At 50.0% G+C, this 81,202-nt stretch carries 64 protein-coding genes; 36 read left to right on the forward strand and 28 right to left on the reverse strand.

Annotation, left to right across the window (positions count from 1 at the left end):
• Positions 1–363: 363 nt before the first annotated feature.
• The 5 genes from AADEFJLK_RS20180 to AADEFJLK_RS20200 all read left to right on the forward strand — a co-directional run bounded on the left by AADEFJLK_RS20180 (position 364) and on the right by AADEFJLK_RS20200 (position 6,074).
• Positions 364–756 carry a hypothetical protein gene (locus tag AADEFJLK_RS20180; protein WP_103975574.1) on the forward strand — a complete coding sequence of 131 codons (393 nt, stop codon included), beginning with the start codon at positions 364–366 and terminating at the stop codon, positions 754–756.
• Between the two features lie 221 nt (positions 757–977).
• Positions 978–1,466 (forward strand): ATP-binding protein, encoded by a 489-nt coding sequence (locus AADEFJLK_RS20185; protein ID WP_103975541.1) that lies wholly within the window; start codon positions 978–980, stop codon positions 1,464–1,466.
• Positions 1,467–1,583: 117 nt separating this feature from the next.
• Positions 1,584–2,333 carry an ABC transporter ATP-binding protein gene (locus AADEFJLK_RS20190; RefSeq protein WP_103975542.1) on the forward strand — a complete coding sequence of 250 codons (750 nt, stop codon included), beginning with the start codon at positions 1,584–1,586 and terminating at the stop codon, positions 2,331–2,333.
• Positions 2,334–2,391: 58 nt separating this feature from the next.
• A complete protein-coding gene (locus AADEFJLK_RS20195; protein ID WP_146054682.1) occupies positions 2,392–4,197 on the forward strand; it encodes a hypothetical protein in 1,806 nt (601 codons plus the stop codon).
• Positions 4,194–6,074, forward strand: coding sequence for a hypothetical protein (locus AADEFJLK_RS20200; RefSeq protein WP_103975544.1), 1,881 nt, complete (start codon positions 4,194–4,196; stop codon positions 6,072–6,074). The genes AADEFJLK_RS20195 and AADEFJLK_RS20200 overlap by 4 nt, the downstream gene beginning before the upstream one ends.
• A gap of 52 nt (positions 6,075–6,126) precedes the next feature.
• On the opposite strand, the gene AADEFJLK_RS20205 is transcribed toward AADEFJLK_RS20200, so the two are convergent.
• From AADEFJLK_RS20205 to modA, 8 genes are all read right to left on the reverse strand, one after another.
• Complete coding sequence (locus tag AADEFJLK_RS20205; RefSeq protein WP_103975545.1) at positions 6,127–7,275, reverse strand: VWA domain-containing protein; 1,149 nt, start codon at positions 7,273–7,275, stop codon at positions 6,127–6,129.
• Positions 7,268–9,544, reverse strand: a complete 2,277-nt coding sequence (locus AADEFJLK_RS20210; protein ID WP_103975546.1) for a DUF5682 family protein — start codon at positions 9,542–9,544, stop codon at positions 7,268–7,270. The genes AADEFJLK_RS20205 and AADEFJLK_RS20210 overlap by 8 nt, the downstream gene beginning before the upstream one ends.
• A gap of 3 nt (positions 9,545–9,547) precedes the next feature.
• Entirely contained in the window at positions 9,548–10,627 is a 1,080-nt protein-coding gene (locus AADEFJLK_RS20215) for an ATP-binding protein (protein WP_103975547.1), read from the reverse strand.
• Complete coding sequence (locus tag AADEFJLK_RS20220) at positions 10,620–12,152, reverse strand: DUF5691 domain-containing protein (protein WP_103975548.1); 1,533 nt, start codon at positions 12,150–12,152, stop codon at positions 10,620–10,622. Before AADEFJLK_RS20220 ends, AADEFJLK_RS20215 begins: the two co-directional genes overlap by 8 nt.
• A complete protein-coding gene (locus AADEFJLK_RS20225; RefSeq protein WP_103975549.1) occupies positions 12,149–13,474 on the reverse strand; it encodes an SWIM zinc finger family protein in 1,326 nt (441 codons plus the stop codon). The genes AADEFJLK_RS20220 and AADEFJLK_RS20225 overlap by 4 nt, the downstream gene beginning before the upstream one ends.
• Before the next feature lie 180 nt (positions 13,475–13,654).
• Positions 13,655–14,299, reverse strand: a complete 645-nt coding sequence (modC, locus tag AADEFJLK_RS20230) for a molybdenum ABC transporter ATP-binding protein (protein WP_103975550.1) — start codon at positions 14,297–14,299, stop codon at positions 13,655–13,657.
• Positions 14,300–14,301: 2 nt separating this feature from the next.
• Positions 14,302–14,994 (reverse strand): molybdate ABC transporter permease subunit, encoded by a 693-nt coding sequence (modB, locus tag AADEFJLK_RS20235; protein ID WP_103975551.1) that lies wholly within the window; start codon positions 14,992–14,994, stop codon positions 14,302–14,304.
• A 12-nt stretch (positions 14,995–15,006) separates the two neighbouring features.
• Complete coding sequence (gene modA, locus AADEFJLK_RS20240) at positions 15,007–15,765, reverse strand: molybdate ABC transporter substrate-binding protein (protein ID WP_103975552.1); 759 nt, start codon at positions 15,763–15,765, stop codon at positions 15,007–15,009.
• Positions 15,766–15,917: 152 nt separating this feature from the next.
• Between modA and AADEFJLK_RS20245 the strand changes: the two genes are divergently transcribed.
• Positions 15,918–17,447 (forward strand): porin, encoded by a 1,530-nt coding sequence (locus AADEFJLK_RS20245; protein WP_103975553.1) that lies wholly within the window; start codon positions 15,918–15,920, stop codon positions 17,445–17,447.
• An 84-nt stretch (positions 17,448–17,531) separates the two neighbouring features.
• On the forward strand, positions 17,532–18,383 hold the full coding sequence (locus AADEFJLK_RS20250; protein ID WP_232463783.1) for a TOBE domain-containing protein: 852 nt from the start codon (positions 17,532–17,534) through the stop codon (positions 18,381–18,383).
• Positions 18,384–18,500: 117 nt separating this feature from the next.
• On the opposite strand, the gene AADEFJLK_RS20255 is transcribed toward AADEFJLK_RS20250, so the two are convergent.
• The 9 genes from AADEFJLK_RS20255 to AADEFJLK_RS20295 form a co-directional block, all read right to left on the reverse strand.
• The gene (locus AADEFJLK_RS20255) at positions 18,501–21,113 is read right to left on the reverse strand and encodes a glycoside hydrolase family 15 protein (RefSeq protein ID WP_211299284.1); all 2,613 of its coding nucleotides are present in this window, start codon (positions 21,111–21,113) and stop codon (positions 18,501–18,503) included.
• Positions 21,114–21,162: 49 nt separating this feature from the next.
• Entirely contained in the window at positions 21,163–23,031 is a 1,869-nt protein-coding gene (locus AADEFJLK_RS20260) for a galactose oxidase early set domain-containing protein (protein ID WP_249028099.1), read from the reverse strand.
• Positions 23,032–23,124: 93 nt separating this feature from the next.
• Entirely contained in the window at positions 23,125–24,537 is a 1,413-nt protein-coding gene (locus AADEFJLK_RS20265; RefSeq protein ID WP_198328500.1) for a Dyp-type peroxidase, read from the reverse strand.
• A 200-nt stretch (positions 24,538–24,737) separates the two neighbouring features.
• Positions 24,738–25,133, reverse strand: coding sequence for a YybH family protein (locus tag AADEFJLK_RS20270; protein WP_088618904.1), 396 nt, complete (start codon positions 25,131–25,133; stop codon positions 24,738–24,740).
• 9 nt (positions 25,134–25,142) lie between these two features.
• Complete coding sequence (locus AADEFJLK_RS20275) at positions 25,143–26,183, reverse strand: sugar phosphate isomerase/epimerase family protein (protein ID WP_170065193.1); 1,041 nt, start codon at positions 26,181–26,183, stop codon at positions 25,143–25,145.
• A gap of 93 nt (positions 26,184–26,276) precedes the next feature.
• A complete protein-coding gene (iolE, locus tag AADEFJLK_RS20280) occupies positions 26,277–27,338 on the reverse strand; it encodes a myo-inosose-2 dehydratase (protein WP_211299287.1) in 1,062 nt (353 codons plus the stop codon).
• A 113-nt stretch (positions 27,339–27,451) separates the two neighbouring features.
• Positions 27,452–27,907, reverse strand: a complete 456-nt coding sequence (locus tag AADEFJLK_RS20285; protein ID WP_088618905.1) for a hypothetical protein — start codon at positions 27,905–27,907, stop codon at positions 27,452–27,454.
• A 27-nt stretch (positions 27,908–27,934) separates the two neighbouring features.
• Entirely contained in the window at positions 27,935–29,038 is a 1,104-nt protein-coding gene (locus AADEFJLK_RS20290) for a ferritin-like domain-containing protein (protein ID WP_103975555.1), read from the reverse strand.
• Positions 29,039–29,093: 55 nt separating this feature from the next.
• On the reverse strand, positions 29,094–30,956 hold the full coding sequence (locus AADEFJLK_RS20295) for a GMC family oxidoreductase (RefSeq protein WP_103975556.1): 1,863 nt from the start codon (positions 30,954–30,956) through the stop codon (positions 29,094–29,096).
• A 950-nt stretch (positions 30,957–31,906) separates the two neighbouring features.
• On the opposite strand from AADEFJLK_RS20295, the gene AADEFJLK_RS20300 reads away from it, so the two are divergent.
• Both AADEFJLK_RS20300 and AADEFJLK_RS20305 read left to right on the forward strand, forming a co-directional pair.
• The gene (locus tag AADEFJLK_RS20300) at positions 31,907–32,626 is read left to right on the forward strand and encodes a DUF3142 domain-containing protein (protein ID WP_170065194.1); all 720 of its coding nucleotides are present in this window, start codon (positions 31,907–31,909) and stop codon (positions 32,624–32,626) included.
• 34 nt (positions 32,627–32,660) lie between these two features.
• On the forward strand, positions 32,661–34,877 hold the full coding sequence (locus AADEFJLK_RS20305) for a hypothetical protein (protein ID WP_146054683.1): 2,217 nt from the start codon (positions 32,661–32,663) through the stop codon (positions 34,875–34,877).
• A gap of 53 nt (positions 34,878–34,930) precedes the next feature.
• Here the strand turns inward: AADEFJLK_RS20305 and nifA are convergent, their stop codons facing one another.
• Both nifA and nifL read right to left on the reverse strand, forming a co-directional pair.
• On the reverse strand, positions 34,931–36,475 hold the full coding sequence (gene nifA, locus AADEFJLK_RS20310; protein WP_088618910.1) for a nif-specific transcriptional activator NifA: 1,545 nt from the start codon (positions 36,473–36,475) through the stop codon (positions 34,931–34,933).
• Positions 36,475–38,094: a nitrogen fixation negative regulator NifL gene (gene nifL / locus AADEFJLK_RS20315; protein WP_088618911.1), complete on the reverse strand. Its 1,620-nt coding sequence runs from the start codon at positions 38,092–38,094 to the stop codon at positions 36,475–36,477. Before nifL ends, nifA begins: the two co-directional genes overlap by 1 nt.
• A gap of 368 nt (positions 38,095–38,462) precedes the next feature.
• Here nifL and rsxA point away from each other — a divergent pair, with 368 nt between their 5' ends.
• The 8 genes from rsxA (at position 38,463) to AADEFJLK_RS20355 (ending at position 45,952) form a co-directional block, all read left to right on the forward strand.
• Complete coding sequence (rsxA, locus tag AADEFJLK_RS20320) at positions 38,463–39,044, forward strand: electron transport complex subunit RsxA (RefSeq protein WP_088618912.1); 582 nt, start codon at positions 38,463–38,465, stop codon at positions 39,042–39,044.
• Between the two features lie 34 nt (positions 39,045–39,078).
• On the forward strand, positions 39,079–39,633 hold the full coding sequence (locus AADEFJLK_RS20325; RefSeq protein ID WP_103975558.1) for an RnfABCDGE type electron transport complex subunit B: 555 nt from the start codon (positions 39,079–39,081) through the stop codon (positions 39,631–39,633).
• Positions 39,627–41,114 carry an electron transport complex subunit RsxC gene (gene rsxC, locus AADEFJLK_RS20330; RefSeq protein ID WP_103975559.1) on the forward strand — a complete coding sequence of 496 codons (1,488 nt, stop codon included), beginning with the start codon at positions 39,627–39,629 and terminating at the stop codon, positions 41,112–41,114. The genes AADEFJLK_RS20325 and rsxC overlap by 7 nt, the downstream gene beginning before the upstream one ends.
• A complete protein-coding gene (locus AADEFJLK_RS20335; protein ID WP_408630488.1) occupies positions 41,114–42,184 on the forward strand; it encodes an RnfABCDGE type electron transport complex subunit D in 1,071 nt (356 codons plus the stop codon). Before rsxC ends, AADEFJLK_RS20335 begins: the two co-directional genes overlap by 1 nt.
• A gap of 28 nt (positions 42,185–42,212) precedes the next feature.
• A complete protein-coding gene (rsxG, locus tag AADEFJLK_RS20340) occupies positions 42,213–42,923 on the forward strand; it encodes an electron transport complex subunit RsxG (RefSeq protein WP_088618916.1) in 711 nt (236 codons plus the stop codon).
• Between the two features lie 15 nt (positions 42,924–42,938).
• Positions 42,939–43,628, forward strand: coding sequence for an electron transport complex subunit E (locus tag AADEFJLK_RS20345; RefSeq protein WP_088618917.1), 690 nt, complete (start codon positions 42,939–42,941; stop codon positions 43,626–43,628).
• 11 nt (positions 43,629–43,639) lie between these two features.
• Entirely contained in the window at positions 43,640–43,900 is a 261-nt protein-coding gene (locus AADEFJLK_RS20350) for an RnfH family protein (protein ID WP_088618918.1), read from the forward strand.
• A 276-nt stretch (positions 43,901–44,176) separates the two neighbouring features.
• Entirely contained in the window at positions 44,177–45,952 is a 1,776-nt protein-coding gene (locus AADEFJLK_RS20355; RefSeq protein ID WP_211299288.1) for a di-heme-cytochrome C peroxidase, read from the forward strand.
• Between the two features lie 266 nt (positions 45,953–46,218).
• Here AADEFJLK_RS20355 and AADEFJLK_RS20360 read toward each other — a convergent pair whose 3' ends face one another.
• Both AADEFJLK_RS20360 and AADEFJLK_RS20365 read right to left on the reverse strand, forming a co-directional pair.
• Entirely contained in the window at positions 46,219–48,228 is a 2,010-nt protein-coding gene (locus AADEFJLK_RS20360) for a multicopper oxidase family protein (protein WP_103975560.1), read from the reverse strand.
• Between the two features lie 76 nt (positions 48,229–48,304).
• Positions 48,305–49,444, reverse strand: coding sequence for a phosphatidylserine decarboxylase (locus tag AADEFJLK_RS20365; RefSeq protein WP_103975561.1), 1,140 nt, complete (start codon positions 49,442–49,444; stop codon positions 48,305–48,307).
• 494 nt (positions 49,445–49,938) lie between these two features.
• Between AADEFJLK_RS20365 and AADEFJLK_RS20370 the strand changes: the two genes are divergently transcribed.
• Positions 49,939–50,313 carry a cupredoxin domain-containing protein gene (locus AADEFJLK_RS20370; RefSeq protein WP_249028100.1) on the forward strand — a complete coding sequence of 125 codons (375 nt, stop codon included), beginning with the start codon at positions 49,939–49,941 and terminating at the stop codon, positions 50,311–50,313.
• 8 nt (positions 50,314–50,321) lie between these two features.
• On the opposite strand, the gene metE is transcribed toward AADEFJLK_RS20370, so the two are convergent.
• Entirely contained in the window at positions 50,322–52,592 is a 2,271-nt protein-coding gene (metE, locus tag AADEFJLK_RS20375) for a 5-methyltetrahydropteroyltriglutamate--homocysteine S-methyltransferase (protein ID WP_103975562.1), read from the reverse strand.
• 105 nt (positions 52,593–52,697) lie between these two features.
• On the opposite strand from metE, the gene AADEFJLK_RS20380 reads away from it, so the two are divergent.
• The 5 genes from AADEFJLK_RS20380 to AADEFJLK_RS20400 all read left to right on the forward strand — a co-directional run bounded on the left by AADEFJLK_RS20380 (position 52,698) and on the right by AADEFJLK_RS20400 (position 57,886).
• Positions 52,698–53,600, forward strand: a complete 903-nt coding sequence (locus AADEFJLK_RS20380) for a LysR family transcriptional regulator (RefSeq protein ID WP_103975563.1) — start codon at positions 52,698–52,700, stop codon at positions 53,598–53,600.
• A 379-nt stretch (positions 53,601–53,979) separates the two neighbouring features.
• Positions 53,980–54,615 carry a Uma2 family endonuclease gene (locus AADEFJLK_RS20385; RefSeq protein WP_170065195.1) on the forward strand — a complete coding sequence of 212 codons (636 nt, stop codon included), beginning with the start codon at positions 53,980–53,982 and terminating at the stop codon, positions 54,613–54,615.
• Between the two features lie 327 nt (positions 54,616–54,942).
• Positions 54,943–55,710: a hypothetical protein gene (locus AADEFJLK_RS20390; RefSeq protein WP_103975564.1), complete on the forward strand. Its 768-nt coding sequence runs from the start codon at positions 54,943–54,945 to the stop codon at positions 55,708–55,710.
• A gap of 5 nt (positions 55,711–55,715) precedes the next feature.
• Entirely contained in the window at positions 55,716–56,360 is a 645-nt protein-coding gene (locus AADEFJLK_RS20395) for a DUF2621 family protein (protein WP_088618924.1), read from the forward strand.
• The gene (locus AADEFJLK_RS20400) at positions 56,357–57,886 is read left to right on the forward strand and encodes an AarF/UbiB family protein (RefSeq protein WP_103975565.1); all 1,530 of its coding nucleotides are present in this window, start codon (positions 56,357–56,359) and stop codon (positions 57,884–57,886) included. The genes AADEFJLK_RS20395 and AADEFJLK_RS20400 overlap by 4 nt, the downstream gene beginning before the upstream one ends.
• Positions 57,887–57,947: 61 nt before the next feature.
• Here the strand turns inward: AADEFJLK_RS20400 and AADEFJLK_RS20405 are convergent, their stop codons facing one another.
• Both AADEFJLK_RS20405 and AADEFJLK_RS20410 read right to left on the reverse strand, forming a co-directional pair.
• Positions 57,948–59,018, reverse strand: a complete 1,071-nt coding sequence (locus tag AADEFJLK_RS20405) for an alkene reductase (protein WP_103975566.1) — start codon at positions 59,016–59,018, stop codon at positions 57,948–57,950.
• 69 nt (positions 59,019–59,087) lie between these two features.
• Positions 59,088–60,020 (reverse strand): hypothetical protein, encoded by a 933-nt coding sequence (locus AADEFJLK_RS20410; protein ID WP_103975567.1) that lies wholly within the window; start codon positions 60,018–60,020, stop codon positions 59,088–59,090.
• A gap of 582 nt (positions 60,021–60,602) precedes the next feature.
• On the opposite strand from AADEFJLK_RS20410, the gene AADEFJLK_RS20415 reads away from it, so the two are divergent.
• On the forward strand, positions 60,603–61,922 hold the full coding sequence (locus AADEFJLK_RS20415) for a calcium-binding protein (protein WP_103975568.1): 1,320 nt from the start codon (positions 60,603–60,605) through the stop codon (positions 61,920–61,922).
• 190 nt (positions 61,923–62,112) lie between these two features.
• On the opposite strand, the gene nifS is transcribed toward AADEFJLK_RS20415, so the two are convergent.
• The 3 genes from nifS to AADEFJLK_RS20430 form a co-directional block, all read right to left on the reverse strand.
• Positions 62,113–63,321, reverse strand: coding sequence for a cysteine desulfurase NifS (nifS, locus tag AADEFJLK_RS20420; RefSeq protein WP_088618929.1), 1,209 nt, complete (start codon positions 63,319–63,321; stop codon positions 62,113–62,115).
• Between the two features lie 10 nt (positions 63,322–63,331).
• The gene (gene nifU / locus AADEFJLK_RS20425; RefSeq protein WP_103975569.1) at positions 63,332–64,234 is read right to left on the reverse strand and encodes a Fe-S cluster assembly protein NifU; all 903 of its coding nucleotides are present in this window, start codon (positions 64,232–64,234) and stop codon (positions 63,332–63,334) included.
• Positions 64,235–64,334: 100 nt separating this feature from the next.
• Entirely contained in the window at positions 64,335–64,691 is a 357-nt protein-coding gene (locus AADEFJLK_RS20430; protein WP_088618931.1) for a HesB/IscA family protein, read from the reverse strand.
• A gap of 202 nt (positions 64,692–64,893) precedes the next feature.
• Here AADEFJLK_RS20430 and AADEFJLK_RS20435 point away from each other — a divergent pair, with 202 nt between their 5' ends.
• Positions 64,894–65,157, forward strand: coding sequence for a nitrogen fixation protein NifZ (locus AADEFJLK_RS20435; RefSeq protein WP_088618932.1), 264 nt, complete (start codon positions 64,894–64,896; stop codon positions 65,155–65,157).
• 124 nt (positions 65,158–65,281) lie between these two features.
• On the opposite strand, the gene AADEFJLK_RS20440 is transcribed toward AADEFJLK_RS20435, so the two are convergent.
• Positions 65,282–66,172, reverse strand: coding sequence for a LysR family transcriptional regulator (locus AADEFJLK_RS20440; RefSeq protein ID WP_088618933.1), 891 nt, complete (start codon positions 66,170–66,172; stop codon positions 65,282–65,284).
• Between the two features lie 420 nt (positions 66,173–66,592).
• Here AADEFJLK_RS20440 and AADEFJLK_RS20445 point away from each other — a divergent pair, with 420 nt between their 5' ends.
• The 11 genes from AADEFJLK_RS20445 (at position 66,593) to AADEFJLK_RS20495 (ending at position 80,720) form a co-directional block, all read left to right on the forward strand.
• Positions 66,593–68,176, forward strand: a complete 1,584-nt coding sequence (locus AADEFJLK_RS20445; RefSeq protein ID WP_088618934.1) for a SagB/ThcOx family dehydrogenase — start codon at positions 66,593–66,595, stop codon at positions 68,174–68,176.
• Between the two features lie 474 nt (positions 68,177–68,650).
• Positions 68,651–69,349 (forward strand): carbonic anhydrase, encoded by a 699-nt coding sequence (locus AADEFJLK_RS20450; protein ID WP_088618935.1) that lies wholly within the window; start codon positions 68,651–68,653, stop codon positions 69,347–69,349.
• Between the two features lie 25 nt (positions 69,350–69,374).
• The gene (locus tag AADEFJLK_RS20455; RefSeq protein ID WP_088618936.1) at positions 69,375–71,096 is read left to right on the forward strand and encodes a uracil-xanthine permease family protein; all 1,722 of its coding nucleotides are present in this window, start codon (positions 69,375–69,377) and stop codon (positions 71,094–71,096) included.
• A 30-nt stretch (positions 71,097–71,126) separates the two neighbouring features.
• Positions 71,127–71,453, forward strand: coding sequence for an STAS domain-containing protein (locus tag AADEFJLK_RS20460; protein WP_088618937.1), 327 nt, complete (start codon positions 71,127–71,129; stop codon positions 71,451–71,453).
• Between the two features lie 4 nt (positions 71,454–71,457).
• Positions 71,458–72,255, forward strand: a complete 798-nt coding sequence (locus tag AADEFJLK_RS20465; protein ID WP_088618938.1) for a tRNA-dependent cyclodipeptide synthase — start codon at positions 71,458–71,460, stop codon at positions 72,253–72,255.
• Positions 72,233–74,287, forward strand: coding sequence for a TonB-dependent receptor plug domain-containing protein (locus AADEFJLK_RS20470; protein WP_249028101.1), 2,055 nt, complete (start codon positions 72,233–72,235; stop codon positions 74,285–74,287). The genes AADEFJLK_RS20465 and AADEFJLK_RS20470 overlap by 23 nt, the downstream gene beginning before the upstream one ends.
• 12 nt (positions 74,288–74,299) lie before the next feature.
• Positions 74,300–75,142, forward strand: coding sequence for a PhnD/SsuA/transferrin family substrate-binding protein (locus AADEFJLK_RS20475; RefSeq protein WP_103975570.1), 843 nt, complete (start codon positions 74,300–74,302; stop codon positions 75,140–75,142).
• A 5-nt stretch (positions 75,143–75,147) separates the two neighbouring features.
• The gene (locus AADEFJLK_RS20480) at positions 75,148–76,119 is read left to right on the forward strand and encodes an ABC transporter substrate-binding protein (protein WP_088621548.1); all 972 of its coding nucleotides are present in this window, start codon (positions 75,148–75,150) and stop codon (positions 76,117–76,119) included.
• Positions 76,120–78,627: an ATP-binding protein gene (locus AADEFJLK_RS20485; protein ID WP_103975571.1), complete on the forward strand. Its 2,508-nt coding sequence runs from the start codon at positions 76,120–76,122 to the stop codon at positions 78,625–78,627. It begins immediately after the preceding gene.
• A complete protein-coding gene (locus AADEFJLK_RS20490; RefSeq protein WP_103975572.1) occupies positions 78,617–80,158 on the forward strand; it encodes a PP2C family protein-serine/threonine phosphatase in 1,542 nt (513 codons plus the stop codon). The genes AADEFJLK_RS20485 and AADEFJLK_RS20490 overlap by 11 nt, the downstream gene beginning before the upstream one ends.
• An 88-nt stretch (positions 80,159–80,246) precedes the next feature.
• Entirely contained in the window at positions 80,247–80,720 is a 474-nt protein-coding gene (locus AADEFJLK_RS20495) for an ATP-binding protein (RefSeq protein ID WP_103975573.1), read from the forward strand.
• Positions 80,721–81,202: the final 482 nt, after the last annotated feature.

Raw genomic sequence — 81,202 nt, forward strand, 5'->3', positions numbered from 1 at the left:
AGGGCATTGGAACACCCCGACCCCGCCGGGATGCTCAACAGTTTGACCCAAATGATAGGGGACGTGTTTAAACTGATGCCTTCCGAAAAGCACCTTTCCGGCAGGGATTTGGGGCGGATGGAAACAACCCCTTCACTAAAGTATAGGGCTGCCGGATGACCGCTTGAAAGCGGTCTGGGCGAATGTTAAAAACTTGATGATCGAGTGACAGTATCCGATCTATACGGTTGGAAGCTTAGCCTTTACCGATGCCCTAAAGCGGTACATCCCTTAAAGACTTATGTTTGTCCTGTAAGCCAAACATAACAACACCTACAAATGGTGTTCTTATCTATTTTCAACCACTATAAAAATGAGCGAACCGTGAGCTACAAAACCCGTTTAATAAAAATGGCCATAAAATGGACACCCACAAAATTGATTTTATGGGTCGCCAATATCAACCTCAAAGGCATTGCAGAGTTGACCGATTTTAGTGTCGACCTAGATGCGCAAACAGCCTTCGTTCAACTAAAATTGGCGGGTGAAGACGAAGCGATTGAAATCTGTTTGGAAGGTTTTGGTGTCGTAAGTGATGGGCAATCTTGCCAAGTTACCCTCCGGTACGCCCAAGCTAATCGGCTCTGGCTGGATAATATACTTGCGCGTATCGTCGGTAAAACGTGGACAATTCCTGTGCCGTCCCAACTTGCCCCCCATATAGGTTTAGTCACTGACTTATTTAAGGTTGAGGAACCCAAGCCCGAACAAGATTAATTGGCGTAGGGCAAGGGACTGGGCGTTTTGCTTAAGCCATTTGCAGGTGCTTTGCCCTACAAAAGCATAAAAAGCCGCTGTTATGCTTAAGTAGTTTAAGCCGTTCCCATAATCCGTTACAATCATCATAAAAAATGCACATGCTCGCTGTGCCTTCTGTCATGCAGGCGTTTTTCTATGCCGCGCCCACGGTTTCTTTGGTAACTTAAGGACTTTTTTCCATGTTGGCAACATTCAAACCCGGCAATGGCATAACCTTGACTATTAGCAGTAATGCCGAGAAAATCTCTTTGGTTTGCGAAGCCTTGCACGCGCTATGCCTGTATGCCAGCGGTAGCCCGGCTTGTGCGCTTGAAGTCCAACATGCCGCCGTTGAAGCTTTAAACAACGTTATCATCCATGCCTACCACAACCAGCCAAATCATGAAATTATCGTGCGCTGGAGTCAGGAGGAACGGCTATTGCGCATTGAAATTATCGACACTGGTACCTCCATGACGTTTTTGCCCGAACCGCTATTGCCCGACTTTGCCAAGGAAGGCAGTCGGGGCTGGTGGATTATCAATGCCTGTGTCGATGATTATTACTACCAAACCATCGGGCAAAGCGAACAAGCCCCGCTTTTACGTCCGGGTGAAAAATACCCCGCTATTGCCGCACTGACGGCCCAACCGCATCAAAATATTTTGACTTTTATGAAGCGTTTTTAAGCGTTAAAAAAAATGGCAGTTTACCCTTAGCCAGCTATGTCGTAAATAATTAAAAAATTGGCGATTGGTTTTTTGCGGTCACTCGCCCCCTCCCTAATTTATATAGCACAGGTTTTCATGGAAGCGATTGAATATGTGATGAAATTGGAATCGGTCTCTTTGTTATATGAAAAAAATATTGGTATAAAAAACCTGACTATCAAGCTTCCTAGGGGTTGTGTGTATGGCTTTCTTGGACGCAATGGTGCGGGCAAATCGACCACTTTACAAATCCTCAGCGGGGTTATACGGCCGCATAAAGGCCAAATTTCCTTTCACAATGAGCAATCACCTTTCGTTAAAACGTCTTGGAAAAAACGCATTGGTTATGTAGCTCAAGACCCGGTTTTTCCGCACAACGTTAATGGTGTGCAAACGGCATGGTTTTTGTCCCAACTATACCCTAAATGGAGTAATAGCCGATTTATTGAAATGGTCTCAGCCTTTCAACTGCCGCTGACGCGAAAAACAGAAACTTATTCGTTTGGTATGAGAACTATGTTATCAATGGCTTTGGCTTATGCTTGCGACCCCGAAGTCTATATTTTGGACGAACCGACTGCTGGTCTTGACCCTGTTTCACGAAGGATTGTGCTGGATCTGCTTAAACAAGAAACGGCATTGGGCAAATCGGTTATTTTTTCGACACATATCGTTGATGACTTGTTCGATAATTGCCATTATCTAGGCATTATTGATTACGGGCAGATGCTTGATGAGGGGGCTATAGTGAAATTTGGCGAGAGTAAAAATAGCCTGGAGGAGGCGTATTTTCAATTGATTAAACACAATAAACCATCAGGACATGTTGCTATTAACAGTCGTTAAGTATCTATGGACCAGCAACCGTTCTTCTATAATCGGGTATTGCCTGGTATCAATTGCCTTGACGGCAATTATTTTTTACCGTGAAAATGAGAGCTCGGAAGATTTCAATGCACTTGCGCTGGTTAGTTTTTTAAACATTACTTTTTTCATTTGCGGTACTTTCCTGTGCCGACAAGTTATCTACAAAAATTTCCAAAATGGCGGGCGGTACTTTTTTGCGCCGTTACCTATCGCGCCTTTGAGGATGCGCCTTTACGAACAGGCTTCCTTTTTTCTTATCGCCTTACTGCCCTATATTTTGGTGTTGCCGACGCTCTTATTTGCCGTCTATTACGCCGGACTCTGGAGTTCTGCCCAAACCGTAAATTTCTTGGGGTTTCAGGTATTTTTCTGGATCGTGTTTGCTAATTTCGCGCTTTGCTTGGCGATGACAGGCCGCCTTTGCTGGTATCTGTATTCGGGTGCCATTATTGGCTGTAATCTTTACACGCATTACAACGGGAACCACGCTTTACTGTTTTTAAATTTCTTTGATGTTGACAAAATACTCTACAAATCCGAAGCCATAAATAGCGGGCTGATAGTCAATTATGGGGGGCTTTGCGTAATCTTGTATGCAATCGCTCTTGCATTGAGTTATTCGGCCAATAAAAACGGCTTTGCATGGCTCCATGCTAAAGAAACAAGCCTATCCGGCGGGCTTTTTGGGCTATTTTTGGTGTTTGCGCTTATCGGCAATTTTTATTTTACTAATAAGCTAGATGCATCTGAGGCTGAATTCAACGGGCTGCATTTAAGCAAGCTTGGCGGTGCGGACAAGGCAAAAGGTTCTGCCAACAGCCGTCAACAGCCCGATTCATTTTGGAGTTCATCAATCCCTTTAAAAGATGCCGAAATAGCGTTTTACCAGCAGGCAATCAGCCAACTTCATGGCGATGTCTTGATGTTTGCCGACACCTATCAATTGCGCCTGCCAGCCATCCATTACCAAAACAAACCGGGGCAATATTCTGTAAAGCCCCTAAAAATTCATGCCGATGGGGATAATGCGCTTGAAATCGAATTTGATTTTAAGCAATTACAGGCGCATTTTGCCGATACTGAACGTGACATTCTTGTTGAAAACTTGATTAATCTCTCGCGGGGTTGGCTTCTGAAAGAAAACCAATTCATTTTTTTGCGCGGCTTAGCCGCACATTGGAGTCAACGGCATTTAGACAAAGCTTTGAGCCACAAAAGGCTGGTGGCATTAACCAAAAGCCCGGCATTCAATAAACACTATGCCGCTCGGGCATGGCTTAGCCTTTATCAAGATAGTGGGTCTTGCTTGTTTGATACACTGGCGGCAAACACGGTTGACGGTATCAGCGCAACGCTCCCAAAAGACGAGTGGATAACTCATATCCAGACCGGACTTAATCTGGATAATTCTTGGGTGCCGTTCCATCTGTTCCGTTCGCTGTTCAAATGGTCTGCCAATGTTGAGAATAGAGCCTCAGCGTTGGTTTTGCCTGAGCTTGCCAACAGACCCTACCAGGCTACAGGGACTGCAAGCCAGTCAGAACCAGTGAGTTATGAATTAGCCTCAACAGAAATTTTTCCTAAAGTCTTCCAACCGACTTATAGCATCCATTACCCAGGCTCTGGGTATAGTGACGTACAAGTCCATATTTATGAACATCAAACCCCCGGACGTTTAGTTGATCTTTTGACGATGGAGTCGGAGATTCTTGCCCCCAATAAGACGGCGTATACCGCACAGTCACTTATGCTTGAGAAAGACAGATTTTCGACCACGTTATCTTGGTATGACAAAGACTTAGATTGTCGGGTCAATTTGCCTTGGCGCTATGTCGAATTATGAAAGCCATTATTCAGTCGCTGCTATTAGAAACTAAAATAGGCTTAATACGGAATCTGCTGTTTGTCGTCATTAGTGCCTTATTGGTTTTTTTTGAGGCATTTACGGATTTCCCATTTAGCCCTCATGCCCAAGCCCAAGAGTATACTTCCAAGGATGAGCAATTACTGGATATTTTGATTTACTGGATTCTTTTTCTCGCTATTTTTCGGCAATGCGTACTGAGGGATCTGGATAGCCGCATCTATTTCGCCCAACATCCCCTGAATTATAAAAGCCATTTTATTGGCAAATGTATTTTTCTTTGCTTGATATTCGTCCTGGTTGATCTGCTTGTTTTTGCGGTGCGCGGGTTTTGCGGGTTTTACTATAGTTATTCGCTAGGAGCGTTTACGTTAAATACTTATACAGATAGATTAGTGGCCGATATAGCCGGCAGCTTGTTTTCTGGCGGATTTATTTTGTTAATAAGCTTGTTTAGGCCTCTACATTTTGCACTGCTGATTGTCATTGTGATAGGCGCTTTTGTTCTGGTTGATGCCCAGCCCAATTCAGCAAGTTATGTCCCTTTGTTTGCAGAAAGTTTCCGGCCCAGTTTATTTTGGGCACCCGTGCCTTGGTTGTTGGGTATGTACCTTTACGAATGGAAAATGACCCGAACGCCTGTTGCAATAGTAGGGTTTGTTCTGCAACGTTATCCTCGGTTACAGAAACTACATCTCACTAAAATTGTGCCCGTGTTGATTACGTCAGGGTGTTTAGGGTTTGCCATCTACTTAAATTGGCCGGAGCAGAAATTGTCACCCATCCAGAAAGTCAGGCAGGAATTGCTCGGTGCTATACGCCAACTCAGGCATCAAGACAGTACCGAAACTAACTATTTTTCTTTCAAGTTTCAACAAGAGCATCAATGGATAGCAGACGAATTGACCCCATTTGCAGACCAGGAATGGCAGCATCTGCATAAGGAATTTGGTATTCCTTTCAAGGAAAAGCCACGCGTAGAAGTGTTCATAAAACCCTCTGACGAACATACTCTGGGCTCAACACGGGGAACTTTCATTATCATTAATTCGGCAACTACCCATTCTGCTGATGACCAAGGAGAAAACCTAAAAAAGACGTTTCGGCACGAACTGACACATGTCATAATTAATCGCTTATCTGATTTTCAATTTATAGAAAATGCCGATATTCTTGGCGGCTTTTTCCATGAAGGTTTGGCCGAGTTAGCCGAACACAACTGGAATACCGACGACCCCGTCTTGTTAGGCGAAGCTGCCCTACACTATAAAGCCTATGATGAAGGCTTAATGAGCCTCTTACCGAAACTGAGCCAGTTCAGCGACTATGATTATGATGTCAATTACGGTTTGGGTTATGTTTTTTGGGGCGAGTTCGTCAAAATATATGGCCGTGGCAAAGTCAAAGATTTTCTTTATGCAGTGGGAGATATAGATGCGCAAGATGGCGAATATAAAGGCATCCAATTTTTGTTTCATCAGGCCAATTTGGCTAAAATCGACTTGTACAAAGTTTTTCAAGCCAGCGAGCTGACAATGGCAAACGTTTTGAAAGGCTTAGATCCTCAGCTTTTAGCCCAAGTACAGGCGCTAAAACATTTTAAGGCCACCCGATTTGAAACCGATAAGATATTGATCCCTTATCTGTTTGAATCCCCTGCCCACGCGCTATGCAAATTTAGGCAAAATGATTCCCTACATACGCAAACCGAACGCATTGTAAAATGGAGTTACCAGGGAAATACCGGGGGCTTATGCAATCTACCCAAACATAACGGGGATGAGCTACAACTGCTCATTTATTTTGATAGTGGCATCGTTTTCCGTTCACGATGGATAAAAATGCCAAAAATATAGTGTGGGGCTAAAGCCGATGGCCATAAAGCGGGGTTTAAGGTGAACCTAAACATCAGCCCTGCCGCTGCATCACCACCTCTTCCTTAGCCGCCCACAGTCCTATGTCGCCGCCATTTAACGCTGTCGCCATCAGGTCAGGGAATTTGTCCGGCGTACAGGCAAAAGTGGGTACACCTAAGTTGGCGAAGGCTTGTGCCAGATGTGGGTCGTAACTGGGCGCACCGTCGTCATTGAGGGCTAACAGGGTAATGACTTGGACACCGCTGTTTTTCAGCTCGGCGATACGGGCGACTAAGGCTTTGGCATCGCCGCCTTCGTATAAGTCGGTGATGAGGATAAGCGAAGTGGCGCGGGGATTGCCGATGCGTTGCTGGCAGTAACTGACGGCGCGGTTAATGTCGGTGCCGCCGCCGAGCTGGACACCGAACAGCACTTCTACTGGGTCGGCAAGTTGTTCGGTCAAATCGACAACGGCGGTGTCGAAGACCACTAATTGGGTTTTTAAGGCTGGAATGGAGGCCATGACAGCGGCGAAGATGCTGGCGTAAATGACGCTGGTCGCCATAGAGCCGGATTGGTCTACGCACAACAGCACTTCTTTCAGATTTTGGGGCTTTTTGCGCCCGTAACCTATCAGCCGTTCGGGGATGATGCTTTTATAGTCGGGCTGGTAATGTTTCAGGTTGGCGCGTATCGTCCGCCCCCAATCAATATCGCCGGGTAAGGGGCGGTTACGCCGCGCCGCCCGGTTAAGGCTACCGCGCAAAGCCTGTTCGGTTTTACTGCGCAAGCGTTGCAACAGTTCGTCCACCAATTTTTGGACCAATTGCCGGGCGGTGTCTCTGGATTGTGCCGGCACTAAATGCTTGAGGCTGATAAGGGTGGCGACTAAGTGGATATCCGCTTCGACCCCCGCCAACATTTCCGGTTGCAGCAACATGGCCCGCATATTCAGACGCTCAAACGCATCCTTTTGTAAGACCCGCACGACATTGGCGGGGAAACGCTCGCGGATGTCGCCCAACCAACGCGACACTTTTGGGGCGGAAGCGCCCAAGCCTGCCGAACGCGGTTCGGAGCTGTCCTGGTATAGTGCGTTCAGCAAGTTATCTAGCTGAATGTCATCCTTTCCTAAGCCGGTTTGGTTATCACCGCCCAGCAATAACCGCCAGCGTTTTTGTCTTTCGTCCAGTTCAGCCATGATTGTGCGTAACTCCCAAAATGCAGTCCAGCAACGGCAACACTAAAGCCGCCTGGGTGTGGTCAAAATCCGGCTCAGCAAGGCTTAGGCCAGTGGCAGGCGCGTCATACAACACCTTATCCAACAAAGATCGCCGTTCACCGAAAGCAAACGTAGCAAACGTGCGGCGTAATAATGGGGTAATGGCTTCAAAACGCTCCCGCGTCAAACCGCAAATATAAGTGTCCAATACTTGCCGCAAGCTGTCATCATGCAACAAGGCCAAACCGGTTCCGTTCAATAAGCCTTCCAGCCAACCAGCGGCTTGCGCCGGTTCTTCCGCACGGGATAACGCTAAGGACAGAGCCTCGGCGACCGCCTCAGCATTAATGACGTGGGCATTTTCCAGCAAACGGTAGCATTTGCCGCACAACACCCCTTGGATGCCGTCCGTCGCCGCCAAGCGCACTAGCACTTGCTGCCAAGCCGTGTTCAGTTCCGCCTCGTCCAACAGTTGCAGGGCACTATTGACGGTCGCCAAAGCGTCGGCCATAGTCCGCGCGGTGTCTTCGTCGAGTTGGCGGCATTGGTTGATCAGGCCGATATTGATGCGCACCGTCAGGCTGGCCACCAATTGTTTGAGGGCGGCGGTATCGGTGGCTCTGACATCACCATAACGGACAATCCGCACCAAGCCCGGCAGGGCTAACATCAGTTCGTCAATTTGGTTGGTTGTGGCGGCACGGGCTTGTAACACACCCATTGCCGAACTGACGGCGGCGGGCAAATCGGCTAGCAACAGTTGCTGCAAACCTTCCAATAACAACGCCAAGGAACCGGCTTGACTTAGCTCGGCAAGCGCGAAGGCGGCGGCGGCACTGGCGATAGCCGTACCCCAGAGATTACGCTCAATCAGCGATAATTCAAATTCAGGCCGCCATTGGAGCTGCCACGTTTCTTTAAATGTCCCTTTGCTGCGGCTGTCTTTACTGACGCTTCCCCAAGTGATGCCCAGCAATTGCAAGCGGTACAGCAGTACCGAGCGGTTACGCCCGCTATCGGTACGCAAATCCAATTCCAAAAGCTTTTCTACCGCTTCTTTCTGTAAGCGCAAGCTTTTCAATTGGTGTTGGAAGTCCTGTTGCAGAGGGGTTTGCGGCATATCATCCGGCACTTGCCCTAAGCGTTCGCTGACCCATAAGCGTTCATCCAAGAGCCTTAAGGCGGTCGGGTCACCTAAGCCGAACAGGGTTTGCATGGCTTCCGTCATGTCGCTAGGATTGGGCGGGTGGCGGTCGCGTAACGTCGCCAAGGCTTCCGCCAAGCGCACGGCATCAATGACACTGGCGGGTGAAATGTCCAAGCCTTGTGTCCGCAGCAGGCGGGCGGCGCGGGTAATCCAGCCGCTACTGACCGCATAATGGCTAGAGTCGGTTTGGTTACGCTCCCAAAGATAATCATACCAACCGGGTGAAGCCACACCCGCCCCATAGCCGCTGCACCTGCTGATGCGGCTATATGTCCACGGTATCCAAGTGGCGTTGATTTTAGTTTTGGGAAGGCCTTTTAATAAAGCGGTATCCTGCTTGGCGGTTATCGGTTGCACTAAGGCGGGTACATGCCAAGCCCCGCACACCACCGCGATCTTTTGGTAGCCGTCTTTACGCGCTTGGCGTATGCAGCGCCGCATCCAAGCTTCGCGGTATTGTTCGCGCAGACTTAAGGGGCGTTCGGCTTCAATGGCGGTACGCACGACGCTCATGGCTTCGGCAATGGCGGTAAAAATCTCCCCTTCCTGCGGGTTTTGTTCGACCATTTGTTCCCACCATTGCTCGCCGTCTTCAAATCCGGCAGCGTGGGCAAGCAAATCCAAAGGGTCAAAATCCAGCGTTAAGCTATCTATAGCCTCAAGGGGTGAGTTCCCTTCTTCCGCTTCCGTTTCTTGGACGGATCCGTTACGCTTTAAAGCGAGGGCGTGGGTTTGCGGTAAGTCGAAAAATTCCAGCGGCGTTTGCGACTGCTGTGCATAACACAGCGTCTGCCATTCCGGTGAAAAGCGCGTATAAGGGTAAAACACCGCCTCAGCGGGTTGGTCGGTAGCGTAGAACAGTTGCGCGACGGGCGGCTGTAATTGCGGATGGTTAATTTGCGCCAGCAAGGGGGCGGCTTCTGCCGGGCCTTCCAGCAAAATTTTATCCGCCGCAAAGCTGGCTAACGCCCGCAAGACACTGTCCGCCGAGCCGGGGCCGTGGTGGCGTATGCCCAGGTAAAAGACGTTGTCGACTAACATCGCTCAACTGAGTTCGCGGCAAGCACGGTAAAGGTCTTGCCATCCGGCACGCTCTTTAACGACGGTTTCCAAGTATTCGCGCCAAACGATAGGGTCTTGCACGGGATCTTTGATGACCGCCCCGATCAGGCTGGAGGCCAAGTCGGCGACATTCAACTCGCCGTCACCAAAATGCACCGATAGGCTAATGCCGCTGTTCATAACGGAAATGGCTTCGGCAGTGCTTAAGGTGCCTGACGGTATTTTCAATTTTTCTTTATTGTCTAAGGTCACGCCCATGCGTAATTCGCGGAAAATGGTCACGACCCGTTGGATTTCCCGCACCGCACTTTTTTCCAATGGCAGTTCCAAAGCACGCCCCAATTCGCGTACCCGCTGTTCGACAATTTCCACTTCTTTGGCCAAGCTGGCGGGGGTCGGCAAGATTACCGTGTTAAAACGCCGTTGCAAGGCGCTGGACAGTTCGTTAACGCCTTTATCGCGGTTATTGGCGGTGGCGATGATGTTAAAGCCTTTCCGCGCCGAGACTTCGGTATTGAGTTCGGGGATAGGCAAGTGCTTTTCCGACAGCACCGTGATTAACGTGTCTTGGACATCGGAGGGGATGCGGGTCAGTTCCTCAATGCGGGCGATTTTGCCGACTTGCATGGCGTGCATCATCGGACTGACCACCAGCGCTTCCATGCTCGGCCCTTTCGCCAGCAATTGTGCGTAATTCCAACCATAACGGATTGCCTCTTCGCTAATCCCCGCTGTGCCTTGGATGACTAAGGTGGAGTCGCCGCAAATTGCCGCCGCCAAATGTTCGGATACCCACGATTTTGCCGTGCCCGGTACGCCGTAGAGTAATAAGGCGCGGTCAGTGGTTAATGTGGCGACGGCGATCTCCATCAGGCGTTGGTCGCCGATGTATTTTGCCGATACTTCATAACCGTTACTTAAGGTGCCGCCCATCAGGTACTGCACCACGGCCCACGGCGATAACGCCCAATTGGTAGGCTTTTGGCGGGTATCGACGGCTTGCAGGGCCGCCAATTCTTCGGCATATTGCTGTTCGGCGTGCCGTCTTAACACCTCATTCATGAGCAAACTCCTGATGTAGCGCCTGGCGCTGGGAAAAATGGGTTAATAAGTCAAAAAACTGCGGGTTGTCATCTTGTTGTAAGCGTCGGCTCAAATGGTCATAATTCGCCAGCGGCAATTTAAAGGCCAATTGCGCTAAGCTTTTACGTTCGTAACCGTAAAAGACGGGCGGGGTAGCCTTGGCGGCTGCCAGCAAAACGTCGATGACGGCTTCTGCGAAAGGTTCGGATAAAGTGTCTTGCTGGGCGGTAAAATTGTAGATAAACCCCAGTGCTTGGCCGGCATCCAGTTGCTGGAAATAGGCAATGGCTACGGGTTCGATGCACGCGGGCGGATATGATGGGGCAAAGTGCTGTAGCCAAAAACCTTGCTCCCTCGTATTCAGTAAAGGCATACGCAGTGGCACAAATTCCGCGCAGCTATGCAGGGCCGCGCCAAAATCAAAACCTGATAATAAGGCCGCCGAAAAATCCGAGCGCAGGGCAGCATCAACTAGCGTTGCCAAGCTTAAACCAAGTTGTTCGGCGAGTGTAAGGGGATTGCTTAAGCTTAGCCATTGATAAAGCCAGCCTGCCTTATTGCCGATTTTAGCAGAGCCAGTCAGGACAGGCAGGTATTCCAGTTTTTCTTGCAAACCGCGTTTTTTCCAAATTTCGGCGAGCGCATCGGGCAAATTGACCCGCAGTTGCTCGTGACCTAATAAAGGCTTATGTATTTCCAGCACGGCTAAAAGATTGTCCTGCACTAAACGGGTCAGCTCAGGGTCTTGCAATTGTGCGAGCAGGCGGGTGGTTCTCTCGCGCACCCCTTGGCTACGGTCTTCGGTGATAGTTTGCAAAAAGGGCAACATATCCGCCGTGGGTTGCCCGGCTAACACATCTAAAAAGGCTTGCCGGTCTTTAGCGTTGTTTACAGGCCATTGAGCGGCCAATTGGCTTAAGGCTTGGTGGCGGTCTGCTGTTAAGGCTTCGGCAAAGAGGGCGAACCGCGCCGATCCGATGGCCTCCAGCCAAGTATCGGTGGTTTCCACTGTGGTGGCTAAATTGCCCGGCAATTTCTGCCAAGCGGGATTGAGTCCGCATAACCATAAGCCACGGTTACCGATCACGGCCCTTAGCTGGGCGGCGTTAGGACGTTGGCTTTCACTCCATGTTAAAAACGCCGCTAACAATTCAGGGGGTAACAGTTGTTGCCGCTGACTGAGTAGGCCGAGGGCTTCTTTCACCAAAGCATGGTTTTCTTCGTGCAAGTAACGGTGCAGGCATTGGCTGATATGGGCGCTGCAATAGGCCGCTGTTTCAGGGACGGCGGCGGATAAGGGTGCAGGGCTAGCCACCGCCCAAATTTTACCCACCGCTTTATAAGATTCGACCAAGGCCAGCGCGTTAAGCAATTGCTGTTCGGTGCTTAAATCTTGCCAATGGTGCTGGCGGCTTTGTAAGTCCGGTGGTGCTAACACGGGCAGTTGGCTGTGGCGCTGAGTGCCGACAATGGCGTGTTTGACTAAGTCTTGCCAGATCTTCATGTTACTGCCCTAGCCGTTAAATTGGCGTAAGTCTGTCCGTACCAAACCCCTAAGGCCTGGAGGCGTTCACCATCCCATTCGCCAAAGACACTGACGGTTTGCCCGCCGCTCATTGCCAATAACGGCCACGGCGCAGTGCCACGCGTATCGACTGGAATGGCGGTGCCGTCAGGCAGTTGCAAGTATAAAAAAGGTTCTTGGTATATCGGTATAGCGGGCGGTGCCAGCACCGGATAAGCGCCTAGCCACGGGTTGCGGATTTTTAATTGGCTGTAATCCTGCCAAAAAGCGCTATGTTGCGGGGCAGGGCCGATGCCCGCTTGTTGTGGGCTGTTTTGATAGTCGCCTAATACGGCGCGTAATGGAGTCGCTGACGGGTAGAAATGCGCATTGCCCAGCAAACGGTTGCCAGTCAGCCATAGTGTTTGTAAGGTTTGCCGCTGGCTGGCATGGGCGAAATGCAGTAATTTGGCGAACTGCCCGCTAGTGGTGCCTAATAACCACACTTCGCGGGTCACTAAGGCGTTTTCTTCGCTAAAACGGGTTGCTAACACCAGCCATTCGTCATTGACCGCCGGGGCTTGTAATACCTCGTCTTCACGCATTGCCAAGCCCAGCACTTGGTTAATGTCGGCACACAGTCCGGCGGGTAGCTGGTGGCGTTGCGGATACGCCTTGACCAACAAATGCAGGCGGGCGATTTCTTGCGCGAACAGATGCAGATTATCGCTTTTTTGCAGCAACACCGCGCTTAACTTTCTGATCCGCCCCGCGAGGCCGGGCATTTTGGCATCGACCATCCGCGCCGCCCATTCATCCCAATAGCGCAAGGGTTTGGCGGGCAATTCTGCGAAGCCGATACGGACAATATCCTCCAGCCATAGCCCCAATTCCGCCAGCCCTTGCGCCATTTCCCCATCCCGCTGTTGTTGGCGTTTGGCTTGGGCTTTGGGGTCTACAGGCTTGGCGGCGGCGGGTGCTTTTTTGGCTTCTGCCCGTTGCCCGCGACTTGCCAACCATTCCGCCACCCAAGGCGGTTCCGCATCGGTCTGGGTAAAATGCTGCGGCTCTTCGGCATATAATAGGAACAACGCCAAGCCATGTTTACAAGGAAACTTGCGGCTGGGGCAGGAACATTTAAAAGCATTGCCGCTTAAATCAATCCGCGCTTGGTACGGGTTTGCGCCACTGCCTTTACACTCGCCCCACACCGCCCGGCCACTATAGCCCAACACACCCCAAACTTTAGGGTTACCCAAGCTTTTGGCGGCACTGATGGATGCGGTATCTGGAGCTAACGCGAGGATTTGTTCCCTGTTCATACAGGTATGGCCTGTTATTGTTGTTGTATGGACGTACCTTAATTATATATCACAATTAATTTCTGTTAAGTAGGCGAATAAGAAATAATTTTAACCTCGGAGTATTCAATAAGCAGATAGGCAATTAAATGTTGGGAAATATGGTTTTTTTGGCTATAGAGAAACCACAGATCCCTACCCTTATTGCGCCGAAACAATCTGCCCTTTATCAAGAAAGGCCACGCTATCGGTCAAGTAATGGATTTCCGCTAAAGCGTGGCTGACGTAAAGCATGGGCAGGCGCAATTCGTCACGGGTTTTCAGCAAAAACGGCAGGATCTGTTGTTTGAGGCGCTCATCAAGGGCGGCCAGTGGCTCATCAAGCAGCAGCAGGCGGGGACTGGTAAGCAAGGCGCGGCCTAGGCCGACGCGTTGTTTTTCGCCGCCGGAGAGTTTTTGCACGGACTGCCCTAACAAATGGCCGATTTCCAACAGTTCCACTACCGTATCGAGGTGAATTTGCCGTTGGTCGGGTTTGAGCAAATGGTAGCCGTACAATAAGTTATGGCGTACCGACAAATGTGGGAACAACCGCGCATCTTGAAACACCAGGCCGATCCGGCGCCGATGTGCGGGTAAGTTAATATCTTGGCGGGAGTCGAACAAGGGTGTGCCATCGACGATGATATGCCCTTGTTGGGGGGTGAGCAGTCCGGCTATCAAATTCAAGACGCTAGATTTACCCGCACCTGAAGGGCCAAATAAGCCGGTGACCAAGTGGCTGCTTTGAAACTGGGCGTGCAATTGAAAGCTGCCGTGGTTCAGTTTTACATCAATATCTAACATAATTAACGCCCCGCATTACGGTATAGCTTACGGTTGAGCAGGTCGCTGATGATTAAGGCGAGCAAGGCCAACAGTACCGACAAAATCACCAACCGCGCCGCCGGGCCGTCGCCGCCCGGCACTTGGGTGGCGGTGTAAATGGCTAAAGGCAAGGTGCGGGTTTCGCCTTCGATATTGCCGACAAAGGTGATGGTTGCGCCAAATTCACCCAGGCTGCGGCTAAAGCCCAATACCGCCCCGACCAGAATGCCGGGGGCCGCCAACGGCAGGGTGATGGTAAAAAACACCCGCACTGGGGATGCCCCCAAGGTGCGGGCGGCATTTTCCAGCCCCCGGTCTATCGCGGTGATTGACAAACGCACCGAGCGGACAATTAACGGCAAGGCCATGACCATTGAGGCCAATACCGCGCCTTTCCAATTAAAGGCCAAACTGACGCCAAAGCTTTGGTACAGCCATTTGCCGATAAAGCCATTATGCCCGAAACACAGCAACAATAAATAGCCGGGAACAATCGGCGGTAATACTAAAGGCAGATGCACCAAGCCATCCACCAAGGCTTTGCCGAAAAATTCGTAACGGGCCAACCACCAACCGATGATAATCGCCAAGGGGCAGCTTAACAAGGTGCTCCACCCGGCGATTTTTAACGATAACAACAAAGCCGCTATTTCTTGTTCACTCAGTTCCAGCATACGTTACCAGGGTTAGGGTTGCAGACGGGTAAAGCCATAATGGGCAAACACCTTGCCCGCTTCGGCTTGGCTTAAATAATCGAGAAAAGCCCGGGCTTCTTGGGATTGGCTAATCAAGGCCATTGGGTAAGCTATCGGCGCGTGGCTGCTCTCAGGAAAAGTGCCGACCACTTCGACCTTAGTGCTGATCAGGGCATCGGTGGCATAGACAATGCCAGCGGCACATTCGCCACGCTCGACAAACGCCAACGCGGCCCGGACATCTTCGGTACCGACGATACGGGTTTTAATGGTGTCCCACATCGCCAAATTTTGCAAGGCTTCTTTCGCATATTTGCCGGCGGGTACGGTGCTGGTTTCGCCAGTGCATAACTTGCCGTCAAACGCGTTAGCTAAGGCTTCGCCTTTCGCCAACTTAACAGCAAAGCCTTGGCCTTTTGGTGCGATCAGCACCAAGCTATTGCCCAAAACCTCCTTACGCGAGGTCGCGTCGATTTTACCTTGCTCATACAAGGTATCCATCCATTGCTTATCGGCGGAAATGAAAATGTCCGCCGGTAAGCCGTTTTCGATTTGTTTGGCCAGTACCGACGATGAGGCAAACGAGGTTTTTATCGTTACGCCCTGTTGTTTTTGGTAGTGTTTGATAATGTCGGTGAGCGCGTTGGTCAGGCTGGCGGCGGCCAGCACGGTTATTTCCGCTTGCGCGGCGGGCATAAAAACGCTGCAAATTAAAAAAATCAATAATAAACGTAAGGGTTTAAAAGTCATTGGCGGCTCCTTGGAAGCGAAGAAAATAGATGTATTGGCAAAACGCTATTACGGTTGCTATACTGCGCTTGCGGTGTTTTCTTGTCAAGCAGTGGTCATTAGCGAATTAATGATGATAGAATTTAGTTTTTATCATTTTTGGAGATATTCAAATGCTTAACAAATCGGCATTATGGTTGGCAATGACGGCCATCGGTTTTGCTAATACCAGCCAAGCCATGAGTGTGGAACAACGGATGGCGGCGATGGAAAAGAAAATGGCGCAGATGGAGAACCAATTAAAACACGCCGCAGCCGAAAACCAACAACTGAAAAGCTATCTGGCCGGACGAGCCCAACCTGTCCAAGCCGCCCCTGTCAAACAGTTGGAAGACAAGCTGTCCGTCATTAGCCAACGTCTTGAAACCGACAAAAAAGCCGCCGACGAACAAGCCAAAAAAGCCCCTAAAATTGACGTGTCCAATAAAGGCGTGGTCTTGAAGTCCGCCGATGACAATTACAAGCTGAACATTCGTGGTTATGCACAAGCAGACAGCAATTTTTATGCCGATGATGCGCCGTTGTCTTCGGGCGAGTTTGATAAGTTTTTGATCCGTAGGGCGCGATTAACGTTTGACGGCACGTTGTTTAAAAATGTCGATTTTCGCATCGCGCCTGATTTTGGCGGCGGGCAAGTACGCCTGTTTGATGCCTTTGTCGATTTGCACTATTTTACTGCCGCCAGCTTGATGGCGGGAAAATTCCGCCAACCCGTCAGCTTGGAACGGATGCAAACGGCGACTAATCTGACCTTTATTGAACGCGCCTACCCTGCCCAGTTAGCACCTAACCGTGATATAGGTTTTATGCTGCACGGTGCAATTGCTTATCCTGGCTATAAAGCGCAATATACACCGCAGCCAGTTTTTAAGGAGTTTATCGGTTACGAGGTCGGGGTATTTAACGGTGTCCGCGATAACCAAGCGGTACAAAATGCGGATAGGGACACCGATAACAATAAAGAAGTCGCCGCGCGGTTGTTCTCGCACCCTTTTATGCACAGCGGTACCGCTTTGGCAGGTTTAGGTTTGGGCGTGGCGGGTACTTGGGGGCAACCACAACAAAATGCCTTAGTCTCCTTGGTCAGTGCCGGGCAGCAAGCCATCGTGACCTATAATGGCGCCGCCACTTCATCCGGCGAACAGTATCGGATTTACCCGCAAATGTATTGGTATTGGAAAACCGTTGGCATAATGGGGGAATATTTAGTATCATCACAAAACCTATATAATGCAGGGTTGAATAAACATGCCCTACAAAACAACGAGGCTTGGCATTTCAATGTGTCTTATATGCTGACCGGTGAAAATAATAGCTTTTTTGCCATTAAACCTAACAAACGCTTTGATCCGGCAGCGGGTTCTTGGGGGGCATGGCAACTTGCCGCACGGTGGTCTGAGCTGAATATCGACAAGTCGACGTTCCAAAACATCGGCTCGGTGGCAAACCCTTATTCTTTCGCCAGCTTAAGCAATTCCATCAGAAACGCCCAATCGTGGGCATTAGGGGTCAACTGGTACTTAAACGACAACCTGAAGCTGATGACCGATTACGAAGAGACGCTGTTTGTCGGTGGTGCTGCCGGCAATACTGACCGGACGACCGAGCAGGCGGTATTCTCGCGGGTTCAGGTGGCATTTTAAAGCGGCGCTTAGCAAGGTTAGCGTCTGGGCCACTTATTTTGTCAGGCGCTAATCCGGCTTGGCTTATTATTAAGGAGACTTATTTTGTCTAATCTGCCTATTAAGGCCGAGCTTTGCGAAACGGCAGACAGCGCGGCAACACCCGCTGAGCCTGTCGCTTTGGTCAGCGGCCAAATCCATTTGTTAAGTAGCCTAGGAGAGCGGCTATTCGGCCTACTTTCTGCCATCGGGCAAACGGGTTCCATTAATCAAGCCGCGCGGGCTGTGGGCTTAACCTATAAAGGTGCGTGGGAAATGATAGAACGCGCCAATAACCTGTCGCCCAATATTTTGGTGACAACGGCTATCGGCGGCAAACAGGGCGGCGGAACCCAACTGACGCTGGCGGGTAAAGCGTTCTTGGCGGTCTTTCAGCAACTGCAAAGCGAACATGCTATTTTTTTGCAACAACTCAACCAGCGTTTAAACACCCATCAAGATATTGTTTTCTTACTCAAGAGGTTAATTATGAAAGCCAGTGCGCGTAACCAATTTTTTGGCAAAGTGACCGATGTTGCCGTCGGTGCCGTCAATGCCACCGTTACTCTCGATCTGAAAGGCGGCGACGTGATTGTCGCTTCTGTGACGAAAGAATCTGTGGAAAGCTTAGGCATTAAAAGCGGCCTTGATGCCATTGCCCTGATTAAAGTCTCGCAAGTTACGCTCGTGACCGATTTCGGTGGTTATCGCCTGTCGGCGCGTAACCAACTGAAAGGTACAGTGACCCGTATCCAAAAAGGCTCGGTCAATACTGAAGTCGTGATTGCCTTGCAAGGCGGCAATGCCATCGCTGCGACCATTACCAACGAAAGCGTCGATACCTTAGGCCTGACCGAAGGCAGCGAAGCGACTGCGGTCTTTAAGGCAGGTGCGGTATTGTTAGGGGTGGCTTCTTAATTTGCCGATAAGGCACAAAGGAAGTGGAGGACACGGTTGCGTGTCCTCCGTGGTGAAGTGCTGTTTAGATAAGCTTTACGGTGCAGGCTGGTGGCTAATTAGCCTTGGTTTGTCGTCCTAAGGTTGCCAGCCCTGTACACTATCTGTCCGCACGATAGGCGTATTATTCGCCGCCGTTGTAAATGTATGGTCGGCACTTTGCTCCCATAGCGTATTGCCTTTGCTGTCACGTTTGACATATTTATACTTAAACGCGGTATTCGTCGGTAAGGAAATGCGCGTACTCCAAACTGGATAGCCTTTTGCCGATAGTTTGATGCCCGAAGCGGGTATCCAGTTGCTCAGTAAAGGGCTGTCGCCTACCAGATAAATATTTTCTCCCCACTGGGTTTGCGCAGTGGCATTAAAACTGACGGTCACTTGCGGTTTATCGCAGGCATAACGGTCACACACCACTTTAGGGGCATCGCCTTTCCCAGACTTAATCGCAGCGGTCAGGTTGATATACTCGCCCATCGCCCAACTTAAAGGCTGCATGGAACGGGTCGCCGTGCCGGGGACATAAGGGGCTGGCGTGATGGTTTCCCAGCCCGTAATGGTTGCGGTCTGATTCCAGATTTGTTCGGGGATAAAGCCCGCAGGTGATGAGAAGGCTTTCAGGGCACTCAGATACGCCGTGCCTTTACTGCCGTCGCCGCTTTTGGCGATTTCGTAAATACCCCGTTCCGCCGTAAAAATAGGCCATAAACGTCCGCGCCCCGTGCCATTGTAACTGCCGCCTTGGTTATTTTCGCCATAGCCGTCATTGTTATAACGGAAAAAAGCATCACCTTTGCCAGGGAACGTTTGCTTCAGAAGTTCATCATATTCGGGCAGGGTGTCCAAAATCGTCCAATCGTTCGGACTCATCGCCCCCATACGCACCAATTCTAAGAAGCCGCCGTCAATAATCGACTTTTCTTTATGGTTGCCGCCACCGTTACCGAAAGTCAGGCTATCTTCGTCGTCAGGGTTTTGGTTGCTGTCGATACGGACATAATATTGTTTATTGCCATAATAGCCTGTGGTGGTAAATGTCCAATTGGCGATATTGTTGCGCCATTCGTCAGCTTTTTGCAGATAATACGCCGCCGCACCCGGATCGCCCGCCGCCGTCGCCAAATCGGCGGCACAGACTAGCCCGGCAATTTCGGCGGCAATGGTCGAAGGTGAGTACCCGCCCATTTCTTCCCAGCGCTCTTGCCCAGTATGCGGGCCGGTTTTGGCGACAAATTCCGCCGCCAATTTTATTTTCGGCCAAAGATCGGTGCGGTTAAGTTTCCACGCCAAAATGATCGGCATCGCCGCTTCGTCCATTTGGGTGCCGTTCCAATAAGGTTTGCCGTCGACAAAACTGTTTTGCGGAAAACGGCCAGCTGTAGCCCCTGTGGTTTCCATTTGTACATTGAACAAAAATTCGACCGATTTATTGGCGGTGTCTTTATCGCCCGCTGTGATTAAGGCGCTGGCAAATTTGAACAAATCTCGCGCCCAGACTAAATGGTAGCCGCCTTGGTTGCTGTCGTTGCTGGTATCGCCCCACGGCGTACCGGGACCTGCCACCATTGCGCCGCTACTTTTGTCTTGGATGCTTTTTAAGGTCATTGCCGCCAAATAATACTGGTTATCCGCCGTACCGCCTTGGTTGTCAAGGCCTTGGGTATAGGTTTTCCATTGGTCAGCATAGGTTTTTTCGACCGCCGCCAGATCATTTTTCAGGGCGGCGTTGGCTGTGTTCATCGCTTCATTTTCGCTGCTGCCAAAACCCAACACCACATCAAAACTGACTGAACTGCCGGTTGCGGCGGAAAAATCCAGCCAGCCCATTTGCGCGACGTTACCGCCTAAGGCATTGGCATAATGCCAATCCATGGTTCTGTCATGAACGCCTGCGAACAAATCGGTATAACCGTCGTTAGTGCCGACAAAGCCGTTAGATACCATTGGGTCGCTGCCCGTTACCCGCCAAGGTAAGGAGACAGCTAAGGCGGATACTGCCGAATTGGCTTTGCTTTCCGAAGCGACCAAGAAAGTGCGCCCCGACGTGCTTAAGGCTTTCGAGTTATCGGCGCCATCAGTGGTGCTTTGTTTGCCGCTACATTGTGCCTTGCCCGCCCCGGAATTGTTAATGGCGGGGTTGTTCAGCAAATAGACGTTATAATCTTTCACACTTTTGCCCGCTTCCAAGGTTTGGAAAGTCACGCGCTGAATGACCACATTACTGTTCGGGTCGGTAAATATTTTTTTGCTGATTTTCCATTTGCCGTTATCGGCGGTAGTCGCCGCATTCCAAATCATAGCACGCGGATCGGTTTGGCTGATTTCATGCTTGGCTTGTTTGCGCTCTTCATCACCCCAGGTTTTGGCGGCATCGGTGACCAAAAACTGCATATCGACATTTTGCACGGTGTCGATGGTCGGATAGAACACTTCGGTTAGGATACCTTCCGCCCCCGTAAAATAAACCCGTGATGTAGCACCTAATGATGTGCCGAGAAAGTCTTTAGCGGCAGGGCCCCACGTTGAGGGATAGCCGGGCGGGCAAGGGGCATCTTCGGCATGAAGCGGCGCAGACAGCGGCAACAACAGTAATAGTGGCCAGCTTTTTTTAATGTGGCGAAAAGGTTGCGGTAATGCCATGCCCGTTAATTGGGCAATGGCGGCGGCTAGGGTACGGTTTTTTTGTGGCATGGTATATTCCTCAGAAACTGAACAGTGGTGGTTTGGGGATAACATCACATCAGGATTCCAACCTGACCATTTTGGCGTGTGAAGGCTTACCTGCGGCATTCAAATAAAACATCATGTAGTAACCGGGCGGATACAGATTGGCGTTGCTGGGGGCATTGAATTTAATAAGGGCGCTACCTGCCTTATGCTCTTTAATCGCTATAGGCAAATCCACCAGACGTTGGCCGTAATCGAAAGAATGCGTGACTGAACCGAGTTTGACCAGCACCAGATCGCCTGCCGCCTCCGCTGCGCTAACGGTGACTAGGCCGGTTTGGCCATATTTGATAGACTCTGGCGCTTGGATGATTTCGGGGCGCACACCCGGCTTAAACAAATAAGGTGGGCTGAAAATTTCCGCTTGCCAAATCTCTGCCGGCACGAAAGGCTGGGTATCGCCCTCGGCATAATAGCTTTGCGGATGCTGGTAAAACTCTTCTAAAGTAAAGGCTTTGGGCTGTCCCGCTTGGTCGGTCAGTTTGGCGAAGACGTTAAATTCCTTCGCATCGCGGATAGTGTCCACGCGGACGTTGCCGACACTGTCACGGGCCGCCCTGTTGGCGTTGCCGCCGATAATTAACACCCGTGCGTCGGGCAATAGCAACGCGCCGTTATGGTATAGCCTAGGCAAGTGGGCGGCTTTCATGCGCTTTATGTCATAGCCGCCGTTAGCTTGCGGGTTCGGCGACAGTAATAAGGGTTCATAGACAGGGCGGTATTCGGGATAAACGCCGCCATTAACGACCAAAACTTCTTTATCCGGCAAAATGACCGCTTGCAGATTGGCTCTAGGCTCCGCAAGAAACGCGGGGGTTTGCGACCATTGGCCTAATTTTGTTCCGGTTTTGCCGGGCGCTTGCCAACGTTGCAGACTGGAGGCGACGCTAGCGCCCGGAATATCCGGCTTATTAGGCAGGCCAAAGCCAATATCATTAGTCCCCGTCAAACCGCCCAGCAACACCACGTCTTCGGAATTGGGCACTTGAAACGCAGTACCGTAAGCTTTTGAGGTTTCGGCTTTATCCGCACCGACCTCAAAACTGACCGACAGCTTACCGCCCGTGTCTTTCGCCACCGCCATCAGATACGATTTTTTGCTGCTATGCGGCGTCAAGACATTGGCGATGCCCGCCTCGTCGCCAGTAATCAGCAATTTGCCTGTGGCAGTAGGGAAAACGCGTGGATACAAGTCGATGCTGTCATAAACCGAACTGCCTTCCAGTTTGGTGTTAAACGGGCTATCGGCAATTTGTGCCAAGTCAAAATAATCTAACTTGTTCAGTAAGGGGTCGTAAATTTCTAAGCCCTGATTGATTTGATTGGGTTCATTTAATTTCAGGCCAGAAAAAATGGCGATTTTGCCGTCGGCCAGCGGCACTAAGCTCGGATACCAACGTCCTTCTTTAAGCTGCCCTTTATCCGACCAAGTATTGTCACGCCAATTATATAGGTTGAGCTGCCTGGAACCGGTAAAGCGTCCACCCGGATAATAGCGGCCAGTACCGCCGACAAACAGGACATTGCCGTCAGCTTGCTGTAAATGGCCCGCGCAAAACAAGTCATTGTTCTCTTGGTGCTGTATCGCCGGTGGCGATGGAATTTTGGCAAATTCGGCAGTTTGGGGATCAAATAGGACGGTATTGTTAACGGAATCATAGTCGCCTGAATCCACGCCTTCTTGGATTTTCTGAGTGTCGCCTTCGGTGACAATGGTATTACGGAAGCTGCTGCCGTTCGCTATCAGTACCTTACCGTTAGGTAACAACACCGAATGTACAGCTTGGGCTAGGGTTTGCTGGCTGGGCATAGGAACACTCTCCCATGCTCCTGCCGTTTGCGGATCTTCTTCAGCCGTGGCGGCATTAACGTTCGCGCTCATAATGACAGCGCTTAGCATTAATGATAAGGCCGTTTGATATATAGGTTGTTGGGTCAGTATGGGCATTAGATCAACCTCTTAAAAATGAGTGGCTTAGCTTAACAGGCTAGTCAGGTTGGCTAAGAAACTGATGCTGGGGGCAAAAAAGTATTCGCCGCCTTGCAGAGTGATACACAGCGGCATCGACACCGCTTCCCTAGTGGGTGCGCCCCATTGGCTAGGCCATTGTTGGGTGCCTTGGGGTTGCCCGATCACAGGGTCGGGGCCGACAGCGACTTTGACAAAATTTGCCGAATTAGACCAACTGGCTTGGATAAAATTGAATTGGTTTTCGATGTTCGCCTGAAAGCATAAGAACAGCAAACCGGAACCGGTTTCGGGGGCGGCAGTCAGATCGGCATTACCGTAACTGACGGCCCGCCGGGCGATACGGTGCTTTTTTTCCATCGCCAACGCTTGCGCGACATCATCCGATGACACAACCCTGCCGGTATCGCCACGCGGGTTGGTTTTACGCAAATGGGAATGGAACGGGCATTTGTTCGCTGCCGTATCGGCATCGTAATTAAAATTATTGGTGGTCGGGTTATCGGGTATCGGTGTGTCCGATAAAACCACAGGACTGCCGTCTTGGAAGCGGCCCATCATCATCGCCCCCGCCAAACCGTTATCCACACCCAAGGTTTGCGCTAAGGCTTGTTGCGAGGTATGGAACTTTTTGACATTTTGTTCCAGTTTTCGGTATACCAGATAACTGCCAAAACTGTCTTCGGTTAGGCCATTAGGGTCTTTGGTGACGATAATATCTAACGAAGCCCTAGGATCCCATTGATCGAATCCACCATCTTTTTCTTTAGCGGCATCAATATCGCTTTTCATGAACAGGGGTTGGCTGATGCCATCGACAAAGCCAAAATGCTCTATCACTTGGCCAGCGGCGTTTCTTAAGATGAAGCCGTCATCCCGCTGGACAATATCGGCTATTTGCTCTAAGGTGTCGGCAATACCGCTTACCACATTCTGTAAGTGTTGGCTATCATCATCTGCCAACAGTAACAACGCGTGGATGTCGCCTTGAAAACCGTTTTCCCATTGGGAAGCGGACGGATCGCCTAACGTTTGGGCGATATCCGGATTTTTTATCCCTAGACGGAACGGTTTGTCGGTAGGGATTTTAAACGGCGGGATACCCAGATATTCATAACCTTGGCAGGACAGCAAGCAGTTTGCCCACACCCCGCCAGATAGCCGTTCGGCTTTATAACGCGCAGTCTCCTGCCATTGTTGGGCGGCGGATTTGACATATTGTTTGGTAAAGCCCTCCAGCCATGCCGCCACTTCAGCGGGTGTGGCCTTAAAGCGCAGTAACAGGTGGACGCTATAATCGCGGCCATGGCCTTTGAGGATATTGCCTTGCAGATCGTCAAGAAAAATCTTGAAAATATCAGGATTACCCGGGTCAATCCCCGTCTCTAACGTAGTTGATAAAATGTCGTCTGTTAACATCACGTCTCCGGCAAATGCCATTACACTGTTTGAAAAATCCGCTACAAAAACATAGCTAGCCAAATTGATGGTTTTGCTTTATTACATATAAAGGGTGCGAAGCGTTTGCTGGTACGCGTCTTCGTACCCTTCGCGGCTAACCGCTTTCATAATAGCGGGCCACTTGGGGCCGTGGCTTTATCCCAGCGGCAAGTCTTTTCCTAAGGCTTGTTATTCCATAATTGTCTGGAAATGAGCCATTCGCCGTTGTCAGGGCTGCATTCGACAATCCACAAGGCCGTATATTTGGCGACCCGTATCGCTCTTGTGCTGTGGTCAGTGATTTGGGCAACCGAGTTGCCTAAAACATAAGCCGTAGCGCCAAATAATCGGATTTCCTCGGCAGTAAATACGGGATCGATATCGGCATTGGCGATTTGTCTGGCAAAACCTTCGGCTATTTCGGCTTGGCCACGGCAATCTGCCGCATTGGGCGGAGACCAAAAGGCATCGGCGGTGTACATAGCGATATAAGCCTCAATATCCCTACCCCTAACCCTATCGGCATACGTTTGCTCAAACAGGGTCTGTATCGCTTCATAATCTGACATGCTCATAAGTAAACCCTATTGGTTGGCGGCGGGAGGCTGATGCCCTCTTAATACAGATGCGGGCACATTAGCGTGGATGGCCGCCAGCACCTCGGCGGCAATAGTGTAAGCACTGGGATAAGGTGGTTTAGCGGGATCTTCTCCAGGTATCCAAAACTTCCGTCTGGATAAGCGTAGCGAATCTAAAAACGCCGGAATGGCATTAAAAATCTCCACCGCAATAGGGCCTTGATGGGCGTTTAACAGTGGTTCGACCAAGGTTTGCCAAGGTATCCAACTGTCTTGGACATTACCCCGATCCGGTGGGGAAATCTGCGCATAATGCAGACGGCCTTCCTGTACCAGCCAGTCGAGCTGTTCTTTAAACAGTAAGGGGCCGGCACCGTCGAGGGTTTCGTGGGCCGTGTCGAGGCATACCCCGACCTGCTGACAAGGTACGCCTTCTAAAAAGCCGATCAGTTGCGCCAAAGTGTTAGGGCCTGGCGTTTCCCAATGCGTGATCGGTTCTATCGCCAATTTGACGGCTTTGCCTTGTGCATACAGGCCTAATTCGTTCAGTACGGGCTGGGCGTTCAGATAACGTTGGGCCATATAATCTTGCAGCGCGTCGCTCCAGATGCCTTGATTGTCGGCGGTTACCGGAAAGTGCCCATAAGGGTAGACAATCGGCCCCATCATAATAGTGCCCCGTAACGCGGCGGTGATGTCCACCCGCGACTTTAAATACACCAAAGCGGCGTCGCGTTGCGCCTGATCTTCGGAACTGGGGTCAAACGTGGGCGTAGCCCCGACATTGGTAGCGACTTTCATATCCTCCAAGCCGCTGGCATCCATCGCTTGCCGCAATTGTGCATAGTCGGCAATTTGCTGGGCATAATCGGTGTCTTCAGTAACGGCCAGCGGGAATTCGAAACCCGAATAGCCCAGCTCTTTTAAAGCCTGCATGTGGGTGATGATGACGTTTCTATAGGCTTCGTCGCTGGGCTTCATATCTGTGGTAAACATGAAAAAGCTGATGTAAATGTCTCTGGCAGTCTTATCAGTGTGGTGATTCATTAGCTATCCTTTGTGTCCGATAGGGTTAAAAATACGGGTAACCATAAGGGTTATGGTTACCCCTACATGAACCTCAGTTATCTGAGGTTGGCTTTAAAACCCTATGGTTTCACGAAGATATTGGCGGGCCATTTGGGCATAGACTAAAGGATTGGCTTTTTTGGGGTCTTGCTCGGCTTCGACGACCAGCCAGCCTTGATAATTGGCGGCCGCTAAGGTTTCTAAGATCGGTTTAAAATTAATCGCCCCCGCACTGTCACCGGGTACGGTAAACACCCCGGCACGGATGGAGTCTAAGAAACTGCTGTTACTGGCAACCGAACTGTCCAACACGGATTTGCGGATGTTTTTCAGATGGACATGCTTAATCCGGCTAGCATATTTTGTCGCAATCGCTAAAGGGTCAACGCCGGCATAAAACAAATGCCCGGTATCTAACAATAAATGGACATATTTAGGGTCAGTACCCGCCATCAGACGGTCAATATCCGGCGCTTTTTCCACACCCGTGCCGACATGGGGGTGATAGCACAAACGCATCCCTTCTTTTTCCGCCAAGGCACCCAACATATTCAAGCCGTCCAGCAACGCTTTCCATTGTGCGTCGGTAAATTCCGGCTTATTTGGCAATACCGCCACCGGTTGCTGATGTACGGCATTGCCTAATTCCGCGACCACGATATCGGTACCACCCATGGTTTTGATAAAGGCCATTTGCTTTTTGAAGGTTTCTAGGGTCTGCTCATCCATGGCCTTAATGGTGTAATAAGTACCTACCCAAGGCTCGGAAATTTTCAAGCCGCGTAAGTTCAGCTCGTCAGTCAGCACTTTGGTGTCGGTCGGATATTTATGGCCGACACTGGAGCCTTGAAAGCCCGCCAAAGCCATTTCGCTGACGATTTGCTTAAAGCCAATATCATCATCAATGGTCGGATCGTCATCATTAACCCAACCCGTTGGGGTAATGCCCAAAAAAACTTTGCTGGGGTCAAACAGGGTTTTGGTGGTGGGGGCGGTTATTTTGGCTTTAGCATAAGCGCTTTCGGCGACCGCAGCAGGACTCGCCAATACCATGCCTCCGACCATAGCGGCCAGCAAACAATGGGCAATGGCACGGCGAAGCGTAATGTTTGTAAAATAGTTACTATTGTTCATATCAATACCTTTTACTGAGATAAAATCATGTGATGTATCGTTAGGAAAACGGCGCAGCTTTGGGTGTTGCTGACATGAAATCCAGCAAGGCCTCCAACCGTCGCTAGATTTGCTTAGGAAAATACCGGGGCGTTAACCCAACTGTCATATCCGGGGGCTTTGGCACCGGCGGGGGTTACCCCGACAGTAGGCCATAGCAAACCTTCAGTATAGGCGGCTGGACTGACGACAAAGCTGTCGCCCTGTTCTCCGGTTCCGTAAGCGCCCCACCAGTCTTTTGGTAATTGATACCAAGTGCCGACAAACCAGAGCTTAATGATATTGCGGGTGACCGGGCCGAATTTCGGATCGTTGAAAATGGTATTGCGCAACAGGTTATCCAACGTTGCGGCATCACCGTTTGCGGTGGCAACAATGGCTTGATATTGCAACAGCAGCTCATCTAAAGTGGCCGGGCCGATAATCTTTTGCACGGTCTCAAAATAAGGTGCCGCCATGCCAGTACCCTGTAGCCTAAAGGTACTGAAACCTGTCAGTGTCACGGAAAAATCGATAAATAAATCAAACATGTAGGTAGCTCCCGTTAATTCTTTAGGTTATGCCGCTCTCGAACCAAAGGTAGGGCCGGCATTAGTGCTCTCACCTTGGATAGGATTAGGGTTTCTGACTAATTGGCTGGCCAGTTCTTTTAAGCGGAACATACCGCCCACCGCCGGGATCAGGTATTCTGGTTTACCGTTATAAGCGTCAGTGATGTGGCGTAAAAAGTCATAATAAGCCGCTTCAAAGTCGCTGGCCGCCTGATAGACTTCAGTGCCTTGCGGATAATCCGTCAAATGCGCATTGCTTTTCAGGTCATAGACGGCATCCCAATCGACCGTGAAAAAGTCGCCGCTCGGTTGGTTAACTGGGTCGCCGTGGACGTAATAGCGCCCTTTTTGGATTTGTTGGAAACGGTAATAGTGGCCAATTTCACCGCTGCTGCTATAAACAGAGTCTGCGTAACCCTCGCCCTGTTCGATAATCAAGTTAAGGGCCGCTTTGGCTGTTTCTAAGTTGTTGACGACGATGATGTCGCCGCCCCCCGAATAATAATATTTGGGGCCGATTTGTAAGGCTTCATCGCCAGAAAACAACGCCTCGCCGAGTTGCGCATAAACGGTATCCAAACCGTCAATAATGGCTTCATAAAACTCGCCGATACTGTAAAAGTGCATATCCGCAGATTTGCCGCAAGCGATCAGAGCCTTATCAAGGATGCAATGGCAATGCCGGTCTTTATGTTTATGGACTATATGGCCGCGTAAGCCGTGCGGGAGATGCACAGGCCTTAAGGCTGGGCGCTCGATATTCAAAAAAGTTTCGATAGCTTGTAGGGAAAACTTTTCCGTGCTGACCTGAAAATCCGTTTCCCCACTAGGTAAATAAGTCGGGTAGAGGGGGACAAAATCGGCTGCGGCCAAATCCGGCTTGCCGCCAATCGCATTTAAAACATTGGCAGCCAAGGTCAGATGCAACATCTCTTCAACCAGAGCGGCGCGGAGAATCAATGTGGCATCCAGGTTAGTACCCGGATGGATGGAATAAAGCGCGGTCAGGTATACGGGTATAGTGGAGTGTTCAAGCTGTAATGCCGTTTGCAGATAATGCTGCAACTCTTCTTTGCTGTTAATTTTGGCGCAGGCTGTGGTATGGTTCATGTATGTCCTCTTCAAATAAAAGTAGGGTTATCAATAGCGCGTGGATATATCCGGCCTAAGCCGTTTGTAAATCCCGCAAAATTTGCTCGATGCTCATATAGCACATAGCGGCTAAGGTGAGGGTGGTATTTGAGGTTGCGATGCTTGGCAAACTGCCGCTGCCTACCAGATAAAGGTTGTCGTGGTCCCAAGAACGTTGGTTGCGGTCTACCACAGAATCGGCGGAACTGCTGCCCATGATATGGGTGCCTGAAAAATGGTTACCGCCCCGTGCGATCATCTCTTGGCCGTTATAGATCAAGTAGCCGAAAGAACTGGGGTCGTAATAGGTGTGATCTTCAACGCCGATCTGCGCGAAAATTTCCTTGGACAATTTACGCCCATACGCCATCCCCGCTAAGCTATAATCGGACAGGCTATAAGTGATGACCGGACGGTAATTGCCGATTTGGTCGGTGTAGCTTGGATCAATAGTGATGCGGTTATTGGGATCAGGCAATTGCTCGACCATGAACGCCAGCAACAATTGGCGCGAGACGTTATTAACCAGTCCGTTGCGTAGGTCAGTCCCATATTGCTGCTGATTATCGACCAGATCCAGCAAGTCCGTTGTCGGTGAGCCGGTTGCCCAGCCCCAGCCTTCGTTATGGATGTCGATACGGAAGCCTGCATGTTGGCTGCGGAACTGCCCGCTACGGATCTCTTCGATACCCGATGTGCCTTGCGGGCCGCGCATTGTGCCGGAAATTTCCGGCATCAGGCCCCAGGCATGGATATACGGATGATCCATTAGATTTCTGCCAACCATATCGCTGCTGCTGTTTAAGCCGGAAGCCAGCATCAGCTTGGCGTTTTCTATAGGGTTGGCGGCCAAGACAAATACCCGCCCTTGTACCGTGCCTTCGGTATATTCGGGTAAAGCGGGGTCTTGGTAGGATTTATAATGGATACGCGTGACCCGTTGGCTATCAGGATCTATGTCTATTTTGTGGGCGACCGCTTGGGAAATGATCTCGGTATTGCCGGTTTGTAAGGCTTTATACAGGGTTTTTCTGGCATCATATTTGGCTTGTACCGGACAAATGGGCACACAGTTGCCGTTACCTTGGCAACGCTCGCCCATTTCTTCTTGGTTAGTGCCTAGTGCGCCAACGGGTACATAGCCCTTGCCGCCATCATAGTTTGGGTTGGGGACACCGTTACGCGCTTGGGGGATACTGCGCACCAACAAACTCCGCGCTTCGCCGCTTTCGAGTGTGATGGTCATGCCATCGACATGTTTAGCGACCATCTTGTCCAGATAGGAAACCGGAATCCTTTCCATAGGAAACACATAATTGGGGTCAAAGGTAATATCAAAATAGCGTTGGTCGTCAACATCGGCAGCTACGCCCAATTCCCGTTCCGCTATATTGTAATAAGGGTTAAGGGTTTCATAATCGTAAGGCCAGTCGCGGCCTTGTCCGAATAAGGTTTGCATTTTAAAGTCTTCCGGCAACATACGCAGGCAAGTGGCTTGCCAATGCAAGGTCGTACCGCCCAAGACGCGGGTATAAGTGCTTTCTAAAGGCAAGGTGCCCAATTGCACAAAATAGCCTTTGGTGTCAGGTACGCCGGGAGTGAGCTTGTCGACATCCAGGCTACTGGGGCTTTGCGCGTTGGCGTTAAAGGGGTAAGGGGCGTTGTTGTCTTTGTTGATATTGCCATAAAAGGTTTCGATATACTTGTTGTAACCGTTCATGGTGTAAATGTTTTCCGGACCGGCTTCCAAGATCAGCACCGACTTGCCTTGGCTGCTGAGTTCTTTGGCAATAATTGCGCCGCTAACTCCCGACCCTACGATAACGACATCATAGATTTTTTCCGCAAAGCGGGCATGATCGCTTTGGCAGCGGCATACATGTGAATACTTCGGCATTGCATGACTCCTTAAGGTTTATTAATGGACATCTAAAAGAAAAGGGTGGTACTCATGTTAGGCTGCCAAAACAGCTGGCCACCCTAAAAAAACAACAACGGATACTAACTTTTATGTTGAGTTGACCCGTCAAGCTGAAAGCCCTTAAACTAAGAGCTTTGCCCGAAAAATTAATCTGTTCAACAGAAAATAAATTGGGGTATAAGCACTTTTTTCTGTATAAAAGCCAAGCGCCTATTACCCATGATAAAGTTATTAACGTTTAAGCATCACAAATAGATAAAAATTAACGCATAAAATAATAAGACACTAATAGTTAGTTGCCTCGATTTTTTAAATCCTGAGAATTTATAACAAAATAAAAAAATAAATGAAATTAATTATTACCTATAAAAAAGTGAATATTCCACAAAAATTGTTTAACAACAAAAAAGTGCTTGATTTGAAAAAGAAAAACATTTGTGTACTGAAATAAATTTTTGCCTGTTTTTATTATGTGGCGCCAATATTAGCTTATCTGCTTGGCAAGCAGTACCCCGTTGGGGCTACCCATTAAGTACCTCCTCATCGTGATAGCAGACAACGCTTTTATGGTTGCTTGGCGGTAACTAACTGAACAAAGCCCACCGGTATGGATACTATTTGTCGGCAAACTATTTTGCCTATACTAAAGGGTGCTATGATTTTTATAGATGCGGCGCATCGGTGTAAGTAGTGGTTCATAAGTCTTTTAACATTTTTATCTCCGACTTGCTCCTAAGCGAAGCCCCGTTCCCTGAGCGAAGCAGAAGGGAGCGGGGTAAAATTCACAAATGTTAAAAAATATATGAACACCTACTTATTGATTAACATGAAACCCGTACTATCCAGAGGTATCCCATTTGCGCCATACTACTATGCTAAACCCTTACACCTCTTTGATAATTTTGGCTTCATTGGCCTGTTTGCTAATGCCAAAACCTGTTTGGGCGGCGCGGATGGACGGTTTTCCCGCTATTATCTTATGGGCATGGGAGCGGGCAGAAGATTTGCGTTTTTTGCCTAGCGAACGTTTTGGGGTGGCTTTTTTGGCGCAAACCCTGCGCTTACAAGAAGACACACTGCTGGTGAACCCCCGCCGCCAAGCTTTGAAAGTGTCGCCCACCACCCGTTTGATAGCGGTAACACGCATCGAAACCCATAAAAAAAGCCACCAGCGGGCGGCTTTGTCAGCGGCACAACGTGAAGCGATCATCCAAAGGGTGTTGCAGACCGCCGCCCTTAAAAATATTTCGGCAGTACAAATAGATTTTGATGCCAAAGTCTCGGAACGGGAATTTTACCGCCAATTTCTCATTACCCTGCGTAGCCGCTTAGCGGCGGATATTGCCTTATCCATAACGGCGTTGGCTTCTTTCTGTCTCGGTGATGGTTGGATTAATGGCTTGCCCGTAGATGAAGCGGTGCCGATGATTTTCCGTATGGGAATTGACGCGAAGAAAGTGCGGCACTTTTTGGCTGAAGGCAACGATTTTTCTGTGCCGTTATGTCAACAAAGTTACGGCATCGCTACCGACGAAGCCGAACCGCCACAGCATTTCGTTAAGCTTCGGCAACGCCGTTTGTATGTATTTAAGGGACGGCATGATGGCTGGAAACTCTCTGACCTAGATTTTTTAACACACCGCTAACCCTTCATGCCCCCCCGATCACCAAGAATCCGCCATGCACATCTTATCAAGACCCACTGTTAAACTAGCCTGGGGCATCGTCCTGCTCATGTCGGTTAGCTTACCGATACGAGCTGGCTCGTCATTGCCGCTGCCCATTTTTACTATAGCGGAACGCCCCGAAAATTTTGAGGAATTCAGCCAAGGTAAGCTGGGCATTATCCATGGCCAGTTATACCGTCCGGCGTTATTCGCGGCTTATCGGTCGTTAAGCAGTCAGCCCTTTTCGGCCACCGAACAACAAGCGTTGCTCCGCAGTTGGCAAAATATTTATGAGAGGACAGACGTAAAGCAAGACCAAAACACCACCGCGCTCAACAATTGGTTGGCGGCGCGGCAAGCCGTGTCAGCCGACGCGCCCAAGCCGGATATTAATGCGTTCAGACAAGGCAAAGACTATGCGTCTTATGCCAATTGCACCCCCGGCGCATTCGATAACGCCCGCAAAATATTAGCGGCTAGAATAAGCCGCTACACTGCCGCCAACGCCTTTGTTAAAGAGTGGCTGCAAGGCCAAGACCAAGTGTTTGCCAATTGCGCAAAAAACCAAGCCCTGCCCAACCCCGCACCCGCCGACGCACCTGCTTGGCTAAAGCAGGATCGGGCTTACCAAATAGCTGCCGCGCATTTTTACGCCGAGGATTATACCGCCGCCCAAGCAGACTTTAGCCACATCGCCCAAGACCCCCATTCCGAATGGCAACCGTTAGCGGCGTATCTATTGGCCAGGGTCGCGGTGCGCAAAGCCGCTGACCAAGCCGCCATCGATCAGATTAATGCCGTCTTGGCCAATAGCCAATTGGCGGCTTACCACAACGCCGCCAAGCAATTGGCAAACTACGTCAATTTCCGCTTGCAGCCCCGGCAACGGCACGCCGAACTGGCGAAACTACTGGTGCAGGCCAAAGACAACCCCCAGTTTTACCAAGACCTGACCGACTATCGGCGCTTACTGGACAAAGCTGAGCTACACGATGATGAAGACAATACTGAAGCGTTAAAACGCCAGAACGAATTTCGCCAAGACAGTGACTTAAGCGACTGGATTTTTACCGTACAGGCTAAAGATGACGACAAAACCGCCTTCAGCCATGCCTTAGTGCGTTGGCAAAGCGGCCGCACTCTGCCTTGGTTAGTGGCCAGCTTGCTCAAAGCCCCCGCTAAGGCCGCCGCTGCCGCCGCCCTGATCGCCGCCAGCGCCAGCGTCGGCCGCGAATCGCCCGCCTATCTGACCGTCAATTACCACGCCGTCCGCCTGCTGATGGCGCAAGGTAAAAATGCACAGGCACGGGCAAAACTCGATGCCTTACTCGCCAAGCCGTTGCCGGGTCACGCCAAACTAGCAGCCAACCAATTTTATGGCCAACGCTTGCTATTGGCGCAAACCCCCGACGAATTTGTCAAATACGCCCAACGGCAAACGCCGTTTTTGGCGTTAGAAGACAGTTATGAACTGGTTGACCCTAAAACTGACGGTGGCGCGATGTTCGATGCCGATGCCACCAGTATTTTCAATGTGCTAATGCCGCTATCGGTATTAAAAACCTTCGCCTTACACCCTGCCCTGCCCAAAGACCTGAAAAGCCGTCTGCTGATTTCGGTATGGACCCGCGCCGTGTTACTGGGTGATGATGCCAGCGCCGTAGCATTTGCCCCGCACCTAGGCAAATATCTGCCGACACTAAAACCGTTTCTCAAGCAATACCAACAGGCCAACACCCCGGAGCAACGCCATACCAGTGCGCTGTGGTTAATACTCAACAACCCTGCCATGCGCCCGCTGGTGAACAAAGCTGAGGGCCGTTGGGTGGAGATTAACGAAATTGACGATTTTCGTGATAACTGGTGGTGCGACAACCAGGCCGACCAATACCCTTCAGGTAGCGCCGATAACCTGCCTGTCGGGCCGCCCCCGGCTTTTCTGACCGCCGCCGAGCTTAAGCAAGCCGCCAAAGAAAACGCCCAAATCACCGCCTTGACCGGAGCAGCCAATTATTTGACCGCCCAGACCCTACAATGGGCCAAAGCCTCCGCTACCGACCCGCGTATACCCGAAGCCCTGTATCTGGCAGTACGGACAACCCGCTACGGCTGCACAGACTGCGCCACCAAAAACTATTCCAAAGCCGCATTTGAGCTACTGGCGCACCATTATCGGGGTTCGGTATGGCAACGCAAAACTCCTTACTGGTTTGGCCGATGCGATCAATAAACGGATGCTAACCCTAAAATTTAGAATGTGGCATCCAAAGAGGAACCGCTTTTTTAAATCTGCTTCATCGTAATATCCAAAGTGGAAATCCGGTAGGCGATTTGGCGGGGGGTCATGTTCAGCAAACGGGCGGCTTTGGCTTGTACCCAACCGCTTTGCTCCAACGCGGCGATGACCCGTTCGCGGTCATCAAGGTTTTCATCATTAAAATCAACGGATGGCAGTTTTTGCGGCTTGGCGTTCAGTCCGGCTTGTGCGACTACATTTTCCAAGCCGGTATTGACCATCACATCACGGTCGATGCTACCGTTAGGGCTCATAATCGCCGCCCGCTCCAAGCAGTTGGCCAGTTCCCTGACGTTACCAGGCCAATCATGCTTCATCAGAATACGGATGGCGCTTTCTTTGATCTCCAAAGGCCGCCCGCCCTGTTGCTCGGAAATGCGGCGCAGCAAAAACTCCGACAGTTCGGGGATATCTTCGCTACGGTCACGCAAAGCCGGCATGTGAATAGGCATGACGTTAAGACGGTAATATAAATCCTCACGGAATTTGCCTTGGGTTACCTCTTCTTCAAGATTACGGTTGGTCGCGGCAATAATGCGCACATTGACCTTAATGGTTTGCGACCCGCCGACCCGCTCAAACTCGCCTTCCTGCAGGACCCGCAGTAACTTGGCTTGGAAAGAAGCCGATATTTCGCCAATTTCATCCAAGAATAAAGTGCCGTTATTGGCCAGTTCAAAGCGGCCTTTGCGTTGGCTGATCGCCCCGCTGAACGCACCTTTCTCATGACCGAACAGTTCCGATTCCAACAAGGTGTCCGGCAAGGCGGCACAATTGAGTTTGAGGAATGGCCCGCTGGCGCAACCGGAATTGAAATGGATGGCGTTGGCGACCACTTCCTTACCCGTGCCGGATTCGCCGCGCACTAAGACAGTGGTATTCCATTTGGCGACTTGCCGGATCAGGTCGAACACTTTCAGCATCGGTGGCGAATGGCCGATAATATTCTCAAAGCGGTAGTTTTTTATCAGTGCCTGTTTAAGCTGGTCGCGCTCGCTTTGCAGATGCAGTTGCTTGCGTTCGATAACCCGCAAGACTTTGACGCTTTGCGCAATCAGGTTAGCGATCATCTCCAAAAAGCGGGCGCGTTCGCCTAAAAACAAACTGTTATCGGGCTGGGCCGCCAACACGCCAATCGTGTCGCCTTGTTCGATGTAAATAGGCGAGCCGATAAACGGCAGTTCCGGGTCATATAAGCCTAAACGGCCTAAGAAACGCGGCTCGTCTGCGACTTTCTCTACCACCAGGGTACTGCCAGCATCCAGTATTGCCCCCATTAGGCCTTCACCAGACTGATAACGGATAGGCTGCTTAAGCGGGCTGCTCGCATCGGTGTGTACCACACTGACAATCAGGCTGTTACTTTCTATTTCCTTAAGGGTGATCATGCCAGAACGCATCCCCGAGCGTTTATGCAACAATTCCAGCACGGCTTGTAATTTGGCGTGCAGATCATGGGTGCTATTGAGGATTTGGCTGATCAGATACAAGGTATCCAGCTCCGCTTCAATCAGTTGGGTGCGATCAAGCATCAGATTAGTCCTCCAAGCTCCTGTCTATGTAAAGGGAAGCTGATTTTGAAGCGGCAGCCTTGCTCATAATTAGGGTCTATATCAATAAACCCCTGATGTTGGCTGACAATTTCCTTCGCTATCACCAAGCCCATGCCCGCTTTTTGTCCGCCCATTGCCCGGGTCGTGTAAAAAGGCTCAAAGACTTTACTGCGTTTTTCTACAGGAATGCCCGGCCCTGTATCCTCAATATGTACATAGATCAGATCGGCATCGGCATAGGTGCTGATTTTTATACGTTGTTCGGTGGAGTTTCCAAAACCGACCGCCTCAATGGCGTTATCTAATAATTGGTTGAATAATACCCGCAAACGGCTTTCAGAACCTAAAATATTCGGCAGTTCCGCCAGCGGTTGCCAATGCACGTCAATGCCGTTACTCCAGATACGTTGGTCGCTGAGCAATAATACTTCATGAAGAATCTGGTTAAGGTTGACCGGAATGATAGCGGTTTGGAGGATTTCAGGGATACAGTTTTGCATGGTCGCAATCGCTTCTTCACCCGATTGCTGGATTTGTTGCAAAATTTGCAGCAGTCCAGGATTTTGCCCATCACCTTTGTGCCGTAAAATTTGCTCAGCGGCTTTGATTTGATTCATCGGCATGTGGATTTGATGGATAGCCCCCAATAACGTTTCACGGATGCTGCGTACCCGTTCATCTTCGGACATTAAGGTTTTTAAGGTTTGGATATTCAATTCCTCCATTTGTCGCCGTTGCCGGGTAATGTCGGTAATAGTCAGGATAAGATATTGCTTAGAAGCGTTTTCAAAAAAACTGTCGGCATGGACTTCGTTTTCCTTAAACCAATTGCCCGCGCAGGAAAACCAGCGCGACCTACGCCCAGCTTTGCCTTCCACCCTGAATTCACGGTTATTAAAACCTTTCTCGTTCGCTTGCAGGTCTGTCCATAAGCCGCCCATTTCCTCACGCAATAACTGTAAAAAATAGGCGGCAGGCTCACCTTTGTCCAGGTCGCTGACTAGTATTTTATAATTGTGATTGTCCAGTATCACCTTGTCTTGATCATCAATGACCACCATGGCAATCGGAGAAGAATTAATCACCGATTCTATCAGTAATTTTTGGTTAATGACTTTTTTATCCGCTTCATGAGCCTGGGTAATATCATGGTGCATCCCGATATAATGGCTGACCGCACCTTGGGCATTGAGCATAGGCGCGATGGTCAGGTTGGCTATATAGCGATGCCCTGACTTATGGCGGTTACATAAAGTGCCACGCCAGACTTTTTTGCTGCGGATGGTATGCCATAAGTCGTAGTACACCGTTCTGGGTGTGCGTTTGTCGGAGAGTATGGATTCGTTTTTGCCGAGAATATCTTCTGGCTGGTAGCCTGTGACTCTGGAAAACTCTTCATTGACGTAAAGGATTTTGGCTTTTTTGTCGGTGATGGAAATGGCGATGGGCACTTGCTCCACCGTCTCGACAAACAAGCTGTAAGGCATGGTGCCACCATTAAGGCCATCCGCATCGGTAAACAAATCAGGGATCAGTTCGCCAATGACGTTTGCCATATTGGTATGCGCCTGTAAAAACAGTAAAGAGGATTTTTTCATATGACGGCCTAGTCTGAAGAAGCTATAGATAATTATTAAGCAATTTTAACGCCAGTAACGGCATGGTGATGGCCATAGCGTAAGCTAGATGGATGACTTTTGGGTGTTTGTCAAGCAGATAAGCTTGCCAGTCTTGCCCCCTATTACTCTGCCCTTACTTGCACAATTATTCAAGCACTACTTATAGTTTGTCGGGTTTGCGACAAAAACTTTCTTTCCGTCTTGTCCGGTGTCCTACTTAGAACAGCTGAACCCTGCCCATTATCAGGCTTATGTAGCTGTTTAGCGGAGCAAATGGAGTTTTAACCCTATTGGCATGGTTACTGCTTTTAATTAAGCAAAGCCCTATCAATCGTCTGGACACTACAGTGAGTGAATATCTGCTTCTTCTATTAGGCACAGCATTGGTGAACAACGTCGTGCTGGTCAAATTTCTAGGTTTATGCCCGTTTATGGGGGTGTCGAAAAAACTCGATTCCGCTTTAAGCATGGGGTTGGCGACGACTTTTGTGCTGACCTTGGCGGCCATGACCAGTTGGTTATTGGAACATTTTATCTTAGCGCCGCTGCATATTGAATTTTTGCGCATCTTAGCCTTTATTTTGGTGATCGCCGCCGTCGTACAGTTTACCGAAATGGTTGTGCATAAGACTTCACCCGTACTCTATCAGATTTTAGGCATTTTTTTGCCGCTGATCACCACTAATTGTGCGGTATTGGGCGTGGCGTTACTGAATGTGCAAGAGCAATACGGTTTTATGCAAAGCCTGATTTTCGGTTTCGGCTCCGCCCTAGGCTTTACCTTGGTGATGGTGTTGTTTGCAGGCTTACGCGAGCGTCTTGCTGTGATGGCCGTTCCGGTATTGTTTGCCGGCACCCCTATCGCCTTTATCACCGCCGGGATATTATCTTTGGCTTTTATGGGCTTTGCAGGGCTTTATACTAAATGAGTACACCGTCAACAAAAAGCGACAGGAAAACAGCATGTATGTGTTATACGCCATTGTCAGTTTGACTTTATTGGGGCTGGTGTTAGGCCTTGCGTTGGGGATTGCCGGCAAATATTTAAAAGTTGAGAGCAGTCCGCTGGTGGATGAGCTGGAAGCCATGTTGCCCGGTTCGCAATGCGGGCAATGCGGCTTCCTTGGTTGCCGTCCCGCTGCCGAAGCCTTGGCGGAAGGTAATGCGCCGGCGACCATTTGCCCGCCCGGCGGCAGTACCTTAGCCGAACAGATTGCGGCACTTTTGGGCTTGGATCTGGATTTAAGCGCGGTCAAAGAACCGGAATTGCTGGTCGCTAGAGTCAGTGAAGCCACCTGCACGGGCTGTACCCGTTGCTTTAAGGTTTGCCCCACCGATGCCATTGTCGGTGCCCCGAAACAAATCCATGCCGTGGTTGCCGATGCCTGCATAGGCTGTAAAAAATGTGTTGAGGTCTGTCCAACCGAATGCCTGCAAATGCACCCGATCGAAATCACGTTGCGTAATTGGCGCTGGGCTAAGCCCACCATCAACCCTGCGGGTAACGCCTTATGTTAAGCTTCTTTACCAAAGCGCGTATCCGTGGTGGTGTCCATGCCGAAGAACACAAAGCCATTACGGCGACCCAAGCTATCGTCACTGGTTTCCCGTTGCCGAAAACACTGTATATTCCCCTCCAGCAACACGTCGGCAAACCTGCCGAACCGCTGATTAGGGTAGGCGAACAGGTTTTGAAAGGGCAATTGCTTGCCTACAGCCAAGGCTTGATCTCTGCCCCTGTCCACGCGCCCAGTTCCGGGGTGATTCTGGATGTCAATGACTACCCTGCCCCGCACCCGTCCGCTCTGCCTATCCGCATGATTGTACTGGAAACCGATGGCAAGGATCAATGGCTGGAGCTACCTGCCGTGGCTGACCCGTTCCAGTTAGCCCCCGAAGACATCAGCTTGCGGGTGGGGGCGGCCGGCATTGTCGGCTTGGGCGGGGCAACGTTCCCGACTGCCGTCAAGCTGAATATGGGGCGGGAAAACCATATCGACACATTGATTATCAACGGTGCGGAATGCGAACCCTATTTAAGCTGTGATGACCGTTTGATGCAGGAGCGTAGTGACCAGATCATTGACGGGGTGCGGCTGATGCTGCACGGCATGGAAACCGGGCAGGCGATAGTGGCGATTGAAGATAATAAACCGCAAGCTTTTAATGCTATGCTGGCATCGGCGCAGGCTTATCCTAAAATTACCGTGATACAAATCCCTACCCGTTATCCTATGGGCTGGGATAGGCAACTAATCGGTTATGTGACAGGCCGCGAAGTGCCGGTAGGTTCACGTTCTTCAGAAGTCGGCGTAACCATCCATAATGTCGGCACCGCTTATGCTACGCATAAAGCGATACGCTATGGCCAGCCTTTGGTTAGCCGGGTACTGACCGTCTCCGGCGGCGCGGTGGGGCGGCCTATGAATGTGGAAGTGCCTTTGGGGACATTAATCTCCGAAGTGTTTGACTTTTGCGGTGTCGATGCCCGGCAGACCGCCCGTATCATTATGGGTGGCCCCATGATGGGCGACGCCTTGCCGCATACTGGCTTGCCGACCGTCAAAGCCACCAGCGGCCTGTTGGCCCTAACTGCTAGCGAGCTTAAAGATACCGATGAACAACCGTGTATCCGTTGCGCCAGTTGCGTCAGCGTCTGTCCTGCTGGATTGCGGCCTTTAGATATGGCGAATAATATCCGCGTCAACCAACTGGATGCCGCTGTTGATATAGGCCTGAAAGACTGTATCAGTTGCGGTTGCTGCTCCTATATTTGCCCGTCCAATATCCCTTTGGTGCAGTATTTTAAATATGCGTCCGGCGAAGTCGCCGCCCGGCAACAAGCCCAACACAAGTCTGAACAAACTAAACGCCTGATGGAAGCGCGTAACACCCGTCTGGAGCGTATCGCCGAGAAACAGCGCGAAGAAGAACAGGCGCGTATCGCCGCCAAATTGGAACGGGAACGCCTGAAAGCCGAGCAGGAGGCCAGCGTATGATGATACTCAGCAAACCTAACAGCGGTGCCCACATTGGCGCTAACAGAAGTGTCCGCCAGATTATGTGGCAAGTCATCTTGGCCTTATCGCCCGCCACCGTCTTTGGGCTGTGGTGTTTTGGCTGGCCTGCCCTCAACCTGTTTATCATTACCGTCACCTCAGCACTATTTTTTGAAGCGTTCTGTATCCGCTTGCAAGGCCGGGCGGCTAAGCCCGTGCTGATGGACGGCTCGGCATTACTGACCGGATGGCTGTTGGCGATGACCTTGCCGCCGTGGGCGCCGTGGTGGATAGGTGTGGTCGGTTCCGGGCTCGCCATCATTTTAGGCAAGCAAGTCTATGGCGGCTTGGGGCAGAATTTGTTTAATCCGGCGATGTTGGCGCGGGTGGCCCTGTTAATTTCCTTCCCTATTGAAATGACCACTTGGGCGAACGTTTCGCCGCTGTTCTTTAGTCATTCGCCGGGGCTGGCCGAGAGCTGGCATATCACTTTTTCAGGGTTGGATAATCTGGACGCTTACACCGGGGCGACCACCCTAGGCTATATTAAAACGGAATTTTCGCAAAACCGCGTTTTAGCGGACATTATGCAAGATTATTCGCCGATTCTGAGCTTTATTGGCTGGAGCCGTGGCAGCTTGGGCGAAGCCTCAACGCTATTGCTGGCTTTAGGCGGTATCTGGTTGATCCGCGCCAAAATCATCACTTGGCATATTCCGGTGGCCTTACTGGCGACTGTCACCGTCTTGGCCAGTATTTTCCATTTGGCCGATAGCCAACATTATATCAGCCCCTTTGTGCATCTGAATTCGGGGGCAATGATGTGTGTGGCTTTTTTCATCGCCACCGATTATGTCACCTCTCCTAACACCGCTACCGGGCAATTGGTGTTTGGCGCGGGTTGCGGCTTATTGATTTTCGTTATCCGCACTTGGGGCGCGTATCCCGAAGGCGCCGGGTTTGCGGTGTTGCTGATGAATTCGGCGACCCCGCTGATCGACCACTATATCCGCCCGCGCATTTACGGACGTGACCGCAAAGGCAAGCCGCTGGAAATCCCCAAACCGTAACGTCCCCCTTGCTGACAGAGCGCACACCATGAAACCAGAACCCTCCCTGACCGAACGCCTCACCGTGCAAGCCGCTTACTATTGGGAGTGGCTAAAGCGTTGGCTGGAACCTGCGCACTTGGCACAGTTACGGCCTTTGCTGACTTTTCAAACCGGCATCTTGGCAGGTTTTGCATTGCTTGCCAGTGTGTTGTTGGGTTTGACCAATTGCAGCACCCAAGACTTGATCCAACAGCGCTTGGACGATGATTTAAAAGCCTCGTTGGCCGAAGTGCTGCCTGCCGACATGTACGATAATAACCTGCTGCAAGACACCAAGACCATCCCGTCCGACACCTACAATATCGCCGCGAATGAGACTTTGGTGTATCTGGCGAAAAAATCCGGCAAAGTCACCGCCGTTTGTTTCAAGCTGACCGCCCCCGACGGTTATTCAGGGGCAATCAACATGATTATGGGCATAGACCGCGACGGCGCTGTCTTAGGTGTGCGTGTCTTAAGCCATAAAGAAACGCCGGGCTTAGGCGATAAAATAGAAGTCGGCAAATCCAATTGGATACTCGACTTTGTCGGGCGTTCTTTAGAAAACCTGAACGCCGCACAATGGGCTGTAAAAAAAGATGGTGGCGTGTTCGATCAATTTGCCGGTGCCACCATCACCCCGCGCAAATCCGTCCAAGCTATTTATCGTGGCCTGCAATTGTTTAAAGCCCACCAAGCAGAACTTATTAACCCTTAAGTCGAGGACTAGGCCATGTTTCTATCAGAAAACTACCGAAAAATCGCCAGCGACGGTATATGGAACAATAATATCGTCTTCGGGCAAAACTTGGCCTTATGTCCGCTGTTGGCGGTCACAGGAACGGCGACGAATGGCTTAGGCATGGGGTTGGCGACCCTGGTGGTCATTACCGCCTCGAACGGGCTGATTTCCCTGACCCGCCATTTAATTCCCAGCGAAATCCGCATCCCGATTTTTGTCTTGCTGATTGCCGCCTTAGTGACGCTGGTGGATATTTTAATGAACGCCTGGGCGCATGAGTTGTATAAGGTGCTAGGCTTATTTATTGCCTTGATCGTTACCAACTGCGCCCTATTAGGCCGTGCCGAGGCCTTTGCTTCCAAACAACCTGTCAAAGAGTCCTTATGGGATGGCCTAATGATGGGCTTAGGTTTCACGCTGGTGTTGGTCGCCTTAGGGGCGGTGCGGGAAATCAGTTCGGCAGGTACTTTATTCGCCCATGCCTCGGTTTTGCTGGGCGAATCGTTCCGGTTTTTGGAAGTGACGGTCATCTCCGACTATAAAGGTTTTTTACTGATGGCCTTACCGCCCGGCGGCTTTATTATGCTGGCGTTTTTAATTGTCGGCAAACGCCTGATTGACCAAAAGCTTGCGCAAAGAAAAGTGCCTGCCGAGGTGTTAACCCCAGCGATTATTGATTAAGAGGTGCCATTATGAATGTCGGAGTCTGTTACGCCGAAGTGGATAGGCAATTATGGATGCGTTTGGAAGTACCCGAACACAGTACCGTTGAAGAAGCCATTAACTTGTCGGGCGTATTAAAACTTTATCCAGAAATAAACTTAGCCACCCAAAAAGTCGGCATCTTCGGCAAAATCGCCACCCTGAGTACGCCTGTACAAGATGGTGACCGTGTAGAAATCTATCGGCCTATCACCGCCGACCCGCAACAAGTGCAGCGGCGGCGACGTTAGTTTTTGCTTACTTTAAGCGAAAAATATGATAACTAGCCCGCAAAAGTAAAAAAAATTATCTTAAACCGCTAATAAAAAGATACAATCCTCTTTAGCGACTCAAAATAAACCGTAAGTTGTTAATTATTAACATGAAAAATGGTATTAATCCACAAGATGCCAAACTTGTTTTTTAGCGTCTGCCCGGAATTAGTTGAGTCTGCTTAAGCGCATATCCAGGATAAGGCCCTGCCGCTTTGTCCTAGAGTGCCCATAATAATTAGAGGAGTATAAGCGATGAAAGATAAGCGATTTGATTTTAAGGCCTTATCCAAGGCGACAGCTGTGGCCGCACTCATGGCCGCACCATGGTCTGCCGACGCAACCGTCACCACCTTCCCGCAAGGTTGGTCGGCCAGCGACAAAACCCAGTTTTATAGCCTAGACCAAGGTTCCGAACTGATGCCGTTAAACTGGATGGTCGCGTTAAAGCAAGCCGATGGCCGCCCATTTATGGCGGACAGCCTTAGCCGTTACGGGTATTTGCCTAATGAAGCCAGCGTCCAACATTTACCAATAGGCTTTACCGTAGCCCACGCGGGTGACCAAGGCCAAATGTTGGGCATGACCTGCGCCGCTTGCCATACCCGGCAGATAGAGGTTAAAGACAGTACCTACCGTATTGACGGTGGTCCGGCTATTGTTGACTTCCAAAGCTTCGCCGCCGATTTGGACACTGCGGTCGGCGTGGTGGTCAATGATGACAAGGCCTTTGCCGAATTTTCTCTGACGGTGTTAGGCCCTGATGCCGACCAGGTTGAACAGCTACAGCTAAAAGCCGATGTCGCGGCGTGGTATCAGCGTTATCATACCTTAATGGATAGGGCTTTGCCTAAAGACAAGCCTTGGGGGCCATCGCGTTTAGATGCCGTGTCCATGATTTTTAACCGCCTGACCGGTTTGGATATCGGCACATCCGCCAATCATATTATCCCCGAAAACATTTATCGTGCCGATGCCCCGGTACGCTACCCTTTCTTATGGAACGCCCCTATCCAAGACATGACCCAATGGCCGGGCTTTGCTGATAACGGCAATAATATTCTAGGCCTAGCGCGTAATTTGGGCGAAGTGTATGGCGTGTTTGGCAGCTTTTATCCGAAAAAATCCAGTTGGCGCTTATTAGGTGTGGATTATCTGCACAAAAACTCTGCCGACTTTAACGGCTTGGATAATGCCGAAAGCTTGATCCGCAAATTGCAGCCGCCTAAATGGCCGTGGGCAGTCGATAAAGACTTGGCAGCGGCGGGTAAAAAAGTATTTGATCTGCCTAACGATCAAGGCGGCTGCGTCGGGTGCCACGGCATTACCAAAGGTAAGACCCGCTTTTTGTTACAACAAACGTGGGCGACACCTATCTTAGATGTAGGCACCGATACCAGAGAATATGCTGTCCTTGCGCGTACAGTTAACACAGGCGTGTTGGTCGGTGCGAAAATCCCCGCCCTGACCCCACCGCTCCAGCAAACCGATACGGCCTTTAATGTCCTCGGCCTGTCGGTGATAGGGGCTATTTTGCAACATTATGAATCAGTGGCGGTCACCCCGGCGGTACAAGCGCACCTGACAAAGGATGTGACAAAAGTGGAAGGGCTACTTAACCATATAGAGGCCGACATTTCACCGTTCACGCCGATGACTGCTGATCTTAAAGGCGCGTTCCATCAGTCCGCACCGCAAGCCACCGCCGCCGCTGCGCCTTCTTATGCGTATGAATCACGCGTCTTGCAAGGGATTTGGGCGACCGCGCCGTATCTGCATAACGGTTCGGTACAAAGCTTGGCCGATTTGCTAAAACCTGCTACCGACCGTACGGCGGCATTTGCCATAGGGCCTGAGTATGATCCGGTCAATGTCGGTTTGGCCAGCAAACAAACCAAGTTCGGCTATACCTTGCAAACTACCGATTGCAGCCACCGCGATTCCGGCGACAGCCGTTGCGGACATGAGTTCGGCATCCAACTGTCAGACAGTGATAAAAAAGCCTTATTGGAATATTTGAAAACGCTGTAGGTTTTATCGTCCCAGACTGGCGGATGTCATCTGCCAGTCTGGTTTAAGGTGTTGTTACAAAAATGAGAAATTACGCAGTGAGATAGGCTGAAATTTTGGCTTGAGATGTGTGCGATGGCTGGTATCTATCACTGAAGTTAAGCTTGAGCGGTAAATTAATTCGTAATCTGCATAATTAATGCTTTAAACTCATATGGTTTTGTCTGGCTAAAATAGCTAACAGCCGGATGGAGCTAGAAATTCCGGCTGTTATTTTCAACCCCTAATTAATGATGACTGGTGGCCGTACCGCCTTTGCCATCAGGAATACCGATACTGACGTTTTGCATCATGCCTTGGTCTTCGTGGTCAAGAATATGGCAATGCAGGACGAATTCGCCGATATAACGCTGATAACGGGTACGCACAACAATCGTGTATAGGCCGTTTTGTGCGGTATCAGGCGGAATCAGGCTCTTTATCCACAGCGTATCTTTCCATACACCTTTCAGGCCGGGATATTGTGGGTCTACCGTACCGCCCCCATTATCGACCGACCCCAAAGCGCTGACATCTTTACCGCTAGGATCAAGGATTTTAACGATTTGGAATGGATTGACATGGATATGGAACGGATGGCTGACAAAATTGGACTGCAATGTCCATTCATCAACACCGCCCAATATCAGGTTACGGTCAATCCGGGCCGGATCATAAGGTTTAGGATCAAATTGCGCACCAATGCCATTGCTAACCTCAAATTTAGTCGGGGTAGCGGATGTGTCGATGAAAAATGACAAATCTTGTTTGCCGGTCACTTCGCTATCTTTAATGTCAGGATGAGGGATGAAGCTAGTCAGTTGCAGATTGTTTTTAAGATCGGCGATGATTTTAGGTTTAACGGATGCGGGCATGGTGTATTCGGCGGCGGCCACTAAGGCTGTCGTCAGGTAGTCATGGATGTTAGTAACTGGAATGCCAGAACCTGCCAACACGATACCCAACAATTGTCGGCTTTCGGCGGTTTGGCCGGGGCTGCTGCTTGCCGGTGCCGAAGCATCGACCACGCAATAAGAACCGGCTTCTGGGAATACGACCAGCGCATCGTTACGGTAACCGGGCTGTAAAGTGGACAGGGTCGTTTGTTGGGCGCCAGCCATAGTCAGGCCATCAGCGGCGATGACGTGATAAGGGACGGGATCGCCTACGCAATAATCACTGATATAGCGGTCAGCATCGGCAGCTTTTAGGCGATTGGCAGAAGGTGCGCCGACTTTCAGTTTACGGAATTCTAAGCTGATGGTATTGCGTACCCCGGCATGGATAAGCCGCCAGCGTTCGATTTCTCCGGCTTTAGCGTTAAACAAAGGCAAGACCTTGCCGTTAATGCTGGTGTAGCGTCCTGAGGTAGCCCATGAACTTGGGCCGAAATTAGCATAAGACTCAATCACTCCCGTGCTGTTTGTGCAGTCCCAAATATTGCTGGTATTATCGGGGCAGTAATACTGGATTTGTTGTAAAACCAGAATGCGTTCGCTTAAGGAAGCGCCATCCGGTTTTTTCAGCAAGGTATCAATATCGCCGTTAGTTTGTTCGCTAGGTAAACGGTTGCCGCGCACGATCAGTGCCCCGGCCATACCGCTGGAGACTTGCAGGGCAGTAGAGCCATGCCGATGGCTGTGATACCAGAACGTGCCCGACGGGTGGTCAGGGGGGATGTTGTATTCATATTGGAAGCTAACCCCTGGATTGATAGACAGCAGTACGTTATCGCTATTGCCGGTTGGGCTGACCCATAAGCCATGCGAATGCAGATTAGTGCCGTTGAAGCAATGTGGCGTGTTAACATCGCCCTGTGCATCGGTACAGCTTGGGTCGTTAGGCAATTGGTTATTTAAGTTGACACGCACTGTGTCGCCTGGGGAAACTTCTATCGTTGGGGCGACAAACGGGACGTTCGGATTAGTATCCGTCCCCCGGTAGCTGCGCAAATGCACCTTATCGTTGGTGCCGGTCGCCGGATTGTAAAGCATACCATCCGTATAAACGATATTGAGGTCAAGCTGCTTTTCCGTTATAGCGGATCCGGCGGCTTGCGGCACAGCCATTAAACCGAGGCGCGGCGGGGCTTTTCTAAACTTAAGTAAGGGCGGGTTTTCTATAACCCGCTCCCCGTCGGCCCATGAAGGCAAGGCGGATAGGGTAAGATAAGCGGCCATGACCGCAATCATCGCTTTAACTGGCAGCGGTCTGTCAGTTAACGTACTGTTGGGGTTTTTCTTCAGTGTTCTCGACATGTTAATAACCTTTTTATTATGGCCTTTAAAACCATGGCGTTACCACGGCATAAGGCTCTATTAATTATGGCGCCGTTTATAGGACGGGGTAAGCTTGGGCAATTTTTGCCCCCTGTTTATAATGGACATTCGGTTGGGCGGTAAAGCTAACATTACTGGCAGACTCAAACAGGACGATAATGTCAGAACCGCCAAATTGAAAATATGACAGTTCTTCGCCTTTGCGTAAGGTCACGCCCACTTCGGCGGTAATGATGACGGAGGACACTTGCGCCATGCCTATCGGCAGTACCGCCACTAGACCAATCGGGGTATCCAGCACTACTAAGCCACGGGCTTGGGCAAACTGATAGCCGGCATTATCGGGGGCATCGAAGGCACGCTTTCCCACCAAACTACTGCAACCTTCCGGATCATCTTGTATAGGCACGGCCTGCACCTCCAGATAAACCTGCCCTGGAATAACCCGCGCTTCCACAACTTTACCGCCGACTGGGGCATGTTGGCGATGGTAATCGCTCGTGTTAAGAAAGCTGTGCATAAACATACCGTTGGTAAAGCGGTCTTTATACGCGCTGCCTTCCAGCAATTCTTCTATGCGCCAATGCAAATTTTTCACAGTGACTTGTGAATCGGTACGGATTTCCCATTGCCCTGCAAAAGTGGCATCGGCAGGCGAGACAATGACGTGCTGGTCGCACAGGGCGGCAACAGGGCGGTAGCCTGGCTTGTAATTGCGGGCAAAAAATTGGTTAAAGGTTTTCCAATCACCGTGCGGACGGAGATAATCGCCCATATTGTAGTTAGGCGACTTATAAAACGAGGCGAGAGACTCGGGGGTCAGCGAGTCTGGGGTATCTAAAAACTCACCCATAGCTTTGGCATAGTTGACCATCCATGCCGACAAATCCGTCAGAGGAGGTGCTATATCATGCGGCAGGACTTTATTTTGCAGCCCTAGCACAGGTGGCTGATCAAGAATGAAATAGAATTCGTACAGGCGGTTATAAATTTCTTTGCCAGGGTAGTTTTCGCTTGGGACCCAATAGAGTAATTCGTTCATCCAAGCCAAATAATCTTCGAGGTTTTTTATGTCTCTAATTTGCCTGACGTTTTGTTTATGGGCATTGTTAATAGCTTCATTGAACTGGTCGGCCCACTGGTGGGTGGCGATGAGTTCGGCTAGTTCTTTAACCACTGGGTGTATGGGCTGCATTGCCATATTCTCCTAATAGAAGTAAAAGTTACCAGAACCTTAATAACGAATGCCGAATGGTCAAGGTATTAAGCGTATTAAGGTAGAGGCACAGTTGCCAAAATGACAACTGTCTTTTACATTAGCAATTTATTTTTATAAATTCTATTAGTTATTACCGAATAAAAAGGGAATATTCAACACAATTGTTTTTATTGTCTATATCTTATTGATTTTTATTGTTTGTTCTGTTCGCAATAAAAGCAAAAATAGGTAAGCTTTAGTCAGAGAGTAAAAAAATATTTTGTAACCATTCACCTACTCCCACCTTTCGAAAGATGGAAATCTTCCGAAAAGCACCGTAACTTATTGATATTTTCTTTCGGAATCACAAAAAAGAGTGAAAATCCGATTAAAATTTTGAAAATTACGCTCAAATAGGAGATGGGAGTAGGTGAACGGTTACGGCATAATTACTGTCTCCAAGAATGCTCCATGGCCGCAATGGTGACATCATGAACAGATTGCTGAGAAACGGGCCGTTAAGCTTACTTTTGCTCGCCCCACTACTGACTAATGCCGCCGCCAGTACGGATGCTGCTACCCAGATTATTGTCATCAAAGCCAACTGTTTTGCCTTCCAACCCGCCAAAATTGCGTTAAAAAAAGGCCAGACCGTCATTTTAGAGCTGAGCAGCACCGATAAGCGACACGGATTTTTCTTGCCTGATTTTGGTATCCGTGCTGATGTGATGCCAGGCAAAACAGTCCGTATTCGCTTTACGCCCGACAAAATAGGGACATTTATCTCCGTTGCGATATTTTTTGCGGCGATGGCCATGAAGAGATGGTGGGGGAAATTATCGTCCGGCAAGAGCTGTAGGCAGTAATTTAGGCTTTACGTTCCCACGCGGCTTCTTAGCACTTTGGCGGCTTCAACCATACGCGTTAAAGAGGTTCTGACATCCTGCCACTGCCGGGTTTTTAGCCCACAATCGGGATTTATCCATAACTTATCCGCCCCGATCCGCTCCCCGGCTTTTTCCAGTAGGGCGATCATGTCTTCGGTGCTGGGTATATTGGGGCTATGGATGTCATAAACCCCTGGGCCTATTTCGTTTGGGTAGTCAAAACCGATAAAAGCTTCCAATAATTCCATATTAGAACGGGACGTTTCAATAGTAATCACGTCGGCATCCATATCGGCAATGGCGGCAATAATATCGTTAAACGCCGAATAGCACATGTGGGTGTGGATTTGGGTGCTGTCGCTGACCCCGCTGGAACAAATGCGGAATGCCTGTACCGCCCATTCCAGATACGCTGGCCAGCGCGATTGCTTAGGCGGCAAACCTTCCCGGAAGGCTGCTTCGTCGATTTGGATAATTGGGATACCGGCCCGTTCCAAATCGGCCACTTCCTCGCGCAATGCTAAAGCCAATTGGTAGGCGGTAGCCGAGCGCGGCTGGTCGTCACGCACGAAAGACCAGTTCAGCAAGGTCACGGGGCCGGTCAACATGCCTTTCATGGGTTTGTCGGTCAACGCTTGGGCGTATTGGCTCCACCGTACGGTCATCGCCCGTGGACGGCTGACATCACCGTAGATAATCGGCGGTTTGACGCAACGGGAACCGTAAGACTGCACCCAACCATGGGCAGTAAACAAAAATCCCGCCAATTGCTCGCCGAAATATTCCACCATGTCATTACGTTCCGCTTCGCCATGCACCAAGACATCCAGGCCTAAAGCCTCCTGCTCGCGCACACAGAATGCAATGGCTTGCTCCATCTGGTCGATGTAATCAGCCTCGCTAAGCAAGCCACGCTTAAAATCGGCGCGGGCCTTGCGGATTTCCGGCGTTTGCGGGAAAGAGCCGATGGTAGTGGTCGGATAATCGGGTAATTTAAGCTTAAGGCGTTGTTGCCCGCGCCGGATTGCGAACGGTTGCGCCCGTTGTGCCAAGCTACCATTAAGCGCCGCGACGGCGGCCTGTACGGCGGGATTATGGATAAGCGCCGATGCGCGGCGGGTTTGCTGGGCGTTAGCCGCAACCGCCAATTCGGCTTCTGCCGCCTCCGGTTTTGTTAAGGCCAAGCGTAAGGTCGCCAATTCGGCCAGTTTCTGCCGGGCAAAAGCCAACCACGCCTTAATGCCCGGCTCTAAAGCCGTTTCGGCTTCCAGATCAATCGGCACATGCAGCAAAGAGCAGGATGGTGCCAGCCATAGCTCGCCGTGAAAACGTCCCCTAACCGCCGTAATGGTGTTAAGGGCGGCGTTTAAGTCGGTGCGCCAGATATTGCGCCCGTCAATCAGCCCTAAGGACAACACTTTATGGCTGGCGATATTGTCCAGCACCGCCGTTAACTGTTCAGGAGCCCGTACCAGATCAATATGCAGCCCGGCAACAGGCAATTTGCAGACGAATGAAGTCTGCGCCCCCAAGTCGCCGAAATACGTCGCCAACAGCACTTTGACGGGAGCGCTTTGCAGACGGTGGTACACGGTTTCAAAGGCATTGATCCAAGCAGGTGGCAAATCCAGCACCAGAATCGGCTCGTCGATCTGCACCCATGTTACGCCTTGCCCGGCTAGACGGCGCAAAATGTCGCCATAAACAGGTAGCAAGCGGTCGATTAAGTCCAGCTTATCAAAATCGCTGGTGGTTTTTGCCAGCCATAACCAAGTCAATGGTCCTAATACAACGGGTTTCGGTGAATAACCCAAACCTTGCAGTTCGGCAGTTTCGACAAACAATTTATCGCTGGACAAGGTGAAGCGTTGCTCCGGCTGCACTTCCGGGACCAGATAATGGTAGTTGCTGTCAAACCATTTGGTCATTTCGCAAGCGCGATAAGGCTTGCCGTCCGCCGCCTGCCCGCGGGCCATCCTGAAATAAGTGTCCAAGCCGCTGGCTGTACCGAAACGTTCAGGAATGACCCCCAACATGACGCTGGTGTCTAAAACGTGGTCATAATAGGAAAAATCCCCCACGGGGATAAAATCCAGGCTGCTCTCGGCTTGTAGATGCCAATGCCGTTCACGGATGGCGGCGGCGACCCGGCTTAATTCCTCCTGACCGCATTCGCCACGCCAATAGCTTTCCAAGGTGAATTTTAACTCACGGTCCGCGCCCAATCGCGGGAAACCGAGGTTGTGAATAGTAACCATCAATAATGCTCCACTTAGTATTTACAAGGAAACACTATTCTAGGGCTTGTCATCTGTGAAAAATATTGATAGTTTCTCACTATTTCATGAGGAATATTCATCGGTATGGAATTAATCCATTTGCGCATTTTATTGGCCTTGAAACAGCGTGGCACTTTGAATGCCGCAGCCGAAGAGCTGCACTTGACCCAATCGGCCTTATCCCACCAGATGAAAAATTTGGAGCAACGCCTAAAGGTTGTGCTGTGGCGTAAACAAGGACGTACTTTAGTGCTGACCCAAGCAGGCAGATACCTGTCCGAGGTAGCCGAATCAGTCATTGCCACCGTGACTTCCGCCGAACAGCACCTGAATTTGTTGGCGGTGGGCAAAACCGGGCAACTGACTATCGGCATCGATTGCCATGCCTGTTATGAATGGTTCCGCACCATACTCCAACCGTACCTGCAAGCTTGGCCAGATTTGGCGATTGAAGTGACTTCCCGTTACCGTTTCAATGCCTTCGAAGCTATCCGGCAGTACAAGCTGGATGCGGTGTTGACTTCTGATCCTTTATTTAACGGTGGCCTGCATTACCAGCCTTTGTTTGACTTCGAGCTGGTGCTTATCGTCGCTAAAACCCACCAGTTCGCCGGACTTGGCGAGATTGAGCCGGCCGATCTGCAACAGGAGACCATTTTGACGTATCCGGTCGCCCGTGAGCGCTTGGATATGTTCAGAAAAGTCCTGCAACCTGCCGGTATTGAAGCGTTTGCCCATGTCACTGTCGAAGAAACCGATATTATGCTGCTGCTGGCCGCCAGCCAGCGTGGCGTTTGCCTGTTGCCGGATTGGCTGCTCGCCGATCAGGCCAAACATCCCGATGTGGTGAGTTTACGATTTAAAAACCTACCCTTAACCAAAACCATGTATTTGGCAACACGTCATGAAGACGTGCAACTGGACTATATCCAATGGCTAATTGGCCATGCTGCCCGGACTAGCGCGACGGTCAGGCCAGTGGCCTAAGGAAAGTAAGGGCGGCACTGTGTCAAAATGGCTATTTCATCCCTCACCTATTCGTGACATGATAGCCACTTTTACTGTAACCAATGGGCGTACTGCTTTGCTTCGTCGGCGAACGCAAACATACCCGTTATGTGCTTAAGCTTGAAATATAGATGCCGTCACTCATTAAGCGACATAGAGCGGAGTGCAAAGGTCTTTAGCCTTTTTTGTGAAAAATATAGACTAGCCATGATTTAAAGGAAACCTATAAATTTAAATTTTCAATATATTGATTTTAAAAAGTAAAAATTTTTACATCACTCCATATTGGCATGGTTTTCAAAAAGTCTTTTCTGTCAATGCGTAACTTCTATAATGGTACATTCTTAAAGAGGCCTTTATGATTACCTCAACCACGACTAAAAATAAAAACTCGACTCTGTTGATCTATCCTTCAGAGCCGTTGGAAATTGATTTCGGCGATCTGCTGAAACCAATGAATGGCGATGATTTTTTCTATTTTTGTCAGCGGCACAAAGATTTGCGGATTGAAATGGATCAGTTTGGAGAAATAACCATTATGTCACCCACAGGCAGTGAAACTGGCGGAATAAACTTTGAGTTAAGTGTAGATTTTGGCGTTTGGGTACGAACAGACGGCACAGGCAAAGGCTTTGATTCTTCAACAGGCTTTATTCTGCCCAACGGAGCCAAGCGTTCGCCAGATTTGTCCTGGATAAAACTGGAAAAATGGCTTGCCATACCCGCCGAAAAACGCAAAAAATTTGCGCCGATTTGCCCTGATTTTGTCGTCGAAATCCGCTCCGAATCCGATTCGCTAACCAAATTGCAAGGAAAAATGGCGGAATATATCGAAAACGGCTCAACGCTTGGCTGGCTGCTCGACGTGAATGATAAAAAAGTCTACATCTACCAACAAAACGTACCCATTCAGATACTGGACAACCCAAGCGAAATATCCGGCGAACCGTTGCTAAAAGGCTTTAATTTGCAGATGAAAGGTATTTTAGGTTAGAAAAACAAACGGACAGAAAAGCATTGCCCGCTTTGCATTATTACAATTTTCTGATTGAACCGGATTATGAGGTATGCTCAATGTTTTATATCCAATTGATTTGGTATCAACGAGTTTTTGACCACCCATAATGCGGTACAATCAGTTTTTATCGATGCCCTAACTTATTGAGAAGTTACTTTTTATGCTTGTATAAAATTGATTTTAAAAGCTTTTAATTTATATGCGTTTGCCCGGGGGCAGCGCCAATCCGCTGCAATGACGCTATCTTAAACTAGGCTAAATATTGTCTGGACAATGGGGTCTCACTTAACTGAGCGAATATGGATGACAAAAATAATTCTTACCACTGAACAAGATTACCAAACAATTCAAGCTGAGCTCAACGCCGGCAAAAAACCTTCCAAAACCTTGCGGTTTATGGTGCAGGCCTTAGAAAATTACCGCCAAGCCAGAAAATACGGTTGGTCAAGACCTTGGAACAAGTACGGTGTGGTCAATTTCCAAAGCTTTCGCCTAAATGATAGTGATGCTGAACTCCGTCAGTTGGCGGTGCAGGTGATTATGGCCGAATGGCCGCAATTGCCCGATGCTCCGCGCCACTTTATTGATGAACTGTTAAACAGCGCAACAAAGCCTTTAGGATTTATTTTTTTCCAGGAATACACCGACAACGGCCAGCACTTTGAAGGGGTAGTAGTGAGTTATGGGCGCATCAATAAAGACAGTCGCAGACACCGCGACCGCTTGGATCTGATACTAGAATCCCCTGTCAGTCAGGGTATCAGTACCGGCTTAGCCAGATTGAGGATTTATGTCGATCCCTTTAATGACGAGGGCAAAGAACCGTTATGGCAAGGGCATATTGATAAGCCAATACAGCCGGACACCCAGAGGTTGTTTGCCTATCTGGCGGATTTGTCTTGGGTTTGGGCGGAGGATAAGAGCCGCATCTGGCAACATTGGATAACCGATTATATTGATTACTTCGGCCCTAGGCAGTGGGTGATGCAAAAAAGTTATTTCTATATTCCGGGCAATTCTGCGGCACGGGCGGTTTTTGCCGATACGCCTTACGAAAACGAGGCGGGATAACCGGTATGGATTTTGTTATTTCGGTCATCCATCCTGTGGCAGACTTTGCCGAAGCCACGGCGTTTCTCTGCGACACTCTAGGTTTCCAATGCCAACAGGCAACGGCGGAAGCGGTTATTGTTGATAATGGTAGCCTTGCCGTCAGGTTAGTGCCTGCTAAGGATGCTGTACAAAGTAGCTTGCATCTGGAATTGCACAGCCAAAATCTGGCGCTAACCACCGACGCGTTGCTGTCCTTGCCAAATGTCAGCCTGATAACGCGCGACATTACTATCAGCCCGCAACGGCTTGAGAGCCGTATCCAAGGTCCGCAGGGCATTGTCATCATTGTCGCCCAAGCGTTTAACGAAGACGAATTGGAGATTATGCCGCCCTTGCCCATGTCGTTGCTATGGGATGACGATGCGGAACAGTGTGTCAAACAGATGTTACGGCTGACACCGCTGGGTTTCCGTGAAGCGGCAAGAACCCGTATAACCGAGCAGGCAGAAATGTTAGCAGGCGAAGAGGCGGCCATTACCGTCACTATCGCTAACGCCGTCCGGGCTTTGGCGGAGGTCACGCCAGCGTTCCAGCATCCTGCTTTGGTGTCGGCATTGCAACAACACGGCATTGAGCCAGCCCCGCATTTTAATGGGATGGCACAATGATACCGCGTTTATTAAACAAAACCTTACATTGGTACCGTATAGCGTTAGCGATGCGGCGGCTAAAGCGGGTGGACTCACCCACCCGCAGACATGCCCAGCAAACGTTAGCCTTACTCCTTGCCGATTCGCGCGGCTTGGCGATGAAAATAGGCCAAGTCATGGCAGGCAGTGCCGACAATAACGCTTTTCAAACACTGGTCACCAGCATCGAGCCTTTGCCTTTAAGTGCCGTACAAAACAGTCTGGGAAAGCCTTTGGTACAAGCCCTACAAGCGATAGAGGAATCGGTAGCGGCGGCTTCCTTAGGGCAAGTCCATCGTGCCCTACTTCATAATGGCACGGAGGTCGCCATAAAAATCCGTTATCCGGGTATTGTCGGCAGTATCAAAGCGGAACTCAAACTCAGTGCTTGGCTACCTAGTGTCGGCCCCCTCAAACGTTGGCAATTTAATGTCAACGATTACAAAACCATCCTACACCGCCAACTCCTGCGCGAAACCGATTACCGCCTTGAAATGCACACCCAGCAGCGTTTTCAACAAACGCTCAGCGTGCCGGGCTTGTTTATTCCGCCAGTCTATCCTGAGTTCTGCTCGGAGGCGGTGCTGGTGCAAGCCTGGGCAACAGGTAGCCGTTTCAGCGAGGCGTGTACTTGGTCAAAACAGCATAGGCTGGAAATTGGCCGAACCTTGCTGATGCTGTTGTGGCAAAGCCTGTTTGTCCATGGCGAAGTGCATGGCGACCCGCATCCGGGCAATTATCTGTTCCGGCTGAATCCGCAGGGCAACGCCGAAACGGTCTTGTTGGATTATGGTTGTACGGTAGTGGTCGCCCCGCCACGGCGGCTGGCGTTATTGAAGCTGATGGATGCCTATCATAGCGGCCAGCCGATTGATGCCTTCCGCTGTTTTGTCGCAATGGGCTTTAACGCCGAAAAACTGGCACATTTACAGGTAAAAATGCCCGGACTCTGCCAGATTCTATTGCGGCCCTTCTTATCGCCACGGCCTTTTCAGATGCAAGAATGGCAGTTAAGCACGTCTTTACAGGCTTTGCTGGGCGAACAGCGTTGGTGGTTTAGGGCGGCGGGCCCGGCTGACCTGATGCTGTTGTTACGCGCGTTTCACGGTGTCAGCCAACAATTGGCGCAACTGGATGTCGCCCTGCCGTGGTGGCCGTTGTTGCAAAACGTGGTCGGGCAAGAGCTGTTGGCACAAGCCCGCGCTTTCGAACTGCCTCCCGTTAGTGCGGACGATAGTTTAAGCGCTAATAGCCACAGCCATGCGCAACGCTTATGTATACGGATGACGGAACACGGAAACACCGTTATCGCTATGGATTTGCCCGCCGAAACCGCCGCCGATCTGGAATCGATTATCCCATTGTCGGTGCGGGAGCAGATAGTGGCAGCAACAACCGTCGACATTGCCGGGCTAAGCCGTCGTGTGCAACGTGAAGGTATCGTGCCGCAAGAGCTGTTTAGTGTAGAGCTTGGGCAGCAACATTGCCGGGTCTGGCTGGAGTAAAGGCTAAAAGCTGTTCGGTTCGGCCATGAACGGCTTTAGCCCTCCTTAGATTACTAGTGACTTAACCACCTAATGCCGGATAATCGGTGTAGCCTGGCGCACCCGGTGTATAAAAAGTCGCAGGGTTGGCCGCATTCAACGCCGCACCCGCTTGGATGCGGGCCGGCAAATCGGGGTTTGCCAAGAAAGCCCCGCCAAAAGCCACGGCATCGAGCTTCCGGTCGGTAATCGCGGCGGCGGCTTCGGCGGCATCATAGCCCATATTGCCGATCAGCGTACCTTGATAATGGGTGCGCACCGGGGTCATGACATCGCCGCTTTGTTGTTGGAAAAAATCACCGCGCATGACATGCAGATAGGCCAGGTCAAACGCATTCAGGCGTTGCGCCAACCACGTCACCAAGCCCACCGGATCACTGTCGATCATGCTGTTATAGCTGTTCAACGGGGAAATGCGCAAACCTACCCGGTCGCTGCCCCAAACCTCACACACTTGCGCCAGCACTTCCAATAACAAGCGGGCGCGGTTTTCCAGCGGGCCACCATAAGGGCCGCTACGTTTGTTCGCCCCATCGCGTAAAAACTCATCCAGTAAATAACCGTTCGCCCCATGTACTTCAACCCCGTCAAAACCTGCCGCTTGGGCATTTTGCGCCGCCTGCTTAAAGCCCGCGATGATAGCGGGCAGTTCGTCATCATGCAGTTCGCGCGGTAGCACATAAGGCTGTTTGCCTTCGGGGGTGTGGACTTCGTCACCCGTAATGGCAATGGCGCTGGGTGCGACCGGTTGCGCTCCGGCATTTAATAAGGGATGGCAAGCCCGTCCGCCATGCCAAATTTGCAGGAATATCCGCCCGCCAGCGGCATGGACGGCATCGGTCACGTTATGCCAGCCGTCAATTTGGGCGGGGGAATAAATACCCGGCTCATGCCAGAATGACGAATTGCCCGCCATTGCCATGGTCGCTTCGGCAATAATCAATCCGGCACTGGCCCGTTGGCTATAATAGGTCGCCATCAATTCGCCGGGGATATGTCCGTCTTCGGCGCGGCAACGGGTTAATGGTGCCATCAAGATACGGTTAGGTAGCGTCAGACTACCGACTTGCAAAGGCTCAAACAAAGTGTGCATAGTTTACATCCCGATTGTGGTGAAAAGTTGGGTAAGAATACGGCGGGTAAATCCCTGTCACCAACAGCCTTAGCTTTTGGCGCTTAAATTTTTAATAATTTCTTCCAAGGGCACCAAGTTAAGCTTGATTCTGAACAGCACCTCCTGATTTTCCAGCAAACCGAAACACTCATAAGTACGCAAGAGGATGCGGGTGTGGTTAAGGGTATTGTCTTTAGATTCGGGTAACTGTTTGACTAACACATGGACTTTATCATTGTTTTTTAGTTGCTTGACCAGCAGACGGTCAACTGAAATGTCATGCGAGGTGTACACCATCGGATTAGCTTTAAAATCATGCCGCTCCAACCGGGCTTTTTCCAGCAAAACCCCCGAAGTCAAACTGCACGGAAAAATTTCCGGATAATGGGTAAACTGGGTTAACTCGTCAAAATAATCCGATTGCTCGGCTAAAGAGCCGGACAGAAAGTTTTTGACGTTACCGTTGTGCAGCCATTTACGCTTTAGAAAGAACTCGCTATCCGGTACAAAGGTTTTGTCGGGTAGGCTATTCAAATCCGGCAAGGCACTTAAATCAGTATCGGTCAAAAACAATGGCTCTTGGGTTTCTTTTTTATAACCCAGTAAAATGGTTTTGCCTTGCGATTTTATGCTCACCCGATTGGTCAAGGTCAGCTTAGGGATAGTGCTGATGAGGGTTTTTTTAATGTCTAACGACATTTCTTGCCTAGGTCTTAGGGCATTAACAAAAATGGTCTGGTAATTACTGAAACGTAATTGTTTGTCGGCGATAATCTCATCTTCATGATGCGCTTCACGGTACAAGCGCATTTGGTATTCGATCAGGGTGTTCAACTGAAACCCCAACACTATCGGGCCTTTAAAGGGATTATGGGTAATCTCCAACCATTTATGCTTGTCGTGGAAGAGGTTAAAATCGTCAGAAGCGTTACGGGCCACTTCGATGTGTATTTGTTCAAACGTAAACAAGTTTTCTTTCATCGTCTAATTGTTATTAATTATGGTGCCGCTACGGCTAGGTTGAATTTAGTGGACACTCGGCAAGTTTTGCTTCATCAGGAAGCTATAAAATCACCAGAATTTGGGATTGGCCAGCTAATCTAAATAGTAGCTACCTTAAGTTTTATAGGATGGAATTATAGCGTGATAAGGTGTTCTGGCATAGGTCATGCCTAAGCAAACCAATCTCTTTAGGCGAAATAACCTTATTTTCTACTCAGTGAAAAGGCTATGGGGGGTAAGAGGTATGTTTTTAGGCCTTACGCTAAGTGCGCAGCTTTTCAGTATTGCATCCACTGTTATACTTTACTTTGCCATTTGCAATGGGCTTCCACGCTACAATAATAGGCGTTTTTTCTACTCTGCAATAATTGTTACCCCGCTACCGCATTACCTCACAGAAATTGCAGCACATCCTGCTGTCATCCGTTAATAAAATAATAGTTTAAATAAAAACAACTGCTTGCAAATAAAATAAACTTGGTATGTTTAGTGCTTTACTACGGATAAGCGGAAACTACCGCCTGCAACAGACGTAAATATTAAAATAAACGGAGCATCAAAATGACTTACTATACGACTAATAGTACACAGGACAGCATTGGCAGCAATGAGGATTTCCACGGTAACGATGGCAATGATGAGCATCATGGTGGTTCAGGCAATGATCATCTGGACGGCGGCACTGGCGATGACAGGTTAAGCGGCGGCGATGGCAATGATGATCTGATCGGTGGCTTAGGTCTCGACTATCTGTACGGTGACAATGGTGACGATACCTTGTCAGGTGGCGATGGCAATGATGCCTTAGTCGGCGGACTGGGTACTGACAAGCTCTATGGAGGCAACGGTGACGATGGCTTGGCAGGTGGGGATGGTAATGACATATTGTCCGGTGATATGGGAGCCGACAAACTTTATGGTGGTAACGGCGATGACGTCTTGGCAGGCGGCGACAACAATGACATTTTACTAGGAGAATTGGGTATTGATAAGCTCTATGGCGATAATGGCGATGATACACTGTCAGGTGGCGAGGGTAATGATGCGTTGATCGGTGGGATTGGTCTCGACAAGCTTTATGGCGGCAACGGTGACGATGGTTTGGCTGGTGGGGATGGTAATGACATATTATCCGGTGATATGGGAGCCGACAAGCTTTATGGTGGTAATGGTGATGATGTCTTGGCAGGCGGCGGCGACAACGATTTTTTACTAGGAGAATTGGGTGTTGATAAGCTCTATGGCGATAATGGCGATGACATTCTGTCTGGTGGTGAGGGTAGTGATACGTTGATCGGTGGGGTTGGTCTCGACAAGCTTTATGGCGGCAACGGTAATGACGGCTTGGCAGGTGGGGATGGTAATGACATATTGTCCGGTGATATGGGTGCCGACAAGCTTTATGGTGGCAACGGCGATGATGTCTTAGCAGGTGGGAGTGATAATGATCTGCTGTTAGGTGATTCAGGTAACGACAAGATCGTTGGCGGCTACGGCGATGACCAATTGCTGGGAGGTGATGGTAATGATTTGCTGATAAGTGATGCAGGACATGACCAGTTAGTCGGCGGCACTGGCTCAGACACGTTCAAATTTCTTAACGATAGCATCTATCTTGATGATATTATTAAAGATTTTACCAAAGGCCAAGATAAAATAGACTTGTCGGCAATAGATGCCAAAACATCTACCCTTACCGTCAATGAAGGCTTTACTTTTATAGGTTCACAAGCCTTTAGTAGTGCCAATGCAAGCGGTCAACTACATTTTGATGCACTTACCCATACTTTATCAGGCAGCACCGATGCCGATAGCCAAGCTGAATTTTCTATCCAATTAACAGGCATAAGCAGCCTATCTGCTAGCGATTTTATTTTGTAACCTACCCAAAAATAAACTCAGTGGACAGCCTGTTGCAGGCTCTCTGCGGAACTCTGGCACTTAAAGCTTTTCGGATCTGCAAATAGATAAGGCCAGCCCATTCTTAAATGAATTCTTACCTTACAAACAACTTGCCAACTGGTGGTTTCCGGTAACATCGTACCGGAAACCACCTTTAGCCTTACCTTACCTACGCATACGTCGGCTTAAACGCCTGTTCTGGATTAGCCACAGGGCCGTTACCATCCCAGTACGGTGACAATTTACGCAAGGTGGCGACCACGCCTGGCATGACTTTCAGCACTTCGTCGACTTCGTGCATGGAATTATAGCGGGAAAACGAGAAGCGTATTGTACCGTGGGCTGCTGTGTAGGGAATATCCATCGCCCGCATAACGTGCGAAGGTTCCAAAGAACCTGACGTACAGGCCGAGCCGCTGGAAGCGGCAATACCCGCTTTATTCAGCAACATCAAAATCGCTTCGCCTTCGATGTACTCAAAAGCAATGTCGGTGGTGTTGGGCAATCGGTTATTCATATCCCCGGTGACGAAACAATGTGGGATCTGTTCGGTAATGCCGCGCTCCAAACGGTCACGCATGGCTTTGACATGAGTATTTTCGTATTCGATATGCTCTAAAGCCAGCTCGCAGGCCTTGCCTAAACCGACAATAGAGGCGGTATTCTCTGTACCCGCCCGTCGGCCACGCTCCTGATGGCCACCCCGTAACAGCGGACGGTAGCGGGTGCCACGGCGCAGATATAACACGCCAATACCTTTAGGGGCGTGCAGTTTATGGCCGGACAGCGACAGCATGTCGATTTTAGTATCCTGTAACATCATCGGGATTTTGCCGACTGCCTGCACGGCATCGGTATGGAACATCACGCCTGCCGCATTAGCCAGTTCCGCCATCTCCACGACCGGAAACAGCGTTCCCGTTTCGTTATTGGCCCACATGACCGAGACAATGGCGACTTGCTCGGACAGCAGTTTTTTATAAGCTTCCAAGTTTAAGCGGCCTGCTTTATCGACAGGCATCCGGTGGATAGTGTAGCCTTCTTTTTCTAGCGCTTCGCACAGGCTTAAAATCGCCGGATGCTCAACGGTGGTGGTGATGATTTCTTTTTTGTTCGGCTGGGCTTTAATGGCGGACAAAATCGCGGTGGAATTGGATTCCGTACCGCAAGACGTGAAGATAATTTCCGAATCATGCTCACAGCCGATCAGGTTTTGCACTTGTTGGCGGGCCTGTTTAAGGCCACGCGCCACACCGTCGGCAAATTTATGGATGGATGAGGGGTTGCCGTATTGCTCCAGAAAATAAGGGATCATCACATCAACCACAGCATGATCCACTTTGGTGGTGGCATTGTTGTCCAGATAAATATCGGTCATGACAGTTGTCCTATGCTGTTGCTATGTTCACAAGTTTGGCCATTTCCGAAGCAGGGACGACTTTAATAAACTCGCCCATCACTTCCATCAGCCGTTGTTGGATACCCGCTATGGTCATTGCCGCCATTTGGCAACCGCTACACGCACCTGTCATATTGACGTAGGCGGTATTGCCTATCACTTCGACCAATTCGACATCACCGCCGTCGGCCATTAGCGAAGGCCGTAACGATTCCAGCACTTGTTCGATTTTTTTGATGCGTTGCAGATTAGTCAGCGAGCCTTTGACCTCGGCGACCACCGGTTTGCTGACCGGCGCGGCTTCGGGGTCAAATTTCTCGCCTTTTTCCGCCAAGACTTTTTCCAGAATCGCTTCAATGTCTTCATGGCAAGCCGCGCAACCGCCGCCCGCTTTCGTAAAGTTAGTCACATCTTGGACGGTACGCAATTTATTGGCCCAGACCATTTCCTCAATCATAACGGCATCGATGGCGAAACATTTGCAGATTAACGCGCCTTCCGCATGGTCATCCGCCCATTCTTCACCCCGATAATTGGCGATCGCCGCTTGTAAGGCTTCCCTTCCCATGACCGAACAGTGCATTTTTTCTGGCGGCAGACCTTCCAGATGGTCGGCGATGTCTTGGTTAGTGACTTTTAAGGCTTCGTCCAGCGTCATGCCCTTAACGATTTCGGTTAGCACCGAGGACGAGGCGATTGCCGAACCGCAGCCGAAGGTTTGGAAACCGGCATCAAGAATCACTTCCGTCGAATCATCGACTTTTAAGGTCAGGCGCAAGGCATCGCCGCAACTGATGGAACCGACTTCACCTATGGCATTGGCATCCGCCACCGCCCCGGCATTTTTAGGGTTAAAAAAGTGTTCTTTTACTTTGTCTGAATAGTCCCACATGGTGTTATTCCTCGAATTGGGTAGGGCGGACAACGCTGTTTTGTCCGCCTTGGGTCGGGTTCCGGTGGGCAAAACAGCGCTGCCCAACCTGCCTTAAGGGTTAAGAACAGGTTTTGGTTCCCGTACCGCTAGCACTGGTGTTGAATGAAGAACCGCAAGCGCAACTTTTTGCCGCATTGGGGTTAATAAATTTGAAACCGGAACCTTCTATACTGTCTAAGAAGTCCACGGACATGCCATCCAGCATCGTCATACTGGTGGGGGCGACAAACACCTTGACTGTGCCGCAATCAATCACGGTATCTTCGGGGGTGTTTTCAGTCTCTAGCTTCAGCCCGTATTGGTAGCCGGAACAGCCCCCATCAGTGACTTCGATACGAAGCCCTGCTGTGGGTGTTTCCGAACTGGCGATAAAGCGACCGACAGCGTTAATAGCTTTTTCTGTTAAGGTAATCACAACAAGTCTCCTGAAAGGGTTGGCATCGTTCTTGTAAGAACATAAAGCAACCTATGTGCCAGACTATTTTTATTTTTATAACAATATGATTTTTATAAAATAATATTTTTTTATAGCCCCTGTAAAAAAGATTACAAACAAACAATCCAGCGGGTTTTGTCAGGTTTCCTACAAAATCCCCAGCCACTAAAGAGGAGATGCCATGAGAGTAGAAGACTTGGATATAGGCGATATTGTCTATGCCGCCACCACGATTATTGATGACGGTTCAATGCCTGAGGGTATGGAAGGCGAAATATTGGCGGAAGCCGGTACGCGCGGCGTTATCACTATGATAGGCCATGTCGAAGAACAGCCGGAACGTAGCGTTTTCTTAGTACGTTTTGAAGACAAAGAGATGAATCTGGGCAACCCGATAGGCTGTTGGGTTGACGATCTGATGGTAGAGCCGAAACTGATTAATTAGCCATAATTTCCGTTGATTTAAAAATCGGATTATTTGCCACGGAGTACGCGAAGCGGCTTGTTGGTAAAGGCTTCGTGGCCTTTGTGGCAAATGCTGGTTAAGGTTAAGCGGAGGCTGCCGTGCCTTATTGTAAAGCCGGGGTTGTTCTGAGCCGCACCGCAAGCAAGTCAATAAATGCCCTGACTTTGGCATTTGCATGACGGCTCTCACGGTGTAGGATATGGATAGGCATCGCAGCGGGTTCATAGCCGCTTAATAACGTTGCCAATTCATTGGCGGCCAAATAAGGGGCGCACTGGTAGGACAGCAAGCGGGTAATGCCAAAACCTTGGATTGCCGCTGCAATAGCCGCATCATTGGTGGTGACGGTAAGCCGGGGAGCGGTCTTAACCGTCAAAACCTCAGGGTCCTGGCCGAACTTCCATTCCACAGCCGTACCGACTGAGATAAGGGTGTGTGCAGGCAATTCCAACGGTGTTTTAGGGCAGCCATGGTGGGCCAAATACGCGGGTGAGGCGCATACTACACGCCGCACTGAGCCGACCCGCAAGGCCTTCATGCTAGAATCGGGCAATACGCCGATACGCACCCCAATATCCAAACCCTCTTCCAATAAATTCACTACCCGATCCAGAAATACCGCCGACACACAAATTCCGGGATAACTCTGCAAAAACTCCACAATGACAGGCAAGACATAGAGCTTACCAAACAGTACGGGGGCGGTAATCGCCAAATGTCCGCAAGGCGTACCGTTAATCCCCATAGCCGCTTCATCGGCCGCGTCCGCTTCGGCAATAATACGGCGGGCATCTTCCACATAACGCTGACCTGCCTCGGTTACCCGTACATAGCGCGTCGTCCGGTTTAGCAGCTTTACCCCTAAGCGCTCTTCTAACATGGCAACGGCACGGGTTACGGCCGGAGGGGACATCGCCAAACGCCGCGCCCCACCCGCAAAGCTTTCTTCTTCGGCCACGGCGACCAACACCGCCATTAAATGTAACCTGTCCATCTTGTTTCCTATGGGTGTTAATAATTTGCCAACGCCTACACAACCCGCTTCCGCTTCATAGCCTATGAGCCATCGGCAAAACCTTGAATGTCTTGGCTGTGCCAAAAATCGGCTGCGAAAGCCGCCATCAAATACACCATGAATCTGCGCATCCGTATCTGTCCGGCCATTATTCCAATAAGATTAGGCTATTTCAAGTTAACTGAGGCATGAGATTTAATAATGGACGGGGGTTAATATAATTTATGGCACTATTTTTGATGAGAATTTAGGGCAATAAGCTTGGCCTGTTCTAAAATAAGGCCATATCAGCAAAAATGGGCAGCTTAACACCTTAAAAAAGCCCGAAAAATAAGGATAAACGTCAACACCCGGTAAACAACCCAGTCCACCATTTCTATAAGCAACCCGACAATCTTTATGACACCATTAGCTGAAACCTTACTAAATTATCATCACCGCACTAAGCACACCCTACAGCGTTATGCTAAAGGCCCAGAAACTTTAGATTGGGATGACCAGCCCGACCCATTCCGGCATTTTTCCGGTTGCCAGATAGTGGCTTTACCTAAGCCTGGGCGCGAACTGGATGTGTTGTTTAGCGACTTGGACAAGCCGGACACCGTGCCTATACAGCCGTTGGATTTGGCGAATATCGGCCTGTTGTTGGAATTGGCCTTTGGCTTGTCGGCATGGAAGCAATATGGCCCAAACCGTTGGTCTTTGCGTTGCAACCCTTCCAGCGGCAACCTGCATCCTACCGAAGCTTATTTGCTCTGTGCGGATGCCAACATTGTACCTGCTGGGGTATACCACTATGTCAGTTATGACCACCATCTGGAGCAGCGTTGCCAATTTACCGAAGCCTTGCCTGAAGGGGAGGTGCTGATAGGTTTGTCATCTGTGCATTGGCGGGAGGCGTGGAAATACGGTGAAAGGGCATTTAGATATTGCCAGCATGACATAGGTCACGCGTTGGGGGCGTTACGTTATGCCGCCGCTACGTTAGGCTGGAAAATAGAGCTATGTTCAGGGCTGGCCGATGCCGACCTTGCCCAATTGCTAGGGTTGGATCGGGCGGCGGATTTTAAGGCCAAAGAGCAGGAAAGCCCGGATGTGCTGTGCCGTATCCTTACCTCCGTCACGCCAGCAGCCTGTACGGATACGGCATTAATGGCGTTATTGCCGAGCGCGGTGTGGGTAGGTGCTGCCATGAGTTTAGGCGCGTACCATTTATACCATTGGCCAGTGATTGACCAAGCCAGTGCTGCTGCCATCAAGCCCCGCACCGAAGCGTCAAGCCGTCCGGTGGTCGCGCCCGTAGTGCCGTCCCCTAGTTCTGGCCAGCACCTTGCTACCCGACTCATTCGGCAACGGCGCAGTGCACAGCAGTTTGACGGTAAAATGCCCCCGCTGCCCATCACAGATTTTTACCGCTTGTTAAACGCAGTATTGCCCGATACCGCTACGTTTGGCTTTTGGCAGTCGCCGCCGAAAGTACATTTATTTATTTTTGTCCATCGTGTCGAGGGCTTAACACCCGGTTTATATGCCCTGCTCAGGGACGAATCGGCATTACCTGCTTTACAAGCGGCAATGTTAAGCTCATTCACTTGGCAAAAACAACCTGGGGGATTGCCTTTTTATCATCTGTATGCCGGCGATTTGAAGCAGATTGCAAAAACTTTATCTTGCCACCAGCCAATTGCCAGCGATAGCGCCTTTAGTTTGGCGATGGTGGCGGAATTTATGGCCACGATCGAAGAGCAGCCGTGGCGTTATCGGCAGTTGTTTTGGGAATGCGGCCTGATTGGTCAGGTTTTGTATCTGGAAGCGGAAGCGGCGGGTGTCCGTGGCACGGGTATAGGCTGTTATTTTGATGACAGCGTCCATGAAATTTTAGGGCTTAAAGATGACGCTTTTCAGAGCCTATACCATTTTACTGTCGGTAAACCGTTGGAAGACAGCCGGTTACAGACTTTTCCGGCGTATGGGCATTTATAGCCTTAAACCGTTTGCAAATCTAATCATCTGCTTTCCGTATCTTTTATCCCAGCTATAAACCCTCTATTATATTGAAGGTTGTCAGCCTATTATTTTGCTGCAAAGAACACAAAAAAACGGATTGAAAAACGATTGTGTTCTTGGCAGTAAATAAGGTTAAAACGATGGATTCTAATGTCGCCGACGTTTATGTGTGCTGTTGAGTGAAAAAAGACGGCCACAACTTATCCTTAACTAAAAAATTACAAACACTGCTGCGTAATTACCTATCATATACAGTGTTTGCAACCTCATCTGCCCGCAAGAAATTTTACAGCTGCCGCAGGGCCAATCCGTCGAAGCCTGCATTTCCTGTCAGGTTGGTACGGCCTGTGTAGCAAAGGCTTTATTTAGGGATTTGTTTCGCATAGAATGGAGCCGTAACAAACTGGCCTTTTCTTAAAGCATTATAACCTTTCACATTGGCACTATAACATGGAAGCGTTTATCCACCCGACCTTAGTCAAACTTTCCAAAGGCATCAAAAGTTTTCAGCAACGCGCTTATGCCTCTGATGATGTCAAAATGAAACGCCTGATCGATTATGGGCAACAGCCGAAGATTTTGGTCATTTGCTGTAGCGATTCACGGGTAGACCCCGCTTTGCTAATGGATGCGGAGGCAGGCGATTTATTTATGTTGCGCCATGTCGCCAACTTGGTGCCGCCGTATGCTTTGGAAGGCAAGTATGATGGAGGGCGGGCGAGCATTGAGTATGCTGTCCGTGATTTGCTGGTCGAACATATCATAATTTTAGGCCATGCCCATTGCGGTGGCATTAAAGCTTTGCTCAAAAGCCTAAAAGGCCACAAACCCCCGCGTGATTTTTTGGCTGATTGGGTGTCTATCGCTATGGATGGCTGCTACCGTTATGTGCTTGGGCCCTTGGCCGAACCCAAGGATGACTGCGGCTGTGCGGTACGCGAGCTTGATCTGGATGGCTTGTGCGACCATCAGCATCTGGTTGAGCGGGCGGCGATCCGGGGGTCTTTAGATAACCTTAAAACCTATCCTTGGTTAAACGAACGCCTTGAGGCCGGAACCCTCCATCTGCATGGCTGGTGGTTCGACTTGGAAAACGGTGATTTATGGGCGACCAGTGCTGACCATAGTGCCTTTTTGCCCGTCCTTTGATTAAGCCCCGTTAACGGTCAGGCCTATGCGTACCCCCGCCACGATTATTTACGGTACTGATGATAAGCCGCCCTTACGCATTTTGTTGGGTCTTGCCTTGCAACAAATGTCCTTTTTGGGTGTGTATTTGGTCATATCGCCGTTATTTGCCCGCGAATTAGGCTTAAATCCCGAACAATCCCTGCAATTGGTTTCGGCGACCCTACTGGCTTCGGCACTCGGTGTCGTCTTGCAAACCGCAAGAGTTTATGGTATAGGTTCGGGCTATTTCTGCCCGTTGCAGGCAACCTCATCAACATTTGCCGGACTGCTCTTAGTCAAGACCCATAGCGGTCTGGAAGCGGTTTTTGGTATGGTCGGGGTCGTGGGGGCTGCGCAAATGGCTTTTGCTTGGCTGTTCCAGCGGCTTAGAAGCGTCCTGACTGTGCAGGTGGCGGGTTTGGCCGTGCTGTTGATCGGTCTAGGTTTAGGGCATTACGCGCTAAAGCAGATGTTGGATACCGGCACAGGTATGGCCGGACAGCAACAAGGACTCTTATGCGCACTGACCTTAGGCACAATGGTGGCTTTTAACGTTTGGTCGTCGGGTGTGCTACGCTTATTCTCGGCGTTTTTGGGGCTGTTGGCAGGTTTTATCAGCAGTTGGCTGATGGATGCCATACCCGCGTCTGCTTGGGCGACTTTTTATGACGCGCCGCTGTTTTATTGGCCCAGACCGATGAATATCGGCTGGTCGTTTGACCGCCAAGCCTTATGGCCCGCCATTATCACGGGCTTATTTCTCGCCCTGCATGGTTTTGGCGCCTTGGTGGCGGCACAACGCTTTAATGATGCCGACTGGAAACGCCCTGACCTGCAATTGGTCAAACAAGGCATCCTCGCCGAAGGTCTTACCAATATCTGTAACTCGTTCCTGAACGGCTTGCCGCTTACTTCCAGCGGCGGTGCGGTCAGTCTGGCGGCTTCCACAGGCTGCACTAGCCGTTATTTGGCCTATTGGCTGGCGGTCATTATGGCGGTTATTGCCTTTATGCCCAAAGCGATGGTCTTTTGGCAGATTTTGCCCTTGCCTGTGATGGGGGCGGCACTGATTTTTCTGGCCTCGTTCACGGCCTTATCAGGTTTGCAAATGGTCGCGTCAAGGCTATTGGACAACCGTAAAATTCTGGCCTTGGGTATCGGCTTAATTTTTGGGGTCAGCTATGAGGCTATATTGAAGCCCTTACACCATGATGCGTGGATTCCCCTAAAAGCCTTGTTATTTTCAGGGGTAAGTCTGGGCATTTTTGTCGCGGTGCTGCTGTCGGCGGTGTTCCAAATCAAAAACCATACCCATAAACAACGCCGCTTTGATCCTTTGCACAGTTCGCTCAATGAAGTCATTGCTTTTTTGGAGGAACAAGGTGAAAGTTGGGGCGCACGCCCGGAAATTGTCCGCCGAGCCGAACATGCGACTTGGCAAGCCTTTGAAATTTTGACCGAATACGGATTATTGGAGATAATCGACGGTAAAGCGGATAAAATTCATCTGCAAACTATCTTTAATGAGTATACTTTTACCGTCATTGTAAACTACACTGGTAAACCCTTTGCGCTGCTGACCCAACCGCCCAGCCACGATGATATGCTCTCGGATACCGACGCAGTATTGGAAATGGCGGGCTATATGCTGTACCGTTTGGCCGACCAGGCCAAGCTCCGCGTTGATGGTGCAGAGTGCGAACTACGGTTGATATTTAACGATTAACTAATTAAAAAATAGAGGAAACTATACGTTATGCTAACCATTTCATCGGCACCTCAGGGCAACTCTCTGGTCATTGCTCTGGCAGGGCGTATTGATGCCGCCAATGCCAAAAATCTTGAGCAATACTGTCTGGAGCAGATAGACGGCGGGGCGATTCGCCTAATATTTGATTTTACTGCCGTCAACTATATCAGCAGTGCCGCATTGCGGGTCTTTTTGGTCATCGCCAAACGCCTTAATAGCTTGCAAGGCTCGGTGAAACTGTGCGCCCTCAACACCCTATTGCGGGATGTCTTTGACATCAGCGGTTTTGCCAAATTGTTTGTGATTACCGCAACCGTACAAGAGGCGCTCTAATCCCATGAAAGCGTACCTTGCCGAGCAACAGGATGGGGAGAGCCATAGCGTTGTGGCAAACCCACGTTACCGGCCTTTTATCGGCATTAGTGTCAGTAAGCGTGTCTTACCGCTGGAACAGACGGTAAAAATCTTGTCTTGGCTGTTGCATAGCCCGTCACCAGTTTTGCCTATTCTGATCGCCGACGAAATCGCTGTTATCAATTATAAAGCCTTTAAGCGTTATAGTGGCGGTAGTTGTGTCAAAAAAGTCCAGCAAGACAGTGATTTGCAAATTAGCCACTGGCAACAAGCAGCCGACTGCCTGCCGCCGGAACAAAGCCGCCGTATACGTTTTGTGCGCTGGTCTGAAATAGTTACCGATTTATATGGGCGGCAAGTCGCGCTGGTACGCAGCGAGTTTGAACAAAACCCCTTGTTGCAGGATACTATTTTGGCCTTGGTGACCAGTTTTATCCGTTCTACCGGCAAAACCGTCACTACGCAACGCTGTTGGGCTTTGGCCGAGTATATTATCCAAGAATTGCCTTCGCTGTTGTTTGGTATCGAAGTAGATACGATACAATATCAACTGTTGGTATACCCGACCCATTATCCGACTGAAATGTACCGCTTGGTTATCGCCATTCGCCGCCATCCGGCTTTTGCTGAGTTTTTTACCCAGTTGCAAAATCCGCCTTTAGAAAATAATAAAATAATCCAGCTCATTATTACCGGGCAACGGTTTGATAAGCCATCACAACCTCTAGTAACACCTAGCCATTATGACCGGGCGGCACATGAACTTACTATTACCGCATAAGCTGATGGATTTTAGCGGCCTTATTGGCCGTCGGCAACGCTTGCGCAATGCCATAGGCTTGTGTTTGGCATTAGGTACGCCGCAATTGGCACAAGCAGGCGGCTCTGATGCCGAATTGGAAAGTGAATTGCAATTTCTCGCCGCCGAACGGCACATTGTCGTCACTGCATCGAAATTGCAAGAAAGCGTTGACAAGACGGTGGCAACAACTTCCGTCATCACCCAAGACGACATCCAGCATATCGGAGCCCGCAACTTATTGGACGTGCTACGTTTAGTGCCTGGTCTTGGCGTTACCCAGACTATGCTAGGGGTGCGGGAAATCGAAGTGCGCGGGGTCAAGACCTTATTCTCCGATAAGGTTTTGTTTATGCTCAACGGCCACCCCTTAGACCATAACTTGCAAAATGCCGGCAGCACTTGGGTCTACGATGACCTGCCCGTCGACACCATCAAACGGGTGGAAGTCGTGCGCGGTGCAGGTTCCGCCTTGTATGGTGCAAACGCGTTTATGGCGGTCATCAATATCATTACCCAAAACGCCAAAGATTTAAACGGCCTACATGCCTCGGTAGGAGCCGGCAGTTTTGGTGCCCAACAATACCGCGCCTCTTGGGGCAAGCAATATGACAACACTGCTGAGGCGGCGCTGCATTTTAACCATACCGATACGGACGGCATCGGCTCACCGGTTCCGCAAGACAGCATGAGCATACAAGGCTTGGAATCGTTGGCTCCCGGCAAAAGTCAGCTTAACGAAGGCCGTAATGATATGGAATGGCAATTGGGCTATCAAGGCTTTAAGCTCGACGGGCGGTATATCAGCAAGCGCACCGGCACGTTTGTCGGCGCGGCGTTCGCGCTCAGCAACCGCACCGTGCAGAATTATGAAGATTACTTTATCCGCCTAAGCCGCAATTGGCGGTTCTCAGAAAGTTTCACCGTCGATACGCAAGTCTATCATGACAGTTTTAGTTTCGACAATCTCCTGCAACTAGCGCCGCATAGCTTTGGTCATGTTGGCTTACAAAATATGCGCAATGGCGGCGAGGTGCAAGGCAATTACCAGCTCAGCGCCAACCAAACCATCATCAGTGGCGTGTCATATAACGAAGACGAACAAAGCGACGTGACCGCCGAAAATGGCAGCGACCCCAGCCAACTGGAACCCACCCTACCCTATGGTAAGTCCAGAAAGCGCACCCGTTGGGGTGTTTATGCCCAAGACGTTTGGGATCTTTGGCCTAACTTGCGTATGACCCTAGGCGCACGCTACGACAGATATAATGATTTTGGCGGCACATTCAACCCGCGCCTAGGCTTTAACTGGGAGTTTATCAAAGACTATTCGCTGAAATTTTCCTACGGCACAGCCTACCGTGCGCCTGCGTTCGGCGAGTTGGATTTGATTAACAATCCGATATTGTCAGGGAACCCGAACCTCTCCCCAGAACAGGCGGAAACCTTTGAAAGTGGTATCGTCACCCATCCTGTGCAGGGTCTGACCGCCCAAGCGACTTACTACCACACCCATATCAGCGAGCTGATCAGTCAAGTGCCCGCACAGACGACCTTTGTGCAATATGCCAATAGCGGCAGTATGCTTTCGGAAGGGGTCGAGTTAGAAAACCGCTACGATTTCAGCGGTAGTTTACAAGGCTCTTTCATTGCCGCCAATATCGTCTATCAACATACTATCCAAAACAATCTGGCTGTCGCCGATGTCCCAAAAGCCCGTGCCAACCTATTGTTAAACTGGGCTTTTAATAGCCATTGGAGCCTGTATGGTCATGTTCTCATAAAAGATGCCACCGGGCGCGGCGTAGGTGACAGCCGCCCTGATGTACCCGGTTACGCCGTCTTAGATATGAGTATGCTGGGTCAGCACTTTTTCTCCAAACGGCTGGATGTTAGCTTTACTGTCTACAATTTACTTGATAAAACTTATTTTGACCCCGCCCCGACCAGCGTTCCTGGCGACTACCAACAGGCAGGCCGGGCTTTTTTTGGACATGTCAATGTCCGCTATTAATCCTTTAATGCCATGATGATTAAGTATCCAACTATTTTTCGGCAGTGGCGGGCCTGGATTTCGGTCGTTTTATGGGCATTGCTGTCTATCCCCATAGCCCCCGCCGGTACGCCCGAAACGGTGTTTTTTTATAACCCGGAAAGCAGTGTCGACAATTTTGCCGCCTTAAAAGCCGAATTTGACGATTACTTGTCCAAGCAGGGAGCTTACAGTTTTCAACCGTTTAGCGAACGTAATACCTTTGAAGTCATGTTGGCAGGCAAGCCCCAGGGGGTCTATCTGTTATCCAGTTGGCATTATCTACAGCTCAATGCCAAAACTCCCTTAGAAGCTAAGCTGGTCGGCACAGCGAAAGGCGAACCGCAACAGCGGAAAATCTTAACCGCCAAAGATATCGATAACATCCCGGCCTTAGCGGGGGCGACTATCGCCGGAGCGGGCAGCGAAGATTATCTGCGTAGCCAATTACAGCAAATGCTTGGTGCCAGTTATGCGGCACTGATGCCCAAAATAAAACTGCTCAGCGTACCTAAAGATATTGATGCGCTGATGGCGGTCAGTTTCGGCATGGCCAGCGCGGCCCTCTCTTCGGAAAACAGCCTGAATAAACTGGCGCTGATCAACCCGAAACAACATGCTCAACTGAAAACCTTGGCTAGTGGCGAAAAAAGCTTTTTGTTGATTGCTGCCGTCGCCAAACCATCGCAAAGTGATGCACAGCCGCTACTGAAGATCATTGAAACCATGCAGCAACAACCCGATGGCGAAAAAAACCTCAAAATGTTGGGTCTGGACGGATGGAAACGGATTGATGCCTTGGACACCTCGCTTGTCAAACAATTGCGCTTACCCTAATGCCTATGTCATATCCTAGCCTTTTGCAAACTCTGTCCACCCCGCTCCTTAAGTCGGTCGCTCCCTTATTGTTTGGGGTTTTATGCGGGCTGTTAGCGGACACCGTCCAGGCCCAAAGCCCGGCGAAAATATTAATTGTCAATTCTGATGCCACCGTCAATAAATACCGGCAAGTAAAAGAGGCGTTCACCCTGCAAATCGGGACTTATGCCGGGCGTATCATTAATTTTGACGTACAGCAATCGGGTCATCCTGAATTATTGGAAAAATTGATTAAGGACGAAAGCCCTGACCTTATCTACAGCATCGGCTCACAAGCCTATCAGCTTGCCAGCCAATTTGGCGGCAGTAAGCCCGTGCTGTTCTCTTCGGTCATCAATTGGCAACGTTTTGAGCGGCGCGACAACAGCTACGGTATTGCCAATGAGTTATCGTTGACTCAAGAGCTGTCGCTGCTCCGCTTCCTTTTACCCGGTTTACCGCGTATCGGAGTCATTTATGACCCCCACTTCAGTGCCGAACGCATCAACGAAGCGCGGGCGCAAGCCAAGGAACTTGGCTTGGTGCTAGTCGAACAAACCGTGGACGACGAGCATCCGTTGGCACAGCATTTGGATAGCCTGTTGGATAAAATTGACATTTTATGGCTGATTGCCGACCCAGGTGTGTTGGCCGACCGGGTTACGGTCGAAACTATCTTCAGCTATAGCAGCCGCCATAAAAAACCAGTTTACACCTACAGCGATGCCTTTATGAACTATGGTGCAAGCTTGGTAGTGGCAGCGGATACCCCAACAATGGGACGCCAAGCCGCCAATATGGCACAAGCCATATTGTTGCGCGAACCCCTGAAAGAAACCGTGCAGTCTCCTGCTGGTTCGCACATTACCCTTAATGCCTGTCAACTCGGTAAGCTGGACACCCGTTACAATGCCGATGCCTTGGATGCGGTTAACCAATTGCTCGAATGCCATTAAATGATAAAGTTCAGGCGTACCGCGACGATAAAAAAATCGGCTAAACCGCAGCCTGAATCCAAACTATCGCGCCACAATAAAACGGAACGCACGGCGGCGACCCGCCGTCGTGCCCGCAATAGCATCCGCTGGCAATTGCTGACCACTATGATCGGGCTGATAATCGGGCTGGTAGTCACGTTGACTGTCATTGAGCTGGTGCTGCAAAAACAGTCATTGGAAAATGAGCTGTCTAAACGGGTTGACCTGATGAAGGCCAATTTGCTGGAGCGTGGTTCCACCATGTCAAATTTGATGCTCACCCAAGTTGAAAATGATGTCGCCGCCTTCAATTTTTCCCATATCACCGAAAATTTGCACAACACCATCAAGGAATCGCCGTTACTGGTCTACGGGATATTAACAAACAACGATGGTGTGGCCTTTGTCCATAGCAGCCACCCCGAACTGCAACAGGAAACCTTAACGGACGAAGCCAGCCGTTACGCCTTGACGCAACAGCATCTGGCGCATGTCGAGTACCCTGCCCTCAATGTCACTGAATTTATCTTACCGATACATTTCGGCAACAAACCCTGGGGGGTCTTACGCCTAGGCTTTACTATGCAGGAGTTGAATAAGGAAATCGCCCGCTCCCAAGCGGATATTGCCACCAAAACCCGCGACCTGATTATCTCCACGGCTCTGATTGCTTTGGTGTTTGTCTTGATAGGCTCGGCTGTCGTGCTAGTCATTTCCACCACTTTATCCAAACCGCTCATGCGTTTGACCGAATCGGTCAAAGAACTTGCGCGGGGCAATTTTGAATTGGCGACCGAATTATTGGACGAAAATGCGCAGGGACAAAAAGTGCGTTTCAAAGCCCAAGGCGAAATAGGCCAATTAGCTTACTCTTTTATCGAAATGGCGAATGAAATCCGTCGGTCACAAGATAAATTGGCGGACTATAACCGCACCCTAGAAGCCAAAGTCAAAGAGCGTACCCAAGAACTGGAACGGGCTAACGAAAAACTACAAGAGTTGGATCAAATGAAGACCAACTTTCTGTCCACGGTTTCCCATGAGTTGCGTACGCCCTTAACGTCGGTCATGGGGTTCGCACGTATTCTCCAGAAGAAATTTGAAAGTACCTTGTTTCCGCCCTTATCGCAAAGCGAAGACAAAAAAGTCCAAAAAGCCATGCGCCAAGTGATGGAGAACGCGCAAATCATCGTTGATGAAGGCGAACGTCTGACGACGCTGATTAATGATGTGCTAGATTTGGCTAAAATGGAGGCGGGTCGGGTCGATTGGAATATGCGCGAACTTTCTGTTGAAGAGGTTATTGACCGTGCGATTGCTGCCACTTCGGCACTGGTCGCCAACAAACCAGTACAGCTTTGCAAGGCTATCGGTGAGGCGTTGCCGCTGTGTGAGGGTGACCGCGACCGCCTGATCCAAGTGGTCATCAACCTGATATCGAATGCCGTCAAATTTACCGACCGGGGCAAAGTGATTTGTCGGGCGCAGCTTAAGGACGGCGAGTTAGTGGTCAGCGTCACCGACAGCGGCTGCGGCATCAAACCGGAAGACCAGCCGCTGGTATTTGAAAAGTTTAAACAAGTTGGCGACACCCTGACTGACAAGCCCAAGGGCACAGGCTTAGGCTTGCCTATCTGTAAGGAGATTATCGAACATCATGGCGGACATTTATGGCTGGAAAGCGAACTGGATGTGGGCAGCACGTTCTTGTTTTCATTGCCGTTACCGCAACAATACGACCCCGATGCCACCCTAATGACCCAAGACGGCGAAGCCATCAGCTTAGTTTGGCAGAGTAACCGCCAAGCGTTGGTGGCGGCGCTGCAAGCCGGGCTTAAAGTTACCGCCGACCCTTTGCAAAGCCCAAGCTACAGTATTTTAATTATTGATGATGATGTTAATATCCGTGAATTTTTGCAGCAAGAATTAAGTGCCGAAAACTATGCCGTCCGCGAAGCCAGCAGCGGCAGTGAAGGCTTGGCGATTATTGCCGGGCAACAGCCCGATTTGATTTTGCTGGATGTCAAAATGCCGCATTTGAACGGTTTTGCTGTCGCGGCGCGGCTGCACAGCAACCCTGCCACCCTGCATATCCCGATTATTTTACATACCGTTGCCGAAGACAAATTTTTGGCGGAACAATTGGGGATCGATTACTATTTGACCAAACCCGCTAAAGAGATGGACTTATTGGCTACCGTGCGGCAAGTCTTGGCGACCGTGCCGCCACGCAAAAAAATCTTGCTGTTTTCTGGCGGTGATGCCCAACAGGACAGTTGGGCAGTCGGTTTGGAAAGCTACGGCTATCAAGTCCGTATCGCCGCGACGGTCGAAGAAGGTGTGGCTTTGGCAGTAAGCCTACAACCACACCTAGTGGTCGCCGACGCAACACTGGCTACCGAACACCAGCTTATCAAACGTCTGCGGGTCGAATTGGGGCTGGACAGAACCTTTTTCACCCTTTTGGACAGCCCGGATGAACCCTGAAATCAAACTGAAACGCCTTTGCCAGAAAGGCCATGCCGCCAAACTGATCCAGCACTTTCTGGCCGACCGGAAACAACCATTAACGATACTTGACCTGAACGGCGACTGCTTACTGGGCGACAGTAACACGGGCGAGCGCCATGCCATTACTGTTGAAGGTAATCCTTTGGGCTGGGTGTGCGGTTCGTCTGAGGATGCGGCACTATTGGCAGCTTTTGTCAGCTATATGGCGCAAAAAGAGTTGGAAAGCAAGCTACTTGCTCAAGAAACACTCAGTAAATACAAAGAATTGACGTTGTTATATGAGCTGGGTGAAAAAATCGCCGCCTGTTTGGACATTGACGAACTCGCCCATTTAACGCTGGCCGAAGCGCGGCGGTTTCTGCCTGACGGTCAGGACATCCATCTGGGCATACTACTGGAAGGGACGGAAGCAGGGCAATTGACGGTCTGTGCGGGACAAGGCGAATTATTCCCGACTGGAGCAAAATTATTGGGTATCGACGGTATCACCCAGCAAGTTTTGGCTTCAGGCAATACCGAAATTGTCAACGAAGTTTGGCAAGACCCGCGTTACCAAGCCTGTGCCGGGGTCTTAAGCGATATTAGCGCCATGTTATGCGCCCCACTGAAAACCCGTGACAAAACCTTTGGTGTCCTTAGTGTCATCAGCCGCGAGGCGGTTTCTTTTAGTGCCGCTGAAGCTAAGGTACTGAACTTATTGGCTACCCAGGTCGCCCTGGCGATCGCCAGGGTACACCTGATCCACGAGCGGGTCGCCCAAGAACGCTTGCAAGAATCGCTCAAACTCTCCCATAGTATCCAAATGGGCATGTTATCGACAGCCTTCCCGCGTTTTAGCGATGGGCAGCCGATTGACTTGTTTGCCTTTATGGAGCCGGCCCGCGAAGTCAGTGGCGACTTTTATGATTTTTTCCATCTGGATAATAAAACCTTACTGTTAGTGATTGGCGACGTGTCCGATAAGGGTGTGCCGGCCGCCCTGTTTATGGTCATGGTCAAAACCCTGATCCGCGCCATCGCCAAACAATACACCCAACCCCACCAAATTTTAGCGGCGCTCAATCCCGAATTATGCCGCGATAACGAAGCGTCAATGTTTGTCACCTTATTTTTGGCCACTCTGGATCTGGATACTTATAGTCTGAACTATAGTTTTGGTGGCCATAACCCGCCGCTGCATTTGTCGCGCTATGGCATTGTTACCATGCTGACGGGTGATTCGGGTACGGCCTTGGGCATTATCGACGGCATCAGCTTTAGTAGCCAAACTCTTCAGCTTAGCTTAGGCGATAGCCTCTTGCTGTATACCGACGGCATTAGCGAAGCGATGGACAAAGATTACAACGCTTATGGCGAAATACGCCTGTGCGGCCTTTTGACCGGGCTGGCCTATAGTAATGCCCAGGAACTCATCGGCACCATCATGACCGATGTCATTGCCTTTACTGCCGGAGCCGAGCAATCTGACGATATTACCCTGATGGCACTGCAAATAGGCCGGCCTTAAACCATTCGGGTACGTTTGGCGGTGACTGTTACAAGCATCCATAAAACAAGGCTATTTAATCCGCTTTTATTCTGAATGGGCAGAACGCATGAACACAAATATGGCACACAAATATACCGATATACCCGCCCCTAACGGGTATTTTGCCAAACAATTGCCTAATAATATTGACTCACTAGCGCTGTTGACGGAAGCCTTGGAAATATTTGCCGAACAAGAGGGTTGGAATGATGCCACAGTTATGCAAATTAATTTGGTGCTGGAAGAATTATTGGTCAATGTCATTGACAATGGCTATGCCGACGGACGTGACGGTACGATAGACATCCAAATCCACAGCGATGCGCAGACCATCACCATTTGCATTAGCGATGATGGCGATGCCTTCGACCCTTTTGTCATGGTGGATCCGGATCTTTCTTTAGCTGTTGAAGATCGTCCTATTGGCGGCTTGGGAATCTATCTGGTACGCAGCTATATGGACGGTTACGCATATTGTTATAGTCAACAACACAACCAGGTGACCCTAACCAAGCATCTGCCGTTATCGGCCGCACCCTAATGCTTATCGATAATATAGCCATAAGCCTGGCCTCCCCGTATATTTTTCAAGAAAACAATGCAGTTACATAAATCCAATTCCGAAGTGCAATTTAGCTAAAATGCGATTGATATGACACAGTGCGCAATAATCCCCCATTCCGCCTGAAAAAAGAGCATCGCCAAGGAAGTGTGTGATGTGTTTGTTTAGCGACCTGCCTTGGCAACGGCAGGCCGAGGCGTGAACTCGGAAATATGGCTTGGGGTCATTGCTTGACCTGTAATCACACGGGTATGCGGCGCGAAAAAGATGGCGATAAGAATCGGTGCAAACTGATGCCTTGGTTCGCTTAATAATGGTAAAATAACCAAAAATATACGCGATGTTCGACTTTTTAGGGCGTGAAATTTTAAGGGTGACATTCTTGTCTTAGGTTCAGGTTAATCGAACTACCTTACCGGAGAAGCCGTCATGCCCGTCGAAGATTTCATCATTTATGTGTA

The organism is Methylovulum psychrotolerans (genome assembly GCF_002923755.1).
Lineage (GTDB): Bacteria > Pseudomonadota > Gammaproteobacteria > Methylococcales > Methylomonadaceae > Methylovulum > Methylovulum psychrotolerans.

What these genes read in the sequence shown, in the direction of transcription:
- AADEFJLK_RS20490 (WP_103975572.1), top strand. Translation starts at nt 78,617, where the DNA reads ATGAACCCTGAAATCAAACTGAAACGCCTTTGCCAGAAAGGCCATGCC.
- AADEFJLK_RS20385 (WP_170065195.1), top strand. Translation starts at nt 53,980, where the DNA reads ATGATTACCTCAACCACGACTAAAAATAAAAACTCGACTCTGTTGATC.
- AADEFJLK_RS20225 (WP_103975549.1), bottom strand. Translation starts at nt 13,474, where the DNA reads ATGAACAGGGAACAAATCCTCGCGTTAGCTCCAGATACCGCATCCATC.
- AADEFJLK_RS20215 (WP_103975547.1), bottom strand. Translation starts at nt 10,627, where the DNA reads ATGAATGAGGTGTTAAGACGGCACGCCGAACAGCAATATGCCGAAGAA.
- AADEFJLK_RS20255 (WP_211299284.1), bottom strand. Translation starts at nt 21,113, where the DNA reads ATGCCACAAAAAAACCGTACCCTAGCCGCCGCCATTGCCCAATTAACG.
- modC (WP_103975550.1), bottom strand. Translation starts at nt 14,299, where the DNA reads ATGTTAGATATTGATGTAAAACTGAACCACGGCAGCTTTCAATTGCAC.
- AADEFJLK_RS20245 (WP_103975553.1), top strand. Translation starts at nt 15,918, where the DNA reads ATGCTTAACAAATCGGCATTATGGTTGGCAATGACGGCCATCGGTTTT.
- metE (WP_103975562.1), bottom strand. Translation starts at nt 52,592, where the DNA reads ATGGTTACTATTCACAACCTCGGTTTCCCGCGATTGGGCGCGGACCGT.
- AADEFJLK_RS20355 (WP_211299288.1), top strand. Translation starts at nt 44,177, where the DNA reads ATGAAAGATAAGCGATTTGATTTTAAGGCCTTATCCAAGGCGACAGCT.
- AADEFJLK_RS20405 (WP_103975566.1), bottom strand. Translation starts at nt 59,018, where the DNA reads ATGCACACTTTGTTTGAGCCTTTGCAAGTCGGTAGTCTGACGCTACCT.
- AADEFJLK_RS20265 (WP_198328500.1), bottom strand. Translation starts at nt 24,537, where the DNA reads ATGTTAACAGACGACATTTTATCAACTACGTTAGAGACGGGGATTGAC.
- AADEFJLK_RS20435 (WP_088618932.1), top strand. Translation starts at nt 64,894, where the DNA reads ATGAGAGTAGAAGACTTGGATATAGGCGATATTGTCTATGCCGCCACC.
- AADEFJLK_RS20390 (WP_103975564.1), top strand. Translation starts at nt 54,943, where the DNA reads ATGACAAAAATAATTCTTACCACTGAACAAGATTACCAAACAATTCAA.
- AADEFJLK_RS20495 (WP_103975573.1), top strand. Translation starts at nt 80,247, where the DNA reads ATGAACACAAATATGGCACACAAATATACCGATATACCCGCCCCTAAC.
- modB (WP_103975551.1), bottom strand. Translation starts at nt 14,994, where the DNA reads ATGCTGGAACTGAGTGAACAAGAAATAGCGGCTTTGTTGTTATCGTTA.
- nifS (WP_088618929.1), bottom strand. Translation starts at nt 63,321, where the DNA reads ATGACCGATATTTATCTGGACAACAATGCCACCACCAAAGTGGATCAT.
- AADEFJLK_RS20345 (WP_088618917.1), top strand. Translation starts at nt 42,939, where the DNA reads ATGTTTCTATCAGAAAACTACCGAAAAATCGCCAGCGACGGTATATGG.
- nifA (WP_088618910.1), bottom strand. Translation starts at nt 36,475, where the DNA reads ATGCTTGATCGCACCCAACTGATTGAAGCGGAGCTGGATACCTTGTAT.
- AADEFJLK_RS20480 (WP_088621548.1), top strand. Translation starts at nt 75,148, where the DNA reads ATGTCATATCCTAGCCTTTTGCAAACTCTGTCCACCCCGCTCCTTAAG.
- AADEFJLK_RS20365 (WP_103975561.1), bottom strand. Translation starts at nt 49,444, where the DNA reads ATGCAGCCCATACACCCAGTGGTTAAAGAACTAGCCGAACTCATCGCC.
- AADEFJLK_RS20485 (WP_103975571.1), top strand. Translation starts at nt 76,120, where the DNA reads ATGATAAAGTTCAGGCGTACCGCGACGATAAAAAAATCGGCTAAACCG.
- AADEFJLK_RS20190 (WP_103975542.1), top strand. Translation starts at nt 1,584, where the DNA reads ATGGAAGCGATTGAATATGTGATGAAATTGGAATCGGTCTCTTTGTTA.
- iolE (WP_211299287.1), bottom strand. Translation starts at nt 27,338, where the DNA reads ATGAACAATAGTAACTATTTTACAAACATTACGCTTCGCCGTGCCATT.
- AADEFJLK_RS20335 (WP_408630488.1), top strand. Translation starts at nt 41,114, where the DNA reads ATGATACTCAGCAAACCTAACAGCGGTGCCCACATTGGCGCTAACAGA.
- AADEFJLK_RS20285 (WP_088618905.1), bottom strand. Translation starts at nt 27,907, where the DNA reads ATGTTTGATTTATTTATCGATTTTTCCGTGACACTGACAGGTTTCAGT.
- AADEFJLK_RS20290 (WP_103975555.1), bottom strand. Translation starts at nt 29,038, where the DNA reads ATGAACCATACCACAGCCTGCGCCAAAATTAACAGCAAAGAAGAGTTG.
- AADEFJLK_RS20200 (WP_103975544.1), top strand. Translation starts at nt 4,194, where the DNA reads ATGAAAGCCATTATTCAGTCGCTGCTATTAGAAACTAAAATAGGCTTA.
- AADEFJLK_RS20445 (WP_088618934.1), top strand. Translation starts at nt 66,593, where the DNA reads ATGACACCATTAGCTGAAACCTTACTAAATTATCATCACCGCACTAAG.
- AADEFJLK_RS20450 (WP_088618935.1), top strand. Translation starts at nt 68,651, where the DNA reads ATGGAAGCGTTTATCCACCCGACCTTAGTCAAACTTTCCAAAGGCATC.
- rsxC (WP_103975559.1), top strand. Translation starts at nt 39,627, where the DNA reads ATGTTAAGCTTCTTTACCAAAGCGCGTATCCGTGGTGGTGTCCATGCC.
- AADEFJLK_RS20410 (WP_103975567.1), bottom strand. Translation starts at nt 60,020, where the DNA reads ATGAAAGAAAACTTGTTTACGTTTGAACAAATACACATCGAAGTGGCC.
- rsxG (WP_088618916.1), top strand. Translation starts at nt 42,213, where the DNA reads ATGAAACCAGAACCCTCCCTGACCGAACGCCTCACCGTGCAAGCCGCT.
- AADEFJLK_RS20455 (WP_088618936.1), top strand. Translation starts at nt 69,375, where the DNA reads ATGCGTACCCCCGCCACGATTATTTACGGTACTGATGATAAGCCGCCC.
- AADEFJLK_RS20350 (WP_088618918.1), top strand. Translation starts at nt 43,640, where the DNA reads ATGAATGTCGGAGTCTGTTACGCCGAAGTGGATAGGCAATTATGGATG.
- AADEFJLK_RS20460 (WP_088618937.1), top strand. Translation starts at nt 71,127, where the DNA reads ATGCTAACCATTTCATCGGCACCTCAGGGCAACTCTCTGGTCATTGCT.
- AADEFJLK_RS20295 (WP_103975556.1), bottom strand. Translation starts at nt 30,956, where the DNA reads ATGCCGAAGTATTCACATGTATGCCGCTGCCAAAGCGATCATGCCCGC.
- AADEFJLK_RS20395 (WP_088618924.1), top strand. Translation starts at nt 55,716, where the DNA reads ATGGATTTTGTTATTTCGGTCATCCATCCTGTGGCAGACTTTGCCGAA.
- AADEFJLK_RS20185 (WP_103975541.1), top strand. Translation starts at nt 978, where the DNA reads ATGTTGGCAACATTCAAACCCGGCAATGGCATAACCTTGACTATTAGC.
- AADEFJLK_RS20270 (WP_088618904.1), bottom strand. Translation starts at nt 25,133, where the DNA reads ATGAGCATGTCAGATTATGAAGCGATACAGACCCTGTTTGAGCAAACG.
- AADEFJLK_RS20475 (WP_103975570.1), top strand. Translation starts at nt 74,300, where the DNA reads ATGATGATTAAGTATCCAACTATTTTTCGGCAGTGGCGGGCCTGGATT.
- AADEFJLK_RS20400 (WP_103975565.1), top strand. Translation starts at nt 56,357, where the DNA reads ATGATACCGCGTTTATTAAACAAAACCTTACATTGGTACCGTATAGCG.
- modA (WP_103975552.1), bottom strand. Translation starts at nt 15,765, where the DNA reads ATGACTTTTAAACCCTTACGTTTATTATTGATTTTTTTAATTTGCAGC.
- AADEFJLK_RS20220 (WP_103975548.1), bottom strand. Translation starts at nt 12,152, where the DNA reads ATGAAGATCTGGCAAGACTTAGTCAAACACGCCATTGTCGGCACTCAG.
- AADEFJLK_RS20305 (WP_146054683.1), top strand. Translation starts at nt 32,661, where the DNA reads ATGCACATCTTATCAAGACCCACTGTTAAACTAGCCTGGGGCATCGTC.
- AADEFJLK_RS20325 (WP_103975558.1), top strand. Translation starts at nt 39,079, where the DNA reads ATGTATGTGTTATACGCCATTGTCAGTTTGACTTTATTGGGGCTGGTG.
- AADEFJLK_RS20380 (WP_103975563.1), top strand. Translation starts at nt 52,698, where the DNA reads ATGGAATTAATCCATTTGCGCATTTTATTGGCCTTGAAACAGCGTGGC.
- AADEFJLK_RS20210 (WP_103975546.1), bottom strand. Translation starts at nt 9,544, where the DNA reads ATGTTAGTCGACAACGTCTTTTACCTGGGCATACGCCACCACGGCCCC.
- nifU (WP_103975569.1), bottom strand. Translation starts at nt 64,234, where the DNA reads ATGTGGGACTATTCAGACAAAGTAAAAGAACACTTTTTTAACCCTAAA.
- AADEFJLK_RS20465 (WP_088618938.1), top strand. Translation starts at nt 71,458, where the DNA reads ATGAAAGCGTACCTTGCCGAGCAACAGGATGGGGAGAGCCATAGCGTT.
- AADEFJLK_RS20260 (WP_249028099.1), bottom strand. Translation starts at nt 23,031, where the DNA reads ATGAGCGCGAACGTTAATGCCGCCACGGCTGAAGAAGATCCGCAAACG.
- AADEFJLK_RS20440 (WP_088618933.1), bottom strand. Translation starts at nt 66,172, where the DNA reads ATGGACAGGTTACATTTAATGGCGGTGTTGGTCGCCGTGGCCGAAGAA.
- AADEFJLK_RS20275 (WP_170065193.1), bottom strand. Translation starts at nt 26,183, where the DNA reads ATGAATCACCACACTGATAAGACTGCCAGAGACATTTACATCAGCTTT.
- AADEFJLK_RS20300 (WP_170065194.1), top strand. Translation starts at nt 31,907, where the DNA reads ATGCCAAAACCTGTTTGGGCGGCGCGGATGGACGGTTTTCCCGCTATT.
- AADEFJLK_RS20370 (WP_249028100.1), top strand. Translation starts at nt 49,939, where the DNA reads ATGAACAGATTGCTGAGAAACGGGCCGTTAAGCTTACTTTTGCTCGCC.
- AADEFJLK_RS20360 (WP_103975560.1), bottom strand. Translation starts at nt 48,228, where the DNA reads ATGTCGAGAACACTGAAGAAAAACCCCAACAGTACGTTAACTGACAGA.
- nifL (WP_088618911.1), bottom strand. Translation starts at nt 38,094, where the DNA reads ATGAAAAAATCCTCTTTACTGTTTTTACAGGCGCATACCAATATGGCA.
- AADEFJLK_RS20205 (WP_103975545.1), bottom strand. Translation starts at nt 7,275, where the DNA reads ATGGCTGAACTGGACGAAAGACAAAAACGCTGGCGGTTATTGCTGGGC.
- AADEFJLK_RS20415 (WP_103975568.1), top strand. Translation starts at nt 60,603, where the DNA reads ATGACTTACTATACGACTAATAGTACACAGGACAGCATTGGCAGCAAT.
- AADEFJLK_RS20470 (WP_249028101.1), top strand. Translation starts at nt 72,233, where the DNA reads ATGAACTTACTATTACCGCATAAGCTGATGGATTTTAGCGGCCTTATT.